The sequence below is a fragment of the Streptomyces sp. NPDC001100 genome, assembly GCF_053598575.1.
On the sequence record NZ_JBSFKO010000003.1, the window covers coordinates 248,200 to 342,261 of the forward strand.

General features: G+C 70.4%; 84 protein-coding genes, 2 tRNA genes and 3 pseudogenes (2 of these 89 cut by a window edge). 31 read left to right on the forward strand and 58 right to left on the reverse strand.

Features of this window, described 5'->3' with window-relative positions; genetic code table 11:
- The 4 genes in view from ACWDEW_RS05625 to ACWDEW_RS05640 are tightly spaced (at most 59 nt apart) and all read left to right on the forward strand, a layout consistent with a single transcriptional unit that may run on beyond the window.
- Positions 1-50 carry the 3' portion of a metal ABC transporter substrate-binding protein gene (locus ACWDEW_RS05625; protein WP_450509919.1) on the forward strand. It extends 907 nt beyond the left edge of the window, so the window shows 50 of its 957 coding nt (coding positions 908-957); its start codon lies beyond the left edge, outside the window; it ends in the stop codon at positions 48-50.
- A 17-nt stretch (positions 51-67) separates the two neighbouring features.
- Positions 68-835: a metal ABC transporter ATP-binding protein gene (locus tag ACWDEW_RS05630; RefSeq protein ID WP_450509921.1), complete on the forward strand. Its 768-nt coding sequence runs from the start codon at positions 68-70 to the stop codon at positions 833-835.
- The gene (locus ACWDEW_RS05635) at positions 835-1,737 is read left to right on the forward strand and encodes a metal ABC transporter permease (RefSeq protein ID WP_450509923.1); all 903 of its coding nucleotides are present in this window, start codon (positions 835-837) and stop codon (positions 1,735-1,737) included. Before ACWDEW_RS05630 ends, ACWDEW_RS05635 begins: the two co-directional genes overlap by 1 nt.
- Before the next feature lie 59 nt (positions 1,738-1,796).
- On the forward strand, positions 1,797-2,219 hold the full coding sequence (locus tag ACWDEW_RS05640; protein WP_362970424.1) for a Fur family transcriptional regulator: 423 nt from the start codon (positions 1,797-1,799) through the stop codon (positions 2,217-2,219).
- Here ACWDEW_RS05640 and ACWDEW_RS05645 read toward each other — a convergent pair.
- From ACWDEW_RS05645 to ACWDEW_RS05660, 4 genes are read right to left on the reverse strand one after another with little or no spacing between them, the layout of a single operon-like run.
- Positions 2,216-2,749 carry a YcxB family protein gene (locus ACWDEW_RS05645; protein ID WP_450509924.1) on the reverse strand — a complete coding sequence of 178 codons (534 nt, stop codon included), beginning with the start codon at positions 2,747-2,749 and terminating at the stop codon, positions 2,216-2,218. The two genes, ACWDEW_RS05640 and ACWDEW_RS05645, sit on opposite strands and share 4 nt — an antisense overlap.
- A 24-nt stretch (positions 2,750-2,773) precedes the next feature.
- Positions 2,774-3,625: an isoprenyl transferase gene (locus ACWDEW_RS05650; RefSeq protein WP_381248277.1), complete on the reverse strand. Its 852-nt coding sequence runs from the start codon at positions 3,623-3,625 to the stop codon at positions 2,774-2,776.
- Between the two features lie 42 nt (positions 3,626-3,667).
- Entirely contained in the window at positions 3,668-4,417 is a 750-nt protein-coding gene (recO, locus tag ACWDEW_RS05655) for a DNA repair protein RecO (protein ID WP_450509926.1), read from the reverse strand.
- 57 nt (positions 4,418-4,474) lie between these two features.
- Positions 4,475-4,690 carry a hypothetical protein gene (locus ACWDEW_RS05660; protein ID WP_450509928.1) on the reverse strand — a complete coding sequence of 72 codons (216 nt, stop codon included), beginning with the start codon at positions 4,688-4,690 and terminating at the stop codon, positions 4,475-4,477.
- Between the two features lie 167 nt (positions 4,691-4,857).
- Here ACWDEW_RS05660 and ACWDEW_RS05665 point away from each other — a divergent pair, with 167 nt between their 5' ends.
- Together ACWDEW_RS05665 and ACWDEW_RS05670 are read left to right on the forward strand one after the other, a co-directional pair.
- A complete protein-coding gene (locus ACWDEW_RS05665; RefSeq protein WP_450509930.1) occupies positions 4,858-5,691 on the forward strand; it encodes a helix-turn-helix domain-containing protein in 834 nt (277 codons plus the stop codon).
- Positions 5,673-5,879, forward strand: a complete 207-nt coding sequence (locus ACWDEW_RS05670) for a DUF397 domain-containing protein (protein WP_450509932.1) — start codon at positions 5,673-5,675, stop codon at positions 5,877-5,879. The genes ACWDEW_RS05665 and ACWDEW_RS05670 overlap by 19 nt, the downstream gene beginning before the upstream one ends.
- A gap of 41 nt (positions 5,880-5,920) precedes the next feature.
- On the opposite strand, the gene ACWDEW_RS05675 is transcribed toward ACWDEW_RS05670, so the two are convergent.
- The 6 genes and pseudogenes from ACWDEW_RS05675 to ACWDEW_RS05700 form a co-directional block, all read right to left on the reverse strand.
- Positions 5,921-6,919, reverse strand: coding sequence for a hypothetical protein (locus ACWDEW_RS05675; protein ID WP_450509934.1), 999 nt, complete (start codon positions 6,917-6,919; stop codon positions 5,921-5,923).
- A gap of 43 nt (positions 6,920-6,962) precedes the next feature.
- Positions 6,963-7,930: pseudogene (locus ACWDEW_RS05680) on the reverse strand (SCO2521 family protein).
- A 1-nt stretch (position 7,931) separates the two neighbouring features.
- Complete coding sequence (locus ACWDEW_RS05685; protein ID WP_450509936.1) at positions 7,932-8,915, reverse strand: SCO2522 family protein; 984 nt, start codon at positions 8,913-8,915, stop codon at positions 7,932-7,934.
- On the reverse strand, positions 8,912-9,829 hold the full coding sequence (locus tag ACWDEW_RS05690) for an SCO2523 family variant P-loop protein (protein WP_450510165.1): 918 nt from the start codon (positions 9,827-9,829) through the stop codon (positions 8,912-8,914). Before ACWDEW_RS05690 ends, ACWDEW_RS05685 begins: the two co-directional genes overlap by 4 nt.
- A gap of 2 nt (positions 9,830-9,831) precedes the next feature.
- The gene (locus ACWDEW_RS05695; protein WP_450509938.1) at positions 9,832-11,673 is read right to left on the reverse strand and encodes an SCO2524 family protein; all 1,842 of its coding nucleotides are present in this window, start codon (positions 11,671-11,673) and stop codon (positions 9,832-9,834) included.
- Between the two features lie 19 nt (positions 11,674-11,692).
- Positions 11,693-12,466: an SCO2525 family SAM-dependent methyltransferase gene (locus tag ACWDEW_RS05700; RefSeq protein WP_450509940.1), complete on the reverse strand. Its 774-nt coding sequence runs from the start codon at positions 12,464-12,466 to the stop codon at positions 11,693-11,695.
- Positions 12,467-12,546: 80 nt separating this feature from the next.
- Here ACWDEW_RS05700 and ACWDEW_RS05705 point away from each other — a divergent pair, with 80 nt between their 5' ends.
- Entirely contained in the window at positions 12,547-13,026 is a 480-nt protein-coding gene (locus ACWDEW_RS05705; protein ID WP_450509942.1) for an N-acetyltransferase family protein, read from the forward strand.
- Between the two features lie 13 nt (positions 13,027-13,039).
- Here ACWDEW_RS05705 and ACWDEW_RS05710 read toward each other — a convergent pair whose 3' ends face one another.
- On the reverse strand, positions 13,040-13,336 hold the full coding sequence (locus ACWDEW_RS05710) for a helix-turn-helix transcriptional regulator (protein ID WP_450509944.1): 297 nt from the start codon (positions 13,334-13,336) through the stop codon (positions 13,040-13,042).
- Between the two features lie 290 nt (positions 13,337-13,626).
- Positions 13,627-13,740: pseudogene (locus ACWDEW_RS05715) on the reverse strand (AraC family ligand binding domain-containing protein); the annotation flags it as partial.
- On the opposite strand from ACWDEW_RS05715, the gene ACWDEW_RS05720 reads away from it, so the two are divergent.
- Positions 13,705-14,007, forward strand: a complete 303-nt coding sequence (locus ACWDEW_RS05720; protein ID WP_450510177.1) for a hypothetical protein — start codon at positions 13,705-13,707, stop codon at positions 14,005-14,007. The pseudogene ACWDEW_RS05715 and the gene ACWDEW_RS05720 sit on opposite strands and share 36 nt — an antisense overlap.
- 24 nt (positions 14,008-14,031) lie before the next feature.
- On the opposite strand, the gene ACWDEW_RS05725 is transcribed toward ACWDEW_RS05720, so the two are convergent.
- Complete coding sequence (locus ACWDEW_RS05725) at positions 14,032-14,745, reverse strand: FadR/GntR family transcriptional regulator (RefSeq protein ID WP_450510167.1); 714 nt, start codon at positions 14,743-14,745, stop codon at positions 14,032-14,034.
- Positions 14,746-14,946: 201 nt separating this feature from the next.
- Between ACWDEW_RS05725 and ACWDEW_RS05730 the strand changes: the two genes are divergently transcribed.
- The 5 genes from ACWDEW_RS05730 to ACWDEW_RS05750 are packed head-to-tail and all read left to right on the forward strand — an operon-like array spanning position 14,947 to position 21,549.
- Positions 14,947-16,581, forward strand: a complete 1,635-nt coding sequence (locus ACWDEW_RS05730; RefSeq protein ID WP_450509945.1) for an ABC transporter substrate-binding protein — start codon at positions 14,947-14,949, stop codon at positions 16,579-16,581.
- Between the two features lie 18 nt (positions 16,582-16,599).
- Complete coding sequence (locus ACWDEW_RS05735) at positions 16,600-17,559, forward strand: ABC transporter permease (RefSeq protein WP_450509947.1); 960 nt, start codon at positions 16,600-16,602, stop codon at positions 17,557-17,559.
- Positions 17,559-19,556, forward strand: a complete 1,998-nt coding sequence (locus ACWDEW_RS05740; protein WP_450509949.1) for a dipeptide/oligopeptide/nickel ABC transporter permease/ATP-binding protein — start codon at positions 17,559-17,561, stop codon at positions 19,554-19,556. The genes ACWDEW_RS05735 and ACWDEW_RS05740 overlap by 1 nt, the downstream gene beginning before the upstream one ends.
- Positions 19,553-20,617, forward strand: a complete 1,065-nt coding sequence (locus ACWDEW_RS05745) for an oligopeptide/dipeptide ABC transporter ATP-binding protein (protein WP_450509951.1) — start codon at positions 19,553-19,555, stop codon at positions 20,615-20,617. Before ACWDEW_RS05740 ends, ACWDEW_RS05745 begins: the two co-directional genes overlap by 4 nt.
- Positions 20,614-21,549 carry a dihydrodipicolinate synthase family protein gene (locus ACWDEW_RS05750; RefSeq protein ID WP_450509953.1) on the forward strand — a complete coding sequence of 312 codons (936 nt, stop codon included), beginning with the start codon at positions 20,614-20,616 and terminating at the stop codon, positions 21,547-21,549. The genes ACWDEW_RS05745 and ACWDEW_RS05750 overlap by 4 nt, the downstream gene beginning before the upstream one ends.
- Positions 21,550-21,692: 143 nt before the next feature.
- Here the strand turns inward: ACWDEW_RS05750 and ACWDEW_RS05755 are convergent, their stop codons facing one another.
- The 4 genes and pseudogenes from ACWDEW_RS05755 to leuA form a co-directional block, all read right to left on the reverse strand.
- Positions 21,693-22,886, reverse strand: coding sequence for a sialidase family protein (locus ACWDEW_RS05755; protein ID WP_450509955.1), 1,194 nt, complete (start codon positions 22,884-22,886; stop codon positions 21,693-21,695).
- A gap of 54 nt (positions 22,887-22,940) precedes the next feature.
- Positions 22,941-23,312: pseudogene (locus tag ACWDEW_RS05760) on the reverse strand (response regulator transcription factor); the annotation flags it as partial.
- A gap of 81 nt (positions 23,313-23,393) precedes the next feature.
- Complete coding sequence (locus ACWDEW_RS05765; RefSeq protein WP_450509957.1) at positions 23,394-24,098, reverse strand: TerB family tellurite resistance protein; 705 nt, start codon at positions 24,096-24,098, stop codon at positions 23,394-23,396.
- 196 nt (positions 24,099-24,294) lie between these two features.
- Positions 24,295-26,025 carry a 2-isopropylmalate synthase gene (gene leuA / locus ACWDEW_RS05770; RefSeq protein ID WP_450509958.1) on the reverse strand — a complete coding sequence of 577 codons (1,731 nt, stop codon included), beginning with the start codon at positions 26,023-26,025 and terminating at the stop codon, positions 24,295-24,297.
- 300 nt (positions 26,026-26,325) lie between these two features.
- On the opposite strand from leuA, the gene ACWDEW_RS05775 reads away from it, so the two are divergent.
- From ACWDEW_RS05775 to ACWDEW_RS05790, 4 genes are read left to right on the forward strand one after another with little or no spacing between them, the layout of a single operon-like run.
- Positions 26,326-27,393 (forward strand): M4 family metallopeptidase, encoded by a 1,068-nt coding sequence (locus ACWDEW_RS05775; protein ID WP_450509960.1) that lies wholly within the window; start codon positions 26,326-26,328, stop codon positions 27,391-27,393.
- Positions 27,394-27,437: 44 nt separating this feature from the next.
- A complete protein-coding gene (locus ACWDEW_RS05780) occupies positions 27,438-27,704 on the forward strand; it encodes a protealysin inhibitor emfourin (protein ID WP_200712879.1) in 267 nt (88 codons plus the stop codon).
- A 58-nt stretch (positions 27,705-27,762) separates the two neighbouring features.
- The gene (locus ACWDEW_RS05785) at positions 27,763-29,091 is read left to right on the forward strand and encodes a GH1 family beta-glucosidase (RefSeq protein WP_450509963.1); all 1,329 of its coding nucleotides are present in this window, start codon (positions 27,763-27,765) and stop codon (positions 29,089-29,091) included.
- The gene (locus tag ACWDEW_RS05790) at positions 29,088-30,359 is read left to right on the forward strand and encodes an MFS transporter (protein ID WP_450509964.1); all 1,272 of its coding nucleotides are present in this window, start codon (positions 29,088-29,090) and stop codon (positions 30,357-30,359) included. The genes ACWDEW_RS05785 and ACWDEW_RS05790 overlap by 4 nt, the downstream gene beginning before the upstream one ends.
- A 36-nt stretch (positions 30,360-30,395) precedes the next feature.
- Here ACWDEW_RS05790 and ACWDEW_RS05795 read toward each other — a convergent pair whose 3' ends face one another.
- Positions 30,396-31,250, reverse strand: coding sequence for an NAD-dependent epimerase/dehydratase family protein (locus tag ACWDEW_RS05795; protein ID WP_450509966.1), 855 nt, complete (start codon positions 31,248-31,250; stop codon positions 30,396-30,398).
- Between the two features lie 119 nt (positions 31,251-31,369).
- Here ACWDEW_RS05795 and ACWDEW_RS05800 point away from each other — a divergent pair, with 119 nt between their 5' ends.
- Entirely contained in the window at positions 31,370-32,215 is an 846-nt protein-coding gene (locus ACWDEW_RS05800) for a helix-turn-helix transcriptional regulator (RefSeq protein ID WP_450509968.1), read from the forward strand.
- A gap of 147 nt (positions 32,216-32,362) precedes the next feature.
- On the opposite strand, the gene era is transcribed toward ACWDEW_RS05800, so the two are convergent.
- On the reverse strand, positions 32,363-33,322 hold the full coding sequence (gene era / locus ACWDEW_RS05805) for a GTPase Era (protein ID WP_199811129.1): 960 nt from the start codon (positions 33,320-33,322) through the stop codon (positions 32,363-32,365).
- Positions 33,323-33,487: 165 nt separating this feature from the next.
- On the opposite strand from era, the gene ACWDEW_RS05810 reads away from it, so the two are divergent.
- Both ACWDEW_RS05810 and ACWDEW_RS05815 read left to right on the forward strand, forming a co-directional pair.
- Positions 33,488-34,795, forward strand: coding sequence for an ammonium transporter (locus ACWDEW_RS05810; RefSeq protein WP_450509970.1), 1,308 nt, complete (start codon positions 33,488-33,490; stop codon positions 34,793-34,795).
- Positions 34,792-35,130, forward strand: coding sequence for a P-II family nitrogen regulator (locus tag ACWDEW_RS05815; RefSeq protein WP_328683430.1), 339 nt, complete (start codon positions 34,792-34,794; stop codon positions 35,128-35,130). The genes ACWDEW_RS05810 and ACWDEW_RS05815 overlap by 4 nt, the downstream gene beginning before the upstream one ends.
- Here ACWDEW_RS05815 and ACWDEW_RS05820 read toward each other — a convergent pair.
- The 8 genes from ACWDEW_RS05820 to ACWDEW_RS05855 form a co-directional block, all read right to left on the reverse strand.
- Entirely contained in the window at positions 35,024-36,037 is a 1,014-nt protein-coding gene (locus ACWDEW_RS05820; protein WP_450509972.1) for a WxL protein peptidoglycan domain-containing protein, read from the reverse strand. The two genes, ACWDEW_RS05815 and ACWDEW_RS05820, sit on opposite strands and share 107 nt — an antisense overlap.
- A 79-nt stretch (positions 36,038-36,116) precedes the next feature.
- Complete coding sequence (locus ACWDEW_RS05825; RefSeq protein ID WP_450509974.1) at positions 36,117-37,433, reverse strand: beta-xylosidase; 1,317 nt, start codon at positions 37,431-37,433, stop codon at positions 36,117-36,119.
- Between the two features lie 186 nt (positions 37,434-37,619).
- On the reverse strand, positions 37,620-38,105 hold the full coding sequence (locus ACWDEW_RS05830) for a hypothetical protein (protein WP_093626577.1): 486 nt from the start codon (positions 38,103-38,105) through the stop codon (positions 37,620-37,622).
- 203 nt (positions 38,106-38,308) lie between these two features.
- Positions 38,309-38,662: a cytidine deaminase gene (locus ACWDEW_RS05835; protein ID WP_450509976.1), complete on the reverse strand. Its 354-nt coding sequence runs from the start codon at positions 38,660-38,662 to the stop codon at positions 38,309-38,311.
- Between the two features lie 36 nt (positions 38,663-38,698).
- Positions 38,699-39,058, reverse strand: coding sequence for an MmcQ/YjbR family DNA-binding protein (locus tag ACWDEW_RS05840; protein WP_450509978.1), 360 nt, complete (start codon positions 39,056-39,058; stop codon positions 38,699-38,701).
- The gene (locus tag ACWDEW_RS05845; protein WP_450509980.1) at positions 39,055-40,362 is read right to left on the reverse strand and encodes a hemolysin family protein; all 1,308 of its coding nucleotides are present in this window, start codon (positions 40,360-40,362) and stop codon (positions 39,055-39,057) included. Before ACWDEW_RS05845 ends, ACWDEW_RS05840 begins: the two co-directional genes overlap by 4 nt.
- 21 nt (positions 40,363-40,383) lie before the next feature.
- Positions 40,384-40,881, reverse strand: a complete 498-nt coding sequence (gene ybeY / locus ACWDEW_RS05850) for an rRNA maturation RNase YbeY (RefSeq protein WP_381248188.1) — start codon at positions 40,879-40,881, stop codon at positions 40,384-40,386.
- Between the two features lie 12 nt (positions 40,882-40,893).
- The gene (locus ACWDEW_RS05855; RefSeq protein WP_450509982.1) at positions 40,894-43,029 is read right to left on the reverse strand and encodes a PhoH family protein; all 2,136 of its coding nucleotides are present in this window, start codon (positions 43,027-43,029) and stop codon (positions 40,894-40,896) included.
- A 283-nt stretch (positions 43,030-43,312) separates the two neighbouring features.
- Here ACWDEW_RS05855 and ACWDEW_RS05860 point away from each other — a divergent pair, with 283 nt between their 5' ends.
- Positions 43,313-44,029, forward strand: a complete 717-nt coding sequence (locus tag ACWDEW_RS05860) for an FAD binding domain-containing protein (protein ID WP_450510169.1) — start codon at positions 43,313-43,315, stop codon at positions 44,027-44,029.
- A gap of 75 nt (positions 44,030-44,104) precedes the next feature.
- Here the strand turns inward: ACWDEW_RS05860 and ACWDEW_RS05865 are convergent, their stop codons facing one another.
- The 3 genes from ACWDEW_RS05865 to ACWDEW_RS05875 form a co-directional block, all read right to left on the reverse strand.
- Entirely contained in the window at positions 44,105-45,268 is a 1,164-nt protein-coding gene (locus tag ACWDEW_RS05865; RefSeq protein WP_450509984.1) for a carbohydrate kinase family protein, read from the reverse strand.
- 183 nt (positions 45,269-45,451) lie between these two features.
- The gene (locus tag ACWDEW_RS05870) at positions 45,452-46,741 is read right to left on the reverse strand and encodes a glucarate dehydratase family protein (protein WP_450509986.1); all 1,290 of its coding nucleotides are present in this window, start codon (positions 46,739-46,741) and stop codon (positions 45,452-45,454) included.
- On the reverse strand, positions 46,738-47,688 hold the full coding sequence (locus tag ACWDEW_RS05875; RefSeq protein WP_450509988.1) for a 5-dehydro-4-deoxyglucarate dehydratase: 951 nt from the start codon (positions 47,686-47,688) through the stop codon (positions 46,738-46,740). Before ACWDEW_RS05875 ends, ACWDEW_RS05870 begins: the two co-directional genes overlap by 4 nt.
- Positions 47,689-47,793: 105 nt before the next feature.
- Here ACWDEW_RS05875 and ACWDEW_RS05880 point away from each other — a divergent pair, with 105 nt between their 5' ends.
- Together ACWDEW_RS05880 and ACWDEW_RS05885 are read left to right on the forward strand one after the other, a co-directional pair.
- A complete protein-coding gene (locus tag ACWDEW_RS05880) occupies positions 47,794-48,576 on the forward strand; it encodes an IclR family transcriptional regulator (protein WP_450509990.1) in 783 nt (260 codons plus the stop codon).
- A 208-nt stretch (positions 48,577-48,784) separates the two neighbouring features.
- Entirely contained in the window at positions 48,785-50,002 is a 1,218-nt protein-coding gene (locus ACWDEW_RS05885) for an MFS transporter (protein WP_450509991.1), read from the forward strand.
- Here the strand turns inward: ACWDEW_RS05885 and ACWDEW_RS05890 are convergent.
- From ACWDEW_RS05890 to hrcA, 10 genes are all read right to left on the reverse strand, one after another.
- Positions 49,999-50,988 (reverse strand): adenosine deaminase, encoded by a 990-nt coding sequence (locus ACWDEW_RS05890; RefSeq protein WP_450509993.1) that lies wholly within the window; start codon positions 50,986-50,988, stop codon positions 49,999-50,001. The genes ACWDEW_RS05885 and ACWDEW_RS05890 overlap by 4 nt on opposite strands.
- Positions 50,989-51,008: 20 nt before the next feature.
- The gene (locus ACWDEW_RS05895; RefSeq protein ID WP_450509995.1) at positions 51,009-51,914 is read right to left on the reverse strand and encodes a ribonuclease Z; all 906 of its coding nucleotides are present in this window, start codon (positions 51,912-51,914) and stop codon (positions 51,009-51,011) included.
- A 6-nt stretch (positions 51,915-51,920) separates the two neighbouring features.
- Positions 51,921-52,274: a histidine triad nucleotide-binding protein gene (locus ACWDEW_RS05900; RefSeq protein WP_450509997.1), complete on the reverse strand. Its 354-nt coding sequence runs from the start codon at positions 52,272-52,274 to the stop codon at positions 51,921-51,923.
- A 121-nt stretch (positions 52,275-52,395) separates the two neighbouring features.
- Positions 52,396-55,659 carry a S41 family peptidase gene (locus tag ACWDEW_RS05905; protein ID WP_450509999.1) on the reverse strand — a complete coding sequence of 1,088 codons (3,264 nt, stop codon included), beginning with the start codon at positions 55,657-55,659 and terminating at the stop codon, positions 52,396-52,398.
- Positions 55,660-55,729: 70 nt separating this feature from the next.
- Positions 55,730-56,242, reverse strand: a complete 513-nt coding sequence (locus ACWDEW_RS05910) for a hypothetical protein (RefSeq protein ID WP_450510171.1) — start codon at positions 56,240-56,242, stop codon at positions 55,730-55,732.
- Between the two features lie 142 nt (positions 56,243-56,384).
- On the reverse strand, positions 56,385-56,777 hold the full coding sequence (locus ACWDEW_RS05915) for a VOC family protein (RefSeq protein WP_450510001.1): 393 nt from the start codon (positions 56,775-56,777) through the stop codon (positions 56,385-56,387).
- A gap of 36 nt (positions 56,778-56,813) precedes the next feature.
- Entirely contained in the window at positions 56,814-57,566 is a 753-nt protein-coding gene (locus tag ACWDEW_RS05920) for a 16S rRNA (uracil(1498)-N(3))-methyltransferase (protein WP_450510002.1), read from the reverse strand.
- Positions 57,563-58,639 carry a nitronate monooxygenase gene (locus ACWDEW_RS05925; protein WP_450510003.1) on the reverse strand — a complete coding sequence of 359 codons (1,077 nt, stop codon included), beginning with the start codon at positions 58,637-58,639 and terminating at the stop codon, positions 57,563-57,565. The genes ACWDEW_RS05920 and ACWDEW_RS05925 overlap by 4 nt, the downstream gene beginning before the upstream one ends.
- Positions 58,640-58,762: 123 nt before the next feature.
- Positions 58,763-59,899 carry a molecular chaperone DnaJ gene (gene dnaJ / locus ACWDEW_RS05930; protein ID WP_399116463.1) on the reverse strand — a complete coding sequence of 379 codons (1,137 nt, stop codon included), beginning with the start codon at positions 59,897-59,899 and terminating at the stop codon, positions 58,763-58,765.
- Positions 59,900-60,916 carry a heat-inducible transcriptional repressor HrcA gene (gene hrcA, locus ACWDEW_RS05935; RefSeq protein WP_200713968.1) on the reverse strand — a complete coding sequence of 339 codons (1,017 nt, stop codon included), beginning with the start codon at positions 60,914-60,916 and terminating at the stop codon, positions 59,900-59,902.
- 181 nt (positions 60,917-61,097) lie between these two features.
- Here hrcA and ACWDEW_RS05940 point away from each other — a divergent pair, with 181 nt between their 5' ends.
- A complete protein-coding gene (locus tag ACWDEW_RS05940; protein ID WP_450510005.1) occupies positions 61,098-61,820 on the forward strand; it encodes an MBL fold metallo-hydrolase in 723 nt (240 codons plus the stop codon).
- A 31-nt stretch (positions 61,821-61,851) separates the two neighbouring features.
- Complete coding sequence (locus ACWDEW_RS05945) at positions 61,852-62,649, forward strand: DUF3097 domain-containing protein (protein ID WP_450510007.1); 798 nt, start codon at positions 61,852-61,854, stop codon at positions 62,647-62,649.
- On the opposite strand, the gene ACWDEW_RS05950 is transcribed toward ACWDEW_RS05945, so the two are convergent.
- From ACWDEW_RS05950 to ACWDEW_RS05960, 3 genes are all read right to left on the reverse strand, one after another.
- Positions 62,639-63,205 carry a Uma2 family endonuclease gene (locus ACWDEW_RS05950; protein ID WP_450510009.1) on the reverse strand — a complete coding sequence of 189 codons (567 nt, stop codon included), beginning with the start codon at positions 63,203-63,205 and terminating at the stop codon, positions 62,639-62,641. The two genes, ACWDEW_RS05945 and ACWDEW_RS05950, sit on opposite strands and share 11 nt — an antisense overlap.
- 100 nt (positions 63,206-63,305) lie before the next feature.
- Positions 63,306-64,538, reverse strand: coding sequence for a radical SAM family heme chaperone HemW (gene hemW, locus ACWDEW_RS05955; RefSeq protein ID WP_450510011.1), 1,233 nt, complete (start codon positions 64,536-64,538; stop codon positions 63,306-63,308).
- Positions 64,539-64,604: 66 nt separating this feature from the next.
- A complete protein-coding gene (locus ACWDEW_RS05960) occupies positions 64,605-66,581 on the reverse strand; it encodes a SpoIIE family protein phosphatase (RefSeq protein WP_450510013.1) in 1,977 nt (658 codons plus the stop codon).
- Between the two features lie 102 nt (positions 66,582-66,683).
- On the opposite strand from ACWDEW_RS05960, the gene ACWDEW_RS05965 reads away from it, so the two are divergent.
- Both ACWDEW_RS05965 and ACWDEW_RS05970 read left to right on the forward strand, forming a co-directional pair.
- Positions 66,684-70,820, forward strand: coding sequence for a HAMP domain-containing protein (locus ACWDEW_RS05965; protein ID WP_450510015.1), 4,137 nt, complete (start codon positions 66,684-66,686; stop codon positions 70,818-70,820).
- Positions 70,821-70,831: 11 nt separating this feature from the next.
- Positions 70,832-71,416, forward strand: a complete 585-nt coding sequence (locus ACWDEW_RS05970; protein ID WP_450510017.1) for a response regulator — start codon at positions 70,832-70,834, stop codon at positions 71,414-71,416.
- 24 nt (positions 71,417-71,440) lie between these two features.
- On the opposite strand, the gene ACWDEW_RS05975 is transcribed toward ACWDEW_RS05970, so the two are convergent.
- Complete coding sequence (locus tag ACWDEW_RS05975) at positions 71,441-73,324, reverse strand: AMP-dependent synthetase/ligase (RefSeq protein WP_450510018.1); 1,884 nt, start codon at positions 73,322-73,324, stop codon at positions 71,441-71,443.
- A gap of 228 nt (positions 73,325-73,552) precedes the next feature.
- A complete protein-coding gene (gene lepA / locus ACWDEW_RS05980; RefSeq protein WP_450510020.1) occupies positions 73,553-75,427 on the reverse strand; it encodes a translation elongation factor 4 in 1,875 nt (624 codons plus the stop codon).
- A gap of 288 nt (positions 75,428-75,715) precedes the next feature.
- Between lepA and rpsT the strand changes: the two genes are divergently transcribed.
- Positions 75,716-75,982, forward strand: coding sequence for a 30S ribosomal protein S20 (gene rpsT, locus ACWDEW_RS05985; protein ID WP_019074070.1), 267 nt, complete (start codon positions 75,716-75,718; stop codon positions 75,980-75,982).
- Positions 75,983-76,276: 294 nt separating this feature from the next.
- Here the strand turns inward: rpsT and holA are convergent, their stop codons facing one another.
- The 8 genes from holA to leuS form a co-directional block, all read right to left on the reverse strand.
- On the reverse strand, positions 76,277-77,266 hold the full coding sequence (holA, locus tag ACWDEW_RS05990) for a DNA polymerase III subunit delta (protein WP_200812020.1): 990 nt from the start codon (positions 77,264-77,266) through the stop codon (positions 76,277-76,279).
- Between the two features lie 169 nt (positions 77,267-77,435).
- Positions 77,436-77,681 carry a hypothetical protein gene (locus tag ACWDEW_RS05995; RefSeq protein ID WP_450510023.1) on the reverse strand — a complete coding sequence of 82 codons (246 nt, stop codon included), beginning with the start codon at positions 77,679-77,681 and terminating at the stop codon, positions 77,436-77,438.
- A 48-nt stretch (positions 77,682-77,729) separates the two neighbouring features.
- The gene (locus tag ACWDEW_RS06000; RefSeq protein WP_450510025.1) at positions 77,730-78,602 is read right to left on the reverse strand and encodes an arylamine N-acetyltransferase family protein; all 873 of its coding nucleotides are present in this window, start codon (positions 78,600-78,602) and stop codon (positions 77,730-77,732) included.
- Positions 78,603-78,723: 121 nt separating this feature from the next.
- Positions 78,724-81,270, reverse strand: coding sequence for a ComEC/Rec2 family competence protein (locus tag ACWDEW_RS06005; RefSeq protein ID WP_450510027.1), 2,547 nt, complete (start codon positions 81,268-81,270; stop codon positions 78,724-78,726).
- Entirely contained in the window at positions 81,267-82,460 is a 1,194-nt protein-coding gene (locus ACWDEW_RS06010) for a helix-hairpin-helix domain-containing protein (RefSeq protein WP_450510029.1), read from the reverse strand. The genes ACWDEW_RS06005 and ACWDEW_RS06010 overlap by 4 nt, the downstream gene beginning before the upstream one ends.
- Positions 82,461-82,613: 153 nt before the next feature.
- Positions 82,614-83,459: a DegV family protein gene (locus ACWDEW_RS06015; RefSeq protein WP_450510031.1), complete on the reverse strand. Its 846-nt coding sequence runs from the start codon at positions 83,457-83,459 to the stop codon at positions 82,614-82,616.
- A gap of 108 nt (positions 83,460-83,567) precedes the next feature.
- A complete protein-coding gene (locus ACWDEW_RS06020) occupies positions 83,568-84,299 on the reverse strand; it encodes a hypothetical protein (protein WP_450510033.1) in 732 nt (243 codons plus the stop codon).
- Between the two features lie 150 nt (positions 84,300-84,449).
- Positions 84,450-87,338, reverse strand: coding sequence for a leucine--tRNA ligase (gene leuS / locus ACWDEW_RS06025; RefSeq protein ID WP_450510035.1), 2,889 nt, complete (start codon positions 87,336-87,338; stop codon positions 84,450-84,452).
- Positions 87,339-87,768: 430 nt separating this feature from the next.
- Here leuS and ACWDEW_RS06030 point away from each other — a divergent pair, with 430 nt between their 5' ends.
- Together ACWDEW_RS06030 and ACWDEW_RS06035 are read left to right on the forward strand one after the other, a co-directional pair.
- On the forward strand, positions 87,769-89,091 hold the full coding sequence (locus ACWDEW_RS06030) for a cytochrome b/b6 domain-containing protein (protein ID WP_450510037.1): 1,323 nt from the start codon (positions 87,769-87,771) through the stop codon (positions 89,089-89,091).
- On the forward strand, positions 89,088-90,701 hold the full coding sequence (locus ACWDEW_RS06035) for an NADH-ubiquinone oxidoreductase-F iron-sulfur binding region domain-containing protein (protein WP_450510038.1): 1,614 nt from the start codon (positions 89,088-89,090) through the stop codon (positions 90,699-90,701). The genes ACWDEW_RS06030 and ACWDEW_RS06035 overlap by 4 nt, the downstream gene beginning before the upstream one ends.
- Positions 90,702-90,826: 125 nt before the next feature.
- Here ACWDEW_RS06035 and ACWDEW_RS06040 read toward each other — a convergent pair.
- The 4 genes from ACWDEW_RS06040 to ACWDEW_RS06055 all read right to left on the reverse strand — a co-directional run bounded on the left by ACWDEW_RS06040 (position 90,827) and on the right by ACWDEW_RS06055 (position 92,889).
- Positions 90,827-90,899 (reverse strand) — tRNA-Ala (locus ACWDEW_RS06040).
- Positions 90,900-91,032: 133 nt separating this feature from the next.
- Positions 91,033-91,266, reverse strand: a complete 234-nt coding sequence (locus ACWDEW_RS06045; RefSeq protein ID WP_003976229.1) for a hypothetical protein — start codon at positions 91,264-91,266, stop codon at positions 91,033-91,035.
- 3 nt (positions 91,267-91,269) lie between these two features.
- On the reverse strand, positions 91,270-91,443 hold the full coding sequence (locus tag ACWDEW_RS06050; RefSeq protein WP_019063265.1) for a hypothetical protein: 174 nt from the start codon (positions 91,441-91,443) through the stop codon (positions 91,270-91,272).
- Positions 91,444-91,512: 69 nt separating this feature from the next.
- The gene (locus ACWDEW_RS06055) at positions 91,513-92,889 is read right to left on the reverse strand and encodes an MFS transporter (RefSeq protein ID WP_450510040.1); all 1,377 of its coding nucleotides are present in this window, start codon (positions 92,887-92,889) and stop codon (positions 91,513-91,515) included.
- Between the two features lie 202 nt (positions 92,890-93,091).
- Between ACWDEW_RS06055 and ACWDEW_RS06060 the strand changes: the two genes are divergently transcribed.
- The gene (locus ACWDEW_RS06060; RefSeq protein ID WP_450510042.1) at positions 93,092-93,937 is read left to right on the forward strand and encodes a helix-turn-helix transcriptional regulator; all 846 of its coding nucleotides are present in this window, start codon (positions 93,092-93,094) and stop codon (positions 93,935-93,937) included.
- A gap of 70 nt (positions 93,938-94,007) precedes the next feature.
- On the opposite strand, the gene ACWDEW_RS06065 is transcribed toward ACWDEW_RS06060, so the two are convergent.
- Positions 94,008-94,062 (reverse strand) — tRNA-Ala (locus ACWDEW_RS06065) (it continues 118 nt past the right edge of the window).

Below are 94,062 nucleotides of genomic sequence, written 5' to 3' on the forward strand. Positions count from 1 at the left end.
TCCAGCGGGCCAACCTCAAGGCGCTGCAGACCGCGCTGGGAACCAAGTGACCGTTACGGAGGACGTCATGGGCGAGCCCGTCATATCGCTGCGCGGAGTCCGCGCCGAGCTGGGCTCGCGCCCCGTCCTGCGCGGCATCGACCTCACCGTGCACCGCGGTGAGGTCGTCGCGCTGCTCGGCGCCAACGGCTCCGGCAAGTCGACCGCGATCCGCACGATCATCGGCCAAGTCCCGCTCAGCGAGGGCGAGATCGAGCTCTTCGGCACGGACCGGGCCCGCTTCCGGGACTGGCGGCGCGTGGGTTACGTACCGCAGCGCACCACGGCCGCGGGCGGGGTGCCCGCCACGGTCACCGAGATCGTCACCTCCGGCCGCCTCTCCCGCACCCGCTTCGGCCTGCTGCGCAAGGCGGACCACGCGGCCGTACGGCACGCCCTGGAACTGGTCGGGATGGCCGACCGCGCCAAGGACTCGGTGAACGCCCTGTCCGGGGGCCAGCACCAGCGGGTGCTGATCGCCCGCGCGCTCGCCGCCGAACCCGAACTGCTGATCATGGACGAGCCGATGGCGGGCGTCGACCTGGCCAGCCAGCAGGTGCTCGCGGACACCCTGTCCCGCCAAGTCGCCGAGGGCACGACGGTGTTGCTCGTCCTGCACGAACTCGGCCCGCTGGAGCCCCTCATCGACCGCGCGGTCGTACTCCGCGACGGCTGCGTCCAGCACGACGGGCCTCCCCCGCGCGCGCTCGGCCAGCACGCGCTGCCCGGCCACGACCACGTACACCCGCACTCGGCGGCGGACGCCGAACCGATCCGCACGGGACTGCTGAGCTGATGGACCTCCTGAACTACGCCTTCATGCAGCGGGCCCTGCTCGCGGCCGTCCTGGTCGGCATCACCGCCCCCGCCGTCGGCATCTACCTCGTCATGCGCCGCCAGGCCCTCATGGGCGACGGCATCGGACACGTCGCCATGACGGGCGTGGGCCTCGGCTTCCTCCTGAACACCTCCCCGGTCTGGATGGCGACCGGGGTCTCCGTCCTCGGCGCGATCCTCATGGAACTGATCCGCTGGTACGGCAAGACCCGCGGCGACATCGCCCTCGCGATGCTCTTCTACGGCGGTATGGCCGGCGGCGTGATGTTCATCAACCTCGCGCCCACGGGCTCCAACGCGAACCTCACGTCGTACCTCTTCGGATCGCTGTCGACGGTCTCGCAGTCCGACGTGACCGCGATCTGTCTGCTCGCGGCCTTCGTGGTGGTGGTCACGCTGGGGCTGCGCAGGCAGCTGTTCGCGGTCAGCCAGGACGAGGAGTTCGCGCGGGTCACCGGAGTGCCGGTGCGCGCGCTGAACCTGCTGACGGCCGTCACGGCGGCCATCACGGTGACCGTCGCGATGCGGGTCGTCGGGCTGCTGCTGGTGTCGGCGCTGATGGTGGTCCCGGTGGCCGCCGCCCAGCAGCTGAGCCGGAGCTTCGCCGCGACCTTCGTGATCGCGGTGGCGATCGGCGTGAGCGTGACCATCGGCGGCACGGTCACCTCGTACTACCAGAACGTCCCGCCCGGCGCGACGATCGTGCTGCTGACCATCGGCGCGTTCATCGCGCTCACCGCCCTCGCGGCCCCACTGGCCCGCCGCCGGGCCCGGGCGGCGGCCGCCGCGCGACCCGCCGGGGACCCGGTGGAGTGCGTGATTCCAGCCACCCGGGGGGCCGCCGACGAGGTCGGCGTCTGACCAGGCACAGTCCGGGCTGGCACAATGGCCCGGCAAAGTGCAGACGTGAGGAGGCAACGGTGACGACGGCCGGCCCGCCCGTGAAGGGACGATCCACCCGCCAGCGTGCCGCCGTGTCGGCGGCGCTCAACGAGGTGGACGAGTTCCGCAGCGCCCAGGAACTGCACGACATGCTCAAGCACAAGGGCGACTCGGTCGGCCTGACCACGGTCTACCGCACGCTCCAGTCCCTCGCCGACGCCGGTGAGGTGGACGTCCTGCGCACCGACGAGGGCGAGTCCGTCTACCGCCGCTGCTCCAGCGGCGATCACCACCACCACCTGGTCTGCCGCGTCTGCGGCAAGGCGGTCGAGGTCGAGGGCCCGGCCGTGGAGAAGTGGGCGGAGGCGATCGCGGCGGAGCACGGCTATGTGAACGTGGCCCACACGGTGGAGATCTTCGGCACCTGCGCGGAGTGCGCGGCGGCGGCCGGTCAGGCCTAGATCCGGCTGAGGTGGGCGTCGAGTATCGCCCGCAGCCGTTCCACGTCGGCGGGGTCCTGGACGGCGCGCTTGGGCAGCAGTGTGAAGTGGGCGGCGTTCTTCTCGGGGCTGAACATGTAGAAGCCGTCCGCCGTCTCCCGGTAGCGGGGCTGCACGCTCCAGTTGAGCGAGGTGAACGAGTCGTCGGTGGCCACGGTCACCCCGGCTTCCGTCACGGTCACCCGGATCACCCCCCGCCGCTCCGCGAGGCGCTGGAACTGGCGGGCCTGGATCCGCGGCAGAAACACCAGGACCACCACCACCGCGAACACACCGGCGATGAGCGGGATCGGTACCGACCTGCCGTTGGCCAGCGCGCTCGCAATCGCCAGCACGGCGAAGAAGGCCCCGATGCCCAGCAGCCAGAGTTGTCTTCGCGTCGACGGGATGAGCCCCCTGCGCGCTCTCAGCGCCGCCGCGAAGTCCTCGACGACCGGCCGGTACTCCAGCTCGACCACTCGCCCTGTCACGTCGTCCCGCCCCATGTCCATGAGGCGGGATGTTAGCCGCCGGGGTCAGCCCTCCTCGGGCCGACCCCGCATCTCCGCCTCCATCGCGAGCAGCTTCTCGTTCGGCACCGCGCCGCCGAACCGCCGGTCCCGCTGGGCGAATTCGACGCAGGCGCGCCACAGGTCGCGGCGGTCGAAGTCGGGCCAGAGGACGTCCTGGAAGACCATCTCGGCGTAAGCGCTCTGCCAGATCAGGTAGTTGGAGGTGCGCTGTTCCCCGCTGGGCCGGAGGAAGAGGTCGACCTCGGGCATGTCCGGGTAGTACATGTACTTGGCGAAGGTCTTCTCGTCGACCTTGGCCGGGTCCAGCCGCCCCGCCCGCACATCCTCGGCCAACGCCCTTGCCGCGTCGGCGATTTCGGCCCGCCCGCCGTAGTTCATGCAGAAGTACAGCGTGAGCGCGTCGTTGTTCTTGGTCTGCTCCTGGGCGATCTGGAGCTCCTTGGCGACCGACCGCCACAGCTTGGGCATGCGGCCCACCCACCGCACCCGGATGCCGAGTTCGTCGAGGGTGTCGCGGGTCTTGCGGATGAAGTCGCGGTTGAAGTTCATCAGGAAGCGCACCTCGTCGGGCGAGCGCTTCCAGTTCTCGGTGGAGAAGGCGTACAGGGAGATCGCGCCGACACCCATCTCGACGCCGCCCTGCAGCACGTCCAACACCCGCTCGGCGCCGACCTTGTGGCCCTCGGTGCGCGGCAGCCCGCGCTCCTTCGCCCACCGCCCGTTCCCGTCCATGACGATCGCCACGTGCTTCGGGATCAGCTCACCGGGCAGCTTCGGCGCACGGGCTCCGGACGGGTGCGGCTCAGGCGCCTTGTACTCGCGCCGCTGGCGCCCCAGGATCCCGCGTACGGCCATGTGCTTCTCGTCTCCTCTGTACTTACCTGTACTCGTCCGTGCCTACGACTTTTCCACGTACCGCAGCGAGCGCAGCCCGCGTTCCAGATGCCAGTGCAGATAGGCGGACACCAGCCCGCTCCCCTCCCGCACATGGCGTGCCTCGCACGAGTCCGCCGTCTCCCAGTCCCCCGTGAGCAGCGCACCGAGCAGTTCGAGGGCCTGCGGTGAGGGTACGACGCTCCCGGCCACCCGGCAGTCGGCGCAGACGACCCCGCCGGACGCCACGGAGAAGAACCGGTTGGGCCCCGCCATCCCGCACTTCGCACAGTCCCCGAAGCTGGGGGCGTATCCGTTGACGGCGAGCGACCGCAGCAGAAACGCGTCGAGAATCAGATGCGGCGCGTGCTCCCCGCCGGCCAGCGTCCGCAGCCCGCCCACCAGCAGCAGATACTGCTGTACGGCGGGCTCGCCCTCGTGGTCGGTGAACCGCTCGGCGGTCTCCAGCATGGCCGTACCGGCGGTGTACCGGGCGTAGTCGCTCACGATCCCGCCACCGTACGGAGCGATGGTCTCACTCTGGGTGCACAACGGCAGCCCGCGGCCGACGAGTTCGCTGCCCCGCGCGAAGAACTGCACGTCCACATGCGAGAAGGGCTCCAGCCTGGCCCCGAACTTCGACTTGGTCCGCCGCACCCCGCGCGCCACCGCGCGTACCCGCCCGTGACCCCGCGTGAGCAGCGTGATGATCCGGTCCGCCTCACCGAGTTTCTGGGTGCGCAGCACGATGCCGTCGTCGCGGAACAGACTCATGGGGTCCATTGTCCCCTACGGCCCGGTGGCCCTACGACGTTCCCGGGCAGCGCCGCTTCAAGGCACCTCGCCCCGGCTGCGGGCGTTCGCGTACGCGGTCGCCGCCCTCAGCCGCTCGGCGGGGGTCGCGTCGCGCACGGCGGCCGGTTCGGCGTCCCACTCCCGTCCGCCGCCGTACGGCCGCAGCTGGACGTAGGGTCCCTCGTGGCCCATGACGATGCCCACTCTCCCGGTCCGGGTGTCCACGGCGACCGATCCGACCGGCGGTTTCATCGTTCTCCTCGCACCCGAATCCGGAATTCCCAGCAGTGTGCCCACACCTGACTCCCCCGCCATTCCGAGTTTCACTCTTCCCAACTCCAGCGTGCCCGTTGAGCCCTACACTCGGCAGCAGTCTGTCGACAGCAAGTCAAGTGCGGTGCAGACCAAGGGGGTTGGTCATGGCCAACGGTTCGCGGCTGGCGGCCTGGGAGTTCTTCGGGGCCGAGCTGAGGCGACGGCGTGAGGAAATGGGCCTCTCGCAGGCACAGTTGGGGGCGCTCGTGTTTGTCTCCGGCGCATATATCGGCCAATTCGAACACGCTATTCGGAAACCGCAGATGGAGCTGGCCATCCGGTTCGACGAGATTCTGCAAACCGACGGTATTTTCGAGCGCCTCTGCCTGGGCCTGATCAACGACAGGCGGTACGCCGACTACTTTGCGAAGGCGGCGGAGCTGGAGGCGCTGGCGACGAAGATCTGCGAGTTCGCACCCGCTCTGGTCCCGGGGCTGTTGCAGACCGAGGAGTACGCACGCGCGGTTACCGTCGCAACGAACCCGCTCTCGGCGGAGGAGTACATCGAGGACAAGGTGGACGGTCGGATGGACCGATCGCGCATCCTCAAAGACGCGACACGGCCGCTGTATTGGGCGATCCTGCACGAGAACTCGTTGCGGGTTCCGGTCGGTGGTTCCGCCGCCATGGCCAGGCAACTGGATCACATCACAGCGCTTATGCGTGAACGGACGGTGCTGGTACAGGTGTTGCCGTACTCGGCGGGAGCGTACTCCGTCATGACGGGGTCACTGAAACTCATGGAGTTCGACGACGCCCCGCCAACTGCCTATACAGAGGCGGTGTATTCGGGGAATCTGCTGGACGATCCTGCTGTGGTGAAGCACGCGTACGCGGCATACGATCTGCTCAGGGCCGCCGCGCTGTCGCCGGAGGTGTCCCTGACTCTGATCGAATCGGCGGCGGAGGACCACAGACGATGCGCGAGTACGACCTGAGCAAGGCCAGTTGGCGCAAGAGCACATACAGCGACGGCAACGGCGGCGACTGCGTCGAGGTAGCCGACGGAGTCGCCGGTGTCATCCCCGTCCGGGACAGCAAGGTGCCTGTCGGTGGGCCGGTGATCGTGGTCGGGGCGGGGGCGTGGACGCAGTTCGTCGACTCTCTCATCCCCTCCCGTCGCTGAACGCCCGGCGGGCGCACGGCCTCCCCGACCGCACGATGACGTCATTCGACGCCGGGCGGATCGTCCGGCCCGACCTTCTTCCACAACTCGTCGAACCGGACGATCTGTTCGGTCACACGGGAGCCTCGGGCGTTCAGTTCGTTCCGGCGCTCCTCGCGTGCCACGTCCGAGTTCATCTCGAAATACAGTTCCCCGTCGAAGATCATGAAGTCCCGCAGCCCGCCGCGTCCCACACCGTCCCGCAGTTCGGACAGGACCGCGATGCGTGTCTTAATGCCCATCTTCCGCTGGGCCCGGTTGATCTCCTTGAACTTGTCGTCGATGTCGGCCAGGCGCGACACGATGAACAGGCGCCGCACCGTCACCCTGCGCCGCTCGATCGCGTCGCGCTGCGCCCTCAGATAGTCCTGGGCCTCCTTGGTTCCCCAGTAGTCGAAATCCACGAAGGTGCTGGTGGCGTCGATGCTGCGTACCGCGTGGCGGGTGAGGCGCGTGAGTTGGTCGCCCGGGTCCCCCTGCCAGCCCACGACCATCGTGGCCAGGTCCTCCACGAACGTGGCGAGGCGGTCCAACTCGCCGCGCGCGAAGGCCTTGGAGATCTCGGGTCCCCGGTCGCCCAGCCGCGCCGCGCTCTCGACCAGTCGCCGGACCTCCTCAGCACCCATCCCCGACCGCTCCAGATCACCGAAGAGTCTGGTGACATCGCCGACCAGCTGGAACTTCTCCTGGACCATGACCTTCATCTCGCGGTGATGCTCGGCCAGCCCGTCCTGGATCGCGCCGCTCTGCGCGCCCTGGCCGTGCTCCACCGACGCCAGCCGTCGCTCGAAGTCGATCAGGTACTGGACGATGAGCGCGGCACCACCGATGACGACGGAGACCGCGAGCTGCCACAGTTCGTCCTGGGACTGGTCGATCAGGTTGGTGATCACGTACGCGACCGTGGCCACGGCGAGGGTGACCAGCGTCTTGAGCAGGACGGGAGGTATGCGCACTCCACCCGCCGACACCGGACCGGGCGCCCCGGACTCTCCGTCCATGACTGTCCTTCCCCCGCAGGATCATTTCCGGGACCCGCGCCGATCAGTGCGACGCCAGCGCCCTGTGCAGCAACGGTATTGCCTGGACCGCCAGTTGGTCACGGACGCGTTGGACCATCGTCTGCCACTGCCGGGTAAAACCGGGTTCCCGTTCGAGCACCTCCCACAGGTGTCGCAGCGTCCGGTCCACGTGTGCGCGCGGCATCCACAGATGCAGCAGGTGATCGACAGCCGGACGCAGCGCCAGGATCGCCGCGGGTCCGTCTGCCGCGCCGAGCCGACTGTTCTCCAGCATGCGCACCACTGTGGTCAACAGCCAGTCGTGCATGGCGAGGTCCTCGCACAGCCCGGCGACGGCGGCGGCCGGGACGCTTCCCGGCACGCGGAGTTCGACGGTGCGCAGCCCGTCCTCGGCCAGGGTGAAGCGGTCAAGTACCGGTTCCTGGTCGTCGGACGTGCGTAGCGCGGCCCACCGCAGGTGTGTGCGGCGGAACTTGAAGGGGGCCTTATGGTCGAGGAGCGGATGCCGGACCAGTTGGGCCAGCAGTCCTTCGGCGATCATCCCGAGGTCCAGTTCGCTGCGCCCGCCGCCTCTCAACACGCCCTCGGCAACGGACTGTTGAGGCAGTCTCCCGAACGGCTCGACCACGCCCGGCCGTACCAGGTAGTGCCCCCAGGGACGGCGTACGTCGGGGCCCTCGGCGGAGCGCTGAAGTAGGCGGTGGACTGGAGGACGCGGCCCTCGGTGAGCGCCGCGCGGGCTGCCACCGTGCCGACGCCGCGGACCTTGGCGCCGTTCGAGGTGGGCAGCCGGCAGTCGACTCCCGTCAGGACCTCGGGCGAGATGGCGTAGAGGTTGGGCCGTTCGGAGACGCGGACGTGTTCGTCGGCGCGAAGCCTGAGCAGTTGGGCGGCGGCCCGGCCGTCCAGTGCCTGGAAGGACGGCAGCAGACCGGTGCGCACCTCGCCGCAGGCGAGGACCTCGCGTACGGGCCGGCCGGGTGTCGTCATGTCAGCTTCCGTCCGTGGCTGCCGAGTTGGCGGGTTCCTCGTAGAAGAGGTAGGTGGCGCGCTGCGCGACGGCCTCCGGTACCGCGAGGCCTTCGGCGGCGGACCGGGTGGCGACCTGGGCGAGCGCTCCGGAGTCCACGTCGATCTGGTCGAGGATGAGCCGGACGGCGTCCTCGACGGCGAGGAAGCGGTTCGGCATCAGTGTGCAGGTGCGGTAGGCACTGAACGGGACCCGGGAGTCGTTGAGTTGGAGCAGCGGTGGCAGTCGGTCCCAGTCTCGCGGGAGGTCCCCGCCGTTCCACGGCTGCGGAGTTAACACGGGCCTGCCCAGGTGTCGCAGCAGACCGAGACGGGCCAACTGCCATACGGCGGACAGGAACGGGCAGGACCACAGGCGGCCCCGGTCCGTCTCGGACCACAACTCGACGTCCATGAAGACCGAGTGGTTGCGGGCCGCGGTCTCCTGGGGCGGCTGCCAGGCGGTGATCTCGGCGAGAGCGCTGCGGGTTGGCCTGGTCCGCAGCCCGTTGGCGAGCCAGCCGGTCCGGCTGACCGGCGGGCGGGAGCCGTGGCTGCCCGGCGGCGGCGACTCCACCAGGCGGTGCATCACGGACTCGGCCAGTTCGATCCGGTCGGCGACCGCGCAACCCGATTCCCGAGCCAGGTAGTCGATGACGAGACCGGCTCGCTCGGCCTCTTCGAGGACCAGCGGAACGAGTTCGGCGGGGGTGGAGAAGCGGGTGAAGTAGTCGTCGATCAGGAAGCAGGTGCTGATGCGCGGGCGCCTGCCGCCGGTGCGGCGGGCGGCGGAGGCGCGGGCCGCGTCCGCCCAGATCCGTACCTCGGCGAAGTGCTCGCGCAGCCGCGCGGGACCCGCCTCGAAGTCCTCCATGTACAGGTGGCCCAACTCCAGGGAGAGATGGGCCAACGCCACGGACTGGGTGCGCGGGTCGGCGGTGGTCTCCCGGAAGACGGTCTCGGTCATGCCTCCTCCCAGTACTTGTCGTCGGTGAGCCGCGCCGCCAGGTCGCTCAGCGCCTGCCAGGTCTCCATGGTGGCGATCTGGCTGTCCAACACGTCCTCGTCGGTGATGAGTTGCTCCCGCCACTGCAACACCGGTTCCAGCGGCACCGAGCCGAGCAACTGGCTGTAGCCGATGCCGTGATAGGAGGCGAGTTGCTTCAACTCGGTGTCGCACTGCTCCATCCAGGCCGACTGGGTGGGCGTGGCCTGCGACCACAGAGCCGAGTCGGGGTCGGGTACGGCGGCCCGTACAAAGCGGATCGCGCCGCGCAGCCTGTCCTCGTCGTGGCCGCGGGCGACACCGGCCGCGACGATGCCGCGTTTGCCGTAGACCAGGCTGGCGGCGGCCTCGACGTGCTGGCGGGTCCAGCGGTGGAAGATCAGCCAGCGGGCCTCGGTGCGGGCCAGTTCACGCTGTGCGGTGGCGGCCAGCACCATGTCGACGGCGTAGCTGCGGCCGGCGCTGAGGTCGACGACGATCACGTCGAACTCGGCGTTGAGACGCAGCAGGAGGTCCACGCAGCGGTACAGGTTGTCGTCGGAGGTGGCGAACTCCCCGCCGGTGAGGTCACCGGGCAGCAGGATCAACCGGCCCGAGCCGGGCGGCTGGTTGCGCAGCACCCGGTGTTCGGTGTCCGCCCACACGTCGATTCTCACCGGCTCGCCGACCTCGCCGATCAGGTAGGAGTGCAGTCCGCGGTCCTCGGCCGCCTGACGGGCGTCGGGCACGTCGAAGACGGCCGAGGCGGTGGGCGAGCCGAAGTCGAAGTCCAGGTAGCAGACGTCGTCCCCGGTCAGCGCCCGCTGGTAGGCGAGGTTGGCGCTGGTCACGGAGCGGCCCGTGCCTCCCTTGTCGGAGGCGGCGAAGATCAGCAAGGTCACGCTCCCTGGACCGTGGCGGCTTCGCGGGCCCGGGTGAGCGCGTCGAGCTGCCCCAGCACGTCGAGTGCCAACGAGTAGGCGGTGCCCGGTTGCAGGTCCACCAGTGCGCGGGCGCGGCGCAGCTTGAACTCGATCCCCTTGAGCTGCATTCCGCGTCGGCCGTCGGAGTGGGGCGCGGGCGCCATCTGCTCGTTGCCCAGGAGGTGGGTGGACTCGCTGATCAACGCCCTTGCCAGTTCGGTCAGTTCGAGACTGCGGATCGGCGGCTGCGCGTACATGTTGTGCACCTGGACCATCACTTCGGTGACCCGCTCGGTGATGCTCCAGGACACCGGCCCCTCGGTGTGCGGGGCGTCCGGGTACACGGCGTGCACGTGGTCCCACAGGCCGACCCCGTCGCCCTCGCCCCTGCGGCGCAGCCACACATGACCGAGGATCTCCTCGGCCAGCCTCAGCAGCCGGTCGTGGACGGTGAGATCCCGGGAGAGCGTGCACAACTGCACCGTCCGCTTGAGCAGTTGGGCGGAGAAGTCGTTCATCGTCCAGTCCATGGGAGGACCGATGGCCTCCCCGCCGCGCAGGGGCAGCGAGACACCGGGGTCGTGCAACTGGATCATGGGGTCGTCGCGGGTCATCCGGCTGGTGATCCGGCCGCGCTCGGCCAGCCGCTCCATGACCCGGGCCGTGCGAGTCAGGTCGTCGTCCGTGGCCCGCCGCCGCATCAGGTCGTGGACGAGGACCGCGGCGACGGAGAGGGAGAAGTACTCGGACTCCAGTTTCTGTTCCGTCGTACGCCAGGGGATGTCCTCCAGCGGCCAACGGTCGCGGTCGAAGCGGGCGATGCCCGACCAGTACTGGAGGGTGATCTCCCAGCGCAGCCGCAACTCAGCGGCCAGCCGCTGCTGTTCGGTGTTGAGCAGGCCCAGGGTCAGGGTGCGGTCGGAGAACAGGTCCTGGATGCCGTCGAGCGCGACGACGGTGAAGTAGAGGTACGGCGACGCGTCGGCGAGGCCCGCGGGCTGCATTCCGATGGCTCCGTCGGTCTCCACCTCGGGCGCGTTCCGCACCAGACCCCAGGACCAGCCGCACTCGAAGAGCTGGCTCTCGTCCTTCAGCGCCTCCTGCACATCGACGCCGAGGACGAGGCTCTCGCCGACGGCGGCGCGCAACGGCCTGAAGCGGTGCTGGAACTTCTCCAGCACCTGGCGCTGCGACAGTTGCCCCTGACCGAGGAGCGCGCACAGCCGCTCGCCCTGGGCGGAGTGGGCGTCGTAGACATTGACGGCGAACGACCGCAGCAGGCTGACCATGGCGGCGGTGAGCCGGTTGCTGGTCGCGGTCCGCAGTTCCTGGATGGTCTCCAGCATGTCGACGCGGCGGGTCTTGGACTCGTAGACCTTGAGGAAGCCGAGCAGGGCCAGGCAGAGCGTGATGGACATCGAGAACGAGTCCACGACACCCAGTTGGCGCTGCTCGTCGGTGAGGGCCTGCTCCTTGTCCCGGGGCCGGAAGTAGTAACCGCCCGCGAACGAGGGCCTCTTGTCGTCGGTGTGGGCGCGCATGAACTCGACAGCGGCCGTGACGAGGTTGGCCGGAATCTCCAGCCGTCCGCCCGCCTTCTTCAGCGCCTGCTGGACGTCGCCCTGCGTGGTGTCGGGGTCGTCCAGCCGGAACGACGGCAGTTCGGTGGCCGGATACAGCAGACAGAGCAGGCGCTCGGCGTCGGCGACGCTGCTCTCGCCGCCACCGTGGCCCCACGTCCACTCACCGCCGTCGAAGGAGTAACGGGCGATCGCCTGCCAGACGTCCAGCAGGTGCTGCCGTGGCTTGACCTGCATCCCCTGCCCCCTCAGGAAATCACGCGCTCCGGAATCCGTGGGCCACGATCATCGATGTGTAGCCCTCGCGTACCTTGCTTTCCTTCCCCACCGAAACGGTCCGTAGACCCACCGTGTGAGCCATGAGGCTGCGGTGAATCTGTTTCTCGGTCACACTGCAGGCCGGGAAATGCCGACCGCCCACTTCATACCCCTTGGACTCCTCCATGAAAGCGGCGGCGAACGGCGTGCCCGGTTCGAGGTATTGGAGAAAGCACTCCACCGCCCGCTGGAACTCCGTCTCCGATTCGGACAGTGATTCGGCCACGAAGAACATGGTGCCGAGGGTCCAGCGCTCCTGCCGCCCCGTCAGATCGAAGAGGTTCCCCTGCTCGACCCGGACGATCTGCTTGAACCTCTCCCTCGGATCGTGGGGGTAGGCGGCGTACCCGTCGCCCTTCAGGCACAACTCCTGCCAGAAAGCATCCCAGTTGGCGTCGTATGAGTCCACCTGCCCCCGCAGGTAGTGCACGTTGGGCTCCGACCGGTCGAGCAGGGTGATCTCCTCGCACCAGGGCAACATGGCGAGGGCCGGGTAGAGGTTCGCTCCGGCGCCCACGTCGATACCCCGGACCGGGCGCCCCGGAAAGCGATGGAAGTGATCACTGAAATGATCGCGGACGATGGAGATGATCTCCGCGTCGGCATGCAGCACTGTGCGGTAGTTGTGAGCGATGTAGTCCGCTGGGTTGAATTCGTTCCAGGGTACGTCGGCGTTCAGCCGCGGAAGGTCTCCCAGTGATCCAGAAGGCATGCCCCACGATATCAACATCACGGATTCGGGAACCCCCCTTACCCTTGAACAGTCCTGGTACGAGGGGCAATCCTGGTCGAATGTCACCGCGCATTCGCCCCGCCGCACTGGACGACCTGCCCGCGCTGGTCCGCCTGGACAGAGAGGTGTTCCCGGACGATCCGTACGGACGCGTCACCATGCGCCAGTTCCTCGACATGCTCGGGGCCCACTTCCTCGTGCTCGTCGACGGTCCGTCCGTCTGCGGCTACGCCGTCGCCGGCCGCCGCTCGCAGGATCCCGCCCAGTGCTGGTTCCTGAGCCTGGGCATCGCCGACGAGGTCCGCAAACAGGGGCTCGGCACACTGCTCACGCGGGAGTTGATGCGCAGGCTGCGAACGGACGGGGTGCGCACGGTGTGGGCCACCGTGGCTCCCACCAACGTCGCCTCGCTCGCGCTCTGCACCTCGGTGGGCTTCACCCCGGCCAGCCCCGAACACGGCGTCCAGAAGGACTACTTCGGGGCGGGTGAGGACCGGTTGGTGCTGCGCCTGGACTTGGCGAACCAGGGCGACGGGTGACCGGCCTCAGCCGTCAGCCACCCTGCGGGAAGTACTGCCGCGGCGTCACCCCCACCACCCGGTGGAACGCCGCCGTGAAGGAGCTCGCCGACGCGTACCCCACCCGCCGTGCCACGGCCTCCACCGGCAGTCCCTCGATCAGGTGGGGCAACGCGGCCTGCATCCGCAGCCGTTCGCGCCACTGGCCGAAGGAGAGGCCGGTCTCCGCGACGAAGAGCCGCGCCAACGTCCGTGCGCTGGGGCCGACTTGACCGCCGTACGCGGCGAGGGCCCGTCCGTCCGCCGGGCGGGCCCGCAGCGCCTCGGCCACCGCGCGCGCCCGTGGATCGCGCGCTCGGGTACGGCCACACTGGTCACCGGCACCGGGCGCAGCTCGTCGAGCAGCAACAGTTCGGCACGTGAACGGGCCGACGGTGTCAGGTCGGTGCGGTCCAGGTGCACGACGAGCGCGTGGAGAAGAGGGGTGACCGCGACGACCGTGGGGTCCCGCCAGTCGATGTGCGGGCAGCTCCCCGGCTCGACGAACACGCCGCGCATGACGGCGTCACCCTCGGAGGCTGTTGCGTGCGGGACGCGCGCGGGGATCCACAGGACCAGCGACGGCGGCAGCAGCCATGTCCCGTGCTCGCTGCGGATGCGCAGCACCCCCCGTTCGGAACAAAGGAGTTGATGGTCGGGATGCCAGTGCTCGGCGAAGGCGGTGCCGCGCGGCATGACGAACTGGCCGACGAGGATGGCCGTGCCGAACCGGCGGTGCCCACCGCCGGGCGGCGGCTTGCCCAGCAGATAGACACCGTACGTCGGGACCGGGCCGTCGGCCGGGAGCGGCCGCCGCAGGCCGCGCCCGCGGATCAGGCGGCCGGAGGGCACCGGATCACCTTCCTGACGCTGCACGTCTTCGAGTTCGAGGACGGCAAGAGCTCCCGTGAGAACGTGTGGCAGGACGGCGCGTCGATCGTGGCCCGACTCACCGCCCCCTGAGCTCAGTTCAGGACCACCCGAACGTCAGCCCACTCCCCGCGACTCCTGCGCCGCGCGCGCCTCGATGCCGCGGAAGTGGTCCGCCATCGCGCGCTGCGCGCCCTCGACATCGTGGGCGCGCAGTGCGTCGACGATGTCGCGGTGGCGGCGGACGGTGAGTTCGGGTGCCGGGTCGCCGGTCCAGCCGCGGGCTCCGGCGACCCGGTGGAACACCGTCCAGAAGGCGCCGAGGAGTTGGGGGACGAGTTCGTTGCCGAGCGAGGCATAGAGCAACTCGTGGAACTCGCGGTCCAGTTCGGGGAAGGGCCGGCCGGCCCGGCCCGCCTCCTCCATCCGGTTCACCACCGATTCCAGGCGGTCCAGCTCCGGTTCGGTGAGGATGGCGGAGACCCGATGAATCAGGCCTTCCTCCAGCACCTCGCGCACCTGGAGGATCTCGGCCAGCGCGTCCGCGTCGTCCTCGTGCCGGGCGAGGGTGCGGAAGGTGAGGCCGTCGGCGAGCGGGGTCAGCGAGGCCCGGCCGACGTAGGTGCCGTAGCCGTGCCGGATCTCCACGATGTCGAGGGCCTGGAGCGCCTTGAGGGCCTCGCGGACGGAGTTTCTGCTGATCCCGAGGTCTTCCATCAGCTCGGCCTCGGTGGGCAGCGGCGCACCGGGCTGGAGTTTGCGGTCCAGGATCAGCTGGACGACCTCGCGCTGTATCCGACTGTTCCTCGGCTCCCCGGACATGCGCCGCATCGTACGCGCACCGGAGGTCCCACGTCCCATGTCCAGGCTCGGCCGTCCCGGAAAAGGCGTCAACTTCCGCCATTCCAAACCGCCATTGGTCCGACCTCTGACGGCTACGCCATTCGTGTGTGATGCCTTGACCGCCCCCACGGGCGCTCTTATGGTCGCGCTGACCGCAGGACGTAGGACGTCGTACCTCCTGGAGGAACCGTGCGCGAAGACGTGACGCAGAACGTGCCCGCGCTGCACCGCCGGGCGTTCCTGAAGTACTCCGGCGCGCTGGGCGCGGCGGCGGCGCTCTCCTCGTCCCTGACGGCCTGTTCGTCGGGGCCGCAGTCGACGAACGACACCGGCGGCGGGGGCACCGGCAAGAACCGCACCCTGACCGCGGTGATCGGCTACGGCAACGACGGCAGCTGGGACCCGACACAGACCGCGTCGGCGTTCTGCATGGCCGGCAACAACCACATCTACGAGGGCCTGATCGACACCGATCCGATCACTCGCGCGCCCTACCCGGCGCTCGCGACCGCGGTCCCGAAGGACACCAGCGGCACCTCGTGGAAGTTCACGCTGCGGGCGGGCGCGAAGTTCCACGACGGGCAGCCCGTCACCGCCGACGACGTCGTCTTCGTCTTCGACCGCATCCTCGACCCGAAGACGACGACCCTCGCGCAGGGCTTCTTCGTGAGCTGGCTGAAGGAGGCCCGGAAGATCGACGCGCAGAACGTCGAGCTTGTCCTCAAGTTCCCGTTCCCCGAAGGGATTTCACGCCTCACCCTCGCGAAGATCATGCCGAGGCACATCTTCTCGCAACCGGGCGCCTGGGACGACGCGATCAAGGGCAAGGCGGTCGGCTCGGGGCCCTACCGGCAGACCGCGCACCACCCGAAGTCCAACACCACCTTCGCCGCGTTCACCGGCTACAACGGCCCGCGCCCGCCCGCCTTCAAGACCATGAACTGGCTGACGATCGTCGACGCGGCACCCCGCGTCGCCAAGATCTCCGGGTCGAGCGCGGGCGCGCAGATCGCCGACAACATCCCCTACGCCAACATCCAGCAGCTGCGCGGCGGCGGGCTGACGGTCGCGGGCGGGGCCGGGATGAACAACCTGTTCCTGATGTTCAACACCCAGCACAAACCCTTCGACGACGTACGCGTACGCCAGGCGCTGCACTACGCCATCGACACCGGCAAGTTGGTCCAACTCGCCCTGCGCGGGCACGGAAAGCCGTCCTCGTCGTTCCTGAACGAGGGCAACCCGGCCTACCGGCGCGCGAAGACGGTCTACGACTACGACCCCGACAAGGCGAAGGCGCTGCTGAAGGCGGCCGGGGTCAGCAGACTGAGCGTCAACCTCATGTCGGTGAACGTGAGTTGGATCGTCGACTGCCTGCCCACCATCAAGGCGTCCTGGGACGCGATCGGCGTGAAGACCACCCTCTCCCCGCAGGAGACCACGGCCGTCTTCACCAAGATGGACCAGAAGCAGGACTACCAGATCGTCGCCGCCGCCTCGAACCCCAACCAGTTCGGCCTGGACGCCGACCTGATCATGCACTACAACTACGGCCCGCAGAACCTCTGGATGGGCTACGCCCGTTGGGCCGGCAACTCCGTCGCCAAGCAGCTCTTCAAGGACATGGACCGGGCGACGCGGGAGCCGGACGCGACGAAGAAGACGGCGATGATCCAGGACTACATCGACATCGTCGCCGAACAGGCGGTGCTCTACCCCGTCGTCCACAACGAGCTGATGACCGCCTGGGACCCGAGGAAGCTGACCGGGATAAGGGCACAGCCCTACCCGGGCATAAACGTCCTCCAGGCCAAGTGGGTCTAGCAGCACAGGAGTTGGCCCGTGGTCACCGTCGTCAGGATTCTGGCCCGCCGCATCGTCCTGCTCGTGCCGCTGATGCTCGGCATCGTGCTGTTCGTGTTCGTGGTGATGCGCTTCTCGGACGTCGACCCGGCGTCCGCGTTCTTCCAGGGCGCCAACCCGACTCCGCAGCAACTGCACGACTTCCGTGAGCGGAACGGGCTGTTGGACCCCCTCCCCCTCCGCTACGTCCATTTCGTCGGCGCGCTCCTCCACGGCGACCTGGGCACCAGCGCGCTGACCCGGGCGCCGGTCGTCCAGCAGGTCACCACCGCGCTGCCGCTCACCCTCCAACTCACCTTTCTGGGACTGGCGATCGCGGTCGTGCTGTCGCTGCTCGGCGGGGTGACGGCGGCCATCTACCGGGACCGGCTGCCCGACCAGATCATCCGGGTCGTGTCGCTGACCGGGGTCGCCGCGCCCGGCTTCTGGCTGGCGCTGCTGATGATCCAGTACCTGGCGGTCGACCGGGGCTGGTTCCCGACCGGCGGCTACATCAACCCGGCGGACTCCCTCACCGGCTGGCTCAGGACGATGGCACTGCCGGCGCTCGCGCTGTCGCTGCCGGTGGCGGCCCAACTCACGCGCATCGTACGGACGTCGGTGGTCGAGGAGCTGGACAAGGACTACGTCAGGACGGCGATCGGCAGCGGTCTGCCGCCGCGGGTCGTGGTCGGCCGGAACGTGCTCCGCAACGCGCTCATGAACCCACTGACCGTCCTGGGCCTGCGCGTCGGATACCTGCTCGGCGGTGCGGTCGTCATCGAGACCATCTTCTCCCTCCCCGGGATGGGCAAGCTGATGATCGACGCCGTGCAGAACGGCGACCCGGCCGTCGTCCAGGGCGTGGTGCTCACGACGGCGACCGGGTTCGTCGTGGTGAACCTGGTCATCGACATCCTCTATCTGCTGGTCAACCCGCGTCTGAGGGATGCCTCCTGATGTTCACTCAGTTCCCCCGGTTCTCCCGCGAGGGCCTCGCCGAGACCCTGTCCCGGCCCGGCATCAAACTGCGCGGCTGGCGTCGGCTTCCGTTGGCCTCGAAGGTCGCGGTGGGCTTCCTGGCGGTCGTGGTGCTGGTGGCACTGTTCGCGCCGCTCATCGCCCCGCACGACCCGCTCGACCAGCAACTGCCCGTCGACGGCACCGGGCACCCCTCCGCCGACCACTGGATGGGCCAGGACAGCCTGGGCCGGGACATCCTCAGCAGGCTGATGTACGGCGCCCGTTGGTCCCTCGCGATCGGGCTCGGGGCGACCGCGCTGGCCCTCGTCGTCGGCGCGCTGCTCGGCGCGATCGCGGCGACCGCCCGCAAGGGCGTCGACGAGACGCTGATGCGCTGCCTGGACGTGGTGATGGCGTTCCCCGGCATCGCGCTCGCGGCCGTCCTGGTCGCCGTGTTCGGCGGCGGGATCACCGTACTGATCTGCGCGATCGCGTTCCTGTTCACCCCACCGGTCGCAAGGGTCGTACGGGCCAACGTACTTGACCAGTACGGCGAGGACTACGTCACCGCCGAGCGGGTGATCGGCGCCCGCACCCCGCACATCGTCATCCGGCACGTGGCCGTCAACTGCGCCGCCCCGATCCTGGTGTTCTGCACCGTGCAGGTCGCCGAGGCGATCGTCTTCGAGGCGTCGCTGTCCTTCATCGGCGCGGGCGTCCGGCCCCCGGACCCGTCGTGGGGCAGCGTCATCGCGGACGGCAAGAACATGGTGCTGACCGGGGGTTGGTGGGCGACGGTCTTCCCCGGCCTGCTGATGCTGATCACCGTACTGTCCCTGAACATACTGTCCGAGGGCGTCTCGGACGCCTGGGCGGCCCCGGCCGCGCGCGAGGTGGACGTACGGCCGGACGACGACCCGCTCGACGCCCCGCAGCCCGGCAGCGGCGAGGTCCTCCCGCTCCCCGGCCTGACGGAGGCGGCGCTACGACTCCGTTCCCGGGCACGGCCGTTGCCGGACCCCGACGGGCAACCGGTCCTGGCGGTCGAGAACTTGGCCATCGGTTTCGAGGGCCGCCATCACGGCGTGGACATCGTCGACGGCATCAGTTTCGAGGTGCGGGGGGGTGAAGTCCTGGGCCTGGTCGGCGAGTCGGGCTGCGGCAAGTCGCTGACGGCACTCGCGGTGATGGGTCTGGAACCTAAGGGCGCGCGGGTGCGCGGCCATGTCCGTTTCAACCAGCGGCAGTTGGTGGGCGAACCGATGCGGGTCCGCCGCAAACTGCTCGGCCACGAGATGGCCATGGTCTACCAGGACGCCCTGTCCTCGCTGAACCCGGCGATGCCGATCCGCGCCCAGCTCAAGCAGGTGATACGGCGCGGAGGACACCGTGGGGCGGGCGAGTTGCTGACGATGGTCGGCCTCGACCCGGAGCGCATCCTGCGCAGCTACCCGCACGAACTCTCCGGCGGCCAGCGCCAACGCGTCCTGATCGCCATGGCGTTGTCCCGCGACCCCAAGCTGATCGTCGCCGACGAACCGACCACCGCCCTCGACGTCACCGTGCAGGCGCAGGTCATAGAGCTACTGCTGCGCCTGCGTGAGGAGTTGGGCTTCGCGCTCGTCCTCGTCTCGCACGACCTCGCGCTGATCGCCGACGTCACCGACCGGGTGGTGGTGATGTACGGCGGACAGATCGTGGAGACGGGCGTGACCGCCGATCTGGTCGAGTCGCCGGCCCACCACTACACGCGCGGCCTGCTCGGCAGCGTGCTGTCGTTGGAGTCGGCGGCCGAACGGATGACCCAGATCAAGGGTGTCGTCCCCTCCCCCGCCGACTTCCCGGCCGGCTGCCGCTTCGCCGACCGCTGCCCGCTGGCGAGCGACATCTGCCGTACGACCGCACCGGACCTGGTCGGCCCGCGCACGCACACGGCGGCCTGCCACCACCCGGCGATCGACCTGGCGACGACGGAGAGCGAGACGGTGTCATGAGCGGCGCGGAGGTCGAACCGGAGGCGGCTCGTGGTCAACTGGGGCGCTCGCTGGTCGAGTTGACCGGCGCCCATGTCGTCCACAAGGCGCGCAGCGGCGGCCTGTTCACCCGTGACAGGGTCTACGCCCTGACCGGCGCCGATCTCGCCATCGCGCCCGGCGAGACGGTGGGCGTGGTCGGCGAGTCCGGCTGCGGGAAGTCCACGCTGGCGAAGGTGCTGGTGGGCGTACAGCGGCCGACGTCCGGCACGGTGTCGTTCCGGGGTCGCGACCTGTGGTCGATGCCGGACGGCGAACGCCGGGCCGCCGTGGGCACCGGTATCGGCATGATCTTCCAGGACCCGTCGACCGCGCTGAACCGCCGCCTCACCATCCGCAGGACACTGCGCGACCCGCTGGATGTGCACGGCCGCGGTGACCGGAGCCAACGGGAGGAACGGGTACGGGAGTTGATGTCCCTGGTCGGCCTCCCGCGCGCGCTCGCGGACGGCCTCCCGGGGCAGCTCTCCGGCGGTCAGCGCCAACGAGTGGCGATCGCGCGGGCGTTGGCCCTGGACCCCGACCTGGTGGTGGCGGACGAGCCGACGAGCGCGCTGGACGTCTCGGTCCGCGCGCAGATCCTGAATCTCCTGTTGGACCTGAAGGAACGGCTGGGCCTGGCCCTGGTGTTCGTGTCCCACGACATCCAGACGGTACGGCGGATGAGCGACCGCGTGATCACCATGTACCTGGGCCGGATCGTCGAGGAGACCCCGGCCGACCAGGTCACCGACCGGGCGAGGCACCCGTACACCAGGGCGCTCTTCTCGGCGACGCCGGGTCTGTTGCACCCCATCGACCCCATCCCGCTGATCGGTCCGGTGCCGTCGGCGACACGTCCGCCGAGCGGGTGCCCGTTCCGTACCCGCTGCTGGAAGGCGGACGAGGTGTGCGCGTCCGCGATGCCGGACTTTTCACCCGCGTCGACGCCGGGACATCGCTACCGCTGCCACCATCCTGTGGAGGAGGACCTGACCACCCGCGACCTCGTTCGCCAAAGCCGCCCCATGGAGCCTTCATGACCTTCCCCGCCCCGCTCACCGGTGTGGTACCGCCCGTCTGCACGCCCATGACACCGGACCGCGAGGTGGATGTCCGTTCACTGCTCAGGCTCGTCGACCATCTGGTCGGGGCCGGGGTGCACGGACTGTTCCTGCTCGGCTCGACCTCGGAGGCGGCATATCTGACGGACCGGCAGCGCAGGTACGTCGTCGAGGCGGTCGTGGCTCATGTGGGAGGCCAACTCCCGGTACTGGCAGGGGCGATCGACATGACGACACCGCGGGTTCTGGACCATGTGGCGGCGGTGGCGGACGCCGGGGCGGAGGCGGTCGTGGTGACCGCGCCCTTCTACACGCGCACCCACCCGGCGGAGATCGCCCGCCACTACCGACTGATCGCCGCCGCGTCGCCGGTCCCGGTGGTGGCCTACGACCTCCCCGCCTCCGTCCACACCAAGCTGCCCTCCGATCTCGTCCTCGAACTCGCCGCGGAGGGTGTCCTCGCCGGCCTCAAGGACTCCAGCGGTGACCTCGGCGGCTTCCGTACGGTCGTCATGGGCGCGCGTGTCCATCCCGACATCGCGGGGTTCAGCGTGCTCACCGGTTCCGAGCTGTTCGTCGACTCGGCGCTGGCGTTGGGGGCGGACGGGGCGGTGCCGGGGCTCGCCAATGTCGATCCGCACGGGTATGTCCGGCTCGACGCGCTGTGCCGGGCCGGGGACTGGTCGCGTGCACGGGCCGAACAGGAGCGGTTGTGCTCGTTGTTCGGGTTGGTGGGGGTCGGTGACCCGGCGCGGATGGGGGGTAGTTCGTCGGCCCTCGGGGCGTTCAAGGCGGCACTGCAGCTTCGGGGCGTGATCGAGTGTGCGGCGACTGCGGAGCCGCAGGTGGCGTTGTCGGCGGATGAGGTGGGGCAGGTCGGGAAGTTCTTGGCGGCGGCGGGGTTGCTGTGACCGCCTGGGGGCTCCGCCCCCAGGCCCCCGGCCTATGCCAGCCCACCACCCGTTTACTGTCCCTTAAAGGGTGACCGTCAAAACGGCCGAGTCGGGTGGGTGGGCGGGAAACGGGGGTCTGGGGGCGGAGCCCCCAGGGACGGTCACCCACCACTCAGCTCGGCCACGCCCACCCGCCGGAACTCGATCGAGTCGTACGTCCCCGTCACCCCGGTCTCGTACAGCACCCCCACCACGTCCGCGCCCACCCGCACCAGATCCGAATACCCCGCCCGCTCCCCCGACAGCACGACCGCCTTCACGAAGGTCCCTCCGCCGTCCCCGCTCCGCCAAATCGCCATCCCCTGGCGGACGTTGGGCACGGAAGGCGCCGAGAACAGCAACGGCGCCCCCGCCCCCGGCAGTTGAAGCACGCTCCCCTCCACCACCGGCACGTCGTCCAGCGTGTGCTGCACGGCGTACGGCCGGTCAAGCGTCTCGCCCCCGTCACCGGAGTACGTGTCGAGCCGGTTCCCCGCACTCGTACCCAGTTGGTCCCGCGAGCTGAAGTACAGCCTCCCGTCGGGGAGTTCGGCAGCCGAGGACTCGTTCGCGTTGTCGACCCCGTCGTACGTGGAGTCGACGAACCCCACCCGCCATGTCTCGCCCCCGTCGTCGCTGTACAGGTCGTGGCCGCCGTAGTACTTCGCCTCCTGCCCGGTGTCACTCGACCCGGCGGGCGGTGCGGCGGAGTGGTTCGCGGGGATCACCAGGCGCCCCGCATGCGCACCCCGCGTCAGCGCGACCGCGTGCCCGGGCCCCGTCGCGTACCAGCGCCAGTTCGGCAGCTTCACCTCCGCCGTGATGTCCCGCGGAGGCGTAAAAGTGCGTCCGTCGTCCCAGCTGCGCTGCACGAAGACCCGGCGGCTCTGCTCCGGCGTCACCTCGCCGCGCATGATCCGGCCCTCGGTGACGGCCCCGCTGTTGTAGGAGGTGACCAGCACGATCGCGCCGGTGCGGGGGTCGATCACGGGGGCCGGGTTGCCCCGGGTGTCCCCGTTCCCGGCGGCGACGACGGACAGGGGGCCCCAGGTGCAGCCGCCGTCGGTGGAGCGCCGTAGGACCACGTCGATGTTGCCGGTGTCGCCCGCGTCGTTGTGACGCCCCTCGGCAAAAGCCAGAACCGTCCCCCGGTCGGTGGTGACGGTCGCGGGGATGCGGTAGGTGTCGTAGCCGCCGTCTCCGGAGACATAGGGCACGGAGGACGTGCAGCCGGAGCGCGCGGACGCGTGGGCGGCGACAGTGATGGGGGCGGCCAGTACTGCTGCGACGAGAAGCGTGCGGCTCAGGATGGTCATCGCTCTCCCTCACGGAGGTCGCCCCTCGCGGAACGACGCCGACCTGTCTGTCCGTCACAGCTTCCCCGGTGTGACCATCCCGGACTCGTACGCCACGATCACCAGCTGGGCCCGGTCCCGCGCCCCGAGCTTGCCCATGATGCGGCTGACGTGCGTCTTCGCGGTGAGCGGACTCGGGCCCAACGCTTCGGCCACCTCGGTGTTGTTGAGGCCGCGCGCGACCAGGGCGAGCACTCCGCGTTCCCGTGCGGACAGGCATTCGGGGCCGCCGGTCGCGGGTGCGACGGGGCTGCGCAGTAAGCGGGCGATGAGCCGGGCCGTCGGACCGGGCGACAGAAGCGCCTCTCCGGCGGCCACCGTGCGGATCGCGTCGAGGAGTTCGGCCGGACGGGTGTCCTTGACCAGGAATCCGGAGGCGCCGGCGCGCGGGAGGGCGAGTTCGGGCGTACTGCCGGGGGTGGCCGGGGCGGCCGTATTACTCCCTGGGGAGTATCGGCGGGGTCGGGGTCACGACGGCGTGCGCGCCGCCGCCAGCAGCCGGGTCACGTCGTCCGAGCAGATGGTGAGGGCCGCGCCCACGGTCGCGAGGGCGTCGCGTTCCGCCGGGGTGTAGGGGCCGTCGGCCAGCGCGATGCGGGCGCCCTGGAGCAGGATCGATTCGCGGCCCGCGGGGGCGAGGTGCGGGGCGAGCGGGTCGAGGGCCTCGTGCAGCTCTATGGCGAGGCCGGCGCCGCTGGGTTCGCCGAAGATGCGGCCGGTGTCGGCGGCCAGGGCCTCGACGAGGGCGCCCAGCTGGTCCTCGGTGCAGTCCTGGAAGCCGGCGGCCCTGACGGTGCCCGCGGCGGCCTCCAGGGACGTACGGGCGCAGGTGCCGCCGGCCGCGAGGACCGCGAGGGCGACCGTGTGCACGGCGTCGCGGAGCATCGCGGAGAAGCGGCTCGTGGTGGGGTGGTCGAGGACGTCGGTGCCGTAGTGCTTGGCGCAGGCGGCGCACTCGACGACCGGGCCGGTGTCACCGCGCGGCAGTACCGGCAGGCCGAGCAGGGTGAAGCGGCGGCGCCCGGTGAGCCGCTGGTAGTTGCGGTCGCCCCCGCAGCCGGGGCAGAAGAACTCGCCGTCTCCGACGCTGGTCCACGCGGTACGGATGCCCAGCACGCGCGCTGCACGGCCCTCATGGACAACTCGGCCGTCTCGTCCCCGTTCTGGCAGCACGTCGCACCTCCGTAACGCCGCGGCAACATCGCCGCGCTGGCGTGATGTTAGCCACATTGTTGAGCTGGAGTCAGTACCCAGGACGAGACCTGCTCGTGACCTGCACATCGAATGGCCGGGAAACGACGGGGCCCCGCCCGCCGGAGAGCGGCGTGCGGGGCCCTTGAGCGACGGGTAAACCGCCGGTCAGGATGGTTCAGCGGGTGGCGCGGTTGACGGCCGAGACGACCGCCTTCAGTGAGGCACGTGTCGTATTCGCGTCGATCCCGATTCCCCACAGAACCTTGTCGTCGATCGCGCACTCGATGTACGAGGCGGCCTGCGCGGAGGCGCCCTCGCTCATCGTGTGCTCCTGGTAGTCCAGCAGGCGTACGTCGATGCCGACGGACTGCAGGGCGTCGAAGAAGGCGGAGATCGGGCCGTTGCCGGAGCCGGTCAGGACGGTGTCGACGCCGTCGACGCTCGCCTCCACCTTGAGCGTGTCCACGCCGTCGGTGTCGGTGGTCGACTGGCCGGTCTTGACCTGGATACGGCCCCAGGGGTTGTCCGGGTTCGGCAGGTACTCGTCCTCGAAGGTCGCCCAGATCTCCTTCGGGGTGACCTCGCCGCCCTCGGCGTCCGTCTTGGCCTGGATCAGCTTGGAGAACTCGATCTGCATCCGGCGCGGCAGGTCCAGCTTGTGGTCGTTCTTCAGGACGTATGCGATCCCGCCCTTGCCGGACTGCGAGTTGACGCGGATGACGGCCTCGTAGGAGCGGCCGACGTCCTTCGGGTCGATCGGCAGGTACGGGACCGCCCACTCGATGTCATCGACCGTGACGCCCTTGGCCTTCGCGTCGGCCTCCATGGCGTCGAAGCCCTTCTTGATGGCGTCCTGGTGGGAGCCGGAGAAGGACGTGTAGACCAGGTCGCCCACGTACGGGTGGCGCGGGTGGACCTCCATCTGGTTGCAGTACTCCCACGTACGACGGATCTCGTCGATGTCGGAGAAGTCGATCTGCGGGTCGACACCCTGGGAGAAGAGATTCATGCCCAGCGTGACCAGGTCGACGTTGCCGGTGCGCTCGCCCTGGCCGAACAGGCAGCCCTCGACGCGGTCGGCGCCGGCCATCAGCGCCAGCTCGGCGGCGGCGACGGCCGTACCGCGGTCGTTGTGCGGGTGGATGGAGAGGACGACGTGCTCGCGGCGGGACAGGTGGCGGCCCATCCACTCGAAGCGGTCCGCGTGCGTGGACGGGGTCGAACGCTCGACGGTGGCAGGCAGGTTGAGGATGATCTCGCGGCCCGGGCCGGGCTGCCAGACGTCCATGACCGCCTCGCAGACCTCCAGCGCGAAGTCCAGCTCGGTGTCCGTGAAGATCTCGGGGCTGTACTGGTAGCCGAACTCGGTCTCGGGGCCCAGCAGTACGTCGGCGTACTTCATCACCATGCGGGTGCCGTCGACGGCGATCTGCTTGATGTCGTCCTTGGAGCCGCGGAAGACCACGCGGCGGAAGACGGGCGCGGTCGCGTTGTACAGGTGCAGGGTCGCGCGCTTGGCGCCCTTCAGGGACTCCACGGTCCGCTCGATCAGGTCCTCGCGAGCCTGGGTCAGTACGGAGATCGTGACGTCGTCCGGGATCGCGCCCTCTTCCTCGATGATCGAGCGCACGAAGTCGAAGTCGGTCTGGCCGGAGGCCGGGAAACCGACCTCGATCTCCTTGTAGCCCATCTTGACCAGCAGGTCGAACATCGCGCGCTTACGCACGGGAGACATGGGGTCGATCAGGGCCTGGTTGCCGTCCCGCAGGTCCGTGGAGAGCCAGCGCGGGGCGACGGTGATCCGCTGGCCGGGCCAGGTGCGGTCGGGGATGTCGACCTGCTCGTACTGGCCGTACTTGTGGATCGGCATGGAACTGGGCTGCTGGCGATTGGCGCTCTGGGCCATGATGCGTGGGCTCCTCGTGGTGTCCTGAAGGACGGCCGACGCGCAACGCGAAGCTCCGCGGGGAGGGAGTCGACCTGGACTACAGGCCCTCGCCGCGGCAGCTAAGGAGAAGCAGCCCGTAACGCATGATGTCCAGAAGACTAGCCGAGACGTGCGCCGTGCGGGGGGCCGTATCACTATGCGGGACATCCACGACCGTATACCACTCTCTGCTACGAGACTGTGATGATTGTCCCCGTATTTCACCAATCATGGTTGCCGGTAGTGACAGCGGCATAACTCGGTGCCAAGGTGCCGGGCATGACGACACACGGGGGCTTCGAGCCCGTCTTCTGCACGATCGTCCCACCGCATGTCCTCGACAAGCTCGCCCAGCACGAGGACCCCGCGCTCGCCGGTCCCGCCCGCGAGACCCTGCAGCGCGACGCCTATGAGCGGACCCACCGCCGGCTCACCACCGTGCTCGGCGCACCGACCGTCGCCGCGCCCACCGAGACCGACAAGCCGCGGCGCACGATCTACGACGCCAAGCACAAGCAGGACCTGCCCGGAAAGAAGGTCCGAGCCGAGGGCTCCGACCCCGGCAAGGACGCGACCGTCAACCGCGCCTACGCGGGCCTCGGCGCCACCTTCGAGCTCTACCTCAACGCCTTCAACCGGCACTCCATCGACGGCGAGGGCCTGCCGCTCAACGCCTCCGTCCACTACGACGTGAAGTACGACAACGCGTTCTGGAACGGCGAACAGATGGTGTTCGGCGACGGCGACGGCGAGCTGTTCCTCGACTTCACCATCCCGGTCGACGTCATCGGCCACGAACTCACCCACGGCGTCACGCAGTACACCGCGAACCTGACCTACTTCGGCCAGTCCGGCGCCCTGAACGAATCGATCTCCGACGTCTTCGGCTCGCTCATCAAGCAGTACTCGCTCGGCCAGACCGCCGCCGAGGCCGACTGGCTGATCGGCGCCGGGCTGCTCGCCCCGCGCGTCACCGGCGTCGCCCTGCGCTCCATGAAGGCCCCGGGCACGGCCTACGACGACGAAGCCCTCGGCAAGGACCCGCAGCCCGCGACGATGGACGGCTACGTCAAGACCGGGCGCGACAACGGCGGTGTGCACCTCAACTCCGGCATTCCCAACCACGCCTTCTACCTGGTCGCCGACGCGCTCGGCGGGCACGCCTGGGAGAAGGCCGGACAGATCTGGTACGACGTGCTGACCGGCGGCGAACTCAAGAAGGACGCCCTGTTCACCGACTTCGCCACGCTCACCGTGGCCGCCGCGAAGACCCGGTTCGGGGACGGCGGCGAGGAGTTGCAGGCGGTGCAGAAGGCGTGGGAGCAGGTCGGGGTGCCGATCTCCTGACCACGGCGGTCGCGCCGGGCCCGTATCCGTACTAGACAGGACCCATGCGTATTCAGGTACGGCGCACGGGCGGGTTCGGTGGCATCGAGCGCCGCGGCGAGGTCGACACCTCGGCGCGGCCCGACGCCCATGAGTGGCACGCGCTGGCCGAACGGGCGGTCGCCGACGGCCAGCGCACGCCGAAGTCCGGCGTCCCGGACGGCTTCCACTACGAGATCACGGTGGACGGGAAGACCGTGTACACGGCCGACCCCAGGCTTACGGAGGAGCAACGGACGCTGATCCAGAGGGTGTTGAAGGAAGGTGCGTAACTGCTTGTTCACGCCCGCCCGTTGACACCCGTTACCACCGGTACGGATGATCCGGCGCATGGCGACTGATGCAGGCAACCCGATACCTCGGTTCCCGGACGACTTCCTCTGGGGCGTCTCGACCTCGGCCCACCAGATCGAGGGTGCGGCGGACAAGCGCGAGCCCTCCGTCTGGGACGTGTTCGAGGCCGAGCCGGGCCGGATCAAGGACGGCTCGACGGCAGCGGTGGCCTGCGACCACTTCCACCGCCACCGCGAGGACGTGGCCCTCCTGGCCGGCCTCGGCGTGGACGCGTACCGCTTCTCGATCTCCTGGCCGCGGGTGAACTCCCCCGGCGGCCTCGACTTCTACGACCGTCTCGTCGACGACCTGCTCGCGGCGGGCGTCCGTCCGGTCCCGACCCTGTTCCACTGGGACCTCCCGGCCGGGCTGGACTGGCTGGAGCGGGACACGGCCTCGCGTTTCGCCGAGTACGTGTCGATGGTCGCCGACCGCCTGGGCGACCGGGTGAAGAAGTGGATCACCCTCAACGAGCCCGCGGAACACACCCTGTTGGGGCACGCGCTGGGCGCCCACGCCCCGGGAAAGACCCTGCTCTTCGACGCGCTCCCGGTCGCCCACCACCAACTCCTCGCCCACGGCCTGGCGGTACGGGCGCTGCGCGCGGCCGGTGCCGGCGACATCGGGATCGCCAACTCCCACGGCCCGACCTGGCCCGCCTCGCAGGACCCGGAGGACATCGAGGCGGCGAACTTCTACGACCTGCTGTTGAACCGCCTGTTCGCGGAACCGCTGATCCTCGGCGAATACCCCTCCGGACTCGGCGAGTTGATGCCGGGTGACGTGGAGTCCGACCTGAAGGTGATCGCCGAGCCGATCGACTGGTACGGCGTCAACTACTACGCGCCGAGCCGGGTCGGGGCGCCCCAGGGCGCGGAGATCGAGTTCGGCGGCCTCACCCTCCCCGCCGAACTCCCCTTCTCGGTAAGGGACATCGAGGGCGTCCCGGTCACCGACTTCGGCTGGCCGGTGGTCCCCGAGGGCCTCACCGAACTCCTCACCACCTTCCGCGACCGCTACGGCGACCGCCTCCCGCCCGTCGTCATCACCGAGAACGGCTGCTCCTACGACGGCCTCGACGACCAGGACCGGATCGCCTACCTCGACGGCCATGTCCGGGCGCTGCACGGGGCGTTGGAGGCGGGCGTGGACGTCCGCGGCTACTTCGTGTGGTCGCTCCTCGACAACTTCGAGTGGGCGGAGGGCTACGAGCGCCGCTTCGGCCTCGTGCACGTCGACTACGAGACGCTGACGCGGACCCCGAAGGCGTCGTACGGCTGGTTCCAGGGCCTGCTGCGGGCGCAGAGAGAGCGGGTACAAGGATGACGACGGCCGACGCGGCGGACGCGGTCTCCGCGCCCAGCGCCCTCGCCGAGCCCGTCGAACGCGTCGGCCGGGGCTGGACCTCCGCGCTGTCGCTCGCCAACGGGGCGATCTGGGTGGGCTGGTACGGCCCGCTGCAGATCCTGCTGGCCTCCCAGGCCAAGGACTTCGCGCCCGGCACCGGGATGTCGAAGGAGACGATGCTCGCGTGGGTGACCGGCGCGGGCGCGCTGGTGTCCCTGGTCGCCAATCCGCTCTTCGGCGCACTGTCGGACCGTACGACGTCCCGGTGGGGCCGCCGTACGCCGTGGATCGTGGCCGGGTCGGCGGGCGGGGCGCTGTCGTTGCTGCTGCTCGCGGGCGCGGGCGGGGTGTGGACGATGGCGGCCGGCTGGTGCCTGGTCCAACTCACCCTGAACGCGGCCTTCGCGGCGGTCACGGCGGCCGTCCCCGACCGCGTCCCGCGCCTCCAGCGGGGCTCTGTGGGCGGCTGGTTGGGCGCCGCGCAGATCCTGGGCGTGGTCGGCGGCACGGGCCTCGCCACGGCGGCCGGGGGCATCGGGGCGGGCTATGTGGCGTGCGCGGTGTTCACGGCGGTGGGGGTGCTGCCGTACGTGCTGCGCCACAAGGATCTGCAACTCCGGCCGGTGGACCGCCCGTTGTGGTCCTGGCAGGGCTTCTTGAAGGGCTTCTGGCTGAGTCCGCGCCGCTATCCCGACCTGGGCTGGGCGTGGCTGACCCGCTTCTTGATCAACCTGAGCAACGCGCTGGTGCTGCTGTACCTCCTGTACTACCTGCGCGACCGCCTGCACTACCACGACCCCGACCAGGGCGTCCTGATCCTCACGGCGGTGAACGGCCTGACGCTCCTGGCCACGGTCGTGGTCGGCGGGGTGTGGTCCGACCGGGTCGGCCGCCGCAAGCCCTTCGTGATCTGGTCCGGCGTCCTGATGGCGCTGGCGACGGCGGCGCTGGCGGGCTGGCAGACCTGGCCGGGCGCGATCACCGCGGCGGCGCTCCTCGGCATCGGCTTCGGCGTCTTCACCTCGGTGGACTTCGCCCTGATGACGGACGTCCTCCCGAAGGCCCTGGACCGCGGCAAGGACCTCGGCGTCATCAACGTCGCCAACGCCCTGCCACAGGTCGCGGCCCCCGCCCTCGCCGCGCCGATCGTCACCTATCTGGGCGGGTACCGGGTGCTGTATCTGGTGTCGGCGGTGATCGGGATGGCGGGGGCGTTGCTGGTGCGGCGGATCCGCGGGGTGGACTGAAGGGCGGTGGACTGACGGGCGGTGGACCGACCTGGGTCAGAGCACGCCCGCGTCCCGTGCCGACCACGCCGTCGGGAACAGCGGGCGGTAGCCCAGCTCGCGGCGGATGCGTTCCGTGGACATGACGCCGAACCAGGGGTCGGGGTCGGTGTTCCGGGCGAGTTCGGCGGGGATCTCCACGCCGTTGAGCAGGTGCAGGTCGACCGCGGTGACCGGGGCGTCGTCGGCGATGTTGTAGACGCGGCCGGCGATTCCCGGGGCGTGCAGGATGCGCAGGAGGCCCTGGGCGACGTCCGCGTGGTGGCCCATGTGGAGGCGCTGGTTCGAGGCCCAATGTGCCGCCCACTGGAGGGAGTTGGCGAGGTGGGGGTCGCCCTCGCCGTAGACGAACGGGAGCCGGGCGACGCGGACGTCCATGTCGGTGAGGGCGAGGAGTTCGCGCTCCGCCGCCACCTTCGACTCGTTGTACGCGCCCCACATCTTGCCGCCGGGGCGGCTCTCGTCCTCCTCGGTCAGCGGCCGGCCGCGCCCCACGCCGTAGATCATCCCGGTGCTCACCTGGACGAAGCGCCGTACACCGGAGGTCAGTGCCGCTCGGCCGAGGGCGACCGCCGCCGCGTGGTTGACGGCCCAGGCCTCCTCGTCCGGTACGCCGCGGAAGGACGCGGCGACGTTCACGACCGCGTCCACGCCGGCGACCGCCTTGCCGAGGGCGTCCTCGTCCCGCAGATCGCCGAGTACGACCTCCGCGCCCAGGTCGGCGAATCGCTCGGCGCGGGCGGCGTCCCGCACCAGCACGCGCACCCGCTCCCCGGGCCTTGTCTGGGCCAGCAGCCTCGGTACGAAGCGCCGTCCGACCTGTCCCGTAGAGCCTGTCACCAGTGTCAGCATGTCGTGCTCCTCTCGTCTCCGACCAGCTTTGGGCAGGCGGGCCGGTACCGGGAGAGACCTTCCGATCAGGGGATCGGCGGTCCCTGGATATGCCGGGCGGACTGCCGCACCCTGGAAGCGTGAACCGCGCCGAACTCGCCGACTTCCTGCGCCGGAGCCGGGCCCGCCTGGACCCCTCCGACGTGGGCCTCACGGCAGGCGCCCGCCGCCGTACGCCGGGCCTGCGCCGCGAGGAGGTGGCGCAGCTGGCCGGGATGTCCGTGGACTACTACACGCGCCTGGAACAGTCCCGCGGCCCGCACCCGTCCCGCCAGATGCTCACGGCACTGGCGCGGGCGCTGCGGCTCACGGACGACGAGCGCGACCACCTCTTCCACCTGTCGGGAGAGGAGCCCCCGCGCCGGGGAGGCGGGACCGCACACCTGCGACCGGCCCTCCTGCTGGTCCTGGACCGGCTCCACGACACCCCGGCGCACGTGTCGAGCGACTGCGGCGAGGTGATCGCGCAGAACGCGATGGCACGGGCCCTGTCGGGCGACGCGTTCGCCCGCCCGCCCCGGGAACGCAACATGCTCCGCCGCTTCTTCCTGGACCCCGCCTCGCGGGAACTGTTCCCGCCGGAGGACGTCCCGGAGCACGCGCGCGCCCATGTGGCGAACCTCCGGGCGGTGGCCGCGGCCCGCCCCGACGACCCGGAACCGGCCGCGCTGGTGGCCGAACTACAGGCGGGGAGCGAGGAGTTCGCCCGACTGTGGGACCAGCACGAGGTGGCCGTACGACGGCAGTCCACCAAACGCTTCCGCCACCCCCTGGTCGGCCTCCTGGAACTGGACTGCGAGGTCCTCCTGAACCAGGACGCCCACCACCTGCTGATCATCCACACGGCGCGGCCGGGCACGGAGTCCTACGAACGCTTGCAGCTGCTGCGGGTGATAGGCGTGCAGGACATGACTCCCACCGCCTGAACTCAAGCCCAGACCGCGGTAACTCAGCCTCTTGGGGGTGCCCCCTCTGGGGGAGTTCGAGGAGCGGGGCCTGGGGCGGAGCCCCAGAAGGATGGGCCGGGTAGGAGCGGCGGGGGCGAAAAAAGCCCCTCAGGCCCAACTCCCCCTCTAGAAACCCAACTTCCGCAACTGCCGAGGATCCCGCTGCCAGTCCTTCGCGACCTTCACGTGGAGGTCCAGGAACACCGGCGTCCCCAGCAACGCCTCGATCTGCTTGCGCGACTTGATGCCGACCTGCTTCAGCCGCGCGCCCTTCGGGCCGATGATGATGCCCTTCTGACTGGGCCGCTCGATGTAGACGAAGGCGTGGATGTCGAGGAGGGGCTTGTCGGCGGGCCGGTCCTCGCGCGGGAGCATCTCCTCCACCACGACGGCGATGGAGTGGGGCAGCTCGTCCCGCACACCCTCCAGCGCGGCCTCGCGGATCAGCTCCGCGATCATGACCTGCTCGGGCTCGTCGGTGAGATCGCCCTCCGGGTAGAGCGCCGGCCCCTCGGGCAGCAACGGGATCAGCAGGTCGGCGAGCAGGTCCACCTGCTGGTCCGCGACCGCCGACACCGGCACGATCTCCGCCCACTCGAACCCCAGCTCCTTGCCGAGCTGGTCGATGGCGATGAGCTGCTCGGCGAGGGTCTTGGAGTCGACCAGGTCGGTCTTCGTGACGATCGCGATCTTCGGCGTCTTCTTGATGGACGCCAGTTCCTTCGCGATGAAACGGTCGCCCGGGCCGAGCTTCTCGTTCGCCGGCAGGCAGAAGCCGATGACGTCGACCTCGGCCCACGTCGTACGGACGATGTCGTTGAGCCGCTGCCCGAGCAGCGTGCGCGGCTTGTGCAGGCCAGGGGTGTCGACCAGGATCAGCTGGGCGTCCGGCCGGTGGACGATGCCGCGGACCGTGTGCCGCGTGGTCTGCGGCTGGTTGGCGGTGATCGCCACCTTCTGGCCGACCAGAGCATTCGTAAGGGTGGACTTGCCCGCGTTGGGGCGGCCCACGAAGCAGGCGAAGCCGGCGCGGTGGGGGGCCTCGGACGGCTTGGATGACGGGGTACGAACGCTCATGGCGCCCATTGTCCCTGATCCACAGGCCCGCGCCGCACAACAGTCCACCGGAGCCTCACACGGTGAGCTTTCGGTAACCCCTACGCAATGAAACGTCACGGAAACACAGCCGTGCACAACCGGAAACCCGGGCCGGTGACCCTCTGACGAGCCCCCACACCGTTGGAGACGACCGTGACCCTCGCCGCCGCCCACGTCGACACCGGCGACACCGCCTGGCTGCTCGCCGCCACCGCCCTGGTCCTGCTGATGACCCCGGGCCTGGCCCTCTTCTACGGCGGCATGGTCCGCACGAAGAGCGTCCTCAACATGCTGATGATGAGTTTCGTGTCGATCGCCCTGGTCACGGTGGTGTGGCTGGCGGCCGGGTACTCGCTCGCCTTCGGCGACGACATCGGCGGCGGGCTGCTGGGAGACCTCAAGCACGCCGGCATGGCGGGGATCGGCCCGGACTCCGTCCACGGCACCGTCCCCACCCTCCTCTTCGCCACCTTCCAGCTCACCTTCGCGATCATCACGGCCGCGCTGATCAGCGGCGCGGTGGCCGACCGGGTGCGGTTCGGGGCGTGGCTGGTGTTCGTGCCGGTCTGGGCGCTGCTCGTATACGTTCCCGTCGCGCACTGGGTGTGGGGCCCGGGCGGCTGGATCGCGGCGCACCTCGGCGCCCTCGACTTCGCGGGCGGCCTCCCCGTCGAGATCACGTCCGGAGCCTCCGGGCTGGCCCTGTGCCTGGTGGTCGGCCCCCGCCTCGGCTTCAAGAAGGACGCCATGCGGCCGCACAACCTTCCCATGGTCATGCTGGGCGCGGGCCTGCTCTGGTTCGGCTGGTTCGGCTTCAACGCGGGCTCCGCGCTCGGCGCCAACGGCCTCGCCGCCGCGGCCTTCCTCAACACCCTCGCCGCCGGCTGCACCGGCCTGCTCGGCTGGCTCTTCGTCGAGCAGAAGCGCGACGGCCACCCGACCACTCTGGGCGCGGCCTCGGGCGCCGTGGCCGGCCTGGTCGCGATCACCCCGTCCTGCGGCTCGGTCTCCCTGCTGGGCGCACTGGTCGTCGGCCTCGCCGCCGGTGCCGTCTGCTCGTACGCGGTCGGCTGGAAGTTCAGGCTCAACTACGACGACTCGCTCGACGTCGTCGGCGTACACCTGGTCGGCGGCGTCATCGGCACCCTCCTGATCGGCGTCTTCGCGGTCACCTCGATGACCGGCGGCGCGGAGGGTCTGCTCTACGGCGGCGGGCTCGGCCAGCTCGGCAGGCAGCTGGTGGCCGTGGTCGCCGTCGGGGCGTACGCGTTCCTCGTGACGTACGCGATCGGGAAGCTGCTCGACCGGGTGATGGGGCTGCGGGCGAGTGAAGAGGAGGAGCGGACGGGTCTGGACCTTACGGTGCACGCCGAGACCGCATACGATCACGGCGTCCTGGGGCACGGAGCCCCGGTCAGCTCGTCCGTCCCCTCCCTCCAGAAGGTCACGTCCCAGCCATGAAGCTCATCACCGCGATCGTCAAGCCGTACCGCCTCGACGAGGTCAAGACGGCGCTCCAGGAGCTCGGCGTGCACGGCCTGACCGTCACCGAGGCCAGCGGCTACGGCCGGCAGCGCGGCCACACCGAGGTGTACCGGGGCGCCGAGTACCGCGTCGACCTCGTGCCGAAGGTGCGGATCGAGGTCGTCGTCGACGACGCGGACTCGGAGGCCGTGATCGACGCGATCGTCAAGGCCGCGCAGACGGGGAAGATCGGGGACGGGAAGGTGTGGTCGATTCCGGTGGAGACGGTCGTACGGGTACGGACGGGCGAACGCGGCCCCGACGCGCTCTGACCGCGAGCACTCCCCCGGCGAACCCGACCGCGAGCAGCAGCAGCGCCGCGAGCCAGGGCAGCGCGAAGAACGACGCGCTCGCCGACTGCTTCGTCCCCGTCGCGGTCGCGGTCAACGTGATGTCGCCCCAGTCGAGTTGGGGCGCGCCCTTCCACGGCTCGGTCAGCTTCACGCTCTGCCCCGGCAGCAACTCGGCCGGGATACGGGTGAGTCCGCGCGAGAGCAGCGTCCGGCCGAAGAGGCCCTGCGCCTTCAGGGTCACCTTCGGGTCGAGGGTGACGTTGCCGGTGTTGTGCAGCGTGTAGGAGATCGTCGCGTCGCTGCTCCCCAACCCCGGTACCAGCGGCTGGTGATGGGCGATGTGGACGTGCTCGACGGCGAGCGCGGGCAGCGTCGGACCGCTGACCCGGAGGTAGACACGGGCGCCGACGGCCCGCTGCACTCCGAGGGCGAGGGAGCCGTCGCCCTTGTCGACGCGTTCGTCGAGGGCGACCAACGCGCCCGGGTGGTCGCCCGGTTCGGCACCCTCGGGTACATGCAGGGTGAACGGCACGGTGACCGACTTGTGGGCGGGGACGGTGACTTGGGACTTGGCGGGCTTCGCCCACGCTCCGACGCCCCGCATCTTCTCCTTCACCGTCCGTACGGCGAACCCGCCGTCGCGCGCGGTGTTGTAGGCGTCGGCCGCGTAGAGGCGGAAGGTGAGCGGCTGTGCCGTCTTGTTGGCGACGACCACCTTGTCCTGGATGGTCTGGCCGGGGTCGGCGGAGAGATAGAAGTACGGCCGCGCGGCGATCTGCGAGGCGGCCGGGTACACGGACCAACTGCCGTTGTCGGCGGCGTGGGACGACGGCGCGGCGAGCACGCCGAAACACAGGCTCAGGAGGAGGACGTACAGCTTGCGCATGGGTGCGGACCCCCACGGACGTGGTGTGCGGCGGTCGGGCGGGTGCGGGCGCCCGGCCACCGGAGGTGAGTTCGGACGGTCAGGTGAGCGTGAGCGTCAGAACGCCGGAGTACGAGCCCGGAGGCGTGAACGCCGGTACGTTCAGGGAGAGTCCGGCGTCGACGGTGAACTGGCCGCCGGTCACCGTACCGTCGGGCGTGGACGCGAGCGTCGCACCCGAAGAGCCCACCGTGCCCGCCGAACCAGCGACACAGGTGCTCGGGCTGCCCGCCTTGGTGGCGCAGGCGGGAGTCCAACTCAGCGCCCCGGCATCGATCTTGGCGCCGGGACCGGTGAAGTCGGTGACCTTGCCGGTCAGGGACCAGCCCGCGGGTCCGCCGCGGAAGTCCTGGACCGTCACCGTGTTGAGGGCGCCCGTGGAGGCACCGCCCTTGCCGAAGTCGACGGCGGAGAGGCCCACGGCGTCCCCGGCCTGCGACATCGACAGAGTGCCCGCCTTGACGGTGGTCGTCAGCTTCTGACTCCCCGGCGGAACGGGCGTGGTGTCGTTGACGACATAGGCGGCCGGACCGGCCCCCAGATCGGCACTCCACGCACTGCCCTCGTACGCCACGATCCCGGTCGTCGTCTTGTCGTTGACGGTGAGCGAGCCGCTGATGGTGCCGGCGCTGGTGGCCGTGACGGTCGCCTTGTCCGCGGTCTGGGCGCTGCCGGACCGCCCGGCCAGCGTCACGGTGGCACCCGGGGTGAAGTTGCTGCCGGTGACGGTGACGCTGTCACCGGCGTTGCCGGAGGCCGAACTCAGGCTGATCGCACGGGTGTTGACGGGTGTGGTGGCCGTCGCCGTGACGGTCTCGGAGACCGGCGCCGGCGGGTTCGTCACCGTGCAGGGGGTGTCCAGCTCCAGGATGTAGCTGGTGTGGATGTTGTAGTCGCCGGGCGAGAGGGTGATCGCGCCCGGGGTGGTGACCGTGAAGGTGCCGGTCATGGAGAACGACGGGAAGGCGCCGTTGCCCGGCACCGGGTCGTTCTTCTTGGGCCCGGCCACCGTGACACTGCCGGTCTGGGCACCGCCGAGGGTGACCTTCCCGGTGGGCGTCATGATGTCGGCCGGCAGGGCGATCGCGGTCGGGTTGCTGGCGGCCGGCTTGACCACCGTGTAGGTCACGGTGACCGTGTCGCCGACCTTGGGCGCGGTGTTGTCCACCGTGATCGCGGCGGTCGTGGTGCCGTCGATCGGCGGGATGCCCGCGACCGCCGGCGGGATGCAGTGCGTGGCGAAGTCCACGTTCGTCGACGCGCCGGCCGGACAGGCCAGCGCGCCGCCCGTGGCGACCGCGAGCGCGGTCACCCCGAGCAACGACGCCCAACGGCGTCTTCGGGATGTCGTAGCCATGGCTGTGCCCCCTCCTGAGGACGGTGGGCACAGCGGCTCGTCCGCGCCCACAGGGGGCATTGATGTGGGGATCGCGTGAGAAGTCAATGGAGACGGACAAATAAACTGATGGGCCGTCAGCTCCCGCCCCGACGGCAGGAGTTGACGGCCCGGTTGAGCCCGTGGGGGGAATGGTCGGGCGACTTCTCAGTCGAACACGAACGGACCCGGCGACTGCGGTGCGGTGGCCGTACAGGTCACCGCGATGCCGAAGATGGTCATCTTCAGCGAGCCGCCGTACGCCTCCAGGCTGTCACCGGAGGCGACGGTGCCACTGAGCGGACCGACGGTGACGGCGTCGCCGGTCGCCATGGCCGGGTTCACCGTCCCGCTGAAGACGGTCGTGCCGCCGCTCGCGTTCACGAAGGTGAAGGTGGAGGCGATCGAGTCCTGTGCCAGGGCCAGCGGGGCGGTGATGGACGAGTTGACGGTGATCGTGGCCGCCGTCCCGTCCTGCGTGGCCGTGAGCGTGGCCGCGCCGCCGCCGAAGATGCCGCAGTCCGCGGTGATCGTCGCCGTCTGGGGAGTGACGGCGAGCGCGCTGGGCGCGAACGCCAGCGAGGTGGCCGCGAGGACCCCCGTCACCAGTGCCGCACCCGTTCCGATTCGCTTGCTTCTCAGCTTGCCTTTCATGGATCCGGTTCCCTTCCCGAGTCTGGGAATGCCATGTGGGGATGGACGGGAGAAACACCTCAGCTCCCCTCACGGACACGGTGCGGTGCGCCACGCGAGCAGAATCTGACGGTCCGTCGGAACTTACGGTTCCATTGATGCGCGGGAGACGGGGAGAGAGCAAGGGCGAAATCTGGACGGGTTACTTCCGGACACGGTTCCTGTCAGCCGGCGGTCACCGTCAGCCGCACAGCCCCGTCCGGCCCGGCCACCAGCACAGGAGTCTCCGGCCCACCCAGATCCCGTACCGCCGCCCGGTCCTCCGCCGAAACGCCGTCGGCACCCGTCACCACCGCCGCCGCCTCCAGCGACTTCGCCCCGGACGCCACCGCCATCGCCACCGCCGTCTGCAACGCACTCAGCCTCAGCGACTCAAGGGCGACCGTCCCGGCGGCATACGTACGCCCGGTCTCGTCCCGTACGGCCGCCCCCTCGGGCACACCGTTGCGGGCCCGGGCCGAACGGGCCAGGGTGACGATCTTGCGGTCCTCGGGGTCAAGCGCGCTGCTGTCGGTCATGGACAGAGCATACGAAGGACCGGTCCCGCACGTCCCTCAGGGCCGGTCGAGACGGAGCCGCTCCGCGCGCGGCAGCCCCGCAACGACCAGGTCGTACGAGTCCTCGATCAGCTCCCTGAGGAGCCGGTCCGGAAGGTCCCCGTCCACCGTCACCGTGTTCCAGTGCCGCTTGTTCATGTGGTACCCGGGGATGATCAGCCCCTCGTACTCCTCCCGGAGCCGGATCGCGTCCTCCGGGTCGCACTTGAGGTTGACCGTGAGGGGCCGCCCGTCCAGCCGGGTCAGGGCGAAGAGCTTGCCCAGCACCTTGAAGACGGAGGTGTCCGGGCCGAAGGGGAAGTCCTCCACCGCCGCGTTGAACGACAGGCAGAACGCGCGCAGTTGCTCGGGGCTCACTCCGGCTTCGTCTCCTCCTCCGGGGAGTCGACCGACCCCACCGGCTCCACCAGCACCGTCACGATCTTGTTCCGCCGCCCGGCCGAGGCCTCCGCCGTCAGCCGCAGTTCGCGGCCGTCCGGCAGCTCCACGACGGAGGAGGCACCGGCGATGGGAACCCGGCCCAGCGCCTTCGCGAGCAGCCCGCCGACCGTCTCCACGTCCTCGTCGTCGTAGGCCTCGAAGCCGTACAGCTCGCCCAGGTCGCCGATGTCGAGGCGGGCGGTGACCCGGTAGCGGTCGTCGCCCAGCTCCTCCACCGGAGGGAGCTCCCGGTCGTACTCGTCGGTGATCTCGCCGACGATCTCCTCCAGGATGTCCTCGATGGTGACGATGCCGGCCGTACCGCCGTACTCGTCGATGACGACGGCGACGTGATTGCGCTCCTGCTGCATCTCGCGCAGCAGGTCACCGGCGTTCTTCGTGTCCGGCACGAAACTCGCGGGCCGCATGGCCGTGGAGACCAGCTCGGACTCGGCGTCCCGGCTGATGTGCGTCTTGCGGACCAGGTCCTTGAGATACACGATCCCGACGATGTCGTCCTCGCTCTCCCCGGTCACCGGGATGCGCGAGAAGCCGGAACGCAGCGCGAGGGTGAGGGCCTGGCGGATCGTCTTGTAGCGCTCGATGACCACCAAGTCCGTGCGGGGGACCATGACTTCACGCACGAGGGTGTCGCCGAGCTCGAAGACCGAGTGCACCATCCGGCGCTCCTCGTCCTCGATCAGTGACTCCTTCTCGGCGAGGTCCACCAGGGCCCGCAACTCGGCCTCGGACGCGAACGGGCCGCGCCGGAAACCCTTGCCGGGCGTGAGCGCGTTCCCGATGAGGATCAGGAGGTACGGGATCGGGCCCATGATCCGCGCGAGCGGCAGCAGCACGTACGCCGCCGCCGTGGCCGTGTTCAGCGGATGCTGCCGCCCGATGGTGCGCGGGGAGACCCCCACCGCGACGTACGACACCAGGACCATGACGCCGATCGCGGCGAGCAGCGCGGGCGCGGTCCCGTGGATCACCTGGAGGCACTCGTAGGTGACCAGCGCGGCGGCGGCCATCTCGCAGGCCACCCTGACCAGCAGCGCGACATTGAGATAGCGGGTCGGGTCGGCGGCGACCTGCGCGAGCTTCGCGCTGCCGCGCCGACCGGACCGTACGGCCTCCTCGGCGCGGAAGCTGGAGACGCGCGCGAGGCCCGCCTCCGCGCAGGCGGCGAGCCAGGCGACCACGACAAGGGCGATGGCGCCGACGACGATCTGAGGACTCATGAGAGGTGGTGACCCGCTGCCCTAGGAGACGGTCGGCGCCGGGGACGGGCCGTCGTGGCCCTTCTCCGCCCGCCAGCCGTCCACGATCGCCGCCTGCAGACCGAACATCTCGGCCTTCTCGTCCGGCTCCTCGTGGTCGTACCCGAGCAGGTGCAACACACCGTGGACGGTGAGGAGTTGGAGCTCCTCGTCCATGGTGTGCTGCGTCTCGGCCTCGGCCCCCTGCTTCGCGGCGACCTCCGGGCACAGCACGATGTCACCGAGGAGCCCCTGCGGAGGCTCCTCGTCGTCCTTGCTCGGCGGACGCAGCTCGTCCATCGGGAAGGACATGACATCGGTCGGCCCGGGCAGGTCCATCCACTGGATGTGGAGCTGCTCCATGGCGTTCTCGTCCACGACGATCACCGAGAGCTCGGAGAGCGGGTGGATGCGCATCCGTGCGAGCGCGTAGCGGGCGATGTCGAGGATCGCCTGCTCGTCGACCTCGGTTCCGGACTCGTTGTTGACGTCGATCGACATGGTCGTGCTGGTCTACTTCCGCTTGTCACGGGCACCCTTGTGGGTGCCGTTCTCCGTACCGTTCTCGCTGTCGTACTTCTCGTACGCGTCGACGATACGGCCGACCAGCTTGTGCCGTACGACGTCCGCCGACGACAGGCGGGAGAAGTGCACGTCGTCGACCCCCTCCAGGATGTCCTGCACCTGCCGCAGCCCCGACTTCGTCCCGCTCGGCAGGTCCACCTGCGTCACGTCACCGGTGATCACGATCTTCGACTCGAACCCGAGCCGGGTGAGGAACATCTTCATCTGCTCGGGGCTCGTGTTCTGGGCCTCGTCCAGGATGATGAAGGCGTCGTTCAGGGTGTTGTGCGTCAGCAGGTAGTCCTGCGTGACGTACAGCGAGTCCTCGGCCGCCACCTGGATGCAGACCGTCTCCTCCGTGCCTGCGGGCTCGATGCTGTCGATGAACCGCATCGGGCGTCCGCCACCCCCGGCCGCGTGATACTTGTCGCGCTTGCGGGCGAGACGGAAGGGCTCGATGCCTTCGGGGAGGCGGATGTCCACGATGTGGGCGTCGCAGCGATGCCCGACCTCCCGGCCGTTCGCGAGCCCTGGCTTGCGGCCCTCGGCTGCCCTTCGACGCGTATACGCAACCCCGCCCAGCGACTGCACCAGCGCAACCACGTCGTCGCGAAGGATGATCGACGTCGTCCCGTACTGGACCCGACAGGTGCGGCCGGACTGCGTGACCGGACCGCCGTCGGAGTCGAGCAGGCCTTGGAGAACGGCCAGCCGTACTTCGGCGGTGTTGTACAGGTAGTCGTCCGGGACGAACTTCGTGTTCGAACGGGTACGCAACAGGTCCAGCTCGCGCAGAACCCGGGTGACAGGGTTCTCCAACGTGATCACATCACCGGGGGACTTGATCCGGTTGAGGACGTAGTCGGGCCCGCCCCTGTGCCGCAGAGCGACACCCGGCAGCGCGCCCTCCAGCGCCTCGGCAAGTTCCGGATCCTCCGTCGCGAAGGACGGAGTCGTGGAGCCCGTAAGGCATCCGTCGCCAAGCAGCAGTCCCAGCGCGTACGGGTCCATGGGGACCTCACGTTCAGGGAACTGCACGGGCGCCGTGAGCATCGGGAGCTCATACCGGCGAGCGTGTGCCGCCCGCAGATTGCCGATCATCTCCTGCGTCTCCAGGACCCGCCACGGCTTGTCGCGGCGCTTGTCCGATGCTGTGCGGACCGTCCACAGATGCTCGCCGCAGCACAGTGTCCAAGCACCGTCCTGAGCGGTGACGCGATAGACGTCCTTCTCGCCCTGCGGGTAGACGCCGAGAACCGGGGTCGGCTCACCATTCGAACCGATGACCAGGTCGCCGACCTGGAGGTCCCCGATGGCGCGCCATCCATCCGGAGTCAGGACATTCGTGAACGTCGGGTGCGCACGACCCCTCATGTACGCCAGCGGCGCCACCTCGATCGTCCCCGCCGCCATCAGCTTCGGGATCGACTCCGGGTCGAGCATGTCGTGCAGGGCGTCGTAGAGCGGGCGCAGGTACGGGTCGATCTTCTCGTACAGGGTGCCGGGGAGGAAGCCGAGGCGTTCGCCCGCCTCGACCGCCGGGCGGGTGAGGATGATGCGGCTGACCTGCTTGGCCTGGAGGGCCTGGACGGCCTTGGCCATGGCGAGGTAGGTCTTGCCGGTGCCGGCGGGGCCGATGCCGAAGACGATGGTGTGCTTGTCGATCGCGTCGACGTAGCGCTTCTGGTTGAGGGTCTTGGGGCGGATCGTGCGGCCTCGCGAGGACAGGATGTTCTGGGTGAGCACCTCTGCCGGTGTCTCCTCAGGGCCATCCCCGTTCTCGCTCGCCCTGAGCATGGCGATCGAGCGTTCCACTGCGTCCTCCGTCATCGGCTGCCCGGTGCGGAGCACCAGCATCATCTCGTCGAACAGGCGCTGGATGAGGGCGACTTCACGGGCATCGCCGACCGCGCTGATCTCATTGCCCCGGACGTGGATGTCGGCCGCCGGGAAGGCCTTCTCGATCACCCGCAGGAGAGCGTCGCCGGATCCCAGGAGGGTCACCATGGCGTGCTGGGCGGGGACGGTGAACTCTGCTCTCGCCTGTCCCTGCGCGGGGGTGTGAGCTGTGGGTGTCTGCGTCATGGGCCGGCTCTGTAGGCCTTGCTCGTCCTCCTCGAAACGACTCGCCCGCCACAAGGGCGGCCTGGTGATTTCCAGGGTACGCCGGGCCACTGACAACGCCGTAGGGCTTTTCGGTGACCGTCGGGCCACGAAATACCGGGTGGACGCGCGTGTTCCCGGGGGCGTGCCCGGCGCAGGGAGCGTGCACAGGGTGACGCCGTGAGCCCTGTTCGCGCCCCCTCGTATGTACGGACAATGCGCTGTGTCCGTCAGGTGAGCCATGCAGGAAAGCAGGTCGGCCGCTGTGTTCGTGCGTCTGCCCACGTCCGTGTCCGAAGCGCAGGAGTGTCTGGCCGAGGGGGCGGTGCCCGTCGGCGGGGCGACCCTCGTGTGGGCGTCCTGGCAACGGGACGGGTTCCCGGAGCAGGCGGTGTCGCTGCGGGAGGTGCCAGAGGCCAAGGTGATCGGGGACGGGGCGCTGGGCGCGGCCGTACTGCTGCACGAGATCGACGCGCGCGTGCCGGAGGTGCTGCGGCGGGCGGCGGCCGGGGTGGGGACGGGTGCGGTGCGCCGGACCGCGACGGTCGGCGGGAACATAGTGGGCAGCACGCTGCGCTGTCTGCTGCCGCCCGCGCTGGTGCTGGACGCCCGCGCGGTGGTGCTGGAGCAGGACGGTCCCGTCGAGACCGACCTCGCCGAACTGCTCGCCAAGCGCCCGCTGCTGCTGGGTCTGCGCTGGCGGGAGCCGGTGGCCACGGGTTATCGCAAGCTGACCGGTGTGCTGCGGGGTGAGGTTCCGTTCGTGGTCGCGGTCGCCGTGACGGGGGCGGACCGACCCACGCTGCGGGTCGCGGTGCGTGACGGCTACGACGTGCTGAGCGAGGCCGTCCCTTACGACACCGATGTCCGCCGGATTCTCGGCTCCCTGGCGCTCACCCCGCTCGGCACCTTGCCGGAGGCGGTCTTCGAGGCCGTACGGGAAGAGGTCACCGGGGTGGTGGAGCGGGCGGGGGCCCGCTGATCCGAACCGAGCAGGAACGGTTCACCCAGCCCGGGAGGGGACGGGACGGGCGCACAGCCACTCGCCCCGCCTCCCCTACGACGACCTGCCGAACCCGATCGTCGGCACCGCCCGCCGCAGCGGCCAGGGACTGGCCTCGCCCTGTTCCTCCGGGACGAGTCCCGCCAGGAACGCGTACCGGTTCAGGGCGGTCGGGTCCTGGCCCTCGACCGACTGGACCTTGCGCCACCAGGCGCCGATCTCGGACCAGCCCGGTGCGGAGAGGGAGCCGCCGAACTCCTGGACGGAGAGGGCGGCGGTGAGGCCGGCGAAGGCGAGGCGGTCGGCGAGCGGCCAGCCGGCCAGGGTGCCGGTGACGAAGCCGGCCACGAAGACGTCGCCCGCGCCGGTGGGGTCGAGGGCCTCGACGGCGATGGCCGGGACCGAGGCCGATTCCCCGGTGCGGCGGTCCACGGCGTAGGCGCCGTCCGCGCCGAGGGTGACGACGGCGAGGGGTACGTGTTCGGTGAGGGCGTGGGCGGCGGCGCGGGGGCAGTCGGCGCCGGTGTAGCGCATGGCCTCCTCGGCGTTCGGCAGGAAGGCCTCGCAGTGCGCGAGGTCGGCGAGTCCGGCGAGGTCCCAGGCCCCGGTCTCGTCCCAGCCGACGTCGGCGAAGATCCGGGTGCCCTCGCTCGCGGCCTGGGCGACCCAGGGGGCCTGCTTGCCGGGGGTGAGGGAGGCGACGGCGGCACGCGCGCGCGGCGGGCAGTGGGGGGCGCCGCCTTCGCTGAACTCGGTCTCCGGGGGCGGCTCGTGGCCGTGGGAGACCATCGTGCGTTCGCCCTCGTAGGCCATCGACACGGTGACCGGGGAGTGCCAGCCGGGTACCGAGCGGGAGGCGGAGAGGTCGATGCCCTCGCCCTGTTCCAGCGCGTCCCAGCAGTACTCGCCGTAGTGGTCGTCGCCGAAGGCCGCGGCGAGGGAGGTGCGCAGGCCGAGACGGGCCAGGGCCGTGGCCATGTTCGCCACGCCACCCGGGCTCGACCCCATCCCGCGGGCCCAGGACTCGGTGCCGCGCACGGGGGCGGATTCGAGCCCGGTGAAGATGATGTCGAGGAAGACGGTGCCGGTGAGATACACGTCCCAGGGCGGATCGTCCGGCGCGCGCAGCCCGGCCAGGGGGTCGACCTGGGCCGGACAGGATCTCCTCTCCCGGTCGGCCGACGATCCCTTTCCGGTGGACGCGGTGGACGCGGTCACGGTGCGCTCCCTGACGTGATGCGGATCAGGCCAGTGTGCACCACTGCGCACGCGTGAGTGCGGCTCCCGCTCCGGACCCGCCCGTCGCGCCGGTGTCGGACCGCCGCAGGTCCGGGCCGTACCGTGCGCGCGGGTGTCCCCCGACCGCCCGTGACGGGGCGTCCGGATCCGGTCACCCGGCTCCTACCAGCGCGGCATCGAGGGCGTCACCCACTCCGGGTCGGTGACCCGCATCGCCGCCGCGTCGTCGCGCTCGCGCAGCGATCCGTCGTCGTCGAGCCACCGCTGGTGCAGCAACTCCAGCTTGGCGCGGTCGAGTTCGACGCCGAGACCGGGCGCGTCGGAGACGGTGACCTTGGCGTCGGTGAAGGTGAGGCGTTCGGTGAGGACGTCCTCGGACTGCCAGGGGTAGTGGGAGTCGCAGGCGTGGTGGAGGTTCGGGACGGTCGAGGCGACGTGGGTCATCGCGGCGAGGCTGATGCCGAGGTGGGTGTTGGAGTGCATGGAGATGCCGACGCCGAACGTGCGGCAGATGGCGGCGAGTTGCTGGGTGTTGCGCAGCCCGCCCCAGTAGTGGTGGTCGGAGAGCACCACCTGTACGGCATCGCGCGTGAACGCCTCCTTGATCTCGGCGAAGGTCGTCACGCACATGTTGGTGGCGAGCGGCACGTCGGTGCCCGCGGACACCTCGGCCATGGCGGGGGTGCCGAGTGCGGGGTCCTCCAGGTATTCGAGGACGTCCCCCAACTCCTTCGCCACCTTCAGTGAAGTCTCCACGGACCAGGCGCCGTTGGGGTCCAGGCGCAGGGGATGGTCGGGGAAGGCCGCCGCCAGCGCCCGTACGGCGGCGATCTCCTCGTCCGGCGGGAAGACCCCGCCCTTGAGCTTGAAGGAGGTGAAGCCGTAGCGCTCCTTGAACTTCCGTGCCTGCTCGACGACTCCGGCCGGATCGATCGCGGCACCCCAGTCGTCCTTCTCGCTCGCCACGCCCGCGGGGTGGTCGGCCCACTTGTAGAACAGGTAGGCGCTGTACTCCACGGCGTCCCGCACCTTGCCGCCGAGCAGCGCGTGCACGGGCAGTCCGAGTGCCTTGCCGAGGGCGTCGAGGCAGGCGACCTCGAAGGCGGAGACGACGGACAGGCGCAGCTTGTCGGCGGTCTGGACGCCGCGCAGTCCGCCGACGTCGACCTGCGCGGAGGTCCGGGAACTGTCGACCGCGACCTCGTCGGCGACGGTGAACAGGCCGTTGAGATCGTTGACTTGACGGCCCATCAGTTTCCGCGCGTACGGCCGGGCCAGTTCCAGGTACTTGGTGTCGCCGTAGGTCTCGCCGAGGCCGGTGATCCCGTCGGCGGTCTCGATCTCGACGATCAGGCGCGGGGTGTACGGCTGGTGGACGCCCTGGGTGTTGAGCAGCGGCGGGTCGGCGACCAGGATCGGGGTGAGCCGGACGTCGGCGATGGTGAGGTTCACAGCGCGGCTCCTACGAGGTCGAGTCCGGTGGCGAGCAGGGCGGTGAGGTCGGCCAGATCGGCGGCCGTGGGGTCGGTGAGCGGGGCGCGCACGGGGCCCACCGGGCGGCCGCGCAGCCGGGCCGCCGCCTTGACGAGGGAGACGGCGTATCCCGGTACCCGGTCGCGGAGTTCGACGAAGGGGACGTAGAACTCGCGCAGCAGTTTCTCGACCGTCTTGTCGTCGCCGTCCCGCAGCGCGGTGAAGAAGGCGTTGGCGATCTCCGGGGCGAAGGCGTGGACGGCGGAGGAGTAGGCGGGGACGCCGACGGTGGCGTAGGCGCGGGCCTGGATCTCGGCGGTGGAGGCGCCGTTGAAGAAGAGGAAGCCCTCGGGGGCGGCGAGGGTGAGGCGTTGCAGCCGGTCGAGGTCGCTGTGGCCGTCCTTGAGTCCGACGACTCCGGGGATCTGCGCGATCCGCTTCAACGAGCTTGCCGTATAGGCGACTTGGCCGCGCTGATAGGCGATGAGCGGGAGCCGGGTGCGGGCGGCGAGTTGCTCCAGCTGGGCCACCAGGCCGTCCTGCGGGGCGGCGACGAGGTAGTGCGGGAGGACCAGGAGCGCGTCGGCGCCGGCCTCCTCGGCGATACGGGCGAAGCGGGCGGCCTGTGCCCAGCCGTAGCCGACGCCGGCGACGACGGGTACGCGGCCGGCCGCCTCCTCGACGGCGATGGTGACGACCTGGCGGTACTCGTCCTCGTCGAGCGAGAAGAACTCGCCGGTGCCGCAGGCCGGGAAGAGCGCGCCGGGGCCGGTGGCGGTCTGGGCGGCGACATGGGCGCGGAAGCCGTCGGGGTCGAGGGAGCCGTCGTCGTGGAAGGAGGTGAGCGGGAAGGAGAGCACGCCGCCCGCCATCCCGTCCCGCAGCCTGCGCACCACGGTCTCCGTTTCGCCGTTCACCTGGGCCATCTCCTGGCCATCTCCCTATGTAGACGTCATCCACGTATGAAGACAAAGGTTAGGTACGCGAACCACAGCCGTCAATGGGGCGCACCCGCTCGCTACCATCTCCCCATGTCAGAGCCCGGTGGCGTCCGCGAGGTGAAGTCCGCCGCCCGCACGGTCGAGCTGCTCGAACTGCTCGCCGCGCGCGGTGACCGTCCCGCGCGCCTCCAGGAACTCGCCGACGAGCTGGGCGTGCCGCGCAGCTCGATGTACGCCCTCCTCCAGACCCTGATCGCGCACGGCTGGGTCCGCACCGACAGCACCGGCTCGCTCTACGGCATCGGTATCCACGCCCTGCTCACCGGCACCAGCTATCTGGACTCCGACCCGCGCGTGCGGACCGTACGGCCGTATCTCGACGAGGCGTCCCAGGCGCTCGGCGAGACGATCCATCTCGGGCGACTGGACGGGCGGGACGTCGCCTATCTCGCGACCCGGGAGTCCCACGAGTACCTGCGGACCATCAGCCGGGTGGGACGGCGGCTGCCCGCGCATGTCGGCGCCCTCGGCAAGGCGCTGCTCGCGGAACGGGACGACGCGGAGTTGCCCGACGGGCCGTACGAGGCGGCTACGCCCAACACGCACACCACACGGGAGGCGTTGGTCGTGGACCTCGCCGCGATCCGCGCCCGCGGCTACTCGGTCGACCGCGAGGAGGGCGTCCTCGGCATCGTCGGCTTCGGCTTCGCGCTGCGCTACGACAACCCGCCGCTGGACGCGATCAGTTGCTCGGTGCCGGTGGTCCGGCTGACGCCGGAGCACGAGGGGGAGATCGTCTCCGTGATGCGGGAGGTCAGGGCCAAGATCGAGACGGCGGCGCGGGCGGCGGGCGGAGCCGTGCACTGGCGTTAGCGCCGGACATCCGCCGGGCGGCTCCGCGATGCGGGGCCACGTCTACCCGGCACTCCCCACCCCAAACAGAACGTGCCCCACATCACACCCCCCTCCCTTCTTTCCCCAACCGCGTGCTTGATACAAATTGCCCGCGCGTTCCTGTCCGTCGACGGTCGTCGCCCCTCCCCTTTTCGAACCGCTTCTTTCGCATGCCCTGGGAACGCCCGTGTCCGCCCGCAGCACCACCACGCCCTGGCCGCTCGTCGCCCTTTTCACGGCCGGGTACCTCGCCCCCTACCTCCTGCCCACCACCGTCGGCCGCCTCGACGCCGGGCTCCCGCTGTCGGCCACACAGGCCGGCGCCGTCGGCAGCGCGCTGCTGCTGAGTTCGGCGGCGGCGGGCTTCCTGCTCGTCTCACGCGTGGACCGGGTCGGCCCGCGCACCCTCGCCCGCATCGGCCTCGCCCTGGCCGTGCTCGGCTACGGCTCGGCCGCCCTCACGCACGCCGTACCGGCGGTCGTCCTCGGCGCGATCGTCGGCGGCTTCGGATCGGGTACGGCCACCACGGTCGCCGCGTCCGGCATCGCCGGCGAGCGGGACCCCCACCGCGCCTCCACGCTCGGCCTGTTGTGCGTGTCCGCGCTCGCGGGCGCCGTCTACCTCACGGTCCCGCACCTCGGCGCGGGCCACGGCCGGCCGCTCGCCGCGATCGCGCTGACCGCACTCGCCGTATGGCCGCTGACCGGCTGCCTCCCGGTCCGTACGACGGCGGCGGAGCACACGCGCGTGGAGACCGCCGGCCTCCCCCACCGCCGCGCCGGACTGGTCCTCGCCGCCACCCTGCTGTGCTGGTCCCTCGCGCAGAACTCCCTCTGGGGCGTCAGCGGACGCATCGGCCTCACCCAGGCGCATCTGTCCGAGGTCACCGTCGGCGCGGTCTTCGCGATCGCCCTCGGCACCGGCCTCGTCGGTGTCATCGGCGCCGGCGCGCTCGGCACCCGGCTGGGCCGCGCGGTCCCGATCGGCGCGGGCACGGTACTCATCGCGGGCTGCATCCTGCTCAGCGCGTCCGCACACGACCTGCGGACCTTCGCGACCGGCGAGATCGCCTGGAACACCCTCTACCCGATCGTCCTGTCCTACGTCCTCGGCCTCGCCGCCTCCCTTGATCCGCGCGGCCGTTGGGCGGTCCTGGTCGGCTCGGCCTCGTCACTGGGGACGGCGGCGGGCCCGCTCGTGGGGAGTGTGCTGTCGGCGCGGGCGGGGTTCCCGGCGATGGGGGCGCTCCTCGCGGCGGGGCTGATGGTGATCGCCGTACCGATGACGGGGGTGGCGCTGTACGCCGGAAGGCGCCGGGCGCAGGTGTCCCAGATCGTCGAGATCCCGGTGGAGGCCACGGCCGTCCCCGCGCAGCACACCTACGACACGACACCGGCCGCCTAGAAGACGTACGCCTCGACCTCGGCGAGATACCGCGCCCGCAGCTCCTCGTCGTCCTCCAGGAAGGACGCCACGAAGGAGTTCCGGGCCAGCTCCCGCAACCGGTCCTCGCTCAGGCCCAGCGACGAGCGAACCGCGTCGAAGTTGTCGCCGACGTAGCCGCCGAAGTAGGCCGGGTCGTCCGAGTTGACCGTGCAGAGCAGGCCCGCGTCCAGCATGGCGGGGAGGGGGTGCTCGGCGAGGACGTCGACCGCGCGCAACCGGACGTTCGACAGCGGGCAGAGGGTGAGCGGGATACGGTCCCGCACCAGCCGCGCCACCAAGTCCGCGTCCTCCATGCAGCGCAGCCCGTGGTCGACGCGCTCGACGCCGAGGACGTCCAGCGCCTCGGTGATGTAGGCCGACGGGCCCTCCTCACCGGCGTGCGCGACCCGTCGCAGCCCCAGCGCGGCGGCGGCCTCGTAGACCTCGCGGAACTTCACCGGCGGGTGGCCGACCTCGGCCGAGTCGAGGCCGATGCCGGTGATCCGGTGGAGGTACGGCTTCGCCGCCTCCAGGGTCTCCATGGCCGAGTCGGCGGACTCGTCGCGCAGGAAACACATGATCAGCCGGGTCGAGATGCCGTGGTTGGCCTCGCTGTCGCCGAGCGCCCGCCACAGGCCCTCCACCACCGTGCCCATGTCCACACCCCGGGCGATGTGCGCCTGCGGGTCGAAGAAGATCTCCGCGTGCCGCACGCCCTGCGCGGCGGCGCGGGCCAGATAGGCGTTCGCCAGGTCCTCGAAGTCCTGCTCGGTGCGCAGGACGGCCATCAGCTCGTAGTAGAGGTTCAGGAAGGTCTGGAGATCATCGAAGAAGTACGCCTTGCGGAGTTCCTCGGTGTCCGCGTACGGCAGCTCTACGCCGTTGCGGGCGGCGAGGGCGAACGCCAGCTCGGGTTCGAGGGTGCCTTCGATGTGCAGGTGCAGTTCGGCTTTGGGAATGGGCATCGAAGTATCGTACGGGTGTTTTACAACCGTTTCGGAACCGGCACCCTGAGTAGATCGTGCGCCACGGTCAGCTCCCCCTCGAACCCGGCCGCCCGCGCCTGCCGCTCGAACTCCTCCGGCTCGGAGTAGCGCTGGCTGAAGTGGGTGAGGACGAGGTGCCGGACGCCCGCGTCCTGCGCCACCCGCGCCGCCTGACCAGCCGTCAGATGGCCATGGTCCACGGCCAGTTGCTCGTCCTCGTCCAGGAACGTCGACTCGATCGCCAGCAGGTCGCAGCCCTCTGCGAGGGCGTGCACCCCCTCGCAGAGGCGGGTGTCCATGACGAACGCGAACCGCTGCCCGCGCCGCACCTCGCTGACCTCGTCCAGCAAGACGCCGTCCACGACTCCCTCGCGCTGGATACGGCCCACGTCCGGGCCCTTGATGCCGTGCGCGGCGAGCCGGTCGGGGAGCATGCGGCGGCCGTCGGGTTCGGTGAGGCGGTAGCCGTAGGACTCGACGGGGTGGGAGAGCTTGCGGGTCTCCAGGGTGTAGTTCCCCGTGGTGGCGATCACTCCGTCCGCCGCCACCGGGGACTCCGTGATGCCGACCGTCTCGCGGTACGCGGTGGCGTAGCGCAGGCGGTCGAAGAAGTGTTGGCCCGAGCGCGGGTAGTGCGCGGTGATCTCGTGCGGGACGCGGTCCAGGTTGATGCGCTGGATGACGCCCGCGAGGCCGAGGGAGTGGTCGCCGTGGAAGTGGGTGACGCAGATCCGGTTGAGGTCGTGCGCGGCGACCCCGGCGCGGAGCATCTGGCGCTGGGTGCCCTCGCCGGGGTCGAAGAGGATGCCCTCGCCGTCCCAGCGCAGCAGGTAGCCGTTGTGGTTGCGGTGCCGGGTGGGGACCTGGCTTGCGGTGCCGAGGATCACCAATTCACGTACGGACACGGTGAGTTACCCGGGGGGCCACTGCATGCCGCGGCCGCCCATCACGTGGGCGTGGGCGTGGAAGACGGTCTGGCCCACGCCGGTGCCCGTGTTGAACACCACGCGGTAGCTGTCGAGCTTCTCGTCCGCCGCGACCTCGCCCGCCTCGCGCAGTATGTCGGCGGCGATCGTCGGTTCGGCGGCGGCGAGGGAGGCGGCGTCGGGGTAGTGGACGCGGGGGATCACCAGGACGTGGGTGGGGGCCTGGGGGTTGATGTCCCGGAACGCGACGGTGGTGTCCGTTTCACGGACGATCGTTGCCGGGATGTGGCCCTCGGCGATCTTGCAGAACAGGCAGTCGTTCTGCGGTTCCCCTGACATGGGATCCCCTCCGGGAGGTGAGCGGCGCTTTACGCGAGGCATCGTATCGTCGTCGGGTGCGGGTGCGTGGGGGCTGGGCGCGCCCACGCGGCGGAGCCGCAAACCGTCAGCCCCGCGCCCCTTAGGTGGGCAGGACCGGCGGTGTCTTTGCGGGAACGGTCTCCAGTTTCTCCAACGCCAGGCGGATCGCCTCGTCCAGCTGGGTGTCCCTGTCCGCCGCATAATCCTGAGGCCTCTGCACCACCTCCACGTCCGGATCCACCCCGTGGTTCTCCACCCCCCACCCATACCCCTCAAGCCAGAACGCGTACTTGGGCTGGGTGACCAGCGTGCCGTCGACCAGGCGGTAGCGGCTGTCGATGCCGATCACACCGCCCCACGTGCGCGTGCCGACCACCGGGCCGATGCCCAGCGCCTTGATCGCCGCGTTGACGATGTCGCCGTCGGAGCCCGAGAACTCGTTGGCCACGGCCACGACCGGCCCGCGAGGTGCGTCCTCGGGGTAGCTGTACGGGCGCATGCCCCGCGGCAGGTCCCAGCCGACGATGCGGCGGGCCAGCTTCTCCACGACCAGCTGCGAGGTGTGGCCGCCCCGGTTGTAGCGGACGTCGACCACCAGGCCCTCGCGGGCCACCTCCACGCGCAGGTCGCGGTGGATCTGGGCCCAGCCGGGGGCCTGCATGTCGGGGACGTGGAGGTAGCCGAGGCGGCCGCCGGACTTCTCGTGGACGTAGGCGCGGCGGTCGGCGACCCAGGCGTGGTAGTAGAGCGGTTCCTCGTCGGCGAGGGGGACGACGACCGCGTGGCGGGGGTCGCCGCCGCCTGCCGGGGAGATGGTCAGCTCGATGGGCTTGCCGGCCGTGCCTACGAGGAGGGGGGCCGGTCCCGTTACCGGGTCGACCGGTTGGCCGGCCACCGCGAGGATCGCGTCGCCCGGGCGGACGGCGACTCCGGGTGCGGCGAGGGGGGCACGGGCGGCCGGGTCGGAGGTCTCGGAGGGCAGGATGCGGTCGATGCGCCAACTACCGTCCTCGTGACGGGAGATGTCGGCGCCGAGCAGGCCCTGCCGTTCGCCGTGGCCGTAGCCGCCGCGCGGGGTGACGTAGGCGTGCGAGGTGCCGAGTTCGCCGTGCACCTCCCAGAGGAGGTCGACGAGGTCGTCGTGGGTGGCTACGCGGTCGAGGACCGGACGGTAGCGGTCGAGGACGCCGGCCCAGTCGACGCCGCTCATGTCGGGGCGCCAGAAGTTGTCGCGCATGATGCGGCCGGTCTCGTCGAACATCTGGCGCCATTCGGCGGCCGGGTCGACGGTCTGGCGGATGCGGGAGAGGTCGACGTTGATGTTCGAGTCGCTGTCGTCGTCCTCGGAGGAGGCGCGGCGGTCGCTCGGGACGACCCGCAGTTTGTGGTCGGTGCGCAGCAGGACGCGTTTGCCGTCGCCACTGACCTCGAAGTGCTCGGCGTCCCCGGCGAGGTGCTCGATGCGCTGCTGGGCGAGGTCGTAGCGCTCCAACTCGGTTTTGGGGTCCGGGTCTTCGGGGGTCGCGCGGGTGGCGCCGAGGACGCCCTGCACGGGGTGGCGCAGCCACAGGACGCCGTCCTTGGCGGCGCGCAGGTTGGAGTAGCGGCCGGCCTCGACGGGGAACGGGACGATGCGGTCGGCGAGGCCTTCGAGGTCGATACGGGTGGTGGGGCGGCCCTCGCTGTCGGGGGTCTCGTCCTTGTCGGGGGCCTCGAAGGGGCGGCCGTGGCGCTGGGGTCCGAAGGGGGACGGGGTGGTGGCGGCGAGGGTGATCAGGTGCGGGCGGTCGCCGACCACGAAGGCGAGGTCGAAGACGTGCTCGTCGTAGACCGGGTCGAAGGAGCGGGTGGAGAGGAAGACCAGGTGTTTGCCGTCGAGGGTGAAGGCGGGGGCGTAGTCCTGGAAGCGGAGCGGGGTCGCCTCGGTGACCGACAGGTCGGTGGTGTTGGCGAGCTTGAGCTGGCGCAGCGGGCGCGGGCCGGGGTGCGACCAGGCGAGCCAGGCGGAGTCGGGCGAGAAGGAGAGGCCGGAGGCGTCGCCGTCCTCGCTGCGGTCGACCTCGCGGACCTCGCCGGTCTCCCGCTCGATGAGGAGGACGCGGCCGTCGTGCGAGGCGACGGCGACGCGTCCGCCGTCGGGGGCGACGGTGAGCGCGAGGACGCGGCCGAGCTGTCCGGCGGCGATGCGGCGCGGGGTGGCTCCGGGGGCGAGGCCGGTGGCGGGGGCGAACTCCAGGGCGTCGTCGCCCTCGGCGTCCGTCACCCACACCACCCACTCCTCGCCGTCGACGCGGAAGGTGTGGGGCAGCCGGGCGCGGACGCCGGGGGTGGCGGCGAGCGCGCGGGCGGGGCCGGCGCGGTGGGTGATCCAGTGGACGGTGCCGCGGACGGCGACGGCGCTGCCGCGCGCGGTGTGGTCGGGCGACGCGGAGGCGAACCAGCGGGCGGCGGACACCGGGAAGGGCTGCTGGTCGGTGCGCTGTCCGCCGAGCCGGATGTCGAGCCGGCGCGGTTCGGCGCCGTCCAGGTCGTCGAGGAGCCAGAGTTCACCGGCGGAGGAGTAGATGATCCGGGTGCCGTCGCCGGCCGCGTGCCGGGCGTAGAAGCCTCCCCCACTCTCGGCTCCGCTCGAGCGGGAAGTGCCCCCAAGCGGTGTGTGGCGGCGCAGGTCGGTGCCGTCGGCGAGGGAGGAGTAGAGGGCGCCGGTGCCCTCGTGGTCGGAGAGGAACGCGATCCGCTCCCCCGCCCACACCGGGTATTCGATGTTGCCGTCCAACTCCTCGTGCAGGCGCGTGAATTCGCCGTCGCCCTCGCGGTCGATCCACAGCTTGCCCGCGGTGCCGCCCCGGTAGCGCTTCCACCAGGCGGCCTCGCGGCCCATGGGGGCGGAGAGCAGGACGGTGGCGGCGGGCCCGATGGCCACATCGCCAACGGGCCCGTACGGCAGGGTGGTTGCCGGTCCGCCGTCCAGCGGGACGGTGCGGGCCCAGCTGCGGCGGAGGTTCGCCTGACCGTGGGTGCTGATGGCGAGGACCTGGCCGTCCGCCGTCCAGCCGCGCACCTGGGTGCGTGAACTCCCCCAGTGGGTGAGGCGTTTGGCCGGTCCTCCGTCGACCGGGGCGATGTGCACCTCGGGAGCGCCGTCCCTGGTGGAGGTCCAGGCGACGGTGGTGCCGTCGGGCGAGACGCGCGGGTGGTTCACCGGCACGTTCTCGGCGCTGACCCGCCAGGCCCGGCCGCCGTCGAGGGGGGCCAGCCACACGTCGTCCTCGGCGGTGAAGGCGATCAACTCGCCGTGCAGGTGCGGGAAGCGGAGATAGGCCTGGAGACCGGCCTGGGCTGCGGACGCTGAGGGCTGAGTCACCTGATCAGCGTATGCAGCGGCGGCCTGTGAAGACAGCGGTTTGGATCACTTGCCCGCTAGGGAAGGGCCCTCACTTGCCCTCCACGGGCCAGCAGGTCGGGTCGCCCTTGCACCAGATGGTCTTGGTGACCGTGACGGTGACGGTCGGTCCGGGGCCGTAGGTGAGGCTCGGGTTCGGGTTGACCACGGACGAGGGTGTCGCCGCGTTGCAGTCGCCGAGCCCGGTCACGTGGAACACCTGCTTGCCGCCCACCTTGGCGACCAGGTCGCCGCGCACACAGGCGCCGTCGACGGCCCGGGTGACCTTGCCCGTGACGGTGATGTCCCGGTTGTCGTTCGTCTGCCCCTGGCAGTCCACGGAGACGACCGTGGACTCTGTCGGCGAGGGCGTCTTCCCGGGCGTGTACGCCTTGTTGCCGCTGCCGTAGTTGCCCGTGCAGGTCAGATAGCGGACGCTCACATGGTCCCGCTTGAGCTCCGCGGTGGCCGTCTTGTCGGTGGTGTACGCGACGGTCGCCGCACTGAGATCACCGGGCTGGCACGCGACGACCCCGCCCACGGACACCATCGCGAGCCCCGCCACGGCGGCCACCCGCCGTCCGCGGGGCCGACGCCAGTTCTGCCTCAACGCCCCCATGGACGGCAGCCTGCCACCGTCGGGGCGCACACGGAAGAGCGCATACGGCCACCCGTGCGCCGGGGGCGCGATCACCGGCGCACGATCGTCAGCCCCGGAGCAGCAGCCACTCCTGAAGCTCCACCACATTGCCCTCGGGGTCCTTGAGATGCGCGACCCGCATCCGGTCCGTCATCGGCGCCGGGCCGTGCAGCAACACGGCGCCCCGGTCGGTGATCTGTGCGCAGTACGCGTCCAGGTCGTCCACCCGCAGCACCACCAGCGAGCGATGCCCGGTGACCAACTCCCCCAGCTCACCAAGGACTTGAGCCATCATCGCGCGGTCCTGCAGCGCGATCCCGGCCGACCCGACCGCCGGGCTGAACTTCTCGTACGGTCCCTCGGTCGCCCCCGACTGCGGCTTCAGGCCGAGGACTTCGGCGTAGAAGCGGTAGCAGGCGGCGAAGTCGGTGACGAGCAGCCTCACTTGGGCCAGTTCCACGGCTCTCTCCCCTGTGGTTCCTGTGGTTCCTGTGGTTCAGGACCAGCGTCCGGTGCGGCCCAGGAGCAGGGCCGTGGCCGCTGTCCCGGCGGTCGATGTGCGCAGCACGCTGCGCCCGAGCCGGTAGGCCTTCGCCCCGGCCTCCTCGAAGAGGGCCAACTCCTCGGGCGAGACGCCGCCTTCGGGGCCCACGACCAGCACGATCTCGCCCTCGGCGGGGAGTTCGGCGGTGGCGAGGGGTTCGCTGCGGTAGTCGCGGTCCTCGTGGAGTACGGCGGCGAAGTCGGCTTTGGCGAGAAGTGCGGCAACCTGTTTGCTCGTTGCGGCGTCCGCGACCTCCGGGAAGCGCAGCCGGCGGGACTGCTTGCCGGCTTCGCGGGCGGTGGCCCGCCACTTCGCGAGGGCCTTCAGACCGCGCTCGCCCTTCCACTGCGTGATGCAACGGGCGGCCGCCCAGGGGACGATGGCGTCGACGCCGGTCTCGGTCATCGTCTCCACGGCCAGTTCGCCGCGGTCGCCCTTGGGGAGGGCCTGGACGACGGTGATGCGGGGGCTGGGCTCCGGCTCGACGGGGAACGCGTGGAGTTCGACGATCAGCCGGTCCTTGCCCTCGGCCCTGAGGACCACCCCGGCGGCGCCCCGGCCCTGTCCGTCCGTGAGCACGACGTCCTCGCCGGGCTGCAGCCGTCGTACGGAGACGGCGTGCCGTCCCTCGGGGCCGTCCACCTCGGCGACGGAGCCGGGGCCCACGCCCGCCAGGGACTCGACCACGAACACCGGCGCCGTCATCGGAGGTCACCCCCGGTGGACAACGCTGTCCGGGCGGCGGTCAGTTCGGCGACCAGTACCTCGACCAGCCGGCCGGCCGGCAGCTCGCGGGCCATGCGGTGGCCCTGTCCCGCCCACAGCACCATGCCCTGCGCGTCACCGGCCGCGGCGGCCTGCTTGCGCAGCGGCGAGGTGAGGTGGTGGACCTCGGGGTAGGCGGCGGGGGCGTACGGGCCGTGCTCGCGCATGAAGCGGTTGACCAGGCCGCGGGCCGGGCGGCCGGAGAACGCGCGGGTCAACTCGGTACGCGTGAAAAGGGGGTTGGTGAGTGCCTGCTTGTGCAGGACGTTCGCCGCGGACTCGGGGGTGGCGAGGAACGCCGTGCCGAGCTGGGCCGCGCTCGCGCCCGCCGCGAGGGCGGCGGCGATCTGGCTGCCGCGCATCAGACCGCCGGCGGCGACGATCGGGAGGCTCACCGTCTCGCGGATCTGGGCGACCAGGGAGAGCAGCCCTATGCCGGAGCCGTCGCTCTCCGGGAGGTCGCGGTGGGTGCCCTGGTGGCCGCCGGCCTCGATGCCCTGCGCGATCACCGCGTCGGCGCCGGCCCGCTCCACGGCGAGGGCCTCCTCGGCGGTGGTGGCGGTGACGAGGGTGAAGGTGCCGGCCCGGCGCAGCGAGTCCAGCACCTCACGGGTGGGGACGCCGAAGTGGAAGGAGGCGAAGGCCACCGGGTTGTCGAGCAGCACGGACAGCTTCGCGTCGTAGCCGTCCTCGCGGCCGCTGTCCGGATCGCCGAGTTCCGTGTCGTACCAGGCGGCCTCGCCGGCCAGCTGGTGGGCGTAGACGTCGACCGCCGCCTTGTCCGCGTACTCCGGCTGCGGCATGAAGAGGTTCACGCCGAAGGGGCGGGACGTCAGGCTCCGCAGCTGCTTGATCTCCTGGTACATACCGTCGGCGGTCTTGTACCCGGCGGCGAGGAACCCCAGCCCGCCGGCCTCGGACACGGCAGCCGCGAGGCGCGGTACGGAGACACCGCCCGCCATGGGGGCCTGCACGATCGGATGCGGGAAAAGATCGGTCAGTGCGGAGGACATGACGGCATGTTGTCACGTCCTCCGAACAAGTCCGAATCCGGCCTTCCGGCAGGCATAGGACAGATGCATGCCCGCGCGGAGACCGGTTCCACGCCCCATTCGACGACCGATTCGACGACCGGTTCAGCGACCGTTGAACGCGTCCTTCAACCGCGAGAACAGCCCCTGCTGCCCCGGCTGGAACGTCCCCATGGGGCGCTCCTCGCCGCGCAGTTTCGCGAGCTCCCTGAGCAGACGTTCCTGCTCCACGTCGAGCTTGGTCGGGGTGGTGACCTCGACGTGCACGATGAGGTCGCCCCGGCCGCCGCCGCGCAGATGCGTGATGCCCCTGCCGTGCAGCGGGATCGACTGGCCGGACTGGGTGCCCGGGCGGATGTCGACCTCCTCCATGCCGTCCAGCGTCTCCAACGGCACCTTCGTGCCCAGGGACGCGGCGGTCATGGGGAGCGTGACCGTGCAGTGCAGGTCGTCGCCGCGGCGCTGGAACATCGCGTGCGGCAGCTCGTGGATCTCGACGTACAGGTCACCGGCGGGGCCGCCGCCGGGACCGACCTCGCCCTCGCCCGCGAGCTGGATCCGCGTGCCGTTGTCCACACCGGCCGGGATCTTGACCGTCAGGGTGCGCCGCGAGCGGACGCGGCCGTCTCCGGCGCACTCCGGGCACGGCGTCGGCACGACGGTGCCGAAGCCCTGGCACTGGGGGCAGGGGCGGGACGTCATGACCTGGCCCAGGAAGGACCGGGTCACCTGCGAGACCTCACCACGGCCGCGGCACATGTCGCATGTCTGGGCGGAGGTGCCGGGGGCGGCGCCCTCGCCGTTGCAGGTGTTGCAGACGACGGCCGTGTCGACCTGGATGTCCTTCGTGGTGCCGAAGGCCGCCTCGTCGAGCTCGATCTCCAGCCGGATCATGGCGTCCTGGCCGCGGCGGGTGCGCGAGCGCGGCCCGCGCTGCGACGCCGTGCCGAAGAACGCGTCCATGATGTCCGAGAAGTTCCCGAAGCCGCCCGCGCCGAAGCCGCCGGCTCCGCCGCCGCCCGCCTGCGAGAGGGGGTCGCCGCCGAGGTCGTAGACCTGCTTCTTCTGCGGGTCCGAGAGCACCTCGTAAGCGGCGTTGATCTCCTTGAACCGCTCCTGGGTCTTCGGATCCGGATTCACGTCCGGGTGCAGCTCGCGCGCGAGCCGGCGGAAGGCCTTCTTGATCTCATCCTGCGACGCGTCGCGACGCACGCCGAGGACGGCGTAGTAGTCCGTGGCCACTTAGGACTCCGCCAGGATCTGTCCGACGTACCGTGCCACTGCGCGTACCGCTCCCATCGTTCCCGGGTAATCCATGCGGGTCGGTCCGACCACGCCGAGCTTGGCGACTGCCTCGCCGCCCGAACCGTAGCCGACCGACACCACCGACGTGGAGTTGAGTCCCTCGTAGGCGTTCTCGTGACCGATCCGTACGGTCATGCCCGAATCCCCCGCCTCACCAAGCAACTTGAGGAGGACGACCTGCTCCTCCAGGGCTTCCAGGATGGGGCGGATGGTGAGGGGAAAGTCATGTCCGAAGCGGGTGAGATTGGCGGTGCCGCCGATCATCAGCCGCTCCTCTGTCTCTTCGACGAGGGTCTCCAGGAGGGTGGAGAGCACCGTCGCGACCGTGCCGCGGTCCTCGTTCTCGAAGGCGTCCGGCAGGTCCTGCACGAGCTGCGGCACGTCCGCGAAGCGGCGGCCGGCGATCCGGCTGTTGAGCCGCGCGCGTAGATCCGCGAGCGAGGACTCCCCGAACGGCGCCGGGCAGTCCACCATGCGCTGCTCGACCCGCCCGGTGTCCGTGATCAGCACGAGCATCACGCGCGCGGGGGCCAGCGACAGCAGCTCCACGTGCCGCACGGTCGAGCGGGTCAGCGACGGGTACTGCACGACGGCGACCTGCCGGGTGAGCTGCGCGAGCAGCCGCACCGTACGGCCGACGACGTCGTCGAGGTCGACCGCGCCGTCGAGGAAGTTCTGGATCGCCTTGCGCTCGGGGCCGGTCATCGGCTTGACGCCGGCGAGCTTGTCGACGAACAGGCGGTAGCCTTTGTCCGTGGGAATGCGTCCGGCGCTGGTGTGCGGCTGGGCGATGTACCCCTCGTCCTCCAGGGCCGCCATGTCGTTGCGCACGGTCGCCGGGGAGACGCCGAGGCTGTGCCGCTCGGTGAGCGCCTTGGACCCGACCGGCTCCTCGGTGCCGACGTAGTCCTGGACGATGGCGCGCAGTACCTGAAGCCTGCGTTCGCTGAGCATCGCGCACACCTCCAGTTCTGGTCGCCTTTGTCGCCGCTTGTCGCGAGCCCGCCCTTTCCTGGCACTCTGTGCGCGTGAGTGCCAGCGTTCCCCGGCCAGTGTACGGCCGTGAGGTACACCCCGGGCAAGGCCGGTCCTGCGATGTCACGCCGTGGGGTGCCGTCACCGTTAGCGTCGCCGTATGACGGTGACTTGGGAAGAGGCGGGGTGGGAGCGGCTCGCCGCCGGGGTGGGCCGGTGCCGGCTGCCTGGCTGGGACTGCACGGTGGGGCTGGTCGTCGGGGACGGCTCGGCGCTCATGATCGACGCCGGGTCGAGTGTGGCGGAGGGCGCGCGGTTGCGCATGCAGGCGCAGGCGCTCGCCGGGCGCCGTGTGACCCATCTCGCGCTCACCCACGCCCATTTCGACCATGTCTTCGGGGCGTCGGTCTTTGCCGGGGCGACGGTTCTCGCGGCCGGGGGCCCGGGCGAGGTGTTCGAGGGCTGTGGTGAGGAGGTACGGGCCGACGCGGTGCGCAACGGTCTGGACCCGCGGGCGGCGGAGAACGCGGCGGACATCCTCGTGTGCCCCCGTGAATACGTGTGGGGCCCCACGGTGCTCGACATGGACGGCGGCCCGGACGTCCACCTGGTGGCGACTCGCGGACACACCGCCCACGATCTCGCGCTCATGGTGCCGGGCGACCCGCCGGTCGTGTTCTGCGGCGACCTGGTCGAGGAGTCCGGCGCACCCCAGGCGGGCCCCGACGCCGTACCGGGGCACTGGCCGGCCGCGCTGGACCGGCTGCTCGACCTGGGCGGGGAGGACGCGCTGTACGTGCCCGGTCACGGAGCGGTGGTGGACGCGGGGTTCGTGCGGGCCCAACGGGACGCGTTGGCAACGCGTTTCGGCGTGTCGCGGTGACGCCTCCCGGCCTTCTCCTATCGTCATCCGAATGCGCCAGTACTCCGCCGACCTGACCCCGCCGTGGAAGAAGCCCAGGCCCGTCCCCGAGGTCCCCGCGGAGGCGGGCCTGGTGGTCGAGGAGCCGGGCACCGGTTTCTGCGGCGCGGTGATCCGCTGCGAGGCCGGCACGGTCACCCTGGAGGACCGCTTCGGAAAGCACCGGGTGTTCCCGATGGAGCCGAGGGGCTTCCTGCTGGAGGGCCGGGTGGTCACCCTGGTCAGGCCGCCTTCGAGTCCGCTACGGCCCACCCGTACGGCATCCGGTTCGGTCGCCGTCCCCGGTGCACGCGCGCGCGTGGCCCGCGCCGGGCGGATCTACGTGGAGGGGCGGCACGACGCCGAGCTCGTCGAGCGGGTGTGGGGCGACGACCTGCGCATCGAGGGGGTGGTGGTCGAGTACCTGGAGGGCGTCGACGACCTGCCGGCCATCGTGGAGGAGTTCGGTCCGGGCCCGGACGCGCGGCTCGGCATCCTGGTCGACCACCTGGTGCCGGGCACCAAGGAGTGGCGCATCGCCCAGTCGGTCACCAGCGAGCACGCGCTCGTCGTGGGCCACCCCTACATCGACATCTGGGAGGCCGTGAAACCGTCCTCCGTGGGCATCGCCGCGTGGCCCCGGGTCCCGCACGGGCAGGACTGGAAGACGGGGGTGTGCCGGGCGCTGGGTTGGCCGGAAAACACCGGTGCGGTGTGGCAGGCGATTCTGGCCAAGGTCCGGTCCTACAAGGATCTGGAGCCGGAACTGCTGGGCAGGGTGGAGGAGTTGATCGACTTCGTCACGGCCTGAGACGCGGCAGGGTGGCGAATGCGGTCGTGTCCAGGTCGATGCCCACGATCGGCAGCGCTACGAGGTCACCGAACTTACGCGTCCGCTCCGACTGATAGTCCGCCGAGAAACCGGCCCCGGTCGGCTCTGTCAGCACCACACACCTGGCCTCGAACGGGTCGATGATCAGGTAGACAGGGACGCCTCCTGCGGCGTAGATCGACCGCTTGTCCACGTAGTCCCGGTGGGCGCTGGTCTTCGACACGACCTCGACGAGCATCGTCACGGCGGGAGCAGGTACGAGTCGTCCCGGACCGTCGTCCGCGCCGATCTCCATGACTACGAGGCCCGGCTGGGGCTCGCTGTTCTCGCCGGGAAATGCCACATCCTGCGTCTGGAGACGCTCCCACCGACTGGAGGGAATCTGGTCCTGCACGGACTGCACGATGCGGTTGTGGACCTTGTCGGGCCCCGCCATCATCACGATGTCCCCCCGGATGAGTTCAGCCTTGTAGCCCTCGGGCACCTCAAGGTTCTCGAACGTCTCATGCACTCGGCGATCATCCACAGCGGTCATCTCCGTGGCCCTCCGCATCCGCCGCGCTCTGTCGACGGCAGCTCAGGAAACAGACCAAGGACCGAACCGGCGTTCTGCTCGGATGCACCCGCCCGAGTGATCAGTCCACCAGGTCCCGCACCACCGCGTCCGCCAGCAACCGCCCCCGCAGCGTGAGCACGGCGCGTCCCTCGTCGTAGGGCCGCTGTTGCAGCAGTCCGTCGGTGAGGGCCCGGCGGGAGGCCTTGAGGCCGTCCTCGTGGAGGAGGTCCAGCGGCGCGCCCTCCCGCAGCCGCAGCTCCAGCAGGATCCGCTCCACCCGGCGGTCCTCGGCCGAGAGGATCTCCCGGCCGGCGCCCGGGGAGCGGCCCGCCGCCAGGGCCCCCGCATACGCGCCCGGGTGCTTCACGTTCCACCACCGCACCCCGCCGACGTGCGAGTGCGCCCCGGGGCCCGCGCCCCACCAGTCGGCGCCGCGCCAGTACAGCTCGTTGTGCAGACAACGGCCGGAATTCGACGTCGCCCAGTTCGAGACCTCGTACCAGTCGAAGCCCGCCGCGGACATCACCTCGTCGGCGATCAGATACCGGTCGGCGTGCACGTCGTCGTCCGTCATCGGGACCTCGCCGCGGCGGATCCGGCGGGCCAGCTGGGTGCCCTCCTCGACGATCAGGGCGTAGGCGCTGATGTGGTCGGGGCCCGCGCCGAGGGCCGCGTCGAGGGAGGCCCGCCAGTCGTCGTCGCTCTCGCCCGGGGTGCCGTAGATCAGGTCGAGGTTGACGTGCTCGAAGCCGGCCGCGCGGGCCTCGGAGACGCAGGCCTCGGGGCGGCCCGGGGTGTGGGTGCGGTCCAGGACCTTCAGGACGTGCTGTTTCGCGCTCTGCATGCCGAAGGAGACGCGGTTGAAGCCGCCGTCGCGGAGGGCCGCGAGGTAGGCCGGATCGACCGACTCCGGGTTGGCCTCGGTCGTGATCTCCGCGTCGTCGGCCAGGCCGAACTCGTCGCGGATCGCGCCCAGCATCCGGACGAGATCGCCCGCCGCGAGCAGTGTGGGCGTGCCGCCGCCCACGAAGACCGTGCGCACCGGGCGCGGGTCGTCGCCGAGGACCTTGCGGGCCAGGCGGACCTCGTCGATCAGGGTGTCCGCGTAGTTGTCGCGGGAGGCCAGCACTCCGCCCGTGCCGCGCAGCTCGGTCGCCGTGTAGGTGTTGAAGTCGCAGTAGCCGCAGCGGGTCGCGCAGTACGGGACGTGCAGATAGAACCCGAGGGGGCGGGCCGCGGCCCCGGCGAGCGCCTGCGCGGGCAGGGCGCCGTCGTCGGGGACGGGTTCACCGTCGGGGAGTGCGGAAGGCATGTCCTCCATTGTCCAGCACCCGTACGACTGCCCGCTCCGCCCGCTCCCTGCGCTCCGCCCGCCCGCCTATTCCGACTGTTCCGCCTGCTCCGCCTGTCCCGCCGATTCCGCGTGCTCCGCGTGCTCCGCCTGAAGCACCAGCAACGCCAGATCATCCTCCGGTGGACGCCCCCCGAACTCGTGCACCAACCGCTTGATCCGCTCGGCGATCAGCTCGGCGCTGAGGCCCGCGCAGCCGGCGAGCGCCTTCGCGAGGCCGTCGGCGTCGTCGAACTGGACGGTGCCGGAGCGGCGCTCGGTCACTCCGTCGGTGACGCACAACAGGCTGTCGCCGGGGCGGAGTTCGAAGGTCTCGCTGGTGTAGGTGACGTCCTCGATGACGCCGAGGAGGGTCTGCGGGCGGGCTGTCGTGGCGACGGAGCCGTCCGCGCCGAGGAGCAGGGGCAGTGGGTGTCCCGCGGAGGCGAGGGTGCAGCGGACGCCGCCGTCGAAGGGGACCAGTTCGCCGTAGAGGAGGGAGAGGAAGCGGGGGCCGTCGCCGACGGGGCCGGGCATGCCGCCCGCGGCGACCAGGGCGTGGGCCGCGGCGTCGGCGGCCTCGGTGGCGTCGTCGAGGAGGAGCTGGTTGAGGCGGTCGAGGACGTCGGCGACGCGGTAGCCCTCGCGGGCGAGGAGGCGCAGCCAGGGGCGGGCGAGGCCGATCACCACGGCGGCCTCGGGGCCCTTGCCCTGGACGTCGCCGAGGGCGAAGCACCAGCGGCCGTCACCGGCCGGGAACAGGTCGTAGAAGTCGCCGCTGGGGCCGCCCTTGTCGCAGGGTTCGTAGACGAGGGCGCTGTGCACGCCGGGGATCTCGGCGACCGCGCCGGGCAGCAGGCCGCGCTGGAGGACGCGGCTGATGGTGGCCTGGCGGGCGTACTGGCGGGCCGCGCCGATGGCGAGTGCGACCCGGCGGCTGAGGTCCTCGACCAGGCCGGTGACCTCGTCGGGGAAGCAGGGCAGCCCGGACCGTCCGATGACCAGGGTGCCGAGCGGCCGGCCGCCCGCGATCAGCCGGTACGCGAGTGCCGCGCCGTGGGTGCCGTGCGGGCCGAGGGCGTCGGCGGGCCAGGGGTAGGGCGCGGGCCGCAGCGAGTCCTGCGGGCGCGGTGGGTGCTTCTCCAGGGCGCCGCGCAGTTCCTCGATGCGGTTCTCGCTGCCGTGCCAGACGCGGGCGAGGCGCGGTCCGGCCCCGGCGTCCTCGCCCCAGCCTCCCCCGCTCCCTGCTCCGCTCGACCGGGAGGACCCCCACCGCCCCATCGTCTCGTCCTCCAGCCATACGGCGCACCAGTCGGCCAGTCTCGGCACGATCAGCTGTCCGGCGAGCGCGGCGACCAGGTCCTCGTCGAGCTGTCCGGCGAGGAGGTCGGATGCCTCGGCGAGGAAGGAGAGCGCGCCGCGGCCGAGCCAGTCCCGGTCGCGTTCGGCGCGCCGGGGTTCGGGGGCGAGGATCTCGGCGACGCGCAGGCCGCGGTCGCCGCCGTACGCCTCCAACTCCTCGTCGGCCGGGCTGCCTTCGGCGGGCAGGCGGGCCCACACGGTTTTGGTGCCGGTGCGGTAGGTGACGCCCCAGGCCTCGGCGAGCGTGGCGACGAGCCGCAGCCCGCGCCCGAACTCCGGTGTCTCGCAGGCCGGTTCACCGCTGTTGTCGCGCGGGGCGCGGGAGGGGTGGTGGTCGGCGACCTCCACGACGACGGACCGGGTGTCCTCCAGGCGGCAGACCAGCTCGACGTCCGTACCGGCGTGGACGACGGCGTTGGTGACGAGTTCGCTGACGACGACCATCGCGTCGTCGGCGAGCCGGTCGGTGAGGTGTTCGGTTCCGGGCAGGACGAGTCCGGTCCATTCGAGGAGCGCGGCGCGGACCAGGCCGCGGGCACAGCCGGGCGCGAGGGGGCTTCCGGAGAGCGTGGCGCGCATGGTCGTGCGCGGGTCCGCGCCGTGGTGCGCGGGCGCATCGGGAGCACGCGAAGTGGTCTCCCGTTGCGTCGGAATTGCCCCCATGCGCAGCTCCCCGAGCAGATCGGACGAATTCGCCTCGGTCGATGCGGACAGAGTGACAGACTGGCCGCGGCCATAAGCGCCGAGTTACCGAAGTGGGCCTCCATGAGTGAGAACAGTGCTACGCGTGTGCTCGAAGACGGACACAAAGAGGACTGGATTCGAGCATCGGATCTCCGCCCTCTGCTCGCAGTGATGACGGCGGCCCGGGACGGTGACTTCACGAAGGCGCCGGAGACGGGTCACGGCCTGGTGGCCGAACTGACCGCCGCCTTCAACCAGATCATGGACCGCAGCACCCATTTCAACTCCGAGACGCAGCGCGTCAAACGGGAACTGATCCGCCACGGCCGCCTCGACGAACGCCTCTCGGCCAGCCCGGGCCAGGGCGGCTGGACCTCCCGCGTCAACGACGTCAACCAGCTCCTCGACGCCTTGGTCGCCCCGGCCGCCAACGCGACCCGGGTCCTGGACGCGGTGGCGGGCGGCGATCTGACCCAGCGGGTCGATCTGCACGACGGCAGCAGGCAGTTGCGCGGTGATCTACGGCGCCTGGGCCGCACGGTGAACAAGATGGTGGACCAGCTCTCCCTGTTCACCGGGGAGGTGACCCGGGTCGCCCGCGAGGTCGGCACCGAGGGCAGGCTCGGCGGGCGGGCCAAGGTGCAGGGCCTGTCGGGCAGTTGGCGGGACGTGACCGAGGCGGTCAACACGATGGCGTCCCGGCTGACCGCGCAGGTGCGTGACATCGCCCTCGTCACCACGGCGGTGGCGCGCGGTGACCTGACGCGGACGGTCACCGTCGAGGCGACCGGTGAGCTGCTCGAACTGAAGCTCACCGTGAACACGATGGTGGACCAGCTCTCCGCGTTCGCCGACGAGGTCACGCGCGTGGCCCGCGAGGTCGGCACCGAGGGGCAGTTGGGCGGGCGCGCGCAGGTGCGGGGCGTCTCCGGGGTCTGGAAGGACCTCACCGACAACGTCAACTTCATGGCGTCGAACCTGACGTCGCAGGTGCGGAACATCGCCCAGGTGACGACGGCCGTGGCCAACGGCGACCTGAGTCAGAAGATCACGGTCGACGCCCAGGGCGAGATCCTCGAACTGAAGTCGACCATCAACACGATGGTCGACCAGCTCTCCGCCTTCGCCGACGAGGTCACACGCGTCGCCCGCGAGGTCGGCACCGAGGGCAACCTCGGCGGACGCGCCCAGGTGCGGGGCGTCTCCGGCGTCTGGAAGGACCTCACCGACAACGTCAACTTCATGGCGGACAACCTGACGTCGCAGGTCCGCAACATCGCGCTGGTGTCGACGGCGGTGGCGCAGGGCGACCTCGGCAAGAAGATCACGGTGGAGGCGAAGGGCGAGATCCTGGAGCTGAAGTCGACCATCAACACGATGGTGGACCAGCTCTCCGCCTTCGCGGACGAAGTGACGCGCGTGGCGCGCGAGGTCGGCACGGAAGGAAATCTCGGCGGACAGGCTCAGGTGCGAGGCGTCAGCGGGGTCTGGAAGGACCTCACGGACAACGTCAACTTCATGGCCCTGAACCTGACGTCGCAGGTCCGGAACATCGCCCAGGTGACGACCGCGGTGGCCAACGGCGACCTGTCGAAGAAGATCACGGTCGACGCGCGCGGCGAGATCCTCGAACTGAAGGACACCGTCAACACGATGGTGGAGCAGCTGCGCGCCTTCGCCGACGAGGTGACCCGGGTGGCCCGCGAGGTCGGCACCGACGGCCGACTCGGCGGCCGGGCGCAGGTGTTGGGTGTCTCCGGTGTCTGGCGGGACCTCACCGACAACGTCAACTACATGGCCGACAACCTGACGTCGCAGGTGCGGAACATCGCGCAGGTCGCGACGGCGGTGGCGCAGGGCGACCTGTCGAAGAAGATCGACGTGGACGCGCGCGGCGAGATCCTGGAGCTGAAGACCACCATCAACACGATGGTCGACACCCTCTCCTCCTTCTCCTCCGAGGTCACGCGGGTGGCCCGCGAGGTCGGCTCGGAGGGCCAACTCGGCGGCCAGGCAAGGGTGGAGGGCGTCTACGGCACCTGGAAGCGCCTGACGACCAACGTGAACGAACTCGCGCTCAACCTCACCACGCAGGTCCGCGCGATCGCCGAGGTGGCCTCCGCGGTGGCACAGGGCGACATGTCCCGCTCGATCACGGTGGAGACCCAGGGCGAGGTCACCGAGCTCAAGGACAACATCAACCTGATGGTGGCCAACCTCCGCGAGACGACCCGCGCGAAGGACTGGCTGGAGTCCAACCTGGCCCGGCTCGCCGCGCTGATGCAGGGGCACCGCGATCTGATGGAGGTCGCCGACCTGATCCTGCGCGAGCTGACCCCGCTGGTGAACGCCCAGTACGGGGCGTTCTTCCTGGCCGATCCCGACGAGGACAGCCTGCGAACGGCCATCCCGGCCAAGGGACTTGCGTTCATCGCGGGGTACGGGTCGGCGCAGGGCGCGACCGTGGACACGGGCGGTATGCCGGTGCACGGTCTGGTGCGACAGGCGGCGCGGGAGAAGAAGCGGATCCTGGTCGAGGAGGCCCCGCCGGACTACATCAAGATCAACAGCGGACTGGGGGAAGCCGCCCCGGCGAGCGTAGTCATCATCCCGATCCTCTTCGAGGACAAGCTCCTCGGCGTCATCGAACTGGCGTCCTTCTCCCGCTTCTCCGACGTCCACCTCGCGTTCTTCGACCAGTTCGTGAACACCATCGGCGTCGCGATCAACACCATCATCGCCAACTCCCGCACGGAGTCCCTGCTCGGCGAGTCCCAGCGGCTCGCGATGCAGTTGCAGGAACGTTCGGACGAACTCCAGAAGCAGCAGGCCGAGTTGCAGCGCTCCAACGCCGAACTGGAGGAGAAGGCAGCCCTGTTGGCCACCAGCTCCCAGTACAAGTCGGAGTTCCTGGCCAACATGAGCCACGAGCTGCGCACCCCGCTCAACTCGCTGCTGATCCTGGCCCGGCTGCTCTCCGACAACCCGGACGGTCATCTCTCCGACCAGGAGGTGCAGTTCGCGACCACGATCCACCGCTCCGGCTCGGACCTCCTCCAGCTCATCAACGACATCCTCGACCTGTCGAAGATCGAGGCCGGCCGGATGGACGTACGCCCCAAGCGCCTCCCCCTCATCAAGCTCCTCGACTACGTCCACGCCACGTTCCGCCCGCTCACCCTGGACCGGGGGCTCGCCTTCGAGGTGTCGGTCGGCGAGGACGTACCGCGCGAGATGTGGTCGGACGAGCAGCGGCTCCAGCAGATCCTGCGCAACCTGCTGTCCAACGCCATCAAGTTCACCGCCACCGGCCGGGTCGAACTCCGCGTCAACCGGGTCAAGGACCCCGACCACCGCTACTCCCACGACAGCGACGAGGTCATCGCGTTCGCCGTCTCCGACACCGGCATCGGGATCGCCGCCGAGAAACTCCCGGTGATCTTCGAGGCGTTCCAGCAGGCCGACGGCACCACCAACCGCAAGTACGGCGGTACGGGGCTCGGGCTGTCGATCAGCCGGGAGATCGCCGGGCTGCTCGGCGGCCGTATCGTCGCGGAGAGCGAGCCGGGCAGCGGTTCGACCTTCACGCTGTACGTCCCCGTCGTCAGCCCCGGCCACGCGGCGACCGGGCGGACCACCGAGGACCAGGAACTGCCCACGACGGCCGAGGAGTTGTCGGCCGAGCCGTTCACCGGGCACGAGGTGGACGACTCCTGGCCGACGCCCACCAAACTGGAGGCGTGGAAGGCCGGCCGGGCCGGTCAGGTGCTGCCGGGGCGGCGGGTGTTGATCGTCGACGACGACATCCGCAACGTCTTCGCCCTCACCCATGTCCTGGGCCGCGTCGGCATGCCGGTGCTCTACGCGGAGAACGGCCGCGAGGGCATCGAGACCCTGGAGCGCAATCCCGACGTCGAACTCGTGCTGATGGACATCATGATGCCGGAGATGGACGGGTACGAGACCATAGCCGCCATCCGCCGCACCCCGCGCTGGACCGGCCTGCCCATCGTCGCGCTCACCGCCAAGGCGATGCCGGGCGACCGGGAGAAGTCCATCGCCCGGGGCGCCAACGACTACGTGCCCAAGCCGGTGGACGTGGACCAGCTGCTGACCGTCGTCTGCGCCCTCCTGGACCCCGACACAGAGACCGAGACCGACATCGCGGGGACCGATGCGGGTACAGGGGAGACGGCGATACCGCCGACGACTGAGTGAGGCCAGTCATCATGAGCGCTGAGGCAACGTCCGACGAGCGCGCGAGCATCCTCCTGGTCGACGACATGGAGGACAACCTGCTCGCACTGGAGGCCGTCCTGGGGTCCCTCAACGAGCCACTGGTACGCGCTCGTTCGGGCGAGGAGGCGATGAAGGCGCTGCTGCGGCAGCGCTTCGCCGTCGTCCTGCTGGACATCCGCATGCCGGGCATGGACGGGTTCGAGACCGCGGCCAACATCAAACGGCTCGACCAGACCAAGGACGTCCCGATCATCTTCCTGACCGGCAGCGACTCGGACGCGGGGTACGCGTTCCGCGGCTACGCCACGGGCGCCGCCGACTACTTGACCAAGCCGTTCGATCCCTGGGTGCTGCGGGCGAAGGTGACCGTCTTCCTCGAACTGCACCGGAAGAACCAGCAGTTGGAGCGGCTGCTGGCCCGTGAGCAGGGGCAGTTCGACGAACTGGCGTCGCGGCTCAAGGAGATCGAGGCGCACATGGCTGCGAGCACGGTGGACGAGGTGCAGGAACTTCGGCACAAGGTGGGGGAGTTGGGGCAGCTGGTGCGGGACATGCGCCGGGGGCAAGGACGTTGAGACCAGGCCCCCGGCACCACAGGGTCATGCCTCGCGCGACCCCGCGTACATCTCGTCGATCAGGTGCCTGTACTCGCGTTCCACCACCGGGCGCTTGAGCTTGAGGCTCGGGGTGATCTCGCCGTGTTCCACGTCGAGGTCGCGCGGCAGGAGGCGGAACTTCTTGATGGTCTGCCAGCGCTGGAGGCCCTCGTTGAGCTCCTTGACGTAGCCCTCGACCATGGCGACCGTCGCAGGGGCGGCGACGACCTCGGCGTAGGACCTGCCTTCGAGGCCGTTCTCCTTCGCCCACTCCAGGATGGACGGTTCGTCGAGGGCGATGAGCGCGGTGCAGAAGTTCCGGTCGGCGCCGTGCACCAGGATGTTGGAGACGTACGGGCACACGGCCTTGAACTGGCCCTCGACCTCGCTCGGCGCGATGTACTTGCCGCCGGACGTCTTGATGAGGTCCTTCTTGCGGTCCGTGATGCGCAGATAGCCGTCCGGGGACAGCTCGCCGATGTCGCCGGTGTGGAACCAGCCGTCCGCCTCCAGGACTTCGGCGGTCTTCTCCGGCAGCCCGTGGTAGCCCTCCATGATGCCGGGGCCGCGCAGCAGGATCTCGCCGTCGTCCGCGATGCGCACCTCCGTGCCGGGCAGCGGCTTGCCGACCGTGCCGGTGCGGTAGGCCTCGCCCGGGTTGACGAAGGAGGCCGCGGAGGACTCGGTCAGGCCGTAGCCCTCCAGGATGTGGATGCCTGCGCCGGCGAAGAAGTAGCCGATGTCGGGCGAGAGCGCGGCCGATCCGGAGACACACGCCCGCAGCTTGCCGCCGAAGGCCTCACGGATCTTCGCGTAGACCAGCGCGTCGGCCACCTTGTGCTTGGCCGCGAGGCCGAAGGGCGCGCTGGCCGTGCCGGTGCGGCGGAAGTTGTCCTGGGTGACCTTGGCGTACTCGCGGGCGACCTCCGCCGCCCACTGGAAGATCTTGTACTTGGCCGCGCCGCCGGCCCGCGCCTTGGCCGCGACCCCGTTGTAGACCTTCTCGAAGATGCGCGGAACGGCCGCCATGTACGTCGGCTGCACGATCGGCAGCTGCTCGATGATCTTCTCCGGGCGGCCGTCCACGGCGGTGACATGCCCGATCTCGATGTGGCCGGACGTGAGCACCTTGCCGAAGACGTGCGCCAGCGGCAGCCACAGGTACTGCACGTCCTCGGGGCCGAGCAGCCCGGTCGCCGCGATGGCCTTCGCGAGATAGGACCAGTTGTCGTGCGGGAGGCGGACGCCCTTGGGGCGGCCGGTGGTGCCGGAGGTGTAGATGATCGTCGCGAGCTGGTCCTTGGTGATTCCCGCGATCCGCTCCTTGACCAGATCCGGGTTCTTCTCCAGGTACGCGGCACCGCGCTGCTCCAGCTCGGCCAGGCTCAGCACCCAGTCACCGGTCTCCGCGGTGTCGACTCCGGTCGGGTCGATGACCACGACATGCGTCAGTTCGGGCAGCTCGGCGCGCTTCTCCACCGCCTTGGCGAGCTGTGTCGCGTCCTCCGCGATCAGGACCTTGCTGCCGGAGTCGGCGAGGATGAAGGTCGACTCGTCGGCGTTGGTCTGCGGATACACCGTGGTCGTGGCGGCGCCGGCGCACATGATGCCCAGGTCGGCGAGGATCCACTCGATCCGGGTGGCGGAGGCGAGCGCGACGCGCTGCTCGGGCTGTACGCCCAGTTCGATCAGACCGGCCGCGATCGCGAAGACCCGCTCGGCGGCCTGCGCCCAGCTCAGCGACTTCCAGTCGTCGGGGCCCTCGCCGGAGGCCGCCGGCACCGGGTGACGGTAGGCCTCGGTATCCGGCGTGGCCGCCACTCGCTCCAGGAAGAGGCCCGCGACGGACGGCGGACGGTTCTCGATCAAGGTCTGTGTGTCGCTCACGACATCCTCCGGGGGCCCGCGACGGTGCGGCTGGCTCAGTGCTACGGCTGTTGTTTAACTCACGAGTAACTATCGAGCAGTGATCAGAGTAAGGCGCGACCGGCCGGTGCGTAAGGGGCGGCGGACTGTCGCTTCCTACAGAGCCAGGACGCGGGGCCCGCCGCGCCACAGCACGACGGGCCCCGGGGATCGCCTCGGTTTGCTCCGGAATTCCGATGTATGGGACCGCTACTTCTTGCCCTTGGCGCCGCCACCGCTGTCATCACTGGACAGCACCGCGATGAACGCCTCCTGCGGAACCTCCACGGAACCCACCATCTTCATCCGCTTCTTGCCCTCCTTCTGCTTCTCCAGCAGCTTCCGCTTACGCGAGATGTCACCGCCGTAGCACTTGGCGAGGACGTCCTTGCGGATGGCGCGGATCGTCTCGCGGGCGATGACCCGGGAGCCGACGGCCGCCTGGATGGGCACCTCGAAGGCCTGCCGCGGGATCAGCTCCCGCAACTTGGCGACCAGCCGCACACCGTACGAGTACGCCGCGTCCTTGTGCGTGATCGCCGAGAAGGCGTCCACCTTGTCGCCGTGCAGCAGGATGTCGACCTTGACCAGGCTGGAGGCCACCTCACCGGTGGGCTCGTAGTCCAGCGAGGCATAGCCGCGGGTCTTCGACTTCAACTGGTCGAAGAAGTCGAAGACGATCTCCGCGAGGGGCAGCGTGTAGCGGATCTCCACCCGGTCCTCGGAGAGGTAGTCCATACCGAGCAGGGTGCCGCGCCGGGTCTGGCACAGCTCCATGATCGAACCGATGAACTCCGACGGCGCGAGGATCGTCGCGCGCACGACGGGCTCGTAGACCTTGTCGATCTTCCCCTCGGGGAACTCGCTCGGGTTGGTGACGACGTGCTCGCTGCCGTCCTCCATCTCGACGCGGTACACCACGTTCGGCGCGGTCGCGATGAGGTCGAGGCCGAACTCGCGCTCCAGCCGCTCCCGGATCACGTCCAGGTGCAGCAGCCCGAGGAAGCCGACGCGGAAACCGAAGCCCAGCGCCGCCGAGGTCTCCGGCTCGTACACCAGCGCGGCGTCGTTGAGCTGGAGCTTGTCGAGCGCGTCGCGCAGCTCCGGATAGTCGGACCCGTCCAGCGGATACAGCCCGGAGAAGACCATCGGCTTGGGGTCCTTGTAACCGCCGAGCGCCTCGGTCGCCCCCTTGTTCAGGGTGGTGATGGTGTCACCGACCTTGGACTGCCGGACGTCCTTCACACCCGTGATCAGATAGCCGACCTCGCCGACCCCGAGCCCGTCGGCACCGAGCATCTCCGGCGAGTTGGTGCCGATCTCCAGCAGCTCGTGCGTGGCGTTCGTCGACATCATCCGGATCCGCTCACGCTTGTTGAGCTGCCCGTCGATGACCCGGATGTACGTCACGACACCGCGGTAGGAGTCGTAGACCGAGTCGAAGATCATGGCGCGGGCGGGCGCGTCCGCGTTGCCGACCGGCGCCGGGATCTCCTTGACGACCTTGTTCAGCAGCGCGTCGACACCGATACCGGTCTTCGCGGACACCCGCAGCACGTCGTCGGGGTCACACCCGACCAGGTTGGCCAGCTCCTCCGCGAACTTCTCGGGCTGCGCGGCCGGCAGGTCGATCTTGTTCAGTACGGGGATGATCGTGAGGTCGTTCTCCATCGCCAGGTAGAGGTTGGCGAGGGTCTGGGCCTCGATGCCCTGGGCGGCGTCCACCAGCAGCACGGTGCCCTCGCAGGCGGCGAGCGACCGCGAGACCTCGTACGTGAAGTCGACGTGTCCCGGGGTGTCGATCATGTTGAGGATGTGGGTGGTGCCCTCGTCGCCCCCGTCGGTGGGGGCCCACGGCAGACGCACCGCCTGGGACTTGATCGTGATGCCGCGCTCGCGCTCGATGTCCATGCGGTCGAGGTACTGAGCACGCATCTGCCGCTGGTCGACCACTCCGGTCAGCTGGAGCATCCGGTCGGCGAGCGTGGACTTGCCGTGGTCGATGTGCGCGATGATGCAGAAATTGCGGATCAGCGCCGGGTCGGTACGGCTCGGCTCGGGCACATGGCTGGGGATCGCGGGCACGCAGGGTCCTGATTCTTGAGGCGTCCGCAGTGTCTGCGGTCTCGGGTCGGATCGATACGTAGGCTCCATGGTCCCACGCGTGGGAGGTGCGGTCCGGTTTGGGCCGGTGCGAGACGGTAACGGATCGCACCGTGGTAGCCGGTTTGGGCGGGTCGGCGGGCTGCTGGTAACCTGGGTGGCTGTGTCTCCTGCCCTCTCTTGTGCGAGTTCGGCACGGGACACACCCCAAGAAAAATCATCGGCCCGGGACCCGTGCGGCCCCGTGCCAGAACCTGCAAAGGCTCATTCGTGGCGAACATCAAGTCCCAGATCAAGCGGATCAAGACCAACGAGAAGGCTCGGCTGCGCAACAAGGCCGTCAAGTCCTCCCTGAAGACCGCGATCCGCAAGGCCCGCGAGGCAGCTGCCGCGGGTGACGTCGAGAAGGCCACCGAGTACCAGCGCGCTGCCGCGCGTCAGCTCGACAAGGCCGTCTCGAAGGGCGTCATCCACAAGAACCAGGCCGCCAACAAGAAGTCGGCGCTTGCTTCCAAGGTCACCGCGCTCAAGGGCTGATCCTTCCGCACTTGCCTCGGCCCGCGCTCGCGCGGACCGGACCAGTAGCAATCCGCCGTGAGGACAACGTCGAGCCCTCTACCTCGATTCACGGACAGACATCGTGGTCGCCACGCCACGTACAGTGCCCCCGGACCCACTTCGGGGGCATTGCTGTATCCGCGCACAGGTGTCGGTCTGCGGGTGTCGGCCCGGGGGTCTACCTGCGGGTGCCAGCCCTGGGGGCGCGGCCTGCGGGTGCCGGCCGGGGGTCTGCCGTCTGCCAGTACCTGCCGCTTTCTGGAGGGCAGGAGGTCAGGACTGTCCCCGGGACCGAGCGGCCCGGGCGATCGTGACGACCGCCTTCTCCAGCGCGTACTCCGGATCGTCCCCACCGCCCTTCACTCCCGCGTCCGCCTCGGCCACCGCCCGCAGCGCGACGGAGACCGCGTCCGGTGTCCACCCCCGCATCTGCTGCCGCACCCGGTCGATCTTCCACGGCGGCATCCCCAGCTCACGCGCCAGATCCGCCGGCCGCCCGCCCCGCGCGGACGACAGCTTCCCGATCGCCCGCACCCCCTGCGCCAACGCGCTGGTGATCAGCACCGGCGCCACCCCGGTGGACAGCGACCACCGCAGCGCCTCCAGCGCCTCCGCCGCCCGCCCCTCCACGGCCCGGTCCGCGACGGTGAAGCTCGACGCCTCGGCCCGCCCCGTGTAGTACCGCCCGACGACCGCCTCGTCGATGGTCCCCTCGACATCGGCGACCAACTGGGAGACGGCGGACGCCAGCTCCCGCAGATCGCTGCCGATGGAGTCGACGAGCGCCTGGCAGGCCTCAGGCGTCGCCGATCTCCCGGTCGCCCGGAACTCGCTCCGCACGAAGGCCAGCCGGTCCGCCGGCTTCGTCATCTTGGGACAGGCCACCTCCCGCGCACCCGCCTTGCGCGCGGCATCGAGCAGCCCCTTGCCCTTGACCCCGCCCGCATGCAGCAGCACCAGGGTGATCTCCTCGGCGGGCGCCCCGAGATACCCCTTCACGTCCTTGATCGTGTCCGCGGACAGATCCTGCGCGTTGCGTACGACCACGACCTTGCGCTCGGCGAAGAGCGACGGGCTGGTCAACTCGGCGAGGGTGCCGGGCTGCAGCTGGTCCGAGGTCAGGTCACGTACGTCCGTGTCGGCGTCGGCGGCCCTGGCGGCGGCCACCACCTCCTGCACGGCACGGTCGAGCAGGAGGTCCTCCTGGCCCACGGCAAGGGTCACCGGGGCGAGAGGGTCGTCATTCGCAGTCTTCTTGGCCATCGCGTAAAGCATCGCACGCGGGACTGACAACGGGGGCGGGTGACGGTGGAGGCAGGTGCCGGCGGAGGCGGGTGCCGGTGGAGGCGGGTGCCGGTGGAGGCGGGTGCCGGTGGGAATGCGTGCTGTCAGCGCCCGTGGGTGGGCCCGTCGCTGTTACGGCTCCTGGCTGTTACGGCTCCTCGCGCCAGCCGTCCCACTCCCCCGCGAACGCGTCCAGCACACCGGGGTCGAGCCGTCCGCGCTCGTCCCGCAGCACCAGCAGCCACTGCGCGTCCTCGGCATCGTCCTCGCCGGCCAGCGCGTCCCGCACCAACTGCGGTTCCTCGTCGAGGGCGAACCGCTCCCCGAGCGCCTCCGCCGCCGCCTCAGCCGCATCACGGTCGGGCAGCACCAGCACATGTCTCACATCGCTCACGAGGACATTTTCCGGTACGGCCGCGGGCTCGCGCGCACCCATCCACGGCTACGCGAGCGCACGTACCGTCGGCACCTCCTCCAACTCGATCCCGAACCGCTCCCGGTACACCGCCAACACCTCCTCGTCCGTCGCCAGTTCACGCACGTCCCGGGTCCCGTCCGGCGCCGTCACCGTCAGGCCGCGACCGCTGAGCGTGATCCTCCCTCCGTCGTCCGTGAGCCGCGAACAGACCAGGGACCGGGTGAAGTGCGAGGCCGGAGATGTGGTCTGCCACCACGCCGCGGCCACGAAGTCACCGAGCACCCGCGGTCGCGTCTCCAGTCGGTACTCGGGCTTGCCGTTCCGGAGAACGTCCAGGTCCATCGGGTACGCGAGGCCTCGCAGGTCTGGCCTATCTGGCCTGCCTGGCCTGCCTGGCTGGTCCGGCAGGTCCGGCAGGTCCCCGGGGTTCGCGGACTCGGCGATCCTGAACTCGCCGCCGGGGTCCGCCTGTTCACCCCGTTCCTCGAAGGCCAGGGGATAGTGACTGTGCGTCCCGAACCCCACGTCGGCCAGCCACTCACTCCCGTCCACCGTCCGCACCCACAGCGCGAGATGGTCGTACGGGATTCCCAGGCGCCCGCCGTCCCCGTACACCCGCGCCGGCAGCAACGCGACCTCGAACCCCAGCGCGGCGAGCAACGCGCCGAACAGTCCGTTCAGTTCGTAGCAGAACCCGCCCCTGCCCGCGCCCACGACCTTGTCCAGCAGCCGCTTCACCTCCAGCACGATCTCCTCTCCCAGATGAATCGACAGATTCTCGAAGGGCACGGTCTGCAGATGGCGCAGGTGCAGCTCGCGCAGAACATCGACGGTGGGCAGCGCCGGGCGCGCGACTCCCAACCGGCGGAGGTAGGCATCAACCTGTGCGGGATTCATGCCACCAGTCTCACGCGGGCGGCGGCTCGGCGCCCGTGCCGCCGGGCTCTATGCGAGGGGGGAGGGGCCCCCTCCCCCTCCCCCTCCCTCCCCGCCGCCCCACCCCACCCCCCCGCCTCCCTCAGCCCCGTGTCACCCGCAGCCCTGCCCCCTCGCCGCCCACCGCCAGGGCCCCGTCCAGGTCCGTCCTCAGGACCACCGCGCCCATCGAGCGCAGCGCCGCGACCGTGCCGGGAGCCGGGTGTCCGTAGGGGTTGTCCGCACCGCAAGAGATCAGCGCCAGCCTCGGAGCCACTCTGCGCATCAGGTCCGGGTCCTGGTAGGCCGAACCGTGGTGGGCGACCTTGAGGACGTCCACGCCTCCCAGCAGTGCCGCCGCCGGTGACCTCAACAGCTCCTGCTGGGCAGGGGGTTCGAGGTCCCCAAGCAGCAGTAGTCGCAGCCCGGCCGTCCGGACCAGCAGCGTGACACTCGCGTCGTTCGGGCCGTCCTGGTCCGGTACCGGTTCCGGTGGCGGCCACAGCACCTGCCAGGAGAGCGGACCGGCGCGTCTCTGTTCCCCGGCGACGGCCCGGGTGATCGGGATGTGCCGTTCCGCTGCCGCTCGCCGTACGAACTCTGTCTGGTCCGCGGGTTCTTCGAAGGACGTCGTCTGGATCGCGCCCACCGAGCGGCCCCGCAGCACCCCGGGCAGTCCGGCGACGTGGTCGGCGTGAAAGTGGGTCAGGACGACCAGCGGAATCCTGGTGATGCCGAGCGTGCGCAGACACTGGTCGACCAGCTTCGGATCGGGTCCGGCGTCCACGACCACACCGGTGCCCTTGCCCGCCGCGAGCACCGTCGCATCGCCCTGCCCGACGTCGCACATCGCGAACCGCCAGTCCGGCGGCGGCCATCCCGTGATCACCCGGGTGAGCGGCGCCGGCTCGACCACGAGCACCAGGAGCAGCAGCCCGCAGACACCGCACAGCCACGGATGCTTCAGCAGCCTCCGGCCGACCAGTACGAGGACCGCGACGGCCACGGCCAGCAGCAGCGCACCCGTCCAACTGCCCGGCCAGTCCGCTCCCCCGCCGGGCAGCGCCGCGCCGGTCCGGGCCACGTCCGCGATCCACCCGGCGGGCCAACTCGCGCCCCAGGCAAGGACCTTGGCCACCGGCATCACCACCGGTGCCGTCGCCAGCGCCGCGAAGCCCAGCACCGTGGCCGGTGCGACGGCGAGCTCCGCGAGCAGGTTGCACGGCACCGCCACCAGGCTGACCCGCGCCGACAGCACGGCCACGACGGGCGCGCACAGCGCCTGCGCGGCGGCAGCGGCGGCCACGGCCTCGGCCAGCCGCGGGGGAACCCGGTGGCGCCGCAGCGTCTCGCACCAGCGTGGCGCGAGCGTGAGCAGGGCTCCGGTGGCGAGCACGGAGAGCAGGAAGCCGTAGCTGCGGGCCAGCCACGGGTCGTACAGCACCAGGAGCAGTACGGCCGTCGCCAGTGCCGGGATGAGTGATCTACGGCGTCCGGTCGCCAGGGCGAGCAGTGCGACGGCACCGCAGGCCGCGGCCCGCAGCACGCTCGGGTCGGGTCGGCACACGACGACGAACCCGAGTGTGAGCACCCCGCCGAGCAACGCGGTCGCCCGGAGCGAGATCCCCAGGCGTGGTGCCAGACCTCGGCGTTCGACGCGCTGGGCGAGGCCGGGCGGTCCGATGAGGAGGGCGAGCAGGATGGTCAGGTTGCTTCCGGAGACGGCGAGGGTGTGCGCGAGGTCCGTCTCCTTGAAGGCCTCGTCCAACTCGGGTGTGATGCGCGCGGTGTCGCCGACGACCAGCCCCGGCAGCAGCGCCCGCGCGTCCGCCGGCAATCCGTCGGTGGCCTCGCGCAGCCCGGCGCGCAACTGCCCCGCGAACCGCTGGGCTGCGGACGGCTTCCCCAGCATCTCCGGCACCGGCTGGTTGCGCACCCGCAGAACGGCCGCGACCCGGTCCCCGCTGGTCAGGGAGGGCGCCAGCCGCGCGGTCACCCTCACCCGCGTGGACGGCAGCAGCCCCAGCCAGGGCGAATGCTCCGGGTCGGCAGCAGCACCAACACCCCTGGCGCGCCCGGCGGATGAGCTCGGGGCGACGATCAACAGCACCGGTGCCCGTGTCTCCACGACCGTCCCGTCCGTCTGCTCCACCCTCCGCACCTCGGCCTCGATCAGCACGGAGACCGGAGCCGCGTGATCCCCGTCGATCCGGGGCCGGGTCAACCGTGGATCGGAACCGACCTCCACCTCCGCGGTCACGGACGCGTACTGCCGCGCCAGCGCGGGCACCGGTCCACGGCGCAGATCCGCCCCGTGCAGGCCGGCGGAGGCGGCCGCTGCCGCGATGGAGAGGAGCAGGGCGGCGATCGAGGCTCGGGGCCAGGAGGAGAAAGCACGGCTGCGGACCGCCCCGCTCCGCCGTCGCGCCAGCAGGAGCGCGAGCCCTGCCACCAGGGCGGTGATCGCGGCACCGGTGACCCAGGCCGGTGACGCGTCCAGCGCCAGCGCGGCTGTCGCCCAGGCGGCGAGCGCGGGCGGGACGAGCCGTAGGTCCGTCGGGCCTTCCTGGTGCGGGTGCGCGGCACCCCGCCGGTTCCCGGAGGAGGCATGTACGGAGCGTCGGGACGTGTTGTCGTGGACGTGGGTCATGGCCGTACCAGATCCCGCAGATCGGCGAAGCGGCGGTCGCCGATGCCGTTGACCTGGCGCAGTTCGTCCACCGAGCGGAATCCGCCGTGCCGGGTGCGGTAGTCGATGATGTGCTGGGCCAGCACGGGGCCCACCCCGGGCAGGGTGTTGAGCTGGTCGGCAGTGGCCGTGTTGAGGGAGACCGGAGCCCCTGGAGCGGCCCCCGCACCGGTGCCTGTCGAACCCCCCGCACCGCCCGCACCAGGCACCGCGGCAGGCAGCGGCGCCCCGACGACGATCTGTTCCCCGTCCACAAGGAACCGAGCGAGGTTGAGCCCCTCGGTGTTCGTGCCCGAACGCAGCCCACCCGCCGCCCGCAGCGCATCCGTCACCCGGGAACCGGCCGGGAGCCGATGAACCCCGGGTTTACGGACCTTGCCGCTGACGTCCACGACGATCTCGGCACCGGCGGCACCGGCCGCACTCGCTGCGCCCCGCGCTCCGGCCGAGGTGCGCGACTCGGTCCCTGTACCCGTGCTGCCGCTCCCGCCTTCGCCGCCTGTCCCGTAAGGAGCCACCGCCCGCACCACCTCCGGGGCCCGCACGGGCTGTGTCCGGCCGACCCAGAAGTGCTGTACGGCGAAGACCGCGGCCACCACGAACAGCACACTGAGCGCGACCACACTCCGCCGCTCCAGTCCGCATCGCGTCTGCACCCATACCGGCATCCGCTCCCGCAGAGCCGACCCGGCCCGCTCGCGCCAGGCCCCTGCGCCTGCCGTGCGGCCGTCCCCGACGTGGGCCTCCGCGACACCGCCGAAGTCTCCGGCATCTCCGACCCGTGCGGGCCCAGCGGACACCGAGGGCCGCTCGCCCCCTGCGCCGTACGGGACGTCAGAGGCCGGCCCTGCACCCACCGGCCCTGCACCCACCGGTGCTCCCAGCCGGGCCGGCACCCGAGCCGCCGCCCATTCCTCCGGCGCCGGGACCCCCCGTTCCTCCCCCGGTGGCCCGTTCCCCAACTCCCGCCGTTCCCCTACTCGTTCGGCGAAGAGGAGTTCCGCGCGTCGCCGGAGTTCGTCAGCCGAAGCCTGGCGGTGGGCCCGGCCTCGGGTCGGCGCGCGGCGATTGCGGGTGCGGCCGTCCGAGGACGGGGCGCGGCCCGGGCCGCTGGTCGCGGTGGCTGTGTGTGAGCGTGATCGAAGTGCCATGCGCCGAGGATCGGGCATCTCGCCATTTCGCGATGATCTTGCTCAATTCCCGGGAAAAGCGCCCAGTTGTGGATAACTCAGTCACCCACACGAGTTATCAGCCCCGACGATTACCCACCTCGGCGGACCCCCGCACGCCACAGGCAGCAACCGTCATCGCGGCGAAACCACAGCCCCCAGCAACCCGGGCCCGGTGTGCGCCCCAATCACTGCCCCGACCTCGCTCACATGGAGGTCGGCCAGTCCGGGCACCCGTACCCGGAGCCGCTCCGCGAGGGCCTCCGCGCGTTCGGGCGCGGAGAGGTGGTGGACGGCGATGTCGACCTGTGCGCTGCCCGCCCGGTCGGCCACGATCTCCTCCAGGCGGGCGATCGCCTTCGACGCCGTCCGGACTTTCTCCAGGGGTTCGATGCGCCCGCCCTCCAGTTGGAGCAGCGGCTTGACGGCGAGCGCGGAGCCCAGCAGGGCCTGGGCAGCGCCGATACGGCCGCCCCGGCGCAGATAGTCGAGGGTGTCGACGTAGAAGTAGGCGGAGGTGCCCGCGGCCCGTTTCTCCGCGGCCGTGACCGCTTCGTCGACCGTGCCGCCCGCCTCCGCGGTCTCGGCCGCGGCGAGTGCGCAGAAGCCGAGTGCCATCGCGATCATGCCGGTGTCCACGACCCGCACCGGCACGGGCGCATCGCGGGCGGCGAGGACCGCCGCGTCGTAGGTGCCCGAGAGTTCGGCGGAGAGGTGGAGGGAGACGATGCCGGTGGCGCCGGACTCGGCGACCCTGCGGTAGGTCTCGGCGAAGAGCTGGGGGCTGGGCCGCGAGGTGGTGACCGGGCGCCGTTTCTGCAGGGCCAGGGCCAGGGAGCGGGTGGAGATCTCGGTGCCCTCTTCCAGTGCCCGGTCGCCGAGGACCACGGTCAGCGGCACCGCTGTGATGCCGTGGCACTCCATCGTCAGCGGCGGCAGGTAGGCCGTTGAATCGGTGACGATCGCGACATGGCGGGACATGAGCTGGAGGTTACCTGCCGTAGCGGCCGGGCGGCAGCCCGACCCCTTTCACCTGGGCCGGAACCGGCCGGATCACACCGTGCCGCACGCTCGGGCGGTGCCACCCGGTCAAGTCGTGCTCTCGGGGCGGGGTTTCTTCTGCCAGGGGTAGCTGGGACGCCGTCCCGGCGGGGTGATGGCGGAGGGGGCGGGCTCTTCGGCGGCGGGGCGGGAGCGCGGGGTCTCCGGCCATGTCTGGTGGGTGGTGGTGCCGTCGGCGGCCGGGGCATCGGGCCAGGGGGGCGGCGCGTGCTCCGGTTTCGTCCAGTGCCGCAGGGCTCCTGCCTCCACGTCTATCTGGGCGCTCAGCGCGTCGAGGTCGTCCTCCGCGAAGCGGCCGGCGCGGTCGCGGGCGGCCCAGCGCAGGGAGTCGGCCGATTTCGTGATGCGCTCGGTGCGCTCGCGCAGGGCGGGCAGCCGCTCGGCGAGCATTCCGCGGTCCGGCTCGGACTCCAGGCGTTTGAGTTCGCCGTCGAGTTCGCGGCCGTGTGCGCTGAGTCGCTCGAAGAGGCCGAGGGACTCCTTGAGCGACTCGTCCTCGGTCACGCCCGCGCGCAGCGCGTCCTGGGTCGCGCGCATCGATGTGCGCAGCGCGAGCCGCAGTTGGGCCACTTGTCCCTGCGGACCGGGCTGGGCAAGGGACTTGGCGCGCAGGGTGTGGTCCTCGACCGTGCGCCGGGCCTGCGCGACCGTGCGGTCGACGCCTCGCTTGGCCGCGCCGACCGCCTTGACCGCCGCATAGCCTCCTGCGACGACGAACAGCAGGAAGAGAAGGGCGAAGACTGCGATCACGGCTTCCAACGCTCCTCCACCGGCTCGGGGCGGCACACACCGCGCCGCTCTTCAACGGTAAACGCAACGGGCAGGTCCGGAGTTCCAAAAGAACCCCGAACCTGCCCGTAGGGGACTACCCCGAGGCGCCGGCCCCGGACGGCCCCGGCGCGCGCAGAACTAGGCCGGAACGATGTTGACCAGCTTCGGCGCCCGCACGATGACCTTGCGGATGCCCGCGCCGTCCAGCGCCGCGACGACCTTCTCGTCGGCCAGCGCGACCTTCTCCAGCTCGGCGTCGGAGATCGTCGGAGGAACCTCCAGGCGCGCCTTGACCTTGCCCTTGATCTGCACGACGCAGGTCACGCTCTCGTCCACGACGTACGCCGGGTCGGCCACGGGGAAGTCCTGGTGGACCACCGTGTCCGTGCGGCCCAGCTTGCGCCACAGTTCCTCGGCGACGTGCGGGGCCAGCGGCGCGATCAGCAGGACCAGCGTCTCGGCGACCGGGCGCGGCACGGCGCCGCCCGCCTTGGTCAGGTAGTTGTTCAGCTCGGTGACCTTGGCGATCGCCGTGTTGAACCGCAGGCCCTCCAGGTCCTGGCGCACCCCGTCGATCGCCTTGTGCAGGGCACGCAGCGTCTCCTCGTCGATGTCGGCGTCGGGAACGTCTACGACCGTGACCTCGCCGGTCGTCTCGTCGACGATGTTGCGCCACAGCCGCTGCAGCAGCCGGTACTGGCCCACCACCGCGCGCGTGTCCCACGGCCGCGACACGTCCAGGGGGCCCATGGCCATCTCGTACAGGCGCAGGGTGTCGGCGCCGTACTCCTCGCGGATCTCGTCCGGAGTGACCGCGTTCTTCAGGGACTTGCCCATCTTGCCCAGCAGCCGGGAGACCTTCTCGCCCTGGTAGTAGTAGGCGCCGTCGCGCTCCTCGACCTCGGCGGCCGGTACTGGGAAGCCGCGGCTGTCGTGGTAGACGTAGGCCTGGATCATGCCCTGGTTGAACAGCTTGTGGAACGGCTCCGGGGACGAGATGTGCCCCAGGTCGAACAGCACCTTGGACCAGAAGCGGGCGTACAGCAGGTGCAGTACGGCGTGTTCGGCGCCGCCGACGTACAGGTCGACGCCGCCGTGCGGCATGCCCGCGCGGGGGCCCATCCAGTACTGCTCGATGGCCGGGTCGACCAGCTTCTGGTCGTTGTGCGGGTCCAGGTAGCGCAGTTCGTACCAGCAGGAACCGGCCCAGTTGGGCATGGTGTTGGTCTCGCGGCGGTACTTCCGGGGGCCGCGGCCGTCGCCCAGGTCCAGGGTGACGTTCACCCAGTCCTCGTTGCGGGACAGGGGCGTCTCCGGGGACGTGTTGGCGTCGTCCGGGTCGAAGGTGCGCGGCGAGTAGTCCTCGACCTCCGGCAGCTCCAGGGGCAGCATCGACTCGGGCAGCGAGTGGGCGACGCCGTCCTCGTCGTAGACGATCGGGAAGGGCTCGCCCCAGTAGCGCTGGCGGCTGAACAGCCAGTCGCGCAGGCGGAAGTTGACGGTGCCCTCGCCGATGCCCTTGCGGGCCAGCCACTCGGTGATGCGGGCCTTGGCCTCGGCGACGGGCAGGCCGTCCAGGGAGACGTCGTCGTTCGAGGAGTTGATGATCTTCGCGTCGTAGGACCCGAAGGCGTTCTCCCAGGTGGACGTGTCGGTGCCGCGGCCGTCGGTGGGCTCGACGATGCAGGTGATCGGCAGCTCGAAGGCGCGCGCGAAGTCGAAGTCGCGCTGGTCGCCCGCCGGGACGGCCATGATCGCGCCGGTGCCGTAGCCCATCAGTACGTAGTCGGCGATGAAGACGGGGATCCGGTCGCCGTTGACCGGGTTGGTGGCGAACGCGCCGGTGAAGACACCGGTCTTGTCCTTGGCCTCGGCCTGCCGCTCCACGTCGGACTTGGTGCCGGCCTGCGCGCGGTAGGCGGCGACGGCCTCCCCGGGGGTGGCGTGACCGCCCGTCCACACGTCGTGGGTGCCCTCGGGCCAGGTGGCCGGGGTGAACTTGTCGACCAGCGGGTGTTCGGGGGCCAGCACCATGTAGGTCGCGCCGAACAGGGTGTCGGGGCGGGTGGTGAAGACGGTGATGTTCTCGCCGTCGACGGGGAAGTCGACGCGGGCGCCCTCGGAGCGGCCGATCCAGTTGCGCTGCTGCAGCTTGATGGCCTCGGGCCAGTCCAGCTCCTCCAGGTCGGACAGCAGCCGGTCGGCGTAGGCGGTGATGCGCATGTTCCACTGGCGCAGCTTGGCCTTGAAGACGGGGAAGTTGCCGCGCTCGGAGCGGCCGTCGGCGGTGACCTCCTCGTTGGCCAGGACGGTGCCCAGGCCGGGGCACCAGTTGACGGGCGCGTCGGAGGCGTAGGCCAGGCGGAACTCGCTCAGGACGTCGGCGCGTTCGGTGGCGGTCAGCTGCGGCCACGCGCGCGTGTGGCCCGGTACGGCACGCTCACCGGACTCGAACTGGGCGATCAGCTCGGCGATCGGGCGGGCCTTGTCGGCCTCGTCGTCGTACCAGGAGTTGAAGATCTGCAGGAAGATCCACTGGGTCCACTTGTAGTACTCGGGGTCGATCGTGGCGAACGACCGGCGCCTGTCGTGGCCCAGGCCCAGGGCGCGCAGCTGGACCTTCATGTTCTCGATGTTGGCCTCGGTGGACACGCGCGGGTGCGTGCCGGTCTGCACGGCGTACTGCTCGGCCGGCAGGCCGAAGGCGTCGAAGCCCAGGGTGTGCAGCACGTTGTGACCGGTCATCCGCTGGAACCGGGCGAAGACATCGGTGGCGATGTAGCCCAGGGGGTGGCCGACGTGCAGGCCCGCACCGGAGGGGTACGGGAACATGTCCATGATGAACTTCTTGGGGCGGGCGGCCAGTTCGGGGTCGCCGGCCAGGTCGCCGCTCGGGTTCGGGGCCTCGTAGGTGCCCTCGGCGTCCCAGAAGTCCTGCCAGCGTGCCTCGATGTCCGCGGCCATGGCGGCCGTGTAGCGGTGCGGGGCGACCACCTCGGCGGCGGCAGCGGGGTTCGTCTCGCTCATGATCCTCAAAGCTCCATCGATCGTCTCTGCCAGCGGCTGCGACATTCAGGGTGTGACATCCACCAAATGAAAAATCCCCTCGCACAGGAGGGGACGCCGCGCTGATTCCGAACTCGCCGTTCACCAGCGGTCGGGACTGATCAGCGCGGCTCGCTAAGCAGAAGGCGTACGGCACGCATGGCATGAGGGTACCGCAGCGCTTGAGCACAACGCGACGCGCTTCCGTATCACCCTTGGCACCCTCACCACACCGGCATGCACTGAACCAAGTTCAAGGACTACCTTCGCGTACCACCCACTACGGGACATCACAGCAAGCGCATTGTCGTTTGGTAACAACGCAATAACTCAAACCTCGTACCCACCGGTATGGAGCCACTTAGAGTTCGGCAGCGGGACCGCTTTCCCGATACTGCTCGGAGTTGCCCCCATGAACCCTCGTCGTACCACCAGTTCGCTCCCCAAGCCGGGCCGCTCGGCCTACGGCATGGTGAGCCTCGTCGTCCTGATCTTCATACCCGTGTTCGTGCTGCTCGGAGGCAGCCAGGTACAGAGCTTCCTCAACTTCGGTGCGGGCGTTCTCTCGCTCGTGTCGCTCACCTGCTCGGTCATCTGGGGCCTCGTCGCCCAGGACCGGGTCGTCCTCAACATCCGCCAGCGGATCGTGGCCCAGGGCATCCACCGGGTGACCGCCGTCGGCTCGATCGCGTTCCTCGTGATTCACATCACGGTCAAACTGGCGCTCGACCACACCGTCCTGATCGCCGCGCTGATCCCGTTCAGCCTGGGCGTGAAGGGCAGCGCCGGCCTCATCGGCCTCGGCTCCCTGGCCGGCCTGCTCATGATCTTCGTGGGCATCACCGGCGCCCTGCGCAACCAGTTCGCGTCCCCGGCGCCGGTGGCCGCCCGCTGGCGCGCGATGCACATGCTGGCCTACCCGGCCTGGTGCGCGGCGCTGATCCACGGCCTGTTCGCCGGCCGCGCGGCGAAGCCGTTCTTCATGATCTCCTACGAGCTGTGCCTGGTCGGGGTCGCGGCGGCCCTCGCCCTGCGCTCGGCGCCCCGCTCGGTCAAGCGGAAGTTCGCCGACCGGGTCGCCATGCTCCTGGGCAACGAGGAACGGCCGGGCCTCGACGATCTCGACGCGAGCCGGGGCCGCGTGGCCGAGTCCGCGCTGCCGGGCTTCGAGAAGCGCGAGAGCCGGCGGCCGGCGCAGCCCTCGTTCACCGAGACCGGGTCGATGCCGCGTGTGGACCCCGCCGCCCAGTACGAGACGAGGTCCATGACCCCGGTCGCCGACACGAACGGTTTCGCGGCGGCCTACCGCACCGCAACACCGGAGTCCACCGGTCAGATGCCGTACGTCACCGACCAGTCCTCCCGCGCGAACGTGCCGATGGACATGCAGAACACGCAGGCGGTCCCGCGCGCGGACAGCGGCGGCAGCACCTCGGGCAGCTGGCCGATCCCGTCGCCGCCGCCGGTCGGCGAGGCGCCCCCGTCGGCCTACGACCCGCTCCAGGACACCGGATACAACATCCCGACGTACAACAACAATTCGGGCGCGGGCGGGTACGGCGACGGATACGTGTACCCCACGGGTGAGTCGAACGGGGCCTCCGGTACGTACAACTCCGGTGACACGTACAACAGCGGTCCCGCCACTGATCAAACGCCCAACGCGTCGTACGACTTCGACGCGCAGGGCGGCTCGGGCGAACCTTGGAACACGCCTTCCGGAGGCTATAGGTGAACGAGGCCCTGCCCGACGTCCCAGAAGTCCGCGTCGTCGGGCTCCCACAGCTCACGTCGGGCTTCGACCTTGTCGAGAGACTCGACCTGCCCATGCACCTCAAGGTGCACGGGCCGCTCGAACCCATGGGCGGGGAGCAGCTCGCGAAGCTCTCCGAGGCGATCAACCTGAAGGGCCGCGGCGGCGCGGGTTTCCCCTTCCACAAGAAGCTGCGGTCGGTCGCCGAAGCAGCGATCAAACGCGGTGTACGGCCGGTCGTCGTCGTCAACGGCAGCGAGGACGAACCCGCCTGCCGCAAGGACACGGTGCTCATCAACCGTGCCCCGCACCTCATCCTGGACGGCGCCCTGCTGGTCGCCGAGGCCCTGGGTGCCCGCACGCTCGTGGTGGGGGTCACCCGTGAGTCGACGCAGCGCTCCATGGAGGCCGCGCTCTCCGAACGCGGTCTGAGCAACACCCGCCGCTCGGCGCTGAAGGCGTTCGTCCAGCGCAACCCGGTCCGCATGGTCACCGGTGCCGCCGCGTCGCTGATCCGCTCGATCGACGGCGGCCCGGCGATCCCGCCCGGTCGCAAGGTCAGCGCCTCCCAGAACGGCGTCGGCGGCGCCCCGACCCTGCTCTCCAACGCCGAGACCTTCGCCCAACTCGCCATCGCCGCCCGCATCGGCCCCGAGCGCTACGGCAACACCGGCCTCTACGACGAGCCCGGCACCGTCATGCTCACGGTCTCCGGGGCGGTCGCACGCCCCATGGTGATCGAGGTCCCCACGGGTGTGCCGCTGCGCTACGTCCTGCAGCTGGCCGGCGCCCCGCCGGTCCCCCAGGGTGTGCTGACGGGCGGTTACCACGGCAAGTGGATCGACGCGGCGACGGTCAACGAGGCGATCGTCTCCCGCAACTCCCTGGACGCGGTGGGCGGTGCGCTCGGCGCGGGCGCCATCATGCCGATCACCCAGGAGACCTGCCCCCTGGGCGAGTCGCTCCGGGTGGCCCAGTGGCTGGCCGACGAAAGCGCGGGACAGTGCGGTCCCTGCTACCTCGGTCTGCCCGCCGCCGCGCGCGGCATGGAGGACATCCTCAACGGCGGCGGCCCGGCCGCCCTGGAGGCGCTCAAGCAGGTCGCCAAGGCCGTGAAGCGCCGCGGCGCCTGCTCGCACCCGGACGGCTCCGCGATGTTCCTGGAATCCACCATCAAGGCGTTCACGGACGACCTCGCCGCCCATGTCCTCGGGAACGGCTGCGGAAGGCCCGTGGAGGGCGTTCTGCCGCTCTTCGAGGGCGGCCAGCTCCCCGCGGGCATCACGAGCGGCGTGGAGGCCGAGGACAACGGCCCCAGCCGTCAGAAGATCTACGTCGACTGGACGCTGTGCCGGGGCCACGGTCTGTGCGCGGACATCCTCCCGGAGGTCTTCGAACTCGGCGCCGACGGCTTCCCCACCGTCGCGCAGGCCCAGGTGCCGCGTTACGCGGAGGCGAAGGCGCTCCGCGCGGTGCGCCGCTGCCCGGCGCTCGCCCTCCGCCTGGAGGAGGAGACAGCGCGCGACAAGGGACCGTCCCGCAACCTGCCGGTCCTCTCCCAGGGGCGCGGCCGGCGGGCACTGGGCCGCTGAGCAGACGGCCGGCGGGTCGCCCTCTTCTCAAGAAGGGGCGGCCCGCCGCTCCACGGCCTGCGCCAACTCCCCCTGGACACACCGAAGGCGGGTCATCCTGTGGGATGACCCGCCTTCGACTTCTGTGGAGCTAAGGAGAATTGAACTCCTGACCTCCTGCATGCCATGCAGGCGCTCTACCAACTGAGCTATAGCCCCTTGTGGTGTGCTACCGGGTCTCCCCGGCGGCGACGCCAACATTACCGGTCGACCCGGTGCACCACCAAATCGTTTCCGTCGCCCGGGCCGTGGCCGTGATCGCCGGGACCTCCTCGCGGGGTCCCGGCCCGAGTCAAGCGGTGACGAACGAATAGAACCGTTTCAAAGTGCAGTGCTCTTCGAGGAGTCGGCCGTAGATCGGCTCGCCCTCCAGTTCGCGGTACGTCTCGATCGGATCGCCTTTTATGATCAGCGCCCGCGCGCACTCCTCGCACCAGTACTGGTAGTCGGGATTCACCGGTTCCATGTCACGGACGATCGGCGTCCCACTGCCGCACCAGTCGCACTTTCGCCTGTGTGCACCCATCGATCAGCTCCAGCTGTGGCCGCAGGCCGTGCACACGTAGGAAACTCCGCCGTTGTCACCGAGGACTTGGGCCACGTGGGCGGAACCGCAGGAAGGGCAGCTCAGGCGGGTGATCGTATCTCGTATCAACGCCGCATCGAAGAGGTGGTCGACCTCCTCGATGATGCTCGCAGGCATCGCTACTCCCTCCCGTCGGGCCGCGCCCCCTTCCGGCCGTTTGATTCTGCCACGGCCGGACCAATACGGTCAGCGACGCCTTAGTACCAGTCCGGACACGGCACCCACCGCAGCCGTCCCCGCCAGCGCGAACATGCACGCCAAAAGCGCCTTCGCAGAGGTATACGCCCCCGGGGCCCCAAGTGACTCAAGCCGGTTCAAGAACAGTGTGCCGAAAACCGCGACCCCGAGCAGCTGACCCAGCTGCGCGACCGTGGAGAGCAGACCGCTGGCGTCCGCCGCGTCCTCGGGCCGCACCGTCGCCAGGGCCCGCGTCAGCGTCGGGCTGAAGGCGAGCGCGAGCCCGGCCCCCACGCCGACGTACGCCACGTACAGTACGGCCCCGCCGCGGTCGCCGCCTTCGAACGCCAGGCCGACTCCCAGGACGGACGGCATCGCGATCACGAACCCGAGCGGGGTCAGCGCCCGTTGCCAGGCCGCCGGCCAGCGGCGCCAGGTCAGTCCGACCGCCCCGAAGACGACCGCGGTCGGCGCGAAGGTCAGGCCCGCGCGCAGCGCGCTGAAGCCGAGGCCGCCCTGGACATGCAGGGTGAGCGCGAACAGGAAACCGGCGTTGACGGCCATCACCGCCAGGATCCGGAAGACGGCGAGACCCATGCCGGGGTGACGCAGCACACGCGGTGCGATCAACGGGGCGCCCCCGCGCCGCGCGAGCCGGGACTCGTAGCCGCAGAACGCGGCGAAAAGCACCGCCGCCGCGATCAGCGACAGCCACGACCACAGTGGCCAGCCCTCTTCCTGCCCCAGTACCAGCGGCACCGTCAGCAGCGAGACGGCCGAGGCGAGCAGCACCAGCCCCGGCACGTCGAAGTCCCGCGCCCGCTCCGGCTCCGCTGCGCCGTCGCGCGGCAGCACGCGCCTGCCGAGGAACAGGAGTACGACGCCCACGGGCACGTTGACGAGGAAGACCGGCCGCCAGCCCGTGCCGAACAGGTCGGCGCCGACGAGGACGCCACCGAGGATCTGTCCGGCCGCGGCGCCGACCGCGATGACCGCCGAGTACACGCCGAGCGCCCGCATCCGGGCCTCGCCGACGAAGTTCCGCTGGATGAGGCTGAGCACCTGCGGGATCATCAGCGCCGAGCCGGAGCCCTGGATCAGGCGGAACACGATCAGCTCGGTCGAGCCCTGGGCCAGGCCGCAGGCGAGCGAGGCGGCGGTGAAGAGCGCGAGCCCGGCGAGGTGGACCCGGGCGTGACCGAGCCGGGCGCCGAGCCGGGCGCCGGTGATCAGCAGCACCGAGTACGTGATGGTGTAGCCGGCGATCACCAGCTGCAGGTCGGCGCCGGACGCGTGGAGTTCGTTGCCGATGGTGGGAGCGGCGACGTTGACGATGAACACGTCGAGCAGCGCCATGAACAGGGCCGCGAGCAGGACCGCGAGCATCGGCCCACGGCGATTGTCAGTGCCGGGGTCTTTACTGGTGGCAGGAGTTGGAACGGGTGCGGAATCCGGTTCCGTCCGGGGTGTTGTCGTCATGCGGTCGAGCGTGGGGGCGCTCCGGTACGGGTGCCGAGAGCCCGCTGATGCTGGTACTGGCAGCACCTGGCAGGGACCAAGTCGGGCGTCGAGTATGGGGGATGTGACGATGGGGACGACACAGCGCCGCCGACCTGAGCTGGCCGCGTTTCTGCGCAGCAGGCGCGCGAGGGTGACACCGCACGACGTGGGCATGCCGCCGGGTTTCCGTCGGCGTACGCCGGGGCTGCGTCGCGAGGAGGTCGCGCAGCTCTCCGGAGTGGGCGTCACCTGGTACACCTGGCTCGAACAGGGGCGCCCGATCAACGCGTCGGCGCAGGTCCTGGACGCCGTGGCGCGCGCGCTCCGGCTCGACGCGCCGGAGCGGGAGCATCTGTACCACCTGGCCGAGGTGCCGTACGCGCATCCTCCGGAAGTGCTCGCGCAGGCGGTGGGGCCGGAGATCCAGGGCATCCTCGACGCCCTCGAGCCACGCCCGGCGGTGGTCTACAACTCGCGGTTCGACATCCTGGCCGCCAACTCCGTCTACCGGGCCCTGGTCGGGATCGAACCGCTGTCGGACGGCTCGGTGCCCAACGCGCTGTGGAGGCTGTTCGCGGTGCCGGAGGCGGAGTCGCCGCTGATGTTCCGGGAGACCGAGCTGCCGGTGATGGTGGCAATGCTGCGCTCGGCCTACGGACTGCATACCGGGGAGCCCGCCTGGGAGGAGTTCATACGCCGGCTGTCGGCGGCGAGCCCGCTCTTCATGCGGCTGTGGAGGAGCGGGGACGTGGCGGAGCCGGGGCGGCGGGTGAAGACGTTCCGGCACGAAGAGGTGGGCGAGATCCGGATGACCTCGGTGTCGTTGTCGGTCAACGGCATGCCGGAGTGCCGGATCGTCGTCTACACCCCGGCCGACGAGGAGACCCGGCGGCGCACGGAGACGCTGACAGCGACGAAAAAATCCCACCCCTGAAAGGGATGGGATCTCATCGATTCGATCATGGACGACTCTCGATCCTTGACAACTCAAGAGTGTCGATCTGTGGAGCTAAGGAGAATTGAACTCCTGACCTCCTGCATGCCATGCAGGCGCTCTTA

Coding starts and splice junctions, on each gene's coding strand:
- ACWDEW_RS05815 (WP_328683430.1), top strand. CDS start 34,792: ATGAAGCTCATCACCGCGATCGTCAAGCCGTACCGCCTCGACGAGGTC.
- ACWDEW_RS05845 (WP_450509980.1), bottom strand. CDS start 40,362: ATGAGTCCTCAGATCGTCGTCGGCGCCATCGCCCTTGTCGTGGTCGCC.
- ACWDEW_RS05945 (WP_450510007.1), top strand. CDS start 61,852: ATGCGCCAGTACTCCGCCGACCTGACCCCGCCGTGGAAGAAGCCCAGG.
- ACWDEW_RS05740 (WP_450509949.1), top strand. CDS start 17,559: ATGTTCACTCAGTTCCCCCGGTTCTCCCGCGAGGGCCTCGCCGAGACC.
- ACWDEW_RS05960 (WP_450510013.1), bottom strand. CDS start 66,581: ATGGGGGCAATTCCGACGCAACGGGAGACCACTTCGCGTGCTCCCGAT.
- ACWDEW_RS05720 (WP_450510177.1), top strand. CDS start 13,705: ATGCCAGTGCTCGGCGAAGGCGGTGCCGCGCGGCATGACGAACTGGCC.
- ACWDEW_RS05795 (WP_450509966.1), bottom strand. CDS start 31,250: ATGCTGACACTGGTGACAGGCTCTACGGGACAGGTCGGACGGCGCTTC.
- ACWDEW_RS05725 (WP_450510167.1), bottom strand. CDS start 14,745: ATGCGGCGCATGTCCGGGGAGCCGAGGAACAGTCGGATACAGCGCGAG.
- ACWDEW_RS06005 (WP_450510027.1), bottom strand. CDS start 81,270: ATGACCCACGTCCACGACAACACGTCCCGACGCTCCGTACATGCCTCC.
- ACWDEW_RS06045 (WP_003976229.1), bottom strand. CDS start 91,266: ATGGGTGCACACAGGCGAAAGTGCGACTGGTGCGGCAGTGGGACGCCG.
- ACWDEW_RS05940 (WP_450510005.1), top strand. CDS start 61,098: ATGACGGTGACTTGGGAAGAGGCGGGGTGGGAGCGGCTCGCCGCCGGG.
- ACWDEW_RS05675 (WP_450509934.1), bottom strand. CDS start 6,919: ATGGACGGAGAGTCCGGGGCGCCCGGTCCGGTGTCGGCGGGTGGAGTG.
- ACWDEW_RS05790 (WP_450509964.1), top strand. CDS start 29,088: ATGACGACGGCCGACGCGGCGGACGCGGTCTCCGCGCCCAGCGCCCTC.
- ACWDEW_RS05880 (WP_450509990.1), top strand. CDS start 47,794: ATGTCAGAGCCCGGTGGCGTCCGCGAGGTGAAGTCCGCCGCCCGCACG.
- ACWDEW_RS06010 (WP_450510029.1), bottom strand. CDS start 82,460: ATGGCACTTCGATCACGCTCACACACAGCCACCGCGACCAGCGGCCCG.
- ybeY (WP_381248188.1), bottom strand. CDS start 40,881: ATGTCGATCGACGTCAACAACGAGTCCGGAACCGAGGTCGACGAGCAG.
- ACWDEW_RS05925 (WP_450510003.1), bottom strand. CDS start 58,639: ATGTCCTCCGCACTGACCGATCTTTTCCCGCATCCGATCGTGCAGGCC.
- hrcA (WP_200713968.1), bottom strand. CDS start 60,916: ATGCTCAGCGAACGCAGGCTTCAGGTACTGCGCGCCATCGTCCAGGAC.
- ACWDEW_RS05855 (WP_450509982.1), bottom strand. CDS start 43,029: ATGACGCAGACACCCACAGCTCACACCCCCGCGCAGGGACAGGCGAGA.
- ACWDEW_RS05635 (WP_450509923.1), top strand. CDS start 835: ATGGACCTCCTGAACTACGCCTTCATGCAGCGGGCCCTGCTCGCGGCC.
- ACWDEW_RS06060 (WP_450510042.1), top strand. CDS start 93,092: ATGGGGACGACACAGCGCCGCCGACCTGAGCTGGCCGCGTTTCTGCGC.
- ACWDEW_RS05685 (WP_450509936.1), bottom strand. CDS start 8,915: ATGACCGAGACCGTCTTCCGGGAGACCACCGCCGACCCGCGCACCCAG.
- holA (WP_200812020.1), bottom strand. CDS start 77,266: ATGGCCAAGAAGACTGCGAATGACGACCCTCTCGCCCCGGTGACCCTT.
- ACWDEW_RS05920 (WP_450510002.1), bottom strand. CDS start 57,566: ATGACGGCGCCGGTGTTCGTGGTCGAGTCCCTGGCGGGCGTGGGCCCC.
- hemW (WP_450510011.1), bottom strand. CDS start 64,538: ATGCCTTCCGCACTCCCCGACGGTGAACCCGTCCCCGACGACGGCGCC.
- leuS (WP_450510035.1), bottom strand. CDS start 87,338: ATGAGCGAGACGAACCCCGCTGCCGCCGCCGAGGTGGTCGCCCCGCAC.
- ACWDEW_RS05745 (WP_450509951.1), top strand. CDS start 19,553: ATGAGCGGCGCGGAGGTCGAACCGGAGGCGGCTCGTGGTCAACTGGGG.
- ACWDEW_RS05900 (WP_450509997.1), bottom strand. CDS start 52,274: ATGTCAGGGGAACCGCAGAACGACTGCCTGTTCTGCAAGATCGCCGAG.
- ACWDEW_RS05825 (WP_450509974.1), bottom strand. CDS start 37,433: ATGGCTACGACATCCCGAAGACGCCGTTGGGCGTCGTTGCTCGGGGTG.
- ACWDEW_RS05750 (WP_450509953.1), top strand. CDS start 20,614: ATGACCTTCCCCGCCCCGCTCACCGGTGTGGTACCGCCCGTCTGCACG.
- ACWDEW_RS05830 (WP_093626577.1), bottom strand. CDS start 38,105: ATGAAAGGCAAGCTGAGAAGCAAGCGAATCGGAACGGGTGCGGCACTG.
- ACWDEW_RS05645 (WP_450509924.1), bottom strand. CDS start 2,749: ATGGACATGGGGCGGGACGACGTGACAGGGCGAGTGGTCGAGCTGGAG.
- leuA (WP_450509958.1), bottom strand. CDS start 26,025: ATGGCCCAGAGCGCCAATCGCCAGCAGCCCAGTTCCATGCCGATCCAC.
- ACWDEW_RS06000 (WP_450510025.1), bottom strand. CDS start 78,602: ATGAATCCCGCACAGGTTGATGCCTACCTCCGCCGGTTGGGAGTCGCG.
- ACWDEW_RS05755 (WP_450509955.1), bottom strand. CDS start 22,886: ATGACCATCCTGAGCCGCACGCTTCTCGTCGCAGCAGTACTGGCCGCC.
- ACWDEW_RS05670 (WP_450509932.1), top strand. CDS start 5,673: ATGCGCGAGTACGACCTGAGCAAGGCCAGTTGGCGCAAGAGCACATAC.
- ACWDEW_RS05775 (WP_450509960.1), top strand. CDS start 26,326: ATGACGACACACGGGGGCTTCGAGCCCGTCTTCTGCACGATCGTCCCA.
- era (WP_199811129.1), bottom strand. CDS start 33,322: ATGGGCGCCATGAGCGTTCGTACCCCGTCATCCAAGCCGTCCGAGGCC.
- ACWDEW_RS05630 (WP_450509921.1), top strand. CDS start 68: ATGGGCGAGCCCGTCATATCGCTGCGCGGAGTCCGCGCCGAGCTGGGC.
- ACWDEW_RS05950 (WP_450510009.1), bottom strand. CDS start 63,205: ATGACCGCTGTGGATGATCGCCGAGTGCATGAGACGTTCGAGAACCTT.
- ACWDEW_RS05660 (WP_450509928.1), bottom strand. CDS start 4,690: ATGAAACCGCCGGTCGGATCGGTCGCCGTGGACACCCGGACCGGGAGA.
- ACWDEW_RS05875 (WP_450509988.1), bottom strand. CDS start 47,688: ATGGCCCAGGTGAACGGCGAAACGGAGACCGTGGTGCGCAGGCTGCGG.
- recO (WP_450509926.1), bottom strand. CDS start 4,417: ATGAGTCTGTTCCGCGACGACGGCATCGTGCTGCGCACCCAGAAACTC.
- ACWDEW_RS05695 (WP_450509938.1), bottom strand. CDS start 11,673: ATGCAGGTCAAGCCACGGCAGCACCTGCTGGACGTCTGGCAGGCGATC.
- ACWDEW_RS06015 (WP_450510031.1), bottom strand. CDS start 83,459: ATGTCCCGCCATGTCGCGATCGTCACCGATTCAACGGCCTACCTGCCG.
- ACWDEW_RS05965 (WP_450510015.1), top strand. CDS start 66,684: ATGAGTGAGAACAGTGCTACGCGTGTGCTCGAAGACGGACACAAAGAG.
- ACWDEW_RS05820 (WP_450509972.1), bottom strand. CDS start 36,037: ATGCGCAAGCTGTACGTCCTCCTCCTGAGCCTGTGTTTCGGCGTGCTC.
- ACWDEW_RS05780 (WP_200712879.1), top strand. CDS start 27,438: ATGCGTATTCAGGTACGGCGCACGGGCGGGTTCGGTGGCATCGAGCGC.
- ACWDEW_RS05665 (WP_450509930.1), top strand. CDS start 4,858: ATGGCCAACGGTTCGCGGCTGGCGGCCTGGGAGTTCTTCGGGGCCGAG.
- ACWDEW_RS05700 (WP_450509940.1), bottom strand. CDS start 12,466: ATGCCTTCTGGATCACTGGGAGACCTTCCGCGGCTGAACGCCGACGTA.
- ACWDEW_RS06050 (WP_019063265.1), bottom strand. CDS start 91,443: ATGCCTGCGAGCATCATCGAGGAGGTCGACCACCTCTTCGATGCGGCG.
- ACWDEW_RS06030 (WP_450510037.1), top strand. CDS start 87,769: ATGAACCCTCGTCGTACCACCAGTTCGCTCCCCAAGCCGGGCCGCTCG.
- ACWDEW_RS06055 (WP_450510040.1), bottom strand. CDS start 92,889: ATGCTCGCGGTCCTGCTCGCGGCCCTGTTCATGGCGCTGCTCGACGTG.
- ACWDEW_RS05650 (WP_381248277.1), bottom strand. CDS start 3,625: ATGGCCGTACGCGGGATCCTGGGGCGCCAGCGGCGCGAGTACAAGGCG.
- ACWDEW_RS05890 (WP_450509993.1), bottom strand. CDS start 50,988: ATGCCCATTCCCAAAGCCGAACTGCACCTGCACATCGAAGGCACCCTC.
- ACWDEW_RS05705 (WP_450509942.1), top strand. CDS start 12,547: ATGTCACCGCGCATTCGCCCCGCCGCACTGGACGACCTGCCCGCGCTG.
- ACWDEW_RS05835 (WP_450509976.1), bottom strand. CDS start 38,662: ATGACCGACAGCAGCGCGCTTGACCCCGAGGACCGCAAGATCGTCACC.
- ACWDEW_RS05785 (WP_450509963.1), top strand. CDS start 27,763: ATGGCGACTGATGCAGGCAACCCGATACCTCGGTTCCCGGACGACTTC.
- ACWDEW_RS05970 (WP_450510017.1), top strand. CDS start 70,832: ATGAGCGCTGAGGCAACGTCCGACGAGCGCGCGAGCATCCTCCTGGTC.